The sequence below is a fragment of the Ornithinimicrobium cryptoxanthini genome (genome assembly GCF_023923205.1).
Lineage (GTDB): Bacteria > Actinomycetota > Actinomycetes > Actinomycetales > Dermatophilaceae > Ornithinicoccus > Ornithinicoccus cryptoxanthini.
In genome coordinates, this window is sequence record NZ_CP099490.1 from 913668 (window position 1) to 1027751 (window position 114084).

Genomic DNA, 114084 nt, shown 5'->3' on the forward strand with positions numbered 1-114084 from the left:
CAGACGCGTGGTGTAGCGGCCGCGGTCCACCGCCGTGACCAGCGCCTCCTGCGCGTCCTTGTGGGCCGGGCGCTCCTTGGTGCGCGGACGGCTGCCCCGTCGTGAGGGCCGCACGCGCACGGCCGACTCGTCGAGGTGGTCGTAGCCGCTCACCGGAGGGCATCCCCCGCGGGGGCCGTCGCGCCGGCGCCCAGGACCAGGGAGGTCCACACCCGCTCAAAGGACGGGAAGGTCTTGGCGACCGTCCCTGCTCCCAGCACCTCGGTGCCCGGGACAGCGAGGGCCAGGACGGCAGCGGCCATCACCATCCGGTGGTCCTCGTAGGTCTGCAGCTGCGCCGGAAAGAGGCGGGTCGGCGAGATGTCGAGGCCGTCCTCGGTCTGGGTGACGTCCCCGCCGAGCCGGCACAGCTCCGACTCCAGGGCCGCCAGCCGGTCGGTCTCGTGACCCCGCAGGTGGGCGATCCCGGACAGCCGGGACGGGGTGGCTGCGAGGGCCGCGAGGGCCGCGACCACGGGGGTCAGCTCCCCGACGTCGTGCAGGTCGAGGTCGGCGCCGCGCAGCTGCCCGGGGGGTGGACCGGTGACGGTCAGGACGGCGGTCTTCGTCGTCTCGGACCCGGGGGACCCGTTGTGGGTTCCGGTGCCGCCGTGGCCCCGGCCGGTCGCCCCGTCGTTGGGACCGGTGTTCAAGACCGGCGGCGCCAGCTCGACCTGGGCGCCCATGGTGCTCAGGATCTCGCGCATCCGGTCACCGGCCTGGGTGGTCGAGGTGGGCCAGCCGCCGATCGTGACCGTGCCCCCCGTCGCGGCGGCTGCGGCCAGGAACGGCGCGGCCGAGGACAGGTCGGGCTCGACCGTGACCTCGCGCCCGGAGACGAGGCCGGGGGACACGTGCCACACCCCGCGGGACGGCGTGTCCACCTGCACGCCCGCCCCGCGCAGCGTCTGCACGGTCATCTCGATGTGGGGGAGGCTGGGCAGCCGCTCGCCCGTGTGCCTCAGCGTCAGCCCCTGCTCGAAGCGTGGAGCAGCCAGCAGCAGGGCGCTGACGAACTGCGAGCTGGCTGAGGCGTCCACCCCGACCTCGCCACCGCGCACGCTGCCGGTCCCTAGGACCGTGAACGGCAGCGTGTGCCGGCCGCCGTGGTCCACCTCGACGCCGAGCTCAGCCAGGGCGGTCAGCAGTGGGGCGATCGGTCGGGTGCGCGCAGCTGCGTCGCCGTCGAACTCGACCGGGCCCCCTGCCAGTGCCGCCACCGGCGGGACGAAGCGCAGGACCGTGCCAGCGAGCCCGCAGTCGATGCGGCCACCGGCGCGCAGTGCCGTCGGCGGCGTCAGCACCCACGTGGCGTCGTCGGGGGTGCGCTCCACCGCGACTCCCAGCGCCTGGATCGCACCCAGCATCAGGTCTGCGTCACGGGAGACGAGCGCCCCGTGCAGCGTGGTGGGGCCATCTGCCAGGGAGGCCAGCAGCAGATGCCGGTTGGTCAGCGACTTGCTGCCGGGCACCACGACCGTTCCCGTGACGGGACCCCGCGCAGCGGGTGCAGACCAGACCACCGGGATCAGAAGGGCAGCTTGTCGGACAGGGCTGAGGCGGCGTTCTTGGCCGCGAGCTGGGACTCCAGGCTGGCCACGTGCGCGGCGTTCTTGGTGCGCCACGCCAGACCGGGGGCGCCGGCCGTGTCGAGCGAGGCGAGCAGGACTCCACCGAGCAGACCGAGGTTGCCGAAGAACTGCTTCTTCTCCGCCGCCTTGACCTCGGCGTCGGACTCCTCCCAGAAACGGTGCTCGAACAGCGTGGCCGGCACCAGGCTGAGCGTGAGCGCCACGCCCGCCAGTCGGGGCATCTTGCCCAGGGCCAGCAGCGCACCGGCGCCGGCCATCACGGCGCCGTTGACGCGCACCAGCAGCTCGGGGTCCTGGGGCAGGCCGAGGGGCTCAGCGACGCTCTCCGAGAACTTCTGGGCGGCCGGGATCCGGGTGCCGGGGTGCTGCAGCGCGTCGACGCCACGGGTGATGAAGGCGCTCGCGAGCAGGGGGCGGGCGAGCTTGCGGAAGACCATGATGCTCCTCAGTATCGGCCGGTCCAGGTGGCGGTTGGCCACCCTCTGCGTCCTAACCTAACCGGTCGAGCCAGGCCAGGGCAGCGCTGGTGACCAGGGGCTGGTCGCGCGAGGGTGAGTGGTTGCCGGGCACCTCGACCACCTGGAGGTGTGTGGCGGCGCCCGGCTCCGACGCGACCGCCTCCATCACCTCTGCCGGTGAGCCGAACGGGTCAGCGCTGCCCTGCACGACCAGCGTCGGGATGTGCTCACCCAGCGGCAGCGCCAGCTCTGAGGCGCGTGACTTGTCTGGCTTGCCGGGCGGGTGCAGGGGGAAGGCGAGGCAGAGGACACCGTCCGCGCGTGCCAACCCGGCCTCAGGGTCACCTGCGCTCGTGCGGCATGCGACGCGGGCCCCTGCGCTGCGTCCACCCACCACCAGCGGCAGTCCTGCCGCGGCGGGGAGGGGGCCGTCGTCGGCCAGCAGGGCGGCAAGGACGTCGCGCCACGCGGCGTCGAGGGTCGGCGGTCGGGTGGCGATCTTGCGGCCGGCCACCCGCCAGGGTTGCTCGACCAGGCCGACGTGCCAGCCGTGGGCGGTGGCGGTGAGCAGGCTCTGCAGGTCCTTGGCGTCCGTGCCCCCACCGGCCCCGTGGCCCAGCACGAGGGTGCCACGCGCCGCCCCCGCGACCGGGTGCACCTGCACCCGGGCGGGGCCCTGCCCGGTCCGGAGGGTGACCCACTCGCCGTTGGCGCTCACCCAAGCACCTCACCGGTCGCCGGGTTGACCACGCCCTCGAGGAGGTCGTCGGGCAGTCGCTCCAGCAGGTGCGGACCGTTGTTGCGCGTGGCGTTGACCGCGGTGCTCACCGGATAGGCCTCGAACCGCCCCGGTCCGGGCGAGTCCAGCATGGCCCGCACCTCGTCGGGATCGGTCAGGGTCGGGTCGAGCCAGTCCTGCCACAGGGACCGCTCGAGGACGAGCGGCTGCCGGTCGTGGACGCGGTCGAGCCCCTCCTCAGCAGCTGTCGTGATGATCGTGAAGCTGACCACCCAGGCCGCCGGGTCGTCGTCGGCGGCGCTCTTGTCACGCCAGAACTCATAAAGACCCGCCAGGCCCAGCTGGTCGCCGTCGCCCCGGTGCATGAAGAACGGTTGCTTGCGCGGCTTGCCCTTGGCGTCCCGTGCCACGGGGGAGGCCTGCCACTCGAACCACCCCTCCGCGGGCACCAGGCAGCGGCGAGCCGCGGCCGCTTTGGCGAAGGCGGGCTTCTCCAGCAGGGACTCGGCCCGGGCATTGATCATGCGCAGACCCACCTTGGGGTCCTTGGCCCATGCCGGCACCAGCCCCCACGTCAGCAACCGCAGCTGCCGGACCGGGTCGGTCTCGGCCGTCTGCTCACCCGCCGCTGCGCGCGGCACTCGCGTGAGCGCGACCGGCGCCATCTTGGACGGCGCCATGTTGTAGTCCGGCGTCCCGGCCGGCGGGCTCTGCGGGTTGACCAGGACGCTGCGCGAGGTCTCGGCCGTGGCATCGACCTCGACCTCGAACGCCTCGATCAGCTCATCAGGGTCGGCTGTGGCTGCGTACCTTCCGCACATAGACCCAACCTATGGCCCGGTCCTGACAGTGCGCTTCACTGGTGGTAACCCGCCAAGAAGTTGCCCATGCGCTCCAGGGCCTCGGTGAGGTCCCGCTGCTGGGGGAGTATGACGATGCGCAGGTGGTCCGGCGTCGGCCAGTTGAACCCGGTGCCGTGCACGACGAGGATCCGCTCCTGCTCCAGCAGGTCCAGGCACAGCCGGACGTCGTCGTGGATCTCATGCACCTCCGGGTCGAGCCGGGGGAAGACGTAGAGCGCCCCCAACGGCTTCACGCAGCTCACGCCGTCCATGGCGTTGAGCATGGACCACGCCGTGTCGCGCTGCTCGAGCAGACGGCCGCCCGGCAGGATCAGCTCCTCGATGCTCTGCCTGCCGGAGACGGCCACCTGGATGGCGTGCTGGGCCGGGACGTTGGGGCACAACCGGGTCGAGGCGAGGAGCTCGATGCCCTCCAGGAAGCCCGTGGCATGCGACTTCGGCCCGCTGATGACCAACCAGCCCGCGCGGTAGCCGGCGACGCGGTAGGTCTTGGAGAGCCCGTTGAAGGTGATCACCAACAGGTCCGGAGCCACACTGGCGATGCTGGTGTGCCGCGCCCCGTCATACAGGATCCGGTCATAGATCTCGTCGGCCAGGACGAGCAGGGAGTGCTCCCGGGCGACCTGAGCGATCTGCTCCAGGACCTCCCGGGAGTAGACCGCGCCCGTCGGGTTGTTGGGGTTGATCACCACGATCGCCTTGGTGCGCGGGGTGATCTTGGAGCGGATGTCCTCGATCGAGGGCTCCCACCCGGACTCCTCGTCAGTCAGGTAGTGAACCGGGACCCCGCCGGCCAGGCTCGTCGCGGCCGTCCAGAGCGGGTAGTCCGGGCTGGGGATCAGCACCTCGTCACCGTCGTCAAGCAGCGCCTGCTGGATCATCATGATCAGCTCGGAGACACCGTTGCCGAGGTAGACGTCGTCGACGTCGATGCTGGGGAACCCGGGCTCCTCCTCGTAGCGGCTGACCACGGCGCGGCGGGCCGACAGGATCCCGCGCGACTCGGAGTAGCCCTGCGACATCGGCAGAGCCGCGATCATGTCCTGCAGGATGGTGTCGGGAGCCTCATAGCCGAACGGCGCAGGGTTGCCGATGTTGAGCTTGAGGATGCGGTGACCCTCAGCCTCCAGGTGGGCGGCGCGGGCCGCGACCGGCCCCCTGATCTCATAGAGGACGTTCTGCAGCTTGCTCGCCTGACGGAGCGGGCGCAACGGACCCTCGAATGCTGACGCGTTCACTTCTCTATGGTGTCACCGAACACTTTTCCTTCTGGACACCGACGCACCGCCGGTTGTCCCGCCGGGCCCGCCCGGCCGGGGCCGCGCTGAGCGGGAATCCTCGGCGGCGGCACGCTGTTGACCACTGCTGAGGGTGCTCGTCCTGGGCGCTCGACGAGGAGGGTTGTATGACGGTCGCCTGCCTGGCTGCGCCCGACACCGGATCGAGGGTCACCGGCCCCGTCCGGTTCGCTGGCGCCACCACCAGTTCGAGAACGGGACTATCGTGGTCCACGATGACTAGCGACAATGAGACTGTGGAGCCCCTCCCCGAGGAGGCACCCAACCCGGACCACGTGGTGGACGTTGCCACCGAGTCCGATGCCGACCGCGCAGCCCGCTTCGAGCGCGAGGCGATGCCGCTGCTGGACCAGCTCTACAGCGCCGCACTCCGGACCACGCGCAACCCCACGGACGCCGAGGACCTGGTGCAGGAGACCTTCGCCAAGGCCTTCGCCGCGTTCCACCAGTACCGCCCCGGCACCAACCTCAAGGCCTGGATGTACCGCATCCTGACCAACACCTACATCAACACCTACCGCAAGAAGCAGCGGCAGCCGTTGGAGTCGGACGCCTCCGAGGTGGAGGACTACCAGCTGGCCCGCGCCGCCCAGCACACCTCCAGCGGACTGCGCTCGGCCGAGGTCGAGGCCCTGGACCACCTCCCGGACTCCGACGTGAAGAAGGCCCTGGCCTCCATCGGCGAGGACTTCCGGCTGGCGGTCTATCTGGCCGACGTCGAGGGCTACGCCTACAAGGAGATCGCCGAGATCATGGAGACGCCGATCGGCACCGTGATGTCGCGGTTGCACCGCGGCCGGCGGCAGCTGCGTGACCTGCTGACCGACTACGCGCTGGAGCGCGGATTCATCAACGAGGCGACGGTGAAGTCATGAGCGACCTGCAACCCGAGAGCGAGACCGACTGCGCCCAGGTGGTCCTGCGGCTGTTTGAGTATGTCGACCACGAGGCTGCCGCCGAGGACGGGCGACGGATCCGGGAGCACCTGGACGCCTGCGGCTCGTGCCTGCAGGAGTATGAGCGCGACGTGCTTCTCAAGGAGATGGTGAGGCGCGCCTGCCACCGTGAGGCAGCCCCCGAGGCCCTGCGGACCCAGATCATGGCCCGCATCAGCACGCTGACGGTCACCACCCACACCGTGGTGCGCGACAACGACTGAAGCCTGACCTATCACTGCAGACAGACGAGGACCCCGTGGCCGCTAGCCACGGGGTCCTCGTCTGGTCGGCCGATCGATCAGGCGTTCGGCTTGCGGCCGTGGTTGGCCGCCTTCTTCTTGCGGTCGCGGCGCTTCCGGGAACGCTTGCTCATGGCTTCTCCTCACGTGGGTGACTACGCGGCGGTGTCCGGCTCGGGACCGGGTCCGCCAGCTCGGCTCACATTCTCGCACAGCGGAGTGGGGTGGAGTGCCTGCGCGCGGGCTTCCTCGGACGACGAGGCGGTCCAACCGTGCCGATTCGGCGCCGCGGACCACAGGACCGCGCGGGGATAGTAAAGATTCGTTAAAGAATCGGGCTGACCCAGGCATCCGACTGTGATCCCAGGTCGCTCTGTGAGATCGTATGGCCAGGTCGCGTTGGATCATCTTGGCCCGTGAGATGACCCGCGCACAGATTTTCAGCCCGGGAAGGACTGACACCATGTTCACAGGGATTTTCGATCTGCTCTCTGTTGGCTCGTTCGCGGACGCGTTCCGCGCATTCATTGACGTCGTGACTTGGGAGGACTGACTGCTCCTCCTGAGTGACGCTGAGCTGTTGAGCGGCGTCGATGCCTGAGCTGGACCAGGCATCGACGCCGCTTCGTGTTGTCGGCCCGCTCCCGAGACGTCCTGCCGACCGGTCCACCTGGCAGATTTGGGCCTACGTCGCGGCCCTCTGCCTCGCCGCGGCCTCCCTGGCGGTCGCCGGCTGGTGGATCTTTGGCCCGCCCGCTATGGACGCCGTGATCGTCCTGACCATCCTGGGTGTCCTGGGGTCGTCGCTGCGCGACCGCGAGCTCGGCCCGCACCTCGGGGTGTCCCTCGGCACCGTGATCCTGGCCGCTGCCCTCCCGCTGGCCGGCCCGGCCGGGGCGGTCATCGTCGGCTTCTTGTCCTACCTGGCCGGGCTGCACGGCCAGCGCCCGCGCACGAGACTCTTCAACTCCGGCATGACCGGAGTCATGGGCGGTGTCGGCGGACACCTCTATGTGCTGACCGGCGTCGTGCGCCCGGGCGAGGGTGAGCTGCTGCCGCTCGCGCTGCTGGGGCGGGTGGCCATCCCGCTGATCCTGGCCTACGTCGCCATGACCATGCTCAACACCCTGCTGATCGGGGGCATGGCCCGGGTCTCCAGCGGCGCCAGAGCGCTGGACCTCGCGTTCCAGACGTTCCGCAAGCTGGGAGTTGCCTATCTGACCCACGCCCTGATCGCCTTCCTCTTCGTCGTGCTCTGGGCCCCGGTCGGCGTCGGGACCTTCAGCGCTGTGCTGATCCTCGGGCCGATGTTCATCGCCCAGTGGACGCTCACCCGGGACTCGGTCGAGCGCCGCTCGCACGTGCGCACGGTCAAGACGATCGTGGCCGCGCTGGAGGAGGCCAACCCCTACTCGGTGGGCCACAGCGCCCGGGTCGCCGAGCTGTGTGACCGCATCGCTCCTCGGCTCGGCATCGACACCGAGGACGCCGAGATGCTGCGCTACGCGGCCTTGCTGCACGACATCGGGCTGATTGCGTCCACCCCCCACATGCCGCGGGCGAGTGGACCGGTGGACGTCGACTACCTGGTGGCCATCACCACGCACCCCGAGGCGGGCGTGCGGATGCTCAAGGGGATCGACTTCCTCGGCGGCGCGTTGCCCGGCATCCTGCACCACCACGAGCGGGTGGACGGACGCGGCTACCCAGCCGGTCTCAAGGGTGACGCGATCCCGCTGTTTGCCCGGGTGATCGCGGTGGCCGACGCCTTCGACTCGCTGACCACGACCCGGTCCTACCGCGACGCGCTCGACCAGGACCAGGCCACAGAAGTGCTTAGGTCTCGGGCCGGGAGCCACCTGGACGGGCAGGTCGTGGCTGCCCTCGAGTCCGCGCTGGGCACCCGTCGCTGGGAGCCGACCGTGATCCAGGAGGACATCCGCACCTCGATCGGCGATGCCCACGACCACGACGACCCCCTGGTCAGCGACCTGTATGCCGAGTGGTCACCGGACGGGACGTCGTGATGCGGAAGCGCACCCGGCCGACCCGCGGGCAGGTCGTCTTCTATGCCGGAGCCCTTCTCCTGACGCTCGCGGTCGTCCATGCCGCCTTCCACCTCACCGAGGTGTCGCCGGAGGGCTGGGGTCTGACCGTGGTCTATGCGGTGACGATCGTCGTGGGGGAGCTCTGGCGGGTCAGCGTGCTCGGGACGCGTGACTTCCCCCCGATCGCGCTGGCCGCCAGCCTGGCCCTGCCCATGACCACGATCCTGCCCGGTGGCCTCGCGGTGGGCTACTCCGCCGGGTTCGTGGTCGTCGTGGTCGCGCTCTCCACCTACCTCGGCCAGTGGGCGCGCCGTGCCCTGGGCGAGGGTGAGCCCGCCCTCTCCCAGGGGGGCTCGCGCGTCATCGTGGTGTCCGTGGCCGCGGTGATCTATCGCGAGGTGCCTCTCCAGGGCAGACCCCTCACGGACTGGGTCGAGGACTGGCACGACGTGAAGTGGCTGACCGCCCTGACGATGATCTCGGTCGCGCTGCTGGCGATGGGCCTGAAGATCCTGCTGCTGGCGATGCGTCACTCGTCGAGCACGCACGCCCTGCTGTGGCAGTCCCTGGTCGATGAGGTGCGGGCGGTGGGTCCGCTCGCCCTGGCTACGGCCTCGACAGCGGCCGTCATCGCTCTGGCGGTCAGCGCGCTCGGGCCGGTCGCCATCCCGCTGTTTCTGGCCCCCCTGCTCCTGCTGCAGCTGGCCGTCAGCCGGCAGTCGGACGTGCGTGAGGCCCAGCGGCAGACCATCCGGTCGTTGTCGCGCCTGACCGACCAGGGTGGTTTCACCCCTCCTGGTCACGGGGCGCGCGTGGCTGACCTCTCGCTGGCCATGGGGCGGGACCTGGGGCTGGCCGAGCGCGACCTGGTCGACCTCGAATACTCCGCCCTCCTGCACGACCTCGGCCAGGTAGCCCTGCGCCGTCCCATCCCGGGCGGGTCGACGACCGCCACCGCGCCGCTGGACCAACGGCGGATCGCCCAGACCGGGGCCTCGATCCTGGCCCGCACCGCCGAGCTCAGCCGACTCTCCCAGGTGGTCGCCGGTCAGGCCACCCCGTTCAGGCACGGCCGGGAGGGCGCCGAGCTGGTGCTGCCGTCCCGCATCCTGCGGGTCAGCAACGCCTTCGACGACCTGGGCGGGCCCACCGGACGCGGGCCCGTCGCGCGCCGGGCACTGGAGCGGATCAGGCTCAACCTCGGCTATGACTACGACCCGCTCGTCGTCCGGTCGCTGTGCCGGGTGCTGGTGCGCGAGGGGCGGATCACCGCCCACGACGTCGCCGACCTCGACCTCTGACCTCGACGTCTGACCTCGACGTCTGACGTCGACCTTTAACCTCGACCGGAGGCGTCGGGACGCCAGCGGGGACCGGCAGCACGTAGCCTGGGACGGTGCTGCTCGCCCTAGACACTGCCACGGGATCCATCGGTGCGGCCGTCCTCGCGGACGGGGCCGTCCTGGCCGAGGTGACCCACCAGGACTCCCGCCGGCACGGGGAGCTCCTGGCGCCTGCCATCGAGGAGGCCCTCGCCGGCGCAGGCGCGAGCGTGCGCGACCTCACCGGCATCGTGGTGGGCGTGGGACCTGGGCCATTCACCGGGCTGCGCGTCGGCATCGTCACGGGGCTGGTCATGGCTCGGGTGCGCGGCATCCCGGTGCACGGGGTCTGCTCCCTGGACGCGTTGGCCGAGCAGGCCGTCGAGGAGCAGGTCGTCGACGCGACGTTCCTGGTCGCGACCGACGCGCGTCGCAAGGAGGTCTACTGGGCGGTGTATGCCGTCCAGCACGGACGGCCGGTGCGCACGGACGGACCTGGGGTGGCGCACGCCGCAGACCTGCCGGACTCTGTCCGGTGCCTGCCTGCGGTAGGGCGCGGGCCCCTGCTCTATGACAGCCTGCGCCACGCAGGGGGACCGGTCGATGCCAGCCCGGGCTATCTCGGTCGCGTGGCCCACCGGGCACTCAGCGGTGGCACCGATCAGACCGGGGCGGACGGCATACTCCTGCCTCCCGAGCCGCTCTATCTGCGCCACCCCGACGCAGCCGTGCCCGGCCCGGCCAAGCTCGTGCCGTGACCGGGACACAGACGCGGCCGATGCGCTGGCAGGACCTGCCCGCGGTGCACCGCATCGAGGTGGACTCCTTCGAGCAGGACGCCTGGTCGTTGGGCAGCTTCTGGGGGGAGCTCGCGGCCCGGCCCCGGCGGGACTACGTGGTGCTCGACGACGAGTCGGTGCTGGGCTATGCCGGGCTGGACCTGGCCGGTGAGACCGCGGACGTGATGACCATCGCGGTCGACCCCCAGCTGCGCGGGCAGGGCCATGGCGTGATCCTGCTGGAGTGGCTGCTGCACCGCGCTGTGCTGGCGGGGGCGCGCCAGGTCATGCTTGAGGTCCGCGCCGACAACGAGGCGGCCATCGGGCTCTATGCGCGCTATGGGTTTGCCGAGGTGCACCGCCGGCGGGGCTACTACCAGCCCGGCGGCGTCGATGCGTTGATCATGCGGAAAGAGGTGGGTGGCGATGACTGATCCCCTGGTGCTGGGGGTGGAGAGCAGCTGTGACGAGACCGGGATCGGACTGGTGCGCGGTCACACCCTGCTGGCCAACGCGGTCGCCAGCAGCGTGGACCAGCACGCCAGGTTCGGCGGGGTCGTCCCCGAGGTGGCCAGCCGGGCCCACCTGGAGGCCATGGTGCCCACCATCGAGCGGGCCTGTGCGGAGGGCGGCGTGCGGCTCGAGGACGTGGACGCCGTCGCGGTGACGGCCGGCCCCGGGCTGGCCGGCGCGCTGTTGGTCGGTGTCGCCTCGGCCAAGGCCCTCGCGCTGGGCCTTGGAGTGCCGCTGTATGGCGTGAACCACCTGGGTGCGCACGTCGCCGTGGACGTCCTCGACCACGGCCCGCTGCCCGAGCCGATGATGGCGCTGCTGGTGTCGGGTGGGCACACCAACCTGTTGCACGTGCCTGACATCACCAGTGACATCCGCTCGCTGGGCCAGACGCTCGACGACGCGGCCGGCGAGGCCTTCGACAAGGTGGCCCGGGTGCTGGGCCTGCCCTATCCCGGCGGGCCGCACATCGACCGGGCCGCCCGTGCGGGTGACCCGCAGGCGATCCGCTTCCCGCGCGGGCTGACGTCGCGCAAGGACATGGAGCGGCACCGCTATGACTTCTCCTTCAGCGGGCTGAAGTCCTCGGTCGTGCGCTGGGTGCAGGCCCGCGAGCGGGCGGGGGAGCCGGTGCCGGTCGCGGACGTGGCCGCCTCCTTCCAGGAGGCCGTCGTCGACGTGCTGACCAGCAAGGCGGTGCTGGCGTGCACCGAGAACGGTGTGCTCGACCTGCAGCTAGGCGGTGGTGTGGCTGCCAACGGGCGGCTGCGCGAGCTGCTGGAGGAACGCTGCGCCGAGGCCGGCATCCGGTTGCGCGTCCCACGACGCGACCTGTGCACTGACAACGGCGCCATGGTTGCCGCTCTCGGGGCGGTGCTCATCGCTAAGGGCCACGAGCCCTCGCCGCTCACGATTCCGGCGGACAGCTCGCAGCCCGTCGCCCAGATCCGACCCCTGGCGCAGGTCGCGTCGTGACCCAGCCTGCGTGGGCACGGGCATGACGTGCCGGCCGCCCACCAGATCGCGGGGCTCACGGCGCCGCCACGGGCGGGTGCTGGCTGCAGTCGCCGGGGCGGCCCTGCTGCTGAGCGCGTGCAGCGGTTCGGGCCCCGAGGTCGCCGAGCAGGACACCACCGGGTCGGCCACGTCCGCACCCACCACCTCGAGCCCTACCGCGCCCTCCACCGCTGGCCCGGCAGGGCCGAGCACAGCCACTGAGGAGCCGACGGAGCCGCCCACGACGACAAGCCCGAGCGGTCTGACCGCCCCCACCGGCGACGAGGGCATCGGGCTGCCGTCCGCGGAGGAGCTGGAGGCCGCACGCGTCGACGTGGCCGCGCTGGACGACCGGCAGCTTGCGGGCCAGCTCATCGTGGCCGCCTACCAGGGGACCGACCCGACCGCAGCCGCCGCGCTGGTGCGCGACCAGCACCTCGGCGGTGTGATCACCCTCGGAGCCAACGTGCCCGAAAGCGTCGCAGACCGTGTCCCGCAGTTGTCCGCGCTCACCGCGGCGGTCCAGGGGGCGGTCATGCAGGACGGACGCGACTGGCCGGCCTTCCTGGGCATCGACCAGGAGGGTGGTCCGATCACCCGCGTCGGTGCTCCACTGGACCGGTGGCCCGCAGCCATGTCTCTGGGGGCCTCCCGCGACACGGATCTGGCTCGTGAGGTGGCAACCGCCTCGGGGGATCAGCTGCGTGCCCTGGGTTATACCGTCGTCTTCGCCCCGGACGCCGATGTCACGATCGGGCCGCAGGACCCCACCATCGGTGCGCGGTCGCCGGGGACCGACCCCCAGGTGGTGGCCGAGATCGCCGTCGCCCAGGCCAGCGGCTTCTCCGACGCGGGCATCCTGCCGGTCGTCAAGCACTTCCCGGGTCACGGGAGCATCACCGCCGACAGCCACCTCGGCGCCGCCATGCAGACTGCTGACCTGGCCACGCTGGAAGGGCGCGACCTGGTGCCGTTCCGGTCCGCGATCGATGCGGGTGTGCCCGCGATCATGCCGGGCCACATCGTGGTCGAGGCGATCGACCCGGACCGTCCCGCCACGCTCTCGCACCCGGTGCTCAGCGGGTTGCTGCGCGAGGAGCTCGGCTTCACCGGGCTGGTGGTCACCGATGCACTCAACATGGGGGCCATCACCGAGGCCTCCGGCGTGCAGCACCCGGCGGTCGCGGCCCTGCTCGCCGGGGTGGACGTCCTGCTCATGCCGCCCGACCCGGTGGGCAGCGTCGACGCCATCGTGTTCGCTCTGGAGGGCGGCACCCTCGAGCGGGCCGACCTGGAGGAATCGGCAGCCCGGGCGGTCGCCATGCTGCGCCACAACCAGACGGTGCCGACACCGGATGACTCGGTGATCGGCTCGGCCCACGACCTGTCGGTGCGGGCGGCTGCGGCTGGCATCACCCAGCTGTCCGGGCCCTGCGGCCAGCCCCTGGTGGGCGACTCGATCCAGATCAGCGGCGGCACGGAGGGCGACCGGGCCAACCTTGCGTCAGCCGCCCGGGCCGCAGGTCTGGGCACCGGGTCCGGTGACTCGGTCGTGCTCGTCGGCGGGTCGACCTATCAGGCCGGCGGCGGGCCCGGTGGACCCGGCACCGGGTCCGGCGATGTCGTCGTGACGACCGACCGCCCCTATCCGCTGGCCGACAGCAGCGCCGACACCGCGCTCATCGCGGCCTATGGGCGCGATCCGGCCACGATGGAGGCGCTGGTGCAGGTGCTGCTCGGTGAGGTGACCGCACCCGGGAGCCTGTCGACACCGGTGGGGGACTATCCGATCGGGGCCGGCTGCGGCTGAGGCTCCACCTCGAGCAGCATCGGGCGACCGCCCAGCTGGGTGAGCACCACGACGGCCTCCCGCGCCCCACCGAGCCGCAGGTCGCGGCGCAGCCGGTCGGCGTCGACCGGCACCCCGCGCTTCTTGATGGTCAGCCTGCCCAGGTCGCGCTCGCGCGCCCAGCGACGCAACGGCTTGGTCGCGAGCTGATGGACCGTGACCAGCCGGAACCGGCGGGCCCACGGGAGGTCGGCCTCCTGCTGCGTCGTGACATAGCCGGCGCCGCGTGCCGTCTCCATCCCGCCCACGGCGCGGGCGAGCACCCCGGTCAGGCCGGCCTGGAGCACCGCCCGGTCGGGCTCATAGAGCCACTCGCCCAGGTCGTCCGGGCCGGCGGCGCTGTCTGCGGGCCCGCCGCCGTCGTCGTGGACCTCCAGCCAGCGACCGTCCCCGGCGGCCCCGAGGTGCACCTGTGCGGTGCGCCCCTCGTGGTGCACGAGGTCGCCCCACCACAGGGCGCACTCCAGGGCCTCCCCGCCGAACGAGGCCCACTGTGCCTCTGCACCGACGGGCACGGCATCGTGGGGGAAGGACGGTGCCAGCTTGGCGCCGACGTGCCCGAGCCGTGCCGCGACCTGCTGGACCTGCTCCCAGCTGGGGGAGAGCTGGTCGAGCGAGAATGTCCGCGTGGTGCGGCCGCGGGCGTCGGTGCGGCCGGGCAGACGGCGCGCGGGGTCGAGCCAGGCGCCGGTCCCGGGCCGCGGGGTGATGTCGAGGTCCTCGACCGCGGCGGTCCGCACCCGTGCGGTGGCGGAGTCGCGCACGTTTACGGCGGCGATCGCCGCCGTGCCCGGGTCGGCGTCGACCAGCTCGACCCGCAGCCCCGCCTCAGACAGGGCGAGGGCGTCTCCGCCGAGTCCGCACCCCAGGTCCCAGACCGTGTCCAGGCCGGCGGCGGCGAAGCGGTCGGCGTGCCGTGCCGCCAGCTGCCACCGGCTGGCCTGCTCGACGCCGTCGCGGGTGAGCAGCATCTGGTCGACCCGGTCGCCGAACTTGACCCGCCCCCGCAGCCGGAGCCGGGACTGCGTGAGCAGCGCCGCCACGAGCTCCGGGTCGTGACCCTCGTCGCGCAGTCGGGTGCTGAGCGAGAGTGCCGAGCCCTCGGCATACTCCGGCAGTGCCTGCAACACGGCCCACGCCGCGGGCGCCCTGAGCGCGGCGACGGTCTGCGGGTCCACCGGGCCATCCTCCCAGAGGAGGAGACAGCAGAGTGACGCGACGACAGACGCACGGGAGCGCAACGGACAGGCGGCAACAGGGACGGATACCCGAGTGACGGAACCAGGGTGACGGGATAGGTTCTGGTCCATGAGCCGACGCCGCAGCGCGATCCGCCGGCGGGCCCGCCGCGCCCGCCGGGTCATCATTGCGACCGGTGTCGCGAGCGTGGCCACGCCCATCAGCCTGGCGATAGCCCTCACCGGCGTCGATGCGCTGCGCAAGCGACGCACGCCCGACGAGCACTCGGTGCCGCCTGACGAGCCCCTGGGTGCCGACGTCGACGGCAACGACCTGACGACCTACACCTACGGCGAGCACCTCTTCGAGGACATGCTGGCCGCCATCGACGCCGCCACCGACTTCGTCTATCTGGTGACCTACATCTGGAAGGGCGATCAGATCGGGCAGCGGTTCAAGGACGCCGTCATCCGCGCGGCCGAGCGGGGCGTCACCGTCTGCGTCGTCTTCGACGGTTTCGCCAACCTGGTCGTCCCGCGCGAGTTCAAGACCTTCCCGGAGTCGGTGCACCTGCTGAAGTTCCCGACGATCCGCTCCGGGCTGGTCATCAACGTGCGGCGCACCGGCCGGGACCACCGCAAGGTGCTCGTGGTGGACGGCAAGGTCGGCTTCGTCGGCGGCTACAACATCGGCGACATGTATGCCCGCACCTGGCGCGACACCCACATCCGGGTGCGCGGCGTGGCGGTGTGGGAGCTGCAGAACACCTTCGTCGACTTCTGGAACAGGCACGGCAAGCGCCACCACCCCACGCTCGAGGACAGCGGCTCGCCGGTCTGGAACTCCCGGATCCTGGCGGCCCGCAACGAGCCGAGCCGGCTGGTCTTCCCGGTCCGCGGGATCTATCTCGAGGCGATCGACCGGGCGACCCAGCGGATCTGGATCACCCAGGGCTACTTCATCCCCGACCGCGAGATCATGGGCGGACTGCTGGCGGCCGCCCGGCGTGGGGTGGACATCCGGGTGCTGATGCCCGAGGCGTCCAACCACGTCGTCGCAGACTGGGTGGCCCGCTCGCAATACACCAAGCTGCTTGAGGGTGGCGTGCGGATCTTCCTCTATCAGGACGTCATGGTCCACGCCAAGACCGCCACCGTCGACGGCACCTGGACCACCGTGGGGACGGCCAACATCGACCGGCTCTCACTCATCGGCAACTACGAGGTCAACCTCGAGATCCATGACGTCGGGCAGGCCGACCAGATGGAACGGATCTTCCGGCGCGACCTGGAGAACGCCCGGGAGCTCACCCTGCGGGAGTGGGAGTCCCGGGGCAGGGCGTCCAAGCTGGCCGAGTGGATCCTGGAGCCGCTGCACCCGCTGCTGTGAGCCCTGGCCGGCGCCCCTGGCGACCCCCGTGGTGCGGCTGCGAGCGACGTTTTCTAGCACTCGGCTTGACCGAGTGCTAATCGGTGCATAGATTCAGAGTTAGCACTCTGCACCTGCAAGTGCCAACGCCCGGCACGAGCCGACCCCCGCGACGGCGGCCCGCTCCGGACACTGACCTAGACAGTTCAGACTCGTGAAGGGAAGGTCCCAACGTGTCGGTTTCCATCAAGCCGCTCGAAGACCGGATCGTTATCAAGGCCGTCGAGGCCGAGCAGACCACCGCCTCCGGCCTGGTCATCCCGGACACCGCCAAGGAGAAGCCCCAGGAGGGCGAGGTCCTGGCCGTGGGCCCGGGCCGTTTCAACGACAACGGCGGCGAGCGCATCCCGCTCGACATCGCTGTCGGTGACCGCGTGATCTACAGCAAGTACGGCGGCACCGAGATCAAGCACGGCGGCGAGGAGCTCCTCATCCTGTCGGCGCGTGACGTGCTGGCAGTCGTCGGCTGACAGCCTCGCGAGGACACGAGCTTTGCGAGTCCCGGAACGGGGCGCGGAAGCCGAGTGTGTCCTTGCGGGCCGACAGCCTCGTCGGCAACTGACCTGCGCCGACGCCCCGGGACTCCTGCAGCACGCAGGCGTCGCCGGGGTGTCGTGCGCTGACCCACCGCTATGGAAGGACCGTCTCACTGATGGCCAAGCAGCTGGAATTCAACGACAGCGCCCGCAAGGCGCTGGAGCGGGGCGTCGACGCCCTCGCCAACGCAGTCAAGGTGACCCTGGGCCCCAAGGGTCGCAATGTCGTGCTCGACAAGAAGTGGGGCGCACCGACCATCACCAACGACGGTGTCACCATCGCCCGTGAGGTCGAGCTGGAGGACCCCTACGAGAACCTGGGTGCTCAGCTGGCCAAGGAGGTCGCCACCAAGACCAACGACGTCGCCGGTGACGGCACCACCACGGCCACCGTGCTCGCCCAGGCGATGGTCCACCAGGGCCTGCGCAACGTCGCAGCCGGCGCCGGTCCGGCCGGCCTCAAGCGCGGCATCGACCAGGCCGTCACGGCCATCTCGGACCGTCTCCTGGAGAACGCCCGTGAGCTCGAGGGTCGCGACGAGATCGCCCAGGTGGCGAGCCTGTCCGCCCAGGACGAGACGATCGGTGAGCTGATCGCCGAGGCGTTCGACAAGGTCGGCAAGGACGGCGTCATCACCGTGGAGGAGTCCTCCACCACCGCGATGGAGCTGGACTTCACCGAGGGCATGCAGTTCGACAAGGGCTACCTCTCGCCCTACTTCGTCTCTGACGCAGAGCGCATGGAAGCCGTCCTCGAGGACGCCTACATCCTCTTCCACCAGGGCAAGATCTCGGCCGTGGCCGACCTGCTGCCGCTGCTGGAGAAGGTCGTCGGCGAGAGCAAGCCGCTGCTGATCATCGCCGAGGACATCGAGGGCGAGGCCCTGTCCACCCTGGTGGTCAACAAGATCCGCGGCACGTTCAACGCGGTGGCCGTCAAGGCGCCCGGCTTCGGTGACCGCCGCAAGGCGATGATGCAGGACATGGCCGTGCTCACCGGTGGCCAGGTCGTCGCCGAGGAGGTCGGGCTCAAGCTCGACCAGGTCGGCCTCGAGGTCCTGGGCAAGGCCCGTCGCGTCGTCTCCACCAAGGACACCACGGTCATCGTCGACGGTGAGGGTGCCTCGGACGAGGTGGCGGCCCGCGTGGACCAGATCACCGCCGAGATCGCCAACACCGACTCCGACTGGGACCGCGAGAAGCTGCAGGAGCGGCTGGCCAAGCTCTCGGGCGGCGTCTGCGTGATCAAGGTGGGTGCACACACCGAGGTCGAGCTCAAGGAGAAGAAGCACCGCATCGAGGACGCCGTGTCCGCGACGCGTGCGGCGATCGAGGAGGGCATCGTCGCCGGTGGCGGCTCGGCGCTCATCCACGCGTCGACCGTCCTGGACGGGCTCAACCTCGAGGGCGACGAGGCGACCGGTGTCAACATCGTGCGCCTCGCGGTGCAGGAGCCACTGCGCTGGATCGCTGAGAACGCTGGCCTGCAGGGCTACGTCGCGACCACCCGCGTGGCCGAGATGGAGCCGGGTCAGGGCCTCAACGCCGCCACGGGTGAGTATGGCGACCTGCTGGCTGCCGGGGTCATCGACCCGGTCAAGGTGACCCGTTCGGCGCTGCGCAACGCGGCGTCCATCGCCTCGATGGTGCTGACGACCGACACGCTGGTCGTCGAGAAGCCCGAGGGCGACGACGCGGACGGTCACGGCCACAGCCACTGACCTGACGTCGTAGGCGACGGAACCCGGTCCTCCACACGTGGGGGACCGGGTTCTGTCGTGTCACCGGGAGTGGCGGGACCCTCAGGCCGTGTTGCGGCCCGGCTCGCTGGTGTCTGCGACCCGGGTCGCGGGGGGCTTGATGTCAGCATCGGCGAGGATCGCCGCGCGCTCCTCCTCGGTCATGGCGCCCCAGACGCCGTAGGGTTCGCGGGCGCTGAGGGCGTGCGAACGGCACTGCTGCAGCACGGGGCACTCCAGGCACAACCGCTTGGCGCGCTCGTCACGCCGCCGTCGTGCCGAGCCCCGCTCGCCCTCTGGATGGAAGAACAGCTCTGGACTGACTGTGCGGCACAGCCCCTCGAACTGCCATTCCCATTGCTCGGCAACCGGACTAGGTCCGGTAGTCGTGTCAGCCACCAGCGCCACCTCACATCTGGATCAGAGTCGCCGCCCGTTGTGTGCCCGGTCGGAGTGGTTCGTTCGGTCACACGCACTGTAACCCTGATCACCCCCACTCCGGCCAAATATTGGGAGAAGATTTACTCTCCGCACCCGCAGTGCTGCAAGGGAATCCGAGACGCGAGTCTCGGCATACGACCAACCATGCCGTTCCTGGCCGCTCCTGGTGGTGGCGCGGAGACCGGACTGACGGTGCCTAGACTGGAGGAATGACCCAGGCCGACTCACGCTCTGCCGTGCCCGACCCCTTCCAGACTCTCGGACTGACCTACGACGACGTCCTGCTGCTGCCGGGCGAGACCGACCTGGTCCCCGAGCAGATCGACACCACCAGTCGCCTGACGCGGGAGATCAGCCTGCGGCTCCCGCTCGTGTCGGCGGCGATGGACACGGTCACCGAGGGCCGGATGGCGATCGCCATGGCCCGGCACGGCGGCATCGGCATCCTGCACCGCAACCTGTCGATCGAGGACCAGGCCTATCAGGTGGATCTGGTCAAGCGGACCCAGACGGGGCGGATCACCAACCCGGTCACCATCGGCCCGGACGCCACCCTGGAGGACCTGGACCGGGTCTGTGGCGAGTACCGCGTCTCCGGTCTCCCTGTCGTCGACCCGGAGGGACACCTCCTGGGGATCTGCACCAACCGTGACCTCAGGTTCACCCCGGTGGCGGAGTGGGAGCAGACCCTGGTCCGCGACGTGATGACCCCGCCCCCGCTGGTCACCGCCTCTCCCGACGTCACGCGCGAGGAGGCCACGGCCATCCTGCGGGCGCACAAGCGTGAGCGGCTGCCGCTGGTCGACGACGAGGGCCGGCTGGCCGGGCTGATCACCGTCAAGGACTTCGTGAAGTCGGAGCAGTTCCCGCATGCCAGCAAGGACGGCCAGGGTCGGCTCCTCGTCGGCGCCGCCATCGGCTACTTCGGTGATGCGTGGGAGCGGGCCACCACCCTGATCGACGCCGGCGTGGACGTGCTCGTCGCGGACACCGCCCACGGCCACGTGCGGATGCTGATCGAGATGGTGCAGCGCCTGAAGACGGACCCGGCCACCCGGCACGTCCAGGTGGTCGGCGGCAACGTCGCCACCAGGGCCGGCGCGCAGGCCTTCGTCGACGCCGGCGCCGACGCGGTCAAGGTCGGCGTCGGGCCCGGCGCGATCTGCACGACCCGCGTCGTGACCGGCATCGGGGCACCGCAGTTGACGGCCGTCTATGAGGCGTCGCTGGCAGCGCGCGAGGCCGGGGTGCCGGTGATCGCCGACGGCGGCATGAAGTACTCCGGCGACATCGCCAAGGCGCTCGTCGCCGGTGCCGAGTCGGTGATGATGGGCTCGATGCTGGCCGGCTGCGAGGAGTGCCCGGGCGAGCTGATCTTTGTCAACGGCAAGCAGTTCAAGTCCTATCGCGGCATGGGCTCGCTCGGGGCGATGAGCTCGCGCGGCAAGAAGTCCTACTCCAAGGACCGCTACTTCCAGGCCGAGGTCAGCAGCGACGACCAGATCGTCCCCGAGGGCGTGGAGGGCCGGGTGGCCTACAAGGGAGCACTCTCCAACGTGGTGCACCAGATGTCGGGCGGTCTGCGGCAGGCGATGTTCTATGTGGGAGCTGCCACCGTGCCGGATCTGCAGGAGCGCGGCAGGTTCGTGCGGATCACCCAGGCGAGCCTGCAGGAGTCACACCCGCACGACATCCAGATGACCGTCGAGGCGCCCAACTACGCCGTGGGCAGCTAAGGCCTCAGCCGAACTGCCACGACCGCTTCGACAGGCCGTACCAGAACCCGTCGACGGCGACCTCGTTGTCGAGCCCGCCGCTGGCATCGGCGACGCCGAGGGTGACATACAACGGGGCCCAGTGCTCGGTGCGCGGGTGCGCCTCGTGGGCCCCCGGCGCCCTCGTCTCGAAGTCCAGGACGGCGTCGACGTCCTGTCGCGCCAGGGCCTCGGCGGCCCACTGGTCGAACTCCTGGGAGACCTGGGGCGGCGGGGCGTCGGCCGGGTTGCGCGGGTTGAACCACTTCAGGTTGTGTGTGGTGAAGCCGGACCCGACGACCAGCGTCCCCTGGTCGCGCAGCGGGGCCAGCTTGCGGCCGATCTCGAACAGCTCCCGCGGATCCAGGGTCGGCAGCGACATCTGCAGCACCGGCACATCCGCGTCGGGGAACATCTCGACCAGCGGCACATAGGCGCCGTGATCCAGCCCGCGGCCCTCGTCCCGGTGGACCGAGTCGCCGATGATCGTGCTCACCTGGTCGGCCAGGTCGGGGGCGACCGGCGCGGCATACTCCACCTCGAAGTATTTCTGCGGGAAGCCCCAGAAGTCGTAGACCAGCGGCACCTGCTGCTGGCTCGCGCTCACGGTCAGCGGGGCGCTCTCCCAGTGCGCGGAGACCATCAGGATGTTCTTGGGTCGGGGGAGGCGGTCCGACCAGGCGTGCAGCTGGCCGGTCCACGTCGTGTCATCGGCCAGCGGCGGGGCCCCGTGGCTCAGATACAGCACGGGCTGACGCTCACTGCTGGGCTGGTGCGAGCTGTTCTGGTCCATGTGGTGCCTCCGGCCAACCGTTGACATGACGCCTGCGACAAGCCGCCGACCCAGGTGGTCCCGGCTGGGGTCACTGTATGGCGGAGGGAACCTGGTCCGCCACCTCCTGGTCGCGGGCTTGTAGCCTGAGCGGGTGAATGAGATCGAGATCGGTCGTGGCAAGCGCGGACGGCGCGCCTACTCCTTCGAGGACATCGCGGTGGTGCCGTCGCGACGGACCAGGGACCCGGAAGACGTCTCGATCAGCTGGCAGATCGACGCCTACCACTTCGAGCTGCCGGTGATCGCGGCACCGATGGACTCGGTCGTGTCCCCGCAGACCGCGATCGCGATGGGCCAGCTGGGTGGTCTGGGGGTGCTGGATCTCGAGGGACTGTGGACCCGCTATGACGACCCCACGCCGCACCTGGCCGAGATCGCCGCGTCCGCCGGTCCGGAGAGCACCGCCCTGCTGCGCAAGCTCTATGCCGCCCCGATCCGACCTGACCTGATCACCCAGCGGCTCAGGGAGATCCGGGACGCGGGGGTGACCGTGGCCGGGTCGCTGTCACCGCAGCGGACCCAGCAGTTCTGGCGCACCGTGGTCGAGGCCGGGGTCGACCTGTTCGTGATCCGCGGCACGACCGTCTCTGCCGAGCACGTCTCGAGCAACACCGAGCCGCTGAACCTCAAGCGCTTCATCTATGAGCTCGATGTCCCGGTGATCGTCGGCGGCGCTGGCACCTACACCGCGTCGCTGCACCTGATGCGGACCGGGGCCGCCGGTGTGCTCGTCGGTTTCGGCGGCGGCGCCACGCACACCACGCGCACCACCCTGGGCATCCACGCGCCCATGGCCACGGCCATCGCCGACGTCGCGGCCGCCCGGCGGGACTACCTCGACGAGTCCGGAGGCCGCTATGTGCACGTCATCGCCGACGGCGGCATGGGCCAGTCGGGCGACATCGTCAAGGCCGTGGCGTGCGGCGCGGACGCCGTCATGATCGGCGCGGCACTGGCACGGTCCCAGGAGGCTCCGGGCCAGGGCTTCCACTGGGGCTCCGAGGCGCACCACCCGTTCCTGCCACGGGGGGAGCGCGTCGAGGTGGGCACCGTCGGCACGCTCGCGGAGATCCTCAACGGCCCCGGTCGTGATGCGACCGGGACGACCAACATGATGGGCGCCCTGCGGCGGGCCATGGCCACGACCGGCTACACCGACGTCAAGGAGTTCCAGCGCGTCGAGGTCGTCGTCGCGCCCTACCAGCCGCGCTGAATGACCGGTTTCTGCGGTGGTTCGCCGTAGGCTTGGGACACACGATCCCAAGGAGTTCTCGATGCAGGTGCGCCGCGAGGCCCAGTTCGTCCGACGCCGTCGCGCCGTCGCTGCCGGTGCGACCCTGGCGATCGCCGCTGGCTCGCTCACCGCCTGCATGGCACTGGGCGGTGACGACGAGCCGGCCGCGCCGACGGCCTCGGGGGCGACGACCGCCCCGGGTGACGACGACGCGGCCGCCGAGTCTGGCAGTGTGCAGGACGGGTTCACCCAGGGCACCGGGGGCAGCGAGGGGGATGCGGCGGCGACGACCACGCAGGCTCCGGACGGCCCCGTGGCGGCACCTCCGGCCATCCCCTCCGACGAATCCTTCATGGAGCGGGTCGACTACATCACCGGCGGCATCACCCCGAAGTCGGTGGTGGCCTCCAACACGGGGCTGGTCATCGCCAACAACATGATGTACAGCCACACGTCGACGGTCTATGACGCCGAGTCCCGCGAGCTCGTCGCGACCCTGTCCGACACGATCGTGCCCGAGGAGTTCGGGGTCGAGGGGCACCCCGGCACGGCCCAGGGCTCTCCGGTCGAGGCGGCCTGGACCGACGACGGCAAGTTCGCCTACGTCTCGCAGTACACGATGTATGGCCAGAACTTCGGTGTCGAGGGCTTCGACAACTGCACCCCGGCCAGCGGCGTGGGCCCCTCCTTCCTCTATCGCTTCAACGCCGAGCTGATGGAGTGGGACCAGGTCATCAAGGTCGGGGCCGTGCCGAAGTATGTCGACATCACCCCCGACCAGCAGACGATCCTGGTCAGCAACTGGTGCGACTCCACCATCTCAGTCGTCGACCGGGAGAGTGCCCAGGAAGTCAAGACGATCCCCATTGCGGCCGCCCCGCGGGGGATCGAGGTGCTCCCGGACAACCGCACGGCCTACGTCGCGGCGATGTATGCCGACAAGCTGTTCAAGGTCGACCTCGAGACTGGTGAGTCCGAGGTGATGATGGAGACCGGGCGCAAGCCGCGGCACCTGAACCTGTCGGCGGACGGCAAGTTCCTCTTCATGGCAGTCTCCGGCAACGACACGATCTACAAGATCGACACCGAGACCGAGGAGATCGTCGACCAGGTGGTCTCCGGCCGCGAACCCCGCTCGATGATCCTGTCCTCGGACGGCACCGCGCTCTATGTCGTGAACTACTACGAGCCCTCGGTCGCCAAGATCAGCACCGACGACATGGAGGTGCTCCAGAAGGAGCCGACCGACGCCAACCCGATCGGCATCACCTACGAGCCGATCACGCACTCGGTCTGGGTGGCCTGCTACGGCGGCAGCATCTATGTCTTCGACGACACCCTGGCGACCGACCCGGACGTCTAGGTCACCTACCCTGGAGGGGTGTTGCGCACCTTCTTCACCCCCCGCTGGCTCGGCCTGCTGGCTGTCGTGGCCGCAGTCTGTGTCGGGTTCGGCTGGCTGGGGGCCTGGCAGCTGTCGGTGGCGCAGCACGATGTGGTCGCCAGGATCCAGGCCGAGCGGGAGGCGCTCGTCGAGGCACCGCTGCAGGAGGTCCTCGCGCCGCACTCCGCGTTCACCGAGTCGGCCGCAGCCCACCCGGTCGTCGTGGAGGGGGAGTATGACGGCGCGCACCAGTTCCTCGTCCCAGGCCGGGTGCTGGAGGGCGAACCCGGGTTCTGGGTCGTGACACCCCTGCTCGTGGACGGGGGAGAGGCGGTGATCGAGGTGATGCGCGGCTTCGTCACCACGCCGGACCAGGCCGACGTGCCGCCCACCCAGCCCGTCACCGTCCGGGGGGAGCTGGCCCCGGGCGAGTCGCCATACTTCGGGCAGGATCCGCTGCCCGAGGGGCAGCGAGGCACCATCGACCTGTCCTCGATCGCCAACGAGCGGCCCGAACAGTTCTACAACGGCTTCATCTTCGCCACCTCCGAGGAGCCGCAGCTGACCTCCGCCACCGTCGAGCCGGTGCCGCCACCGGTGCTGACCGTCGGCGAGATCGACTGGCGCAACCTGGGCTACGCCCTGCAGTGGTGGGTCTTCGCGGCGTTCGCGGTGTTCATGTATGTCAAGATGCTGCGCGATGCCGCCCAGAACGATGCCGCCCAGGACGATGCCGCCCAGGACGATGCCGCCCAGGACGATGCCGCCCAGGACGATGCCGCCCAGGACGATGCCGCCCAGGACGAGGTGACGCCGACCCCCTCAGGTCCGGCGCCTACAGTGAGCAGCGCACCCGCCGACGAGAGGATCGAACCGCACCATGTCTGACCGCGCCAAGCTGAGGTTCTTCCAGGTGATGGCCACCGTCGTCGGCCTCGGGCTGCTGCTGCTCGTCCTGGAGATGGTGCTGTGGTACGGCTTCGACAACGACGTGCTGCGCTGGTGGGCGATGCCGCACGGCTTCCTCTACATGATCTATCTGGGGGCCGTGGCGATGCTGGGGTTCGCGCTGGGCTGGAGCCTGGGCCGGATGGTGCTGATCATGCTCGCGGGCGTCGTGCCGTTCCTCTCCTTCTGGGTCGAGTCCAGGGTGACGCGCTCGGCCCGGGCACAGATCGAGGCCAAGGAGTCGGCGACGGCGCCAGACCCGGCTAACCTGTCCCGGTGACCGACGCCCTGCAGCAACGCCCCGTCCTCGTCGTCGACTTCGGCGCGCAGTATGCCCAGCTGATCGCCCGACGGGTCCGCGAGGCCTGCGTCTACAGCGAGATCGTGCCGCACGACATGCCCGCCGAGGAGGTGCTGGCCAAGAACCCGGCCGCGCTGATCCTCTCCGGTGGCCCGTCTTCGGTGTATGCCGAGGGGGCACCCTCCCTCGACCCGGCACTGCTCACGGCCGGGGTGCCGGTGCTCGGCATCTGCTATGGCTTCCAGGCGATGACCGCCGCGCTCGGCGGGACGGTCGACAAGACCGGGCTGCGCGAGTTCGGCGAGACCCGCGCGCGGATCTCCGACACCTCCAGCACGCTCTTCGACGGTCAGCCGGACGAGCAGCCGGTCTGGATGTCGCACGGGGACTCGGTCGCGCAGGCTCCGGAGGGCACCCGCGTCACGGCATCGACGCCGGGCGCTGCCGTGGCGGCATTCGAGGACGACGAGGCACGGCGTTACGGCGTCCAGTGGCATCCGGAGGTGCTGCACTCCATCTTCGGCCAGCGGGTGCTCGAGAACTTCCTGTTGCGGGGTGCAGACATCGAGCCGACCTGGACGAGCGAGAACGTCGTGGAGGACCTCGTGGCCTCCATCCGCGAGCAGGTCGGTGACGCGCACGTCATCTGTGGGCTCTCCGGCGGTGTCGACTCCTCCGTCGCGGCAGCCCTGGTGAACCGCGCGGTGGGCGACCAGCTCACCTGCGTCTTCGTCGACCACGGGTTGCTGCGCGAGGGCGAGGCCCAGCAGGTCGAGGAGGACTTCGTTGCCGCGACCGGGGTCGACCTCGTCGTCGTCGACGCGCGCGAGCGGTTCCTGGACGCGCTGGCCGGTGTCACCGACCCGGAGACGAAACGCAAGGTCATCGGGCGGGAGTTCATCCGCGTCTTCGAGCAGGCGGCCCGGGACGTGGCGGGCTCGGCCGACGCGGAGGGGCACCCGGTCGAGTTCCTGGTGCAGGGCACGCTCTATCCCGACGTCGTGGAGTCCGGTGGCGGCAGCGGCACGGCCAACATCAAGAGCCACCACAACGTCGGCGGACTCCCCGACGACCTGCAGTTCACGCTCATCGAGCCGCTGCGCACCCTGTTCAAGGACGAGGTCCGCCAGGTGGGGCTGGAGCTGGAGGTGCCGGAGGCGATCGTCTGGCGCCAGCCGTTCCCCGGCCCGGGCCTGGGCATCCGCATCATCGGCGCCGTCGATGCCGAGCGGCTGGCCATCCTGCGCCGGGCCGATGCGATCGCCCGCGAGGAGCTGACGAAGGCCGGCCTGGACCGGGACGTCTGGCAGTGCCCGGTGGTCCTGCTGGCCGACGTGCGCTCGGTCGGGGTCCAGGGCGACGGGCGCACCTACGGGCACCCGATCGTGCTGCGCCCCGTCTCCAGCGAGGACGCGATGACGGCCGACTGGAGCCGGCTGCCCTATGAGGTGCTGGCCAAGGTCTCCAGCCGGATCACCAACGAGGTCGAAGAGGTCAACCGCGTGGTGCTGGACGTGACGAGCAAGCCGCCGGGCACCATCGAGTGGGAGTAGCCCCTCCACGCGTGTCCGGGGGAGTGTGACCCACCAGACACGGTTCGGGACCGCCAGAACTCGTAAATGACGACAAGTAGTACTACACTCTGTAGTGGAGATCGAGAACGAGCTCCACACCGCAGAACCTGAAAGGCATCGTCATGAACGCGCAGACCCAGACCCCCGCTAGGGACGACCTTGCTGTTGACCGCGCGGAGCGCGGCACTGGCACCGTCTTCCAGACCGACATCGTCCACTCCAGCTTCGCTCGCAAGCTCCTGGCCGCGATGCGCATCCTCATCGGCTGGACCTTCATGTGGCCCTTCCTCGACAAGCTCTTCGGCCTGGGCTACGGCACCGAGTCCGCCCGCGCCTGGATCGAGGGTGGCGCACCCGCGCAGGGCTACATGATCAACGCCACCTCCGGCCCGTTCAAGGAGGTCTTCGTCTGGATGGCCGAGACCTTCGGTGGCCTGACCGACTTCCTGTTCATGTTTGGCCTGTTCGGCATCGGCCTGGCCATGCTGACCGGCGCCGGTCTGAAGATCGCCGCCTGGGGTGGCACTCTCCTGATGGCCTTCATGTATTTCGCCGCGCTGCCGATCGGCCAGGCGAACATGGGCTTCACCAACCCGATCACGGACTCGCACTGGATCGAGGCCTTCGTCCTCCTCGTCGCCGCCTACACCCTCTCGGGTGACACCTGGGGCCTCGGCCGCTGGTGGGGCGAGAAGGTGGGCAACAGCTGGCTCCGGTGACCCACTCACCTTAACTGCCCGTCATACTCCTGCGAGTGTGGCGGGCAGTTCTTGTGCGGTCGGGCGGGGCTCTCCGCGCTGTGCCGACTAGATCTGCGCTGTGACGACTAGATCCGCGCGGCGACGATTAGAGTGGCGCACGTGATGCGCTCCACCCTCGCAATTGCCGCCGGCAAGCTGGCCCGCGGGGCCTCCCGGCTGCGCGGCGGCGGGTCCGCGCTGCCCGGCCTGGTCACCGAGCGGATCGACCCTGAGATCCTGGCGCACACCCTCAGCGACCTGCCCGGCGGGATCATCGTGGTCTCGGGCACCAACGGCAAGACCACGACCACCAAGATGCTCGTCGCCCTGCTGCGGGCCCATGGACAACGGGTCTTCACCAACCCCACCGGCAGCAACTTCACCCGCGGTGTCATCTCCGCGATGCTGGCCGAGATCCCCCTGCGCGCTCGGCTCGACGCCGACTGGGCCGTCCTGGAGCTGGACGAGGCGCACGCGCTGCACTTCGCCCGCGTCGTGGCACCCACCCACGCCCTGCTGCTCAACGTGGCCAGGGACCAGCTCGACCGGTTCGCCGAGATCGACCAGACCGCACAGCTGCTCTCCCGGCTGGCCGAGCAGACGACGCACACTGTCGTCCTCAACGTCGATGACTCCTTCATCTCCCGGATCCGCACCCAGGTGGCTGACGGGGTGAGCGTGCGCTGGTTCGGCGTCGACCCCTCGAGCGCCCAGCTCCTCCCGGCGCTGCAGGAGGCTGACGTGCGGGTCAGCGACGGTGCGGGTGCCGAAGGCCTGCCGGACTCCGCGGACACCTCACTGCTGGCGGTGCACGATGAGCGGTCCTTCACGATCACCGGCTCCACGGCCGACGTGGGCCCGCTGACCCTGCAGCAGCGCGGACTGGCCGCGATGATCAACGCGACGGCGGCCACCGCCATGGGCCGCGCCGTCCTCGGGCCGGAGTTCGACCCGCAGGTCGCCGCCACCGCGCTGTCGACCGTGACGCCGCCGTTCGGCCGTGGCGAGGTGATCGACGTCGACGGCCACCCTCTCGAGCTGGTGCTGGTCAAGAACCCGGCCGGCTTCACGGTGGCCCTGGGCACCTATGGCTCGGAGCCGGTCGACACGATGATCGCCATCAACGACAACTACGCCGACGGCCGGGATGTCTCCTGGCTCTATGACGTCTCGTTCGAGAGCCTGCGCGAGCAGGGGGTGGCGCTGACGAGCGGGGTGCGGGCCTGGGACATGGCCCTGCGGCTGGAGTATGACGATGTGCCGGTCGAGCACGTGGAGCCGGACCTCGACCTGGCCCTTGAGCGGTTCCTCAGAGCGCATCGGGGCAGGCCCGTGCGGATCTTCAGCACCTACACCGCGATGATGCATCTGCGCCGCCAGCTGGCATCGCGTTTTGACCTCGCCCGCTTCGGAGAGGACCGGACGTGACCGAGCAGACCGGCGGCTCGCAGTCAGCCAGCAAGGGCACGGTGCACCTGGTGCACCTCTATCCGCGCGAGATGAGCATCTATGGCGACCTGGGCAACACCCGGGCGCTGGCCAGCCGGCTGCGGTGGCACGGCTACACACCGGTGGTGCATGACCACCACCCGGGGGCGGACTGGCCGGACGAGGCGCACCTGCTGCTCGGCGGGGGCGGCCAGGACTCTGGTCAGCTGCGGGTCCAGGAGGATCTGGACCGCCATGCCGACCGGTTGCGCGAGCTCGCGGCCGACGGCCTGCCGATGCTGATGATCTGCGGGATGTATCAGCTCTTCGGCCAGGCCTTCATCACGGTCGAGGGCCGGCGACTGCCAGGTCTTCGGATCCTCGATGTGACGACCACCGGCAACGCCACGCGGATGATCGGCCCCGTCGTGCTCGACACCGACGCCGGTCAGGTCGTCGGCTATGAGAACCACTCGGGGGCCACGGTCCTGGGGCAGGGTCAGGCGCCGTTCGGCAGCGTTGTGGCGGGCCAGGGCAACAACGGCACGGACGGCACGGAGGGCGCCCGCACCGGCAATGTCATCGGCTCCTATCTGCACGGGCCGATCCTGCCGGCCAACCCGGTCCTGGCCGATCACCTGCTGGAGATCGCGGTGACCCGGGCCACGGGGCAGTGGCAGCCGGAGCAGCTCGACGACTCGACGGCCCAGCAGGCGCACCAGCGTCAGGTCATGCGGCTGTTGGCTGCCGACCGCCGGTCGACGTCACGGGTGGGCCGGCTGCTGCCGCGCCGCTGATCAGGTGCGGTGACCCGGGTCTGTCGATGACGTCCCGTGGGAGCCCTCGGCCACCGTCTGGGAGTCCTCGTCCCCGTTGGCGATGTTGGCCTCGAGCTGCCCCCTGGCCGGTGTCTTCTGCCGGGGACTGAAGGACCAGGCCAGCCACGCGGTCAGGCCGATCGGCACCTCCAGCAGGTGCGTGAAGAAGGCATAGAGCAGGGCGGCAGCGGAGGCGGCTCCGGGGTCGCCGCCGAAGGCCACGAGCACACCGGCGGTGCCGACCTCCGTGATGCCCAGCCCACCGGGCGTGATGGCGACCACGGTGAGGAACTGGCGGAACGCGTAGGCCGCAAACAGCATGTAGACGGGCAGGTCCAGCCCCACCGAGCGAGCCGCCACCCAATAGAGGACGAAGAAGAAGCCGAACATGCCCGCCAGCCCGAGGGTCATCTTGAGGCTGTGCTTCTTGACCACGGTCGACATCCGGGTGCGCTGGTCCTGGATGACGTGATCGACGTCGACACCGCCGCGGACCTTCTTGGAGAACGGCCGGGCCAACCGGGTGAGGGCGTGCCCGATCCAGTGCGAGACGCGGTCGGAGAAGATCGCCAGGCCGAACAGGACCATGATCGCGGTGCCGACCGCGCCGGCGATCAGGCTCGCGATGATCACCAGGCGGGGGGCCTCGACGGGTCCCCAGACCACGATGCCTGCGCCGAGCACGGGCAGCGCGACGCGGGCCAGGATGTTCCAGATGCCAGTGACCACCAGCGAGGTGGAGATGTTGCTGCGGGTGAAGCCCCACGAGCGATACATCACATAGGACAGGGCCACCCCGACCGCGCCTCCGGCGGGCAGGATGTTGCTGACCATGGACCCCGCGGCGTTGACCATCAGCGCGCGCAGGTGGGTCAGGCCGGGCAGCGACCCGATGAGCGTGAACGTGTAGGAGTAGAGCCCCGCCAGCATCAGCGCCAGCATGATCAGGGCCTTGTCAAAGCCCACCATGGTGAGTTGGTCACCGATCTGGCTCCAGGTGGTGCCCACGATGCGGGGCATGCCGAAGGCCAGCAGCGAGATGGCCAGGGCGAACCCCACCACCGACTGCAGGACCTCCTTCAGACCGATCCGTCGGAGCTTCGGCTCTGGTCCGGAGCCGTCGCCGAAGGGGGTCACCGGGCGACCTCGAACACTGCCGTCCGCAGCGGGGTCGCGTCGACGCCGACCTCCTGGAAGAACTCGCGCCCGAGAACGAGTCGAGAAAGGACCGGAGGCAGGCGCAGCACGCTAGCAAGGGTACGTCCCCCGGAGGACTCCCCGCCGGTGGTCTGGGAGAAGTGGGCCCGCATGGCGCTCTGCTTGTCCCGGAGGTGGCGACCGATGCTGATGCGGTGGGTGATCTCCCGGCGTGGGGTGAAGGCGTGTTCCCACTCGCTGGGGTCGAAGCCGTTGCGGAAGCGGCGGACCCTGCCGACCAGGCGCAGGGCGCGCAGCAGCGGCTCGCGCGGAGCCGTCGCCTCCAGGAGCCGGACCCCGGTGAGTTCGCGGACGCGGCGGCCCACCTGGTGCACGTGGATGTGGTCGCGGTGGCCGTAGCCACCGCGGGCGTCGCAGGAGATGAGCACCTCGGCCCCTTCATGGCGCACGATGTCCGCGACCTGCGCGGCGACCTCGTCGACAGGGACGGTGACGAACCGGCGCCGTCCCGGCGGGTCACCCCAGAGCTCGGCGCCGTGCCCGCTGTCGGAGTGTCCCAGCGAGATGACCTCGGCAGCGCCCAGGGCACGGGCGCTCGCCTCGAGCTCGGCCAGCCGTGTCGCGGCAAGGTCGCCGGAGCGCAGCTCCTCAGACGCCAGCCCCAGGGCACCGTCGGTCGCGACGACGAAGACGATGCGGTGTCCCTGCGCCGCAAGCATGGCCAACGTGCCCCCGGTCAGCAACGCCTCGTCGTCCGGGTGCGCAAACAGCGCCACCACGGTCCCAGCCATCGCTCGTCTCCCCTGTCCTGTCACCGCCACGACCCCCCTGCCGCAGCCTGGGCCGGGCGGCCCTCGCTGCACGATACCGGCCGTGGCACGCTGGGCCGGTGAGGATCGCCCTGGTTTCCGACGTCTTTGCGCCCCGGCTTGGTGGCATGGAGGTCCAGGTGGCTGATCTGGCAGCCCGGCTCCGGCGCGCCGGTCATCAGGTCCGCGTCATGACGGCGACGCCAGGGGAGCCCGTGCCGGACCTGGTCCGGTTGCCGGCACCGGTGTCCCTGCCCGCGCCCGTCAATCCGTGGGCGGGTCGCGGACTGCGAGCAGAGGTCGCGGCGGCCGATGTCGTGCACATCCATCTGGGGGTGCTGGCTCCCTTCGCCTCCCGAGCCGCCCAGATCGCGCTGGCCGCGGGACGTCCGACGGTGGTGACCTGGCACAGCATGGTGGGTCGTGCCGCCGTGCCGTATGCCGCCCGCTGGCGTGGGTGGATCGACTCCGGTGCCGTGCCCACCGCCGTGTCCGGGGTCGCCGCCGAGCGGGTGCGGGCCGTGACGAGGTCGGGGGTGCCCATCGAGGTGCTGCCCAACGGCATCGACCCCGCGGACTGGGCAGCAGACGCGACTGCCGCGCCCGCACTGGGGCCGGGAGAGCCGGTGCGCCTGGCGACCGCCATGCGCTTCGCTCCACGCAAGCGCCCACTGCAGCTGATCGCCCTGGCAGCCTCGATCAGGCGACTGGTCCCGCCGGAGCGGCGCCTCGAGCTCGTGGCTGCCGGGGCCGGGCCGCTGCTCGGCCCGGCGCGCGCCAGGGTCCAGACCGCTCGGGCTGACTGGATCACTCTGCCCGGCAGGCTGTCCCGGCCCGAGCTGGCCCGGCTCTATCACCGCTGCCACCTCTATCTGTCACCGGCGCGACTGGAGTCGTTCGGGATCGCCGCGCTGGAGGCCCGTGCAGCAGGCCTCGCGGTCGCGGGGATCGCCGGCAGCGGCATCACCGAGTTCGTCCAGGACGGGGTTGACGGAGTGCTGGCCGACGACGGCCGCCAGCTGGCTCGAGAGGTGGCGGCCCTCATCAACGAGCCCGAGGCCCTGACCAAGATCCTCGACCACAACCGTTCGGTCGCCCCGCACCAGACCTGGGAGCGGGTCCTGGACGCGACGCTGGAGACCTATGACAGGGCGCTCGCCGCCCGGCCAGGAGGACGCTGACATGGTTCGGGTGCGTGGCGTCGACCACAGGGGCCGGGTCCTGGCGGAGGACGTGGTGCCGCACGGGATCGATCCCGCAGCGGTGTTGCAGGCCGACGGTCACGACCCGGTCTGGACCGGCAGCGAGGTCGTGGACGGCGAGCTGGTGCTGGTCTATCGCGTGCGCCCAGGGGGCCGACCGGAGCCCCACCAACGGCTCTCTGCGTATGCCGTGGTGCAGGCGACCTTCCGCGGCGTCCCGTCCCTGCTGCTCACCTCCTTTGCGAGGAGGGTCCGGGTCCGCAACGGGGCGTGGGGGCTGCCCGGTGGCGGGCTGGAGCCGGGAGAGGACCCGGTGAGCGGTGCAGAGCGTGAGGTGTGGGAGGAGACCGGGCAACACGTGCGGGCCGTGGAGCCGCTGGACCTGGTCAGCCGGCACTGGACCGGTCGTGCGCCGAGCGGGCGGCTCGAGGACTACCACGCCGTGTCGATGGTCTATCGCGCCCACTGCTCGGACCCGGCCGAGACGGTCGTGCACGACGTGGGCGGCAGCACGGCCGACGCGCGGTGGGTGCCTCTGGCTGACCTGCCCACCCTGCCGGTCCTGGACTGGCAACGACGGTTCCTGCCGCCCACGTAGGCTGGGCACATGGACTTCCTCTACAACCTCACCGTCGTCGCCCACATGCTCGGACTCGCTGCCCTCGTCGGGGGCTACCTCGTGGCCGTGACGCGGTCGGCTGAGGGGCTTGTGCCCAACGTGGTGATGGTGTGGGGAGCCAGGGTGCAGCTGCTGAGCGGACTGATCCTGGTGGGCATCGCGGAAGGGGCGCTCGATGACATAGAGGTCAACCAGATGAAGATCGGCGTCAAGCTCCTGGTCGCGATCGCCGTGGCTGCCCTCACCGAGATCGCGGCCGCCAGGGCCCGCAAGGGTCAGCCGGTGGCCGGCGGCATGGTGCACGCAGCCGGCGCGCTGGCCGTCGTCAACGTCCTCGTCGCCTCGCTCTGGAAGTAGCCGTCGGCCGGGTGCTCCACAACCACCACAGCCCCGCGACGGGGAGCACGAGCGGGATGTAGAGGTAGCCGCGGCCGAAGCCGGACCAGACGGTCGCATCCGGGAAGGCGGCCGGGTCGAGCACGCTCCACAGACCCACCGCCAGGACTCCGACCAGCTCGGTGCTGATCGCGACCAGCGACACCCACCAGGCTCGCCGGCCCCGGATCGCCAGGGACACCGCGGCGACCACGTAGACGACACCGGCGAACGCCGAGAGAGAGTAGGCCAGCGGTGCCTGCTCCCACTCGGTCGCGATCTGGAACCCGGCACGCGACAGCGACCCCACGACGAACACGACATAGAGCGCGATGATCAGCCGACCAGGGCCAGACGTTCGGGGATTGGTCGACTGGGTGTCGGCATACTCCTCCCTGCTCACCTGAGTCCCGCCCCAGGTTCCGGCGTCCTCACACGACCCCCACGCCATACCAGATCTGCGCGCTCCGGGCGCCCATCACAGCGACCACGAAGCCGGCGAGCGCGAGCACGAAGGTGCCCCACCGGGAGGAGTCGGTGCGGGTCCAGACCCAGGCGACGGCCGGCACCATCAGGACCGTCACCAGATAGGCCCACAGCTCCCAGGCGGGCCCGACGGGGGAGTCGCCACCGAGCGACCGAGCCAGATAGACGCCGAAGACGACCGCCACCACGGCCTGCAGGACCGCCGTGATGCCGAGCGTGATCCGGCCAGGGCCGTGCCCGCGCAACCCCGCCACTGCGCAGACACCCGCGGCGACCAGACCGGTGACCAGCAGGGCGATCGTCCAACCGTCCAGATAGGTGCTGCTGCCGCCCGACAGCCCGATGGTGCCACCCGACAGCGCGATGCTGGTGATCACTCAGCTGCCCCGAGGGACCCGAGGGCGGCCCCGGTGAGGCGCTGCACGGTCCAGTCGTCCATCGGCTCGGCTCCGAGGTGGCGATAGAGCTCGATCGCGGGCGTGTTCCAGTTGAGGACGGTCCACTCCATCCGCGGGTAGCCGCGCTCGGTGCAGATCCTGGCGAGGGTGGCCATGAGCTGCCGGCCGAGGCCGCTGCCACGGTGCTCGGGTGAGACATAGAGGTCCTCGAGCCACAGCCCGTTGCGGCCGGTCCAGGTGGAGAAGGTCAGGAACCAGACGGCGATGCCGACCACCGTGCCGTCCACCTCGGCCACGTGCGCCCACGCGGTGGGGGAGCCCTGCTCGGGGAAGAGGACGGCACGGTAGGAGTCCACCGTGCCGACGGCCGCCTCGGGCTCCTCCTCGTAGTCGGCCAGTTCACGCACCAGGTCCAGAATGGCCGGGATGTCCTGCTCGGTCGCTTCGCGGATCACGCAGGCAAGCGTACGTCGGTGGACAACCAGGATGGGGTGTCGGTCCGGCGACCTAGACTGAGTCGCATCATGAGCACGCTCTTCGACAACGTCCCGCTGCCCCCGATGTCACCTGCCCAGGCCAGCGGGAGCGTGCCCGTGGACCACGCCGGCGTGCCCCTGTGGGCGCGGGAGGAGCAGCCGGCGCCGGACTTCGCGTCGCAGGAGCGGGTGTCTTCCCCGGTCGACACGGACGCCCTGCTCGCGGGGCTCAACGGGCCGCAGCGCGAGGCCGTGATCCACGAGGCGTCCCCGCTGTTGATCGTGGCCGGGGCCGGGTCGGGCAAGACACGGGTGCTGACCCACCGGATCGCCTATCTGCTGGCGGCCCGCGGTGTGGCCCCGGGCCAGGTGCTGGCGATCACCTTCACCAACAAGGCCGCTGCTGAGATGCGCGAGCGGGTCGAGGCGCTGATCGGTCCGCGGGCGAAGGCCATGTGGGTCTCCACCTTCCACTCGGCGTGCGTGCGGATCCTGCGGCGCGAGGCGGCCACGGTCGGTCTGAAGTCCACCTTCTCGATCTATGACGCCGCCGACAGCCAGCGACTGATGGCGCTGGTCGTGCGTGACCTGGACCTCGACCCCAAGCGCTATCCCGCGCGGGCGCTGTGCCACAAGGTGTCTGCCGCCAAGAACGAGCTGATCGACGACGAGACCTTTGCGTCGCAGGTGGGCAACAACCCCTACGAGGCGCAGGTGGCGGCGGCCTACCGTGAGTACCAACGCCGCTTGCGGCAGGCCAACGCCCTCGACTTCGACGACATCATCTCGATGACGGTCAACATCCTGCAGGCGTTCCCGGCTGTCCGGGAGCACTACCGCCGCCGGTTCCGCCACCTGCTGGTGGACGAGTACCAGGACACCAACCACGCGCAATACACCCTGATCCGTGAGCTGGTCGGCACCGACGACGAGGAGGTGCCCCCTGCGGAGCTGTGCGTCGTCGGTGACGCCGACCAGTCGATCTATGCCTTCCGGGGCGCCACCATCCGCAACATCGTCGAGTTCGAGAAGGACTACCCGCAGGCGCGCACCATCTTGTTGGAGCAGAACTACCGCTCGACCCAGCGGATCCTGCAGGCGGCCAACTCGGTGATCTCGCGCAACCCGGGGCGCCGGGACAAGAGCCTGTGGTCGGACCTGGGCGAGGGCCCGATGATCGTGGGTTATGTCGCCGATGACGAGCACGATGAGGCCTCGTTCGTGGCGCAGACGATCGACAAGCTTGGTGATGAGCACGGCGTGCAGCCCAAGGACGTCGCGGTCTTCTATCGCACCAATGCCCAGTCCCGGGCGCTGGAGGAGGTGTTCGTGCGGACCGGGCACCCCTACAAGGTCGTGGGTGGGACCCGGTTCTATGAGCGTCGCGAGGTCAAGGACGCGCTCGCCTATCTGCGGGTGATCGCCAACCCCGCCGACGACATCAACCTGCGGCGCATCATCAATGTCCCCAAGCGGGGGATCGGTGACCGGGCGCAGGCAGCTGTGGCCACGCTGGCCCAGCGCGAGCGTGTCCCGCTCGTGGCCGCACTCGGCAGGGTCGAGGACGCGCCGGGGATCGCGACCCGGTCAGTGGCGGCGATCAAGGCGTTCACCGCACTGCTGGAGGGACTGGGTCAGGTCGCGTCCGACCTCGAGTCGGGGGTGGGGGACCTGCTGGAGGCGATCCTGGACCGCTCGGGTTACACCAAGGAGCTGCGGGCCAGCCACGACCCGCAGGATGAGACCCGCATCGAGAACCTCGCCGAACTGGTCGCCGTCGCCCGCGAGTTCGACGAGAACTACCCCGAGGGGAGTCTGGTCGACTTCCTGGAGCAGGTGTCGTTGGTCGCCGATGCCGACGAGATCCCGCAGGGTGGGCCGGGCACCGACGGCGGTGTCATCACGCTGATGACGCTGCACACAGCCAAGGGGCTGGAGTTCCCGGTGGTCTTTCTCACCGGGCTGGAGGACGGCACCTTCCCGCACCAGCGGTCGATGGATGACCCGGTGGAGCTCGAGGAGGAGCGCCGGCTCGCCTATGTGGGCATCACCCGTGCGCGACAACGACTCCACCTCAGCCGGGCCGGCACGCGGGCCGCCTTCGGAGCGCCGCAGTATCACCCACCCTCGCGGTTCCTCGACGAGATCCCGATGGACGTCGTCGACTGGCAGCGCTCGGACCGGGACCGGATGAGTGCGGCCGGCCGCCCGAGTGCCTCGGTGCAACAGGGTTGGGGCGGCGGGCAGCGCTCTGCCTCGCGCGGCGTCGTGCAGCTGAACCCGCGCGGCTCGGGCGTGCGCAAGGCCATCGAACCCGTCTCGGTCTCCGCCGGCGACCGGGTGAGTCACGACTCGTTCGGGCTGGGGACCGTGGTGCGGGTCGAGGGCAGCGGCGACCACACCATGGCCCACGTCGACTTCGGCGGCTCGGGGGTCAAGCGGCTGCTCCTGCGCTACGCGCCGCTGGAGAAGCTCTAGCGGGCGACGGTTCGGTCCAGACGGGCGCCTGGCCGTCGAGGCTGCGCTTGTGGGCTGCTCTCAGCTCAGGCGAGCCACCCAGCAGGGCGTCGAGCCAGTCAGTTGCGCCGGGCGTCGAGCCACTCAGCCGGGTCGATGGGTCCATCGTCGGTGCGGATCTCGAGGTGCAGGTGGGCACCGGTCGAGCGCCCCGTGTTGCCGACTGCACCGATCATCGTGCCCGCCTCCACCGTGTCGTCCAGCGCCACGTCGATCTGTGACATGTGCCCATAGACGACCACCTCGCCGGAGCCCAGGGTGATCTTGACGTGGTTTCCCAGTCCCGAGTTCCACCCGCTGGTGGTCACGGTGCCTTGCGCCACGGCATACAGCGGAGCTCCAATGTCAGCACCGAAGTCGAGCCCGTTGTGCATCCGGCCCCAGCGCCAGCCGAAGCCGGACGTCGTCGCCGCATCGAGGACCGGCTCATGGAACGCGTGGGCGGCGGCGATCTCGCGGATCTGCACCGCTCCGCCTGCGGTGACGGCGAGCCCTGCGCTCAATGAGGTGTCCAGGGCGGCGGCACGCGTGGCCATCATCCGACCCCCCTCCACCGCGGCCGCGCCCCATGACATCGGAAGTCGGTTGACGGCCCGGGATGAGGCTGAGATCTGGCGGGAGGCAGACACCTCCGTGGTGTTTTCCACCTGCCAGGGCGCGCGGGACTCCACGAGTCCGGGGGGCGGGGCCGCCAGCGCCGCTCCCGCTGCTGAACCGGTGCCCTCGGCCACCAGGGAAGGCAGTCCGATCAGCGATGCGGCGACGCCGGTGGTCAGCAGTGCAGTCGCGAAGACTGGCGTCGTGATCCGTGCGCTGAGTGAGCTGGTCGCGGCCCGCCTCGCGACCTCCTTGGCTTCCCGGCGGCTCTGCGGGGAGCTCCCGACAGAATGTCGAATGGCAAGGTGCGTGGAGTGCTGCGGCCGGTGACGTCGACTGCTGCCGCGGGACCGTGGTCCTGCGCGGTGCTCGCGGGCTTCGCGTCGGGACTGGGGTGCTGGGCTGAGTTCGCGGGCTTCGCGTCGGGACTGGGGTGCTGGGCTGAGTTCGCGGGCTTCGAGTCGGGACTGTGGTGTTGTGGCGTGCCGGTTGCGGGCTTCGCGTCGGAACCGTGGGGCTGTGGCCTGCTGCTCGCGGGATTCGCGTCGGGACCGTGGTGTTGTGGCCTGCTGCTCGCGAGCTTCGCGTCGAGTCTGTGGCGTCGCCGAGTCTATGACGAGTTCGGGGGACCGGCGACCAGCACCTGGTGCTGTTGCGCTCCGAGCACGTGCCTCTGGGCTCCGAGCACGTGCCTCGCGCCGCGACTGCGGTGTTGTGTTGGCCTGCTCACGAGCCTCTCGGCGACTGCGAGGTGCAGAAATGTCCGATAGTGCACGAGGCTGCGACGCCTCGCCAGGCATCGTGGGCCGCCATGGGGCCACAACGGGATTGCGCACACCAACTCCGTGATGTTGTCTTGATCGTCCGACGGGGATGCGACCACCGGTCGGGGGATTCCCGGGGGATGCTCGGACTACCAGGCACCCTAGCGCGGTCGGGGCACCGAGCCAATGTGTCCATGATCACCCTGTGGACGGTGCGCTAATCTGCACTGCATGACCTCCCCATCAAGCGGTTCCCCGCTGCGCGTCATTGTTGCCAAACCAGGTCTTGACGGTCACGACCGAGGCGCCAAGGTGGTTGCTAGGGCACTTCGTGATGCCGGTGTTGAGGTCATCTACACGGGATTGCACCAGACACCGGAGCAGATCGTGGAGGCCGCGATCCAAGAGGATGCCGACGCAGTGGGGCTGTCGGTCCTCTCGGGCGCGCACATGACTCTCTTCAAGCGTGTGATCGAGCTGCTGGGCGAACGGGATGCTTCCGACATCGTCGTCTTTGGCGGCGGCATCATCCCCGAGGCCGACATACCCCTGCTGCAGGAACTCGGGGTCTCACGCATCTTCACTCCGGGGGCGACGACGGCCGAGATCACCGGGTGGGTGCACGACAACCTCGGTCGTGATTGATCTAACCTGACAGCGCACCGGCAACCTCGACGCAACCTCAACAACACAGGATGGGATACCTGACTCGTGGATCTTTTTGAGTATCAAGCACGCGACATGTTCGAGGCACATGGTGTGCCAGTGCTGGCAGCGGAGGTGATCACGGACCCCGCCGACGCAGCCGCTGCAGCGGAGCGGATCGGCGCCGCCAGCGGCGGGGTTGTTGTCGTGAAGGCCCAGGTCAAGACCGGCGGGCGCGGCAAGGCCGGCGGCGTCAAGCTCGCCAAGAGCCCCGAGGAGGCCACGGCCGCGGCCGAGCAGATCCTTGGCATGGACATCAAGGGCCACACCGTCAACGCCGTGATGATCGCCCAGGGCGCCAGCATCGATGAGGAGTACTACTTCTCGGTGCTCCTCGACCGCGCCAACCGTTCCGTGCTTGCCATGTGCAGCAAAGAGGGCGGCATGGAGATCGAGCAGCTGGCCGTCGAGCGTCCCGAGGCACTCGCCCGCATCCCCGTCAACGCGCTCGCAGGCATTGATGCAGCCAAGGCCCGCGAGATCGTGGAGGCTGCCGGGTTCACCAGCGACCAGGACGCGATCGCCGACGTGATCGTCAAGCTCTGGGGCGTCTATCAGAACGAGGACGCGACGCTGGTCGAGGTGAACCCGTTGGTCAAGACCACTGACGGTCAGATTATTGCCCTGGACGGCAAGGTCACCCTCGATGAGAACGCTGAGTTCCGTCACGAGGACCATGCTGCACTGGAGGACAAGGCCTCCACCGACCCGCTTGAGGCCAAGGCCAAGGAGATGGGCCTCAACTACGTCAAGCTCGATGGTCAGGTCGGCATCATCGGCAACGGTGCTGGTCTCGTGATGAGCACCCTGGACGTCGTTGCCTATGCAGGTGAGCAGCACGGCGGCGTCAAGCCCGCCAACTTCCTCGACATCGGGGGAGGCGCTAACGCGAAGGTCATGGCCAACGGCCTCGACGTCATCCTCGGCGACGAGCAGGTCAAGGCGGTGTTCGTAAACGTCTTTGGAGGCATCACGGCCTGCGACGAGGTCGCCAACGGCATCAAGGGCGCCCTGGAGATCCTCGGAGACAGCGCCACCAAGCCCCTAGTGGTCCGCCTCGACGGCAACAATGTCGACAAGGGCCGCGCAATCCTGGACGAGCTCAACCACCCGCTCGTGACCCAGGTCGACACCATGGACGGTGCGGCCGACAAGGCCGCTGAGCTGGCGAACGCCTGAGACCGGGAGACACACGAACATGACGATCTATCTCAACAAGGACTCCAAGATCATCGTCCAGGGCATCACCGGTGGCATGGGCTCCAAGCACACCGAACTCATGCTCCTGGCCGGCTCCAACATCGTCGGCGGCGTCAACGCACGCAAGGCGGGCACCACCGTCACGCTCAACGATCAGAATCTGCACGTCTATGGCACCGTCAAGGAGGCCATGGACGCCACTGGGGCGGACGTGTCGGTGCTCTTCGTGCCCCCGGCGTTCACCAAGGACGCGTGCATCGAGGCCATCGACGCCGAGATGCCGTTGATCGTGGTCATCACCGAGGGCGTGCCGGTGAAGGACACCGCTGAGGTCTTCGCCTATCTCGAAGGCAAGACGACCCGCATGATCGGCCCGAACTGCCCCGGCGTCATCTCCCCAGGGGAGTCGCTGGCCGGCATCACGCCGCACACCATCGCGGGCAAGGGGCCCGTCGGTCTGGTTTCCAAGTCGGGCACGCTGACTTATCAGATGATGTATGAGCTGCGCGACTTCGGCTTCACCACCGCGATCGGCATCGGTGGTGACCCGATCATCGGCACCACGCACATCGACGCGCTCGAGGCATTCGAGAACGACCCGGAGACCAAGGCGATCGTGATGATCGGCGAGATCGGTGGCGACGCGGAGGAGCGCGCAGCCGAATACATCAAGGCTCACGTGACCAAGCCGGTCGTCGGCTATGTCGCGGGGTTCACTGCTCCAGAGGGCAAGACCATGGGCCACGCCGGTGCCATCGTCTCTGGTTCGTCCGGCACGGCCGCAGCCAAGCAGGAAGCGCTCGAGGCGGCTGGGGTCAAGGTTGGCAAGACTCCCTCGGAGACGGCAGAGCTGATGCGCCAGATCCTGCAGGACCTCGACGCCTGAGCCGCTAGGACTCGCTTGGCCCCCGACCGCTCCCCTGGTGTCGGTCGGGGGCCAAGTGTTTTTCGGCTGAAGTTGAATCCGCCGAGGGACCGATCACCTATCAGAACGGTGGTGGGTCGTCGTGGGGGTCGGTCCACGGCCCGTGCTCGCGGTCGTCCGGGTCACCGGCGCCATCGCTGACGTCGTTGTCGTGGTCGTGGTCGCTGCGGGTGGCCTGGTGGCGCTCGTGTTCGGCTCGGGTGGTGTCGGGGGCGGGGCGGTAGGCCCGTTGTCCGTCGGGGCCGGTGTGGGTCAGGGTGATCTGGTCCCAGCCGGTGAAGTCGTCCTCGAACCCGGGGTTGTCTTCACGGGCTTCGAAGGGTGATCCGGGGGGCCGGTAAGACAGGGCCTGGTAGATCGCGGCGTCAATCGCGTCGCCCATCGTCGCCCCGGCGGCGATCTCCTGGTCGATCTGGGTCTTCGCCGCGGTCAGGAGCTTGGTGTACTGGCGGTAGTCGTGAGCCTTGGTCGTGTAGATCCGGCCCAGCAACGTGGTCCAGGTGACGTCACGGTCGGCGTTGATGATCGCGTCGACGTCTTTCTTGGTCTTCTTGTCGTGGTGGGTAGTGCTCAGGGCCATCGCGTTGGCCTCACAGGTGTGGCCACCGGTGGTGCCGTACTCCTGGACGTGATCCAGCTGGGAGATCTTGGCGGGTTTGACGCAGCCGGGGGCGCGGCAGAACCGGTCAGCGGCGATGATCTGGGCCCGCATCGTCGCATCGAAGCGGTAGGCGGTGATCGAGCGTTCCAGGCACCGGCCGGTGGCCGGGTCGGTCAGCAGGCGGTGCAGCGTGGAGCCGGGCACCAGGGCCAGGTCACGCACCTGTGTCGGGGACAGGAACAGTGAGTCGCGCCCGACGACCTCACCGACACCGACATCGGGTAGGCGGATCTGCTCATCGACCAGGCCGTAGGGATCATCAGCATCAGCATCAGGGCCGGCATCAGGGTGGTTCGGGGCTTGCTGGTCGGGTGGGGCCCCGTCAGCGCTGGGGCCCGGACGGTCGCGGTGGTGGTGAGCGGCGGGGTCGGGACAGGGTTGTCCCCCCAGGCCGGGACCTGGTGGGTCCGCGGGCGTCTTCGCGGTGGCCTCGCAGGTGCAGGTGCAGGTGCAGCCCGGCCCGCCGGGACCTTCGTGACCTTCGGTGCTGTCGGTGGTGCCGTGCTGGGCGGCGAACGCTGCTGGGATCGGGGTCCCTGCGGGGTCGGTGCCGAGGAGGGTGGTGAGGGGGACGATGACATCGAGGGTGGCGGCGGGGAGGCCGGACAGGACCCGGGCCAGCTGTTCGGACTGTTCGATGGTGACCTGGTCGGGGTCGTCGGGGATGGCTGAGAGGTCGACTGTCCCTTTCAGCAGGAGGGCGGTGGCGATCGCGCACCGGAGCTGACGCTGGCTGCGTGGGTCGCCCAGGGCGCGGGCCCTACGGGCGGCGGCGTCGATCCGTTCGTTGATCGCGGTCCCCTCTAAAGGGGTGGTCCCGATCATGAAGGTGCCGGTGCCGTTCTCATCGAGCATCAGGTGGGTGTCGGCGTTGGCTTTCGCGGCAGCGTCAGCCTCTTTCTGCTTCTCGGGGTCTTGGGCGTTGACCCGGGCGATCTCGCGTTTCAGGGCACGGTAGAACTCCTTGTGCCGCCACGGGCCACCCAGAAAGCTCCCGGCGGAGTCGAGGCGTTCGGTGACCGCAGCGCCCGGGTCGGCGCCGAAGAAGCCGTTGGCGATCGCGGCCCCGTCCTCGTGAGCCATGCCGGTGCAGGCCCGGTAGTAGCGGCGCACCAACCGCCAGGACGACTCACCACACCTCAGGGAGTGGTGGACCGGGCCGGCGACCTCGGGTGCGGCGTTGGCGACCGAGACCAGGTCGCGGACTTCGCTGACACCCCACCCGATGCCTGCCTCGATCTCTGCGCAGGTCTTCGACTTCGCCCGCGCACGCCACAGCTCCTGCTGGGAAGCAGAAAGGTCGTCCGAGCTGGTCGCGCCTTTCTCGAGCAGCAGCAGCTTGCCGTGCACCCAGGTCAACTGATTCGTCGCCGAGAGGACGACCGACTCCAGGTGCCCGGCCACGCCGGTCAGGGACTCGATCGCCCTCAGCAGGTCACTGCCGCGCTCCACCAACTGCGGGGCCTCAGACGTGCTCGGCCGCTCGGCGACGGTCGCACAGGCCAGCGACGCACGCGTCAACGCCTCCGCCGCCCCAGGCTCGACACCGAGGTCAGTCAACGCCGCCCGCAGCCGCTGCTCAGGGTCCTCTGGTGGTGTCGCGTCGGCGGGCCGCGGGGCCGCGTCGTCGGGCTGCGGTGCGTCGTCAGACAGCGGTGTCGCGGCCGCTGCCTCCGGCACGATCGGCGGCAACGGCCAGGTCCCACGCCAGAGCCCGTCCCGGCCTAGCTCCAGCCCAGGGGTAGCGCTCAACAACCGCTCCAGCCGGTCGGCCAACACTTCGGTCGACATCGCTACCCCCTCCCAGACGAACCATGCTCTCCAACTACCAACCACTTTAGAACAGATGTCTGACAGTCGCTGCCGGGACGCGCCACTAGGCTGTGGATGCACGTTCAAAGCACGGTTTGTCGAGAGTCATTTTGTGGATGCCGGTGAGTCCTGCCGCCCCGTCCGGCTCACCCGGGTGACGATGGGCCTGCCATGACAATCCTGGACCGCGCCGCCACCCGTCGCACTGACACCCGTCCAGCCGATGCCGCCACCCTGGTCGATCGGCTGCGTGCCCTGCTGCTCGCGGCGATCGCGGGACTGCTCGCGGTCGTGATCTCCTGGGTGACGATCACCATCCCGGCCGCTGTCGCCTGGATCTCCGACGAACGCAGCTCGACGTCCTTGTGGCAGACCGGCGGGATCGGCATCGACCTGTGGGCGATGGCGCACCGGGCCACCGTCGAGGTGGGTCAGACCCAGGTCGTCCTGGCACCGTTGCTGCTCACCCTGGTGCCCGTGCTGGCCTGCTGGTATGCCGTGGGCCAGGTGGTCGTGGACCGGCCGGACGTCCGGGGCGAGGTCTCAGACGTGTCCGGCTGGCGCTCAGCCTGGGCTGCCCTCGGTGCCGGCGAGCTCCTGGCGTTTGTCGGGGGTTATCTCGGTTCCGGCCTGCTGCTCTGCTCCCTGGCCGGGCTGGGGCAGGCGCCCGTGGTGGTCGCCAGCGCGGTGCCCGGGCTGCTCCTCGTGCCTCTCGTCGCGATCGGGCTGAGCCTGTGGCGCGAGCACCGCCGACAGGAGCACCCCACGCTCGACCTGGGGCTTCGCTGGGTGGAGCTGCACACCCCGGTCCTGCTGCGTCGCGGGCTGCGTCCGGCGATCCAGGCCCTCGGCATACTCCTGGTCGGCTCACTGCTCGTGGTCACAGCCCTGCTCGTGGTGCGGATGGGCCGTGTCCTTACCCTCTATGACGCCCTCGACGCCGGGGTGGTCGGCAGCACCGTCCTGACCATCGGCCAGCTCTTCGCTCTGCCCAATGTGCTGGTGTGGGCGCTGGGTTGGACCACCGGAGCCGACGTCGCGGTCGGGACCGTCCAGGTCGGCTGGGTCGAGTCGACCGCCGGAGATTTGCCGCTGATCCCGATGCTGGCTGCCCTGCCGGAGCCGGGCACCCTGCCTCCGGGACTGTGGCTGGCGGTCCTGCTGCCGATCTTGTCCGGTGCCTGGTTGGGCTATCGCAGCGCCCGCGCGGCCCCGCGGCTAGCCTCCTGGTGGACCAAGGCGCAGATCGCGCTCTCCGCCTGCGTAGGCGTCACCCTGGTGATGCTCCTGCTCAGCTGGCTCGCCCTGGGCGGCATGACCCCGGGGTTGCTCGGCCGCGTGGGCACCGCCCCGTTGGTCGTGGCGGGCGCCCTCGGGCTGGAACTGCTCGCGGGCGCACTGACCACGCTCACCCTGTTGCACCTCCTGCGCTCCCGCCGACTCTGACCGGCAGCCCACCGCAGCCTGACCGGCAGTCCGCAGCAGCCTGGACGCTCACCTGCACATCGAGTCACACGCCGCGGCTGCCCCAGATCGACGGGTTATCGTCGTCCCCGTGAGCACACCGGGCAACGACAGGACGGCCGGCCCCTCGGCATACCCCGATCCTGTCCGGGTGCTCGTCCTGGTCTCGGGCACCGGGAGCAACCTGCAGGCGCTGATCGACGCAGCCAAGGACCCGGCGTATGGCGTGGCGATCGTTGCCGTCGGAGCCGACCGCCACGACATCGAGGGTCTCGAGCGCGCCCGCCGACACGACATCACCACGTTCGTCTGCCGGGTCTCGGACCACCCTGACCGCGCCGCGTGGGACCGCGAGCTCGCCCGCCAGATCGGCGCGCACCACCCCGACCTGGTCGTCTCGGCAGGATTCATGAAGATCCTGGGTGAGCAGGTGCTGGCCGGGCACACCGTGGTCAACACCCACCCGGCCCTGCTGCCGGCCTTCCCCGGTGCCCACGCGGTCGCCGACGCCCTGGCCTACGGTGTGCGGGTGAGCGGATGCACCGCCCACCTCGTCGACAGCGGCGTCGACACCGGCCCGATCCTCGCGCAGCGTGCCGTCCCGGTCGAGGACGGCGACACCGAGGCAACCCTGCACGAACGCATCAAGACCGTCGAACGCACCATGCTGGTGGACGTCGTGGGCCGCCTGGCCCGGCACGGCCACACCGTCACCGACAGGAAGGTCACCTTCTCGTGAACGCAACGCAGGACACCGAGGGCCGGCGCCCGCTCCGCCGCGCGCTGATCTCCGTCTATGACAAGACCGGGCTCGAGGAGCTCGCCCGCGGGCTGCACGAGGCGGGCACGCAGCTGGTGTCCACGGGCTCGACCGCGGCGCGCATCGAGGCCACCGGCGTCCCGGTGACCAGGGTGGAGGAGCTCACCGGCTTCCCGGAGTGCCTGGACGGCCGGGTCAAGACGCTGCACCCGCGCGTGCACGCCGGTCTGCTTGCCGACACCCGCAACCCCGACCACCTGGCCCAGCTCGAGGAGCTGGACATCGAGCCGTTCGACCTGGTGGTCGGCAACCTCTATCCCTTCACCGAGACCGTCCGCTCGGGCGCTTCCCCTGACGAGTGCGTCGAGCAGATCGACATCGGCGGCCCCTCGATGGTGCGGGCCGCGGCCAAGAACCACGCCTCGGTGGCCGTGGTGGTTGACCCCTCGGCATACCCCGACGTCGTGGCGCGCGCGTCCGGTGGCGGGTTCACCCTGGCGCAGCGACAGGCGCTGGCGGCCCAGGCCTTCATCCACACCGCGACGTATGACGTGCACGTCGCGTCCTGGATGGGCAACGTGCTGACCGACACCTCCGACGGCACCGGCTTCCCGGCCTGGATAGGCGCGACGTGGGAGCGAGCTGATGTGCTGCGCTACGGAGAGAACCCGCACCAGCGGGGCGCCCTCTATCGCAACGGCTTCGAGCCCGTGCCCTCGCTGGCGCAGGCAGAGGTGCTGCACGGCAAGGCGATGTCCTTCAACAACTATGTGGATGCCGAGGCCGCACGCCGCGCCGCGCACGAGCACGGTGACGTGCCGACGGTGGCGGTCGTCAAGCACGCGAACCCGTGCGGGGTCGCGACGGGCAGCGACATCGCCGAGGCGCACCGCAAGGCGCACGCCTGCGACCCCGTGTCTGCCTATGGCGGCATCGTGGCGACGAACCGCGCCGTGACCGCTGAGCTCGCTGCCCAGGTCGCCGAGATCTTCACCGAGGTGGTCATCGCACCGGACTTCGCCCCCGAGGCCCTGGAGATCCTGCAGGTCAAGAAGAACCTGCGCGTGGTGCGCGCGGCCTCGCCGCAGGCTGGCGGCCTCGACACCCGCAACATCGGTGGCGGGCTGCTGCTGCAGTCCCGCGACGGGATCGACGCCGAGGGGGACAACCCGGCGAGCTGGACGCTGGCGGCGGGGCCGGCTGTGGATGAGGCGACCCTGGGCGACCTCGCGTTCGCGTGGCGTTCGGTGCGCTCCGTGAAGTCCAACGCCATCCTGCTGGCCCGCGACGGCGCCAGCGTGGGCATCGGCATGGGTCAGGTCAACCGGGTCGACTCGTGCCGCCTTGCGGTGGAGCGGGCCGGCGCGGAACGAGCCGCTGGTTCGGTCGGCGCCTCGGACGCGTTCTTCCCCTTCGCCGACGGCCTGCAGATCCTGCTCGACGCCGGGGTGCGCGCGGTCGTCTCCCCGGGTGGGTCGATCCGGGACGAGGAGGTTGTCGCCGCCGCGGAGGCGGCCGGCGTCACGCTGTATTTCACCGGCACGCGCCACTTTGCCCACTGACGAGGCGAGACCGGTCAGGATAAGGGACCTGTCCGGGAGCGACCTCGCGACGGCTGGACGTGCCACGAGGACGAGGCGCGGACCTGGAGACCTGGGTCTGGCGCTGATCGCAGCCTTCGTGTGCGGCGTGATCCTCGCGGTGCAGTCCCGGATCAACGGCGACCTGGGCACCTTCCTGCCGGCCCTGACGGCCGCCTGGCTGAGCTTCTTCGTGGGGCTGCTGGCCATCGCGCTGCTGTGGGTGACCCGGCGGTTCCGGCGCAACATCGCGACGGTGCGTGAGGCGGTGCGCGAAGGCTCGTTGCCCGTCTGGCAGCTGTTCGGCGGCTTCGCCGGTGGTCTGGTCGTGGCCACCCAGACGTATGCCGTGCCGCTCGTGGGCGTCGCGACGTTCCTGATCGCCCTGATCGGCGGTCAGACCGTCAATGCCCTTCTGGTCGACCGGCTGCGGCTGGGCCCGGCCGCCCCGCAGCTGATCACCCCGGCCCGCCTCGCCGCTGCAGGGCTGGCGGTGGTGGGGGTGACGGTCGCCGTGACTCCCGGGATCCGGGAGGGGAACTTCCTGTGGCTGCCGGTCACGCTGGCTTTCCTGGTGGGCATGTCGACGGCGGTGCAACAGGCGACGAACGCGCGGATCACGGCGATCAGCGGCGACCCGACCGTGACGGCCTTCGTCAACTTCACGATGGGGTCGGTGCTGCTGGTCGTCATCGGTGCCTGGACGGTCCTGCCGGCCGGCTGGCCGGACCTGCTGAGCATCCCGTGGTGGGCCTGGACCGGTGGGGTGCTCGGCGTCTTCTTCATCATCCTCGCGGCCTGGGCCGTGATGCACAGCGGCGTCCTGCTGTTCGGCCTGGTCACGATCACCAGCCAGATGGGCACCGGGGTGGTGCTCGATCTGCTCGAGCCGGCCACCCGGGACAGGGTCGGCGCACAGATGCTGCTCGGCATCGCGCTCACCGTGGTCGCCGCCGGGTGGGCCGCGCTGGCGCGCGCCCGGTCCCGCCGCTCCAGTCGCTGACCTCGTGGGGCAGGTATGACCTCGTGGGGGGCAGATATAACCTGTGGGCGAGCGTCCATAGACTGCGGGGCATGACTGCTCGCATCCTCGACGGCAGGGCCGCGCTCAGCGCCATCAAGTCGGACCTGACGACCCGGGTCCGCGCGCTCCGCGACCAGGGCGTGGTGCCTGGGTTGGGGACCATCCTGGTGGGGGAGGACCCCGCGAGCACCTGGTATGTCAACGCCAAGCACAAGGACTGCGCCGAGATCGGCGTCACCTCCATCCGCCGCAGTCTGCCGGCCAGTTCCACCCAGGAGGACGTCGAGGCGGTCGTGGACGAGCTCAACGCCGACCCGGCGTGCACCGCGTTCCTGGTGCAGCAGCCGACCGGGCTCGACGAGTTCGCGGTCCTGTCCAGGATCGATCCGGCCAAGGACGTCGACGGCCTGCACCCCATCAATCTCGGCTCCCTGGTGCTGGGCGAGCCAGCGCCCCTGCCGTGCACGCCCTGCGGTGTGGTGGAGCTGCTGCGCCGCCACGAGGTCGAGATCGCCGGGGCGGAGGTGGTCGTCGTCGGGCGCGGCCTGACCGTCGGGCGACCGCTCGGACTGATCCTCACCCGGCGGTCTGAGAATGCCACGGTCACGCTGTGCCACACCGGGACCCGCGACCTGGCCGCGCACACACGGCGGGCCGACGTCATCGTCTCCGCTGCGGGGGTGCCCGACCTCATCACCGCGGACATGGTCCGTCCTGGTGCCGCCGTGCTCGACGTGGGCGTGGCGCGCCGAGACGGCAAGATCGCCGGAGACGTCGCCGCAGAGGTGGCGCAGGTGGCCGGCTGGATCTCACCCAACCCGGGCGGGGTCGGCCCGATGACCCGCGCCATGCTGTTGGTCAACGTCGTCGAGGCGGCCGAGCGGGCAGCCCGGGCCGCGGCGTGAGTGATGACGTGAGCAAGGACGCTCGCGACCACCGCGGGTCCGACGAGGCCAGCCCGAGGCCCCGGCGTCCGGCCAACTGGGGGAACCAGCCGTTGGGGCTGTGGTGGGTCCTGCCGATCGGGCTCACGATCGCGATCGTGGTGCTCTTCCAGGCCGGCGTGCGGCCCGCCGGCTACACCATGGCCGGGACGCTGGTCGTGGCGGCCATCGCGCGCCTGGTGCTCCCGCGGGAGGCAGTTGGCGGCCTGCTGGTGCGCTCGCGGTCCTGGGACGCGCTCACCCTGGTGGTCCTCGCGGTCGCGGTCACCGTCATCAGCGCGACGCTCGTCATCCCCTGAGCCGCCACCGCCCCGAGTCCAACTACCCTGAGCCGCAACCACCCCGCGCCCCACCACCCCCGAGCGCACGAGACCCGCCGAGCTGCCTGGCGGCATACCGGCGGGCGTGCGTGGGAGGGAGCGCAGCGGAGCAGGTCCCGCCCACGGGATCAGATCAGGCCGAGCTCCGTGACCGCCGCACGCTCCTCGTCCAGCTCGGCGGCGGAGGCGTCGATCTTGCCGCGGGAGAACTCGTCGATCTCCAGGCCCTGGACGATCTCCCAGCGACCGCCGGAGGTGGTGACCGGGAAGGAGGAGATCAGACCCTCGGGCACGCCATAGGAACCGTCCGATCGGACCGCCATCGACAGCCAGTTGCCCTCGGAGCTGCCCTGCAGCCAGTCGCGGGTGTGATCGATCGTCGCGGACGCGGCGGAGGCGGCCGAGCTGGAGCCGCGTGCCTCGATGATGGCGGCGCCGCGCTTGGCGACGGTCGGGATGAAGGTCTCCTCCAGCCAGGCCTGGTCGTTGATGACCTCCGTCGCGGGCCGGCCACCGATCTGTGCGTGGAACAGGTCGGGGTACTGCGTGGCCGAGTGGTTGCCCCAGATCGTCATGTTGCGGATCTCGGAGACCGGGACCCCGGCCTTGGCGCAGACCTGAGCAAGGGCCCGGTTGTGGTCCAGGCGGGTCAGCGCGGAGAACCGCTCGGTGGGGATGTCCTTGGCGTTGCTCATCGCGATCAGGGCGTTGGTGTTGGCCGGGTTGCCGGTCACCGTGACGTGGATGTCGTCGGCGGCGTGGTCGTTGAGCGCCTTGCCCTGGACCGTGAAGATCGCACCGTTGGCCTCGAGCAGGTCGCCGCGCTCCATGCCCTTGCTGCGGGGGCGGGCGCCGACCAGAAGCGCCACGTTGGCACCGTCGAAGATCGTGTTGGGGTCGTCGCCGATCTCGACGCCGGCCAGCGTCGGGAAGGCGCAGTCGTCGAGCTCCATCACGACACCCTCAAGGGCCTTGAGCGCCGGGGCGATCTCGAGCAGCCGCAGCTGCACCGGGGTGTCCGGACCGAAGAGGTCACCGCTGGCGATGCGGAACAGGAGGCTGTAGCCGATCTGGCCGGCCGCGCCGGTCACTGCAACCTTGACGGGAGTGGTGTTCACGGTGCTCTTCCTTTTCGTCCGGGGCGGTGTTCACGGGTGACGTTAGCACCGCCGAGCTCGTATGCCGGAGGCCCGGGGAAGGTGGTCTCGCTCACGTCCTCGTGCGGCCGGGACAGCGGCCCTGGTGCCCGGTGTCCCCGGTCCGCGATAGCCTGAGGGCTGCCGGTGGCCCTGGGGCGACCGAGCGTGATGCGGCCGTGTCGACGGCCAACCCCTATCGATCACAGGAGCCAGCAGGCATGGAGAAGATCAAGGTCGCCAACCCGATCGTCGAGCTCGACGGCGATGAGATGACACGCATCATCTGGCAGTTCATCAAGGACCGGCTGATCCACCCCTACCTGGACGTCGACCTGAAATACTTCGACCTCAGCGTCGGCAAGCGCGACGAGACCAACGACCAGATCACCGTCGACGCCGCCCACGCCATCAAGGAGCACGGCGTCGGCGTGAAGTGCGCGACGATCACCCCGGACGAGGCACGGGTCGAGGAGTTCGGCCTCAAGGAGATGTGGAAGAGCCCGAACGGGACGATCCGCAACATTCTCGGCGGTGTGATCTTCCGCGAGCCGATCATCATCTCCAACGTCCCGCGCCTGGTGCCGGGCTGGACCAAGCCGATCATCATCGGTCGTCACGCCCACGGTGACCAGTACAAGGCGCAGAACTTCAAGGTGCCCGGTCCCGGCACCGTCACCATCACCTACACCCCCGCCGACGGCGGCGAGCCCGAGGTCCACGAGGTCGCCGAGTACGGCGACGACGGTGGCGTGGCGATGGGCATGTTCAACTACAACGACTCGATCCGGGACTTCGCCCGCGCCAGCATGAACTACGCGCTGGACCGTGGCGTCCCCTGCTACCTGTCGACCAAGAACACCATCCTGAAGGCCTACGACGGTGCGTTCAAGGACATCTTCCAGGAGGTCTTCGACGCGGAGTTCAAGGAGAAGTTCCACGCCGCGGACCTGACCTACGAGCACCGCCTGATCGACGACATGGTCGCCGCGGCGATGAAGTGGGAGGGTGGCTACGTCTGGGCCTGCAAGAACTACGACGGTGACGTGCAGTCCGACACCGTGGCCCAGGGCTTCGGCAGCCTCGGCCTGATGACCTCCGTGCTGATGACCCCGGACGGCAAGACCGTCGAGGCCGAGGCGGCACACGGCACCGTGACCCGCCACTACCGCCAGCACCAGCAGGGCAAGCAGACCTCCACGAACCCGATCGCCTCGATCTTTGCGTGGACCCGCGGCATCTCCTACCGCGGCAAGATGGACAACACCCCCGAGGTGACGGAGTTCGCCGAGACCCTCGAGCGGGTCTGCATCGAGACCGTCGAGTCGGGCAAGATGACCAAGGACCTCGCGCTGCTCATCGGACCGAACCAGAAGTGGCTGACGACCGAGGAGTTCCTCGCCGCGATCGACGAGAACCTCCAGAAGGCCATGGCCGCCTGACCACGGCGCCTGGTCAGCCCCAGGAGGGGAGCTGGGGCAGCGGGTGGTGGCTGGTCAGTCCGTGCTCGACGCCGCGGGCCAGCCAGAACAGCAGGTCGGCGGGGTGCCCGTGCACCTCGTTGCCCCCGCCGTGGATGTGCCAGCGACGGTTGTCGGTGCCGATCAGGGTCAGTGGGGGAGCGCCGGCGCGGACCCGCTCGACCGCCTCGGTGATCCCGGCGCGCACCACCTCCGGAGGCACGTGGGCGAAGGTGAAGCCGAGGTCCAGGTCGACGTGGTGATAGGTCACCTCGCGCAGCCGCATCCACGGCACCCGGTCGCCGGGGGTCGGGCGACCAGAGGCGATCCGCACCTCAGACAGGTCGGTGCGCCCGCGCAGTGTCTCCACCCGGCTGCGGAAGGCGTTGGACGCGGCGACGACGTCGGCGCGCAGGCGCGGCAGCGGCTGGCGGGCGCCCTCCTCGATGTCCTGGTCGCGCTGCTCGGGGGAGGAGTATGCCGGGTGCTCGCGACCGCTGGTGGCCCACTGCACCAGGTGCTGCAGCCCGTCAGCGTTGCGGGCCACGTGGGCCAGGACGTGGGCGCGGGTCCAGCCGTCACACCGGCTCGACTCGTGCAGCTGGGCCTCGGTCATCCTGGCCATCGTCACGGCCAGGGCGCGATCGGCGTCGGCGAGCAGGTCGATCGCGCGTCCAGCGGAGAGCTTTCCCTCGGTCATCATTCCTCCATCGCAGCCGGCTCCTTCCTTGATGCTCCCGCTCCGACGCGTCTCCCGCAAGGGCGCCGAGCCGAGGGAGCACCCTGCCGCGCGTCAGCCGGCGTCGGTGGCCCCGACGGCCCGGGTGACGAAGTCCGCGAGGTCGGCGGACTGCTGGAGCCGGGACGGCTCGTGGACATACATCATGTGGCCGGCGTCGTAGTAGCAGTGCTCGATGTTGTCCTGCAGGGCAGCCGGGATGTCCAGCTGGGCCAGCACCTCCCGGGCGGCATAGAAGGGGGTCGCCCCGTCATACCAGCCATAGGCGACGTGGACTCTGAGGTGCGGGTTGGCTCGCATCGCCCTGGCCAGACGAGGCGTCACATCCACCGACCGCCCCTCGAAGTCGGAGTAGGACCAGGGATGGACGCGGGTCGAGATCTGCTCGTAGTGCAGGTCCGACTCATAGCCGAGGTCGGCGCGGACGTGGTGGTTCCAGGCCGCGGCATAGGGGCCGGCGATCGCGTCGTGGCTCGGGTCCGCATCCATCGTCTCGGCGTTGCCCGCGGCGGCCGGTCCGGTGAACCTCGAGTCCAGACGTCCCACCACGAGTCGCTGCCCGCGCAGCAGCTCGGTGAAGAAGCGGATGTGCTCGATCCGCAGGTCGGCGCGGTCGACCCACTCCGGGTCAAGGCCGGTGAGCCCAGCCAGCCGCTCGACGTGCTCGGCGCGTTCTCCGCCGGTCAGCCGGACGCCTCGGGTGAGGGCGTAGGGGTAGTCCCTGTCGGCATACTCCTGCGCCTCCCGCACGACGGTCGACAGCGCCTTGCGACCGTGCCTGCCGTGGTAGTGCGCGACCGCCGCATAGGTCGGCAGGAAGCCGACGAACGCACGATCCGTGTCCGGTTCGTGCAGGCCGATCGACCCGAGGTCGAGCACCGATGAGATCAGCATGATGCCGTTGAGATACATGCCGTAGCGGGACTGCAGGTGGTCGGCCAGCGCCGCCGCCCGCAGCGTGCCGTAGGACTCGCCCGCCAGGAACTTCGGCGACAGCCAGCGCTCGTGGCGGGCCGTCCAGAGCCGGATGATCTCGCCGACGGACTCGATGTCGGCGGTGAAGCCGTGGTAGCTCTTGGCCCGACCACCCTCGACCGCCCGGGAGAAGCCGGTCGAGACCGGGTCGATGAAGACCAGGTCGGAGACGGTCAGCAGCGACTCGGGGTTGTCCACGAGGGCATAGGGCGGGGGGAGCAGCTCGCCGACGTCGCCCATCTGCACGCGACGTGGACCCAGCAGGCCCAGGTGCAGCCAGACGGAGGACGAGCCGGGGCCGCCGTTGAAGGCGAAGGTCACCGGTCGCGCGGCCGCGCCCTCGGGACGGTCCAGCACGTAGGACGTCAGGAAGACCTCGGCCCTGGCCTTGGTGCCCGTGAAGACGTCGTCCTCGAAGACCTCTTCGCGAAGCACGACGCGCCCGGTCGTGGCCGTGTAGTGCAGATCCTCACCACCGACCCGGAGCGTATGCCGTGTGGTCACCAGGTCGTCCTTGGGCTCGACCGGCTTCGTGGTCGGGGCAGGCTCCGTGGTCGCGGCGTGGGTGTCGCGGCCCTCGTCGCTCGACTCGGAGGGCACGGGTGCGGTGGGGGTCGTGTCGTCGGTCTGCGCCATGGCCCTGACTCTATGCGGGGCACTCGGAGTATGGTCCTGCACGTGAATCAGCAACCTGAGGAGGAGGTGACGGTCGGCGTAGCGCTGCCGGTGCCGGAGCCGTGGGGGCGCCAGGTGTGGCAGGCGCGGTTGGGCTATGGGGAGACGTCGGCAGAGCACATCCCGACGCACGTGACCCTGCTGCCACCGACGGTCACCACCGTGGCAGCGGTCGAGGCGCTCCTGGCCCACCTGGAGCAGGTCGCCGCCGAGCACGCGCCCTTCCAGATGGTGCTGCGCGGCACCGGCACCTTCCGCCCTGTGTCCGACGTCGTCTATCTCCAGATCGCCCGTGGGGTGTCCTCCTGCGAGCTGCTCGAGCGCGCCGTGCGCAGCGGCCCGGTCCACCGAGACCTGGACTTCACCTATCACCCGCACGTGACGGTGGCCCACAACCTGCCGCACGACGTCCTCGACCGCGCATTCGAGGAGCTGGCGGACTTCTCTGCCGAGTTCTCCGCCGACCGGCTGGTGGCCTATGTGCACCACGGGGACGAGGTCTGGCGTCCCCTGGTCAGTTTTCAGCTGCAGGGGTGGCGCTGAGCTGCCGGGTCTGAGATGAGACCGCTCAGGCGACGGCGGCCCGGTCCCGGCCCATGGCGCGGGCGTAGTAGCCCAGCAGCTGCTCGGTCAGCGCCGGCCAGGAGCGCGTCTCGACCCTGGCTCGGCCCGCCAGCCCCATAAGGGTCCGCTCGCTCTCGCGCTCCGGGCCAGCCAGACGTGCCACGGCCTCGCGCAGCGCACCCTCCCGGTCCGGGTCGAAGAGCAGGCCGGTGCTCCCGTGGTCGATCAGGTCGAGCGGGCCACCGCTGGCCGGCGCGATGACGGCAAGGCCCGCTGCGGCAGCCTCCTGCAGGGTCTGTCCGAAGGTCTCGCGTGTGCCGGTGTGCACGAAAAGGTCGAAGGCGGCATAGCTGCGGGCCAGGTCGAGGCCCTCCTGCCGGCCGAGCAGCACGACTCCGGGGAGCTGGTCGCGCAGCAACTCTGCGCTGGGACCGTCACCGACCAGGACGATCTGGGTGTGGGGCAGGGAGTTGAGCTCGGCGAGGCGGTGCAGCTCCTTCTCCGGCGCCAGACGGCCGACATAGCCCACGATCAGCTCACCGTTCGGCGCCAGCCGCCGTCGCAGCGCGTCGGTCTCGGCATCGGCCCTGCGGTCCGGGTGGAAGAGCGTGGAGTCGACACCTCGACCCCACAGGGCGACCCGGGGCACGTCGTGGCTGGCGAGGTCCTGGAGCGCGGCGGAGGACGGTGCGAGGGTCAGGTCGGCCTGCGAGTGGATGCGCCGGATCCAGCGCCAGGCCGCGCGGGCGGTCAGGTCGCCGATCGGCCCCGAGTGCTGGCGGATGTAGCTGGGCATGTCGGTCTGATAGATCGCGACCGACGGGATGCCGAGACTCCGGGCGGCGGTCAGTCCGCGCCCACCCAGGACGAACGGCGAGGCCACGTGCACCACGTCGGGTCGGAACCGGTGGAGCACCGTCTCCAACTCGTAGGACGGCAGCCCGACCCGGAACTGACGGATCGGGAGGCTGCTGACGGTGTGGACCGGGAACCCGGCGTAACGCTCGGGCGCCGCGGTGTCGGCCCACGGCGTCGTCCCGGGCGCGATGACGAGAGCCTCATGGCCACCGTCCCGCAGGCTCTCGAGCACCTTGCAGACACTGGTGGTGACACCGTTGAGGGCGGGCAGGAACGACTCGGTGACGATGGCGACGCGCACGTGCTCCAGCGTGGGGCCCTCTGGTGCCGAGAGGGCGACGTCAGGGGTGGTGTCGGGTGAGCGGGAGGTGACCAGTGGGTGCCCCAGCGCGTCCCGCAGCTTCCGGCGGGGGGCCCGGTGGGCGGCACCGCTCACGTCAGGTCCTCGCGACCGGAGCTCTGCAGGGTTGCCACGATGCCCTTGACGTCCTGGACCCGCTCGCGGGTGGTCACCAGGAGCGCGTCCGGGGTGTCCACCACCACGATCCCCTCGACACCCAGGGTGACCACGGTCCGACCGCCGTGCGCGGCGACGAGACCGGTGCTGTCCTGGGAGACGACCTCACTGCGGGGGCCCAGGACCCGAAGTCCGTCGGGGGACTCCTCCAGCAGTGAGGCCAGCGAGGCGAAGTCGCCCACGTCGTCCCAGGAGAAGTCGGCCGGGACGACCGCCACCCGACCGGCATCTGCCGCGGGCTCGGCCACGGCGTGGTCGATGGAGATCTTGGTCAGCGAGGGCCACACCTCATCCAGACGGGTGGGCTCGAGAGCGATCTCCCGCAGACCCCTGACCAGCTCAGGGTGCCAGGTGCCGAGCAGCTCCAGCAGCACGCTGGCGCGGACCACGAACATGCCGGCGTTCCAGAGATAGTCCCCTGACTCGACGTAGCCCTCGGCCCGTGCCCGGTCGGGCTTCTCCACGAACTGCTCAGCCAGGCGAGCGCGCTGCGCGCCGCCCGGGGGCCAGGGGTCACCCACCTTGATGTAGCCGAAGCCGGTGGCGGGATAGGTGGGCCTGATCCCGAGCGTCACCAGCGCCCCCGAGGCGGCCGAGGCTACGGCGTCCCTGATGCAGGACTGAAAGGCCTCCGGGTCGGTGATGACATGGTCAGCGGCGAAGGAGCCGATCACCGCGTCCGGGTCGCGCCGCTCGAGCACCGCCGCGGCGAGGCCGATCGCCGGCATGGAGTCGCGTGGGCTGGGCTCGACCAGCACCTGGTCGGCCGGCAGGTCGGGCAGCTGCTCCCGGACCGCGTCGGCGTGTCGCACCCCCGTGACGACGAGCAGTCGCTGCCCGGTGAGGGGGGCCAGCCGGGTCACCGTGTCCTGCAGGAGCGAGTGCCCGCTGCCGGTGAGGTCGTGCAGGAACTTCGGCGAGGACCGCCGGGACAGGGGCCACAACCGGGTGCCGGAGCCGCCCGCCGGGATGACGCCCCAGAAGTGCTCCATGTCCGCTTCACCACTCACCTTGCCAGCATAAGGTGGCCGGCGTGACCCCGTCCGACACCGACCTGCGCACGCGCGCCCTGTCCCTCGGCTACCGCCAGGTGGCGCGTCGCGCGTTCTTCCGTGTCGGCGGAGGCGACGCCGAGGCCGCCCACCACAGGGCGTTGGAGGCGGTGGAGGCGCTCGGTGCCCGCAGCTGGGCGGTGGAGGCGCTGTCCCGGACGCTGCGTCAGGAGCGCAGGCCGGTGCACCTGTGGGGGCTGACCTTCCCCAACCGCGTGGGACTGGCTGCCGGCATGGACAAGGATGGTCGTGGCGTGCGCGCCTGGGGGGCGCTCGGCTTCGGGCACGTCGAGCTGGGCACCGTGACGGCCCACCCGCAGGCGGGCAACGACCACCCGCGGCTGTTTCGGCTCCCGTCCAGCCGTGCCGTCATCAACCGGATGGGATTCAACAACGCCGGGGTCGCCGCCCTGGCGCAGCGGCTGCGTGAGGCACGCGAGGAGGGCGCGATCGGCATACCCATCGGTGTGTCGATCGGCAAGACCAAGGTGACGCCTCTGGAGGAGGCGGTCGAGGACTACCTGACCTCGGTCCGGGCGCTGCACGGGCTGGCCGACTACCTGGCGGTCAACGTCTCCTCGCCCAACACCCCCGGTCTGCGGGGCCTGCAGGACGCCCGGCCACTGGCGGAGCTGCTGACGGCCGTGGTGGGGCAGACGCGCGCCCTGGCAGGCGGCGACCGACCCACGCCGGTCCTGGTCAAACTGGCACCCGACCTGTCCGACGGGGCGCTGGACCAGGCCCTGGAGGTGGCCGTCGGTGCCGGCGCGGCAGGGCTCATCGCGACCAACACCACCATTGGCCGCCAGCACCTCGCCCCCGTCGACCGGGCCGTGGCCGACCAGGAGGCGGGGGGGCTCAGCGGGGCACCGCTGACCCGCAGGGCCCACGCGGTGGTGACCCGGATCCGGGCGGCCACCGAGCTGCCGGTGATCGGGGTCGGCGGGGTGATGACAGCCGACGACGCGGCGCGCCTGCGTGACGCGGGCGCTGACCTCGTGCAGCTCTACACGGGGCTGATCTATGCCGGGCCGGCGCTCGTGCGCCAGGTGGCGGCGCTGCCCTGACGGGAGTTCTTAGAAGTCGTCCTCGGGCGGCGCGCCCAGCGCCGAGTGGCGGGTCTTGTTGGGGGACACGACCCGCTTGGCGGAGTGCCGCGTCTTGAGCGGGGACGGGCCTGCAGCCTGCTGGCCCATGGGGACGAGGTTCACGGCCTCGTCGACGGCCGGTTCGACCGGCACCACACCAAACACCCCGTCGAACGGGGAGCCGGTTGTCGCATCAGGAGTCATCGTCTTACGGTAGCGAGCCGGTGCCGGGCTGTCACGGTCTTTTTTTGGGGGCTTGTGGTCCGGGACCAACCAGAGTCACTCCTCCTCACCCGAAAACCCTCGCGTGGACCGGGCAAAGGTGCCACGATGGGGTCGTGCGCATCGCGGGTCGCGGGACCTCAGTGTCATGGATCCCTTCGGAGTCCGTCTCAGGATGGCTCAAGGGCGGTTTTGACCTGCACCTGTCCCACTACGACGCGCCACCGACCGACCACGTGGCCGACACCGCTGAGGTCGAGGCGATGCGGGCCGACGACAGGTTCCGTTTCGCCAACGTGATCAGCGGCTGGGCCGACTTCTCGAACGGGCGACCGGTGGGCGGCTGGGCCGAGGAGTCGGGCCTGCTGATGGGGTCGACGACGGTGCGCCTGGCGGTGGGGCGGGCCACCTTCCTGGGCTACTCCCTGCCCGCCCTGCGGGAGATCGCCGTGCCGGACGACGACACGGTGGTGCTCACGCAGACGGTGGGTGGTCGCACGGGGGTGCCGCTGCCGCGCCCGGTCAAGCACCCGCCCTATGTCCGGTGGCAGGCACCGATCGTCTGGACCACCCTGGCGCTGACCCTGCGGCGGGACGGGAGCTCCGAGGTGGCCCTCGTCGGCGCCAGCGCCTTCCCCCGGCACTGGGTCTATGACGGGCGGGGTGCGATCAGCGCAAAGAGCGCCGTCACCGACCTGAAGAACTGGATGGACCACTCCTTCGGGCCGCGCACCCCGTGGGGCAACCAGGACTCCGAGGCGCTGGTCGTGGCCGCGGAGTCGGCTATCGAGCGGCAGCTCTCCGGCGAGATCATGAGTGGCAAGGCCGGAGAGCGACCCGAGATCCGCGTGCTGCAGGAGGGCCACCTGCTCACCCGTCAGGGCGATGTCGATGACCATGTCTTCCTCGTGCTCGATGGCGTCCTGGACGTGCTGGTGGACGACGAGCAGGTGGGCGAGGTCGGTCCGGGTGCCGTGCTGGGCGAGCGTGCGGTCCTCGAGGGTGGGCTGCGCACCGCCACGGTGCGGGCGCGCACCCGGGCCCGGGTGGCCCGCATCCCGGGCGCTGCGCTGGACAGCAGCAGCCTGCAGGAACTGGCGGACGGGCACCGCCGTGAGGACGGGTCGGACCGGATGGACGGGTCGGGCGGGATGGACGTGGCGGACGGATCTGGCGGGGCGGGAGCGCCGGGGGAATGATCCGGTGTCGACAGCAGCCGAGCTGACCCTGCCCGAGGGCACCATCACGATGCTCTTCACCGACATCGAGGGTTCGACGGTGCTGCTGCAGCGGCTGGGGGCGAGCTATCGCGACGTGCTGAGCCAGCAGCAGCGCATCATGCGGGCGGCCATCCAGGAACACGGCGGGCACGAGATGGGCACCGAGGGCGACAGCTTCTATGTCGTGTTCTCCTCGGCCACAGCCGCGGTGCGGGCTGCCGTCGAGGCCCAGCGTGCTCTCCTGGGCGTGTCGGTCGGGGGAGGTCACCTGCGGGTGCGGATGGGGCTGCACACCGGTGAGCCGGACCGCCATGAGGGCGGCTATGTCGGCCTCGACGTCCACCAGGCCGCTCGCGTCGCCGCGGCTGCCAACGGTGGGCAGATCGTGCTGACCGAGGCGACCTGGTCGCTGGCCGACGGCCACGTGACCGAGACCGTGCGCGACCTGGGGTGGCACCGGCTCAAGGACATCCAGGAGCCGGTCCACCTGCTGCGGCTCGTGGTCCCCGACCTGGTGGACGAGGACCAGCCGGTGCGCACGATCGGGGTCCCGGCCAGCCTGCCCCACCCCGCCACCTCGTTCGTCGCGAGGGAGGAGCTGATCGCGCACGTCGACGGCCGGTTGCGCGAGCCCTCCATCCGCTTCATCACCCTGGTCGGGCCGGGCGGGGTCGGCAAGACCCGGCTGGCCATCGCCATCGCCGAGCGGAGCGCCGCCTGGGTGCGCGACGGCGTCTTCTTCGTCGGGCTGTCCGAGGTCCGCACCAACGAGGATGTCTGGGCCGCGATCGCCGACACGATCGGGGTGTCGGCAACAGACCGGGAGCCGACCGCGCTCCTGGCCTGGTTGCGCGACCGCAGCGTGCTGCTGGTCCTGGACAACCTGGAGCAGCTGCCACAGGTGCACCAGGTTGTGGCCCGGCTCGTCGCGGAGACCGTCACTCCCGAGCTCCTCGTCACCTCGCGCCGGCCCGTGCACGTCAGTGCCGAGCAGCTGGTGCCGGTGCCCCCACTCGATCTGTCCGATGCGGTGGAGCTGTTCCTGCAGCGGTTGGCGGCGGTGCGCCCAGGTGACCCCGGGGACCTCGCGGTGGTGCGCGAGCTGTGCGAGCGGGTGGACGGGATCCCGCTGGCGATCGAGCTGCTTGCGGCCCGGGGCCAGGTGCTGAGTCCGGCCGCCATGCTGGAGCAGTTCACCGACGGGCTCGACCTGCGCAGCCGCACCGTCGACCTGCCGGCGCGCCAGCGCTCGCTCACGGCGGTGCTCGACTGGAGCCATGAGCTGTTGGCACCGGCTGCGGCGACCGGCTTCAGGCGCCTCGGTGCCATCTCCGGCGTGTTCGGTCTGGCAGCCGCCACGGCCGCGCTGGACATGAGTGAGAACGAGGCTCTCGATGTGCTTCTGGACCTCGTGGAGGCGAGCCTGCTGATGAGCGTGGAGGCACCTGGCGGTGCACCGGAGTTCCTGATGCTGCGTGTCGTCGACACCTATGCCAGCCTCCTGCTCGAGCAGGACGAGGACGAGCTGGCGGCCACCCGGTCGCGACTGACGGCACACGTCCAAGAGTGGGCCGCAGAGACCTCCGGTGAGCTGCGCAGCAGGACCCATCTGGCCGCGCGAGACCGCATCGATCGCCGTCAGCAGCTGATCCGTCGGGTGCTGGCAGATGCGCTGGCACCGGGGAGCCCGGACGCGGTCCTCGGTGTGCAACTAGCCGCCGACCTGATCACCTACTGGTACACCTGCGGCTATGAGACGGAGGGTGGTCGCTGGCTGTCCCTGGCGGCGCAGGCTGCCGAGCGACTGGATGACGCGCTGGAGGGGACGGACCGGGTGGCGGTCACCAGAGCCCTGCACGGCCTGGCGATCATCCTGCTGCAGCAGGGCAGGCTGGCCGAGGGGGAGGCGCTGTTGCGCCGCTGCCTGGCGGCCTGGCGCGCTGCCGGTGACCTGGGTCGGGCCAGCGTCGAGCTCAACAGCCTTGCACTGGCCCGGCGGTCACAGGGCGACTCTGCGGAAGCAGGCGAGCTGTTCCGCGAGGCGATCGAGCTCGCCAGGGCGTCGGGCGAGGCCGGTCTGCAGATCAACGCCATGTCAAACCTGGCGCTGCTGGAGCTGGATCGTTGGTCTCCGGCAGAGGCACTGCCGCTGCTGCGGGAGGTGCTGGTACTGGACACCCAGGCGGGCGACCCGTGGGGGATCAGCGCTGACCACGTGAACATCGCGACCGCCCTGGTGCTCGCCGGCGAGACCGCAGAGGCCCGCGCGGTGCTCATGGAGCACGGGCCGACCGGACTGGAGCTCGGCGACACCGACCTGGCGGTCGAGATCGTGGAGAACCTGGCCTTTGTCTGTGCAGCGGAGGGTCGGGACGAGGTGGCTGCGGCGATGTTCGGCGCGGCCCGCGACGCCCGGGAAGCAGCACGGCTGCCACGGGTGGGACCCGACCTGGACCGGCTCGATGCCCTGCTCGCGCCCGCTCGGACCCGGTTGGGGGCCCGGTGGGAGAGTGCCGTGGCGGCTGGCTCGGGGCTCTCGCTCACGGAGGCGTTCTCCCTCGGCGTGGACGCCGACGGCTCCGACGATCGGGGTCGCGCAGGGTGAGGCGGTGTCGGGAGCAGCCACCGCAGGAGATGGGCGTGCGAGGCGGTGTCGTGGCGGGGGTAACCTGACGGGCGGACCATCCACCAAGACCCAGGACCCTGACTCGCGTGACGTTGCACACCACCCCACCAGCTTCCGCTCCTCTGCCGACGCCAGAGGCTCTCGTTGAGGACGTCGTCGAGTGGGTGGAGACCCACCGCGGCGAGATCATCGCGCTGCGCCGTGACCTGCACGAGCACCCCGAGGTCTCCTGGCAGGAGCACCGCACCACCTCAGTGGTCATCGAGCGCCTCGAGGCGGTCGGCGTGATGGTGACCTCCATGGCGGGCACGGGGGCGATCGCCGACCTGGGAGCGAGCGAGCCCCGGGTGCGCATCGCGCTGCGGGCCGACCTGGACGCGCTGCCGCTGGACGAGGAGACCGGCTTGCCGTTCGCCTCGCGGCAGCAGGGGGTCTGCCACGCGTGCGGCCACGACGTGCACACCGCGGGCGTGCTGGCGGCGGGCCTGGCGCTCGCCTCCCTGCAGGACCGGCTGGAGAGCATGGGGGTCGGGGTGCGGCTGATCTTCCAGCCCGCAGAGGAGTCGATCCCAGGTGGTGCGCACAAGGTCGTCGAGGACGGCTGGCTGGAGGGGGTCGACCGTGTCCTGGCGGTCCACTGCGACCCGTCGATCGACGTGGGGACCATCGGGCTGAAGGTCGGGCCGATCACGGCTGCCTCGGACTCGGTGCACGTGACCCTGACCGGTCGTGGCGGGCACACCTCGCGGCCGCACCTGACGCAGGACCTGACCTATGCCCTCGGCAAGGTGATCACGGAAGTGCCGGCGGCGCTGTCCCGCCGGATGGACCCGCGCTCGGGCACCGCCCTGGTGTGGGGTGCGGTGCGTGCCGGGACGGTGGCCAACGTCATCCCCTCGCGCGGAGAGGTTGTCGGGACACTGCGGATGCTGGACTCCGAGACGTGGGTCACGACCGGACCGCTGATCGAGGAGATCGTGCACGCCGTCGTCAGTCCCTATGGCGTCACGGCCGAGGTCCGCCACGTGCGAGGCGTTCCGCCGGTGGACAACGACGCGGCCTCGGTCGCGGCGATGACTGCCGCAGTCGGTTCGGTGCTCGGCCCCACCGCCGTGGTGCCGACCCGGCAGTCCCTCGGCGGTGAGGATCTCGGGTGGCTGCTCACCGACATCCCTGGCGCGATGGCCAGGCTCGGGACCCGCACGCCCGGCGGCCCAACCCATGAGCTGCACCAGGGCGACCTGATCGTCGACGAGGAGTCGGTCCTCATCGCCGGCAAGTTCCTCGCTGCCGCGGTGCTGAGCTCGGTCGGCCCCGATGGCCTGCTCTGACGGGCACCTGTGTGGCCAGAGTGGCGCAGGTGGCTGATGGTGTTACCAGTGGGACGTTTGACATGCGGAAGGTCACGAATTCGTCAACAAATGACACGCGGGCGACTCTTCGGGACTGTGATCCGAGATGGCCGGGATAGCATCACCGTGCTACGTCCCCAAACCTAAGGAGTCCCCAGTGCGGGTGTTCAAGATCGCCGCAGCCAGTGCGGCCGCAGTCATGGTTCTCGCTGCGTGCGGCGAGGCCCCGTCGGAGGACAACGAGACCGAGGCGGCATCGCCGGCAGCCCCGGCAGACAACAACGACGACACCACCGCAACCGAGGATGCCGCGCCCGCCGAGGACAACTCGGACTTCAAGGCCTGCATGGTCTCTGACGCTGGTGGCTTCGATGACCAGTCCTTCAACCAGGGCGCCTACTCGGGCCTGCTCGCGGCCGAGGACTCCCTGGGCATCTCCAAGGCCGAGGCGGAGTCCAACTCTGACGCAGAGTTCGGGCCCAACATCGACGCGATGGTCCAGCAGGACTGTGACTTCGTGATCGGTGTTGGCTTCCTGCTCGAGGATGCGATCCAGGCGGCTGCCGAGGCCAACCCGGACACCAACTTCGGTCTGCTCGACTCTGCCTTCTCCGACGCGGACTTCGCGCCCGTCGAACTGGACAACGGCAAGCCGATCCTCTTCAACACCGCTGAGGCCTCCTTCCTGGCGGGCTACCTCGCAGCCGGCATGACCGAGACCGGCACCGTGGCGACCTACGGCGGGCTGCCGCTCCCGTCCGTGCAGATCTTCATGGACGGATTCTCCGACGGCATCAACAAGTACAACGAGGACAACAGCACCGAGGTCGAGCTGCTCGGCTGGGACAAGGAAGCCCAGGAGGGTTCCTTTGCCGGCAGCTTCGACGACCAGACGCAGGGCGCCTCGCTGGGTGAGCAGTTCATCTCCCAGGGTGCGGACATCATCATGCCGGTCGCCGGCCCGGTCGGTCTGGGCACCGCCTCGGTCGCCGAGGGCACCGACACCAAGCTGATCTGGGTCGACTCGGACGGCTTCGACACCACCGAGTACGGCGACCTCATCCTGACCTCGGTCCTGAAGGACATGGGCCCGGCCGTGGAGGGCACGATCAAGGAGACCATCGAAGGGGCCTTCAGCAACGAGCCCTACGTCGGCACCCTGGAGAACGGTGGCGTCAGCCTGGCTCCCTTCCACGACTTCGAGTCTGAGGTCCCGCAGGAGCTGAAGGACAAGCTGGCCGAGTACGAGCAGCAGATCATCTCCGGCGAGCTTGTGGTCGAGTCCCCGAACTCACCGTGACGACCGACCGCGTCTGATTAGCGTACGCGGAGGACACTCCGAGATAGCGGCCCAGTCGAATCCGACTGGGCCGCTACGCTGTCCGCACCAACAACAGATGGAGCCAAGGAGCGATGAAGCTCGAACTTCGTGGGATCACCAAGGTGTTCGGGTCGTTGGTGGCCAACGACCACATCGACCTGGTCGTTGAACCCGGTGAGATCCATGCTCTGCTGGGTGAGAACGGCGCCGGCAAGAGCACCCTGATGAACGTGCTCTATGGCCTCTATCACCCTGACGGTGGACAGATCCTGCTGGACGACAAGGTGGTCGACTTCGAGGGTCCGGGTGATGCCGTACGCGCCGGGATCGGGATGGTGCACCAGCACTTCATGCTGGTGCCCGTCTTCACCGTGGCTGAGTCGGTGGCGCTGGGATATGAGCCCGCCGGACCTGGCGGCATACTCGACCTGGGCGCAGCCCGCGAGAAGGTCAAGGAGATCTCGGACCGGTTCGGCTTCCACGTCGACCCCGATGCCGTCATCGAGGAGCTCCCGGTCGGGGTGCAGCAGCGGGTGGAGATCATCAAGGCGCTCTCCCGGGACGCGAAGGTCCTCATCCTGGACGAGCCGACTGCCGTGCTCACCCCGCAGGAGACCGACGAGCTCATCAGCATCATGGGTGAGCTGAAGGAGGCCGGCACCACGATCGTCTTCATCACCCACAAGCTGCGAGAGGTCCGCGCGATCGCGGACCGGATCACCGTGATCCGGCGTGGGAAGGTGGTCGGGGAAGCCAGTCCTGAGTCCACCGAGACGGAACTGGCCTCCCTGATGGTCGGCCGCTCGGTCAACCTGTCCGTGACCAAGGTGGAGTGTGAGCTGACCGACCATGCCCTGGTGGTCAAGGACCTCACCGTGCACAACGGCGCCACGACAGTGGTCGACCGGCTCAACTTCGAGGTCCGCGGCGGCGAGATCATGGCCATCGCCGGTGTGCAGGGCAACGGGCAGACTGAGCTCGCGGAGGTGATCCTCGGGCTCGAGGAGGCGACGGCCGGTTCGATCACCCTGGGGGGCAAGGAGATGCGCGGCCGCACGACGCGCGAGCGACTCCGCGCGGGGATCGGGTTCGTGCCCGAGGACCGCTCCACCGACGGGGTGATAGCGAGCTTCTCCATCGCCGAGAACCTCGTGCTCGACCTCTATGACACGGAGCCTTTTGCGCGGGGACTGTCCATGTCACCGGCCAAGATCGCTGAGAACGCCGTGCAACGCACCCAGGAGTTCGACGTGCGACTGACCGACGTCCAGGACCCCATCTCGACGCTGTCCGGTGGCAACGCCCAGAAGGTCGTCCTCGCCAGAGAGATGTCGAGGCCACTCGAGCTGCTGGTCGCCTCACAGCCGACCCGTGGCCTCGATGTCGGCTCCATCGAGTTCGTGCACAAGCGGATCGTGGCCGAACGGGACCGTGGCACGCCGGTGATGATCGTCTCCACCGAGCTCGACGAGGTTCTGTCGCTCGCCGACCGGGTCGCCGTGATGTATCGCGGTCGCATCGTGGGCATCATCGTGGCAGCCGAGGCCGGTCCAGAGGGGATCAACCGTGACGTGCTGGGCCTGATGATGGCCGGCGTGCCGCTGGAGGACGCCGTCGAGCAGGCAGCCAGCCACAAGTCTGTGCTCGCGGAGGCTGACGCCGCAGCCGAGGGAAGGGACCGGACATGACTGAGTCCACACCAACGACGCCCGACCCGGGCAAGACGCCCGACCACGAGGAGAAGACGTCGGTGAGCACGGAGGGGTCCGGTCCGGCGAAGCACCAGCAGGACCCCCGTGACGGGTCTGCGATCCTGCGCCAGATCGTCGGCGGCGACGTGGCGATCTCGTTCCTGGCCATCGTCATCGCGCTGGCAGTCGGAGGGGTGCTGATCGCCTTTGCCGATGAGGCCGTCATGGCGTCCCTCGGCTATGTCTTCAACGCTCCCGGTGACTTCTTCGGTGCTGCCTGGACTGCGGTCAGCGACGCCTACGTCGCGCTGTTCCGGGGAGCGGTCTTCGACTTCCAGGCCGACACGTTCAACCGTCAGATCCGTCCGATGACCGAGTCGTTGACTTTTGCCACACCGCTGATCCTGGCGGCCCTCGGCATCGCGGTCGGCTTCCGCGCCGGTCTGTTCAACATCGGGGCCCAGGGGCAGATCATCGTCGGCGGCATCTTCGCGGCCTACGTCGGCTTTGCTTTTGACCTGCCGCCGGTGCTGCACCTGTTCCTCGCCGTGCTGGGTGGTGCCCTCGGCGGTGCTTTCTGGGGCTTTATTCCCGGCATCCTGAAGGCGCGCACCGGGGCCAATGAGGTGATCGTGACGATCATGCTCAACTGGATCGCGGTCTATCTGATCAGCTATGTGCTGGCCAGCGGCCCGTTCAACCCCAGCGGCACGGGACAGCGCAGCCCACAGGTGGGGGCCAACGCCCAGTTCCCCAAGCTGATCCCCGACTTCCTGGTGCCGGACAACACCTTCCGACTGCACTGGGGCTTCGTCGTCGCCATTCTGGCCACCATCGTCGTGTGGTGGCTGCTGGAGCGGTCCACGATCGGCTTCGAGATCCGGGCCGCCGGCGCCAACCCGCACGCAGCCCGGACAGCCGGTATGTCGGTGGGTCGGGTCACCGTGCTGACGTTGGTCATCGCCGGCATCCTGGCCGGACTCGCCGCCACCTCACAGGTCCTGATCGACCGGGGATCACTCACCGCGGGAGTCGCGGCGTCCTATGGCTTCGACGCGATCACCGTGGCGCTCCTGGGCCGGTCCAGGCCACTGGGGACCTTCTTGGCCGGCATCCTCTTTGGCGCTCTGCAGGCCGGTGGCACCCTGATGCAGTCCATCACCTCGACCCCGATCGACATCGTCCTGGTGGTCCAGTCGGTCATCGTGCTGCTGATCGCAGCGCCGCCGCTGGTCCGTTCGATCTTCCGACTGCCTGACCCCGATGCGCCGCCCCGGCGGGCCGCGACCACGAAGGAGGCCGCAGCGTGAGCACGCCCCTCATCCCGGTGACTGCCGGCATCCCGTCGGAGAACGTCCCCACCGACCCGGAGGTGCTGGGCCGGATCAGCTATCGCTGGCCGACCACCTACGGGGTCCTGGCCCTGGTCGCCCTGCTCGGTTTTGTGGGCACCCTGTTGCGCCGCGAGGACGGCTGGCAGCAAAGCACCACCTACCAGTCCCGCTACGGCGACCAGTGGTTCACCATCCCCAACTTCAGCGTCCCGGCGCTGCTGACGATCATCATCCTGACCGCGGTGCTGATCGCGTCAGCGGTCTATGCGTTCGTGGTCGCCCGGTCCCGTCGGGAGCTGCCAGCCTGGGTGCACATCGTGGTCGGTCTGGCTTTCGTCCTGGCGTTCCTGACCTGGGCCGGAGCGGGCAAGACCTCGGTCATCCCGATCACCTCGCTGCTCGCCGGTGCGCTAGCGCTGTCGGTGCCGCTGATCTTTGGCGCGATGTCTGGTGTGATCTGCGAGCGCTCCGGCATCATCAACATCGCCATCGAGGGGCAGCTGCTCTTCGGAGCCTTCGCCGCGGCCGTCATCGCGTCGTTCTTCGCCGCTCCGTATCTCGGGCTGGTCGCGGCCCCGATCGCCGGTGCGGCGGTTGGAGCGCTCCTGGCGTGGTTCTCGGTGCAGTATCAGGTCAACCAGATCATCGTCGGAGTTGTCCTCAACACGCTGGTGCTCGGCCTGACCAGCTTCTTCTTCTCCACCGTGCTGGCCGACAACCGGGAGACCTGGAACGCGCGGCAGCCACTGGGCATCATCGAGATCCCGATCCTCAGCCAGATCCCGATCGTCGGCCCGGTGCTCTTCCGGCAGACGATCCTGGTCTATCTGATGTATGCCGCCGTGATCCTGCTCCAGTTCATGCTCTTCCGCAGTCGCTGGGGCCTGCGCACCCGGGCCGTCGGTGAGCACCCGAAGGCAGCGGACACGGTCGGCATCAAGGTCAACAAGCGTCGGGTCTGGAACACCATCCTGGGCGGGGCTGTCGCTGGCCTGGGAGGGGCCTTCTTCACTGTGGGCAGCGGGTTGGCCTTCGGGCGTGAGATGTCAGCGGGCAACGGCTTCATCGCCCTGGCTGCGATGATCATGGGCAAGTGGAATCCCACCGGGGCGCTGATTGCGGCGCTGCTGTTTGGCTTCTCCAAGAACCTCGGCAACGTGCTCAGCAGCATCGGCTCCCCGATCCCGTCACAGCTGCTGTTGATGTTGCCCTATGTCATCACGATCTTCGCGGTGGCCGGACTCGTGGGTCGGGTGCGCGCTCCCGCCGCTGAGGGCATCCCCTACACCAAGTGAGGTCTGACCCGATGGAGATCGACTGGGGACGCCTGCAGACGCGGGCCACCGAGCTGATGGGGCGTGCCTATGCGCCGTACTCGAACTATCCCGTCGGTGTGGCAGGGCTGGTCGACGACGGGCGAGTGGTCGGTGGCTGCAACGTCGAGAACGCCGGGTATGGCGTGACGCTGTGTGCGGAGTGCGGCATGGTCTCTGAGCTGATCGCCTCCGGGGGAGGCCGCCTGGTCGCGGTGGCGTGCGTCAACCACGCGGGCGAGCTGATCATGCCGTGCGGCCGGTGCCGCCAGCTGATCTGGGAGCACGGCGGCGCGCAGTGCCAGCTGGCGACGCCCGAGGGCGTGCTGCCGATGGACCAGGTGCTGCCCCAGGCCTTCGGCCGCGAGGACCTGGGCCACTAGCTGAGCAGGCACTCCTGCGGCAGGCCGGCCGCCAGCATCCGGGTGGCCTCGGCGCCGTCGGCGGCGACATAGAGCGCCGTGCCTCCGATGCCCTGCACCTTGCCGTAGGCCGCCTTGACCGTGCCGGCGTCGATCGCGATGCGACCCTGAGCCACCGGGATGAAGTTCGGGGCGGCGTCCTGCCCGGCCGAGGCCGCCGCTGCAGCCTCGTCCTTGCGGGCCACCTTGGCCGGGTCCAGCGGCTCCTGGGACATAGCCTTGGCCAGCTCGTCCATCAGCGTGCGGTCGTCCGGGCGACCCCGCTCGGGCGGGCTGAAGACGACCTGACCGTCGCGCACGGCATACCGCTGCACGGCCAGGCTGGCCTCCTTGTCGGCGGTGAAGAGGGTGTAGGCGATGCCCTCCCCCTCCTCCTGGGCGGCAAGCTCGTCGCGGACCTCGCGGGCGGGCAGGTTGACCTGCGCGGCGATCACCAGCATCTGCGGCGCCAGGCCGATCGCGAACGTCTGGGCGCATGAGACCACGGCCTGCAACCGGGGTGCGGTCACCGTGGCGATGACGCGGTCGTCGCGCAGCGCGATCAGCGACGGAGACATGGTGGTCTCGCCGCCGGGCTGGTGCAGCGAGCGCTGCTTGAGTGTCTGGATGGGGGGAACGATCTGCTGCATGGCCTGGGCGAGATTCACCGGCCAAGGATGTCACACCGCGTCGGGGTGGGGCTCAGCGCTCTCAGCAGGCTGGTAGGGCACGCTCATCAACCCGTCGGGGTCGAGGACGGCGACCAGCGCGTCCGTGATCTGTCCGAGCTGGTCGACCTGCTCGGGGCTCAGCGCGTCGAAGACGAGGCGTCGCACGTGCTCGACGTGCAGCGGGGCGGTCTCCTTGACCTTCTCCCAGCCGGTCTCGGTGAGCCGGGCGTTGGTGGCGCGCCTGTCGTCGCTGGCCCGCGTGCGCTCGACCAGCCCGCGCGCCTCGAGGCGTCGGACGACATGGGAGAGGCGGGGCAGGGTGGCGTTGGTGTGGTTCGCGAGGGAGCTCATCCGCAGGGTGCGGGCGGAGGCCTCGGACAGCATGGCCAGGACGTAGTAGTCGAAGTAGGTCAGGTCGGCCACGCGACGCAGGTGGGAGTCGAGCTGCGCAGGCAGCAGCTCAAGCACTGCGACCATGCGGACCCAGATCGGCAGCTCGTCGCTGTCCAACCATCGGGTAGGCGTAGGTCGTGTGGGCATAGTCACATGGTAGCAGAATAGTTGTGGGAACAACTAGTCGGACGATGTAGTTACTTAAAGTATCAACCATTACGAGAGGACAATTTTCATGGCACACGTCTCCATCATCGGCACCGGCAACATGGCTCAGGCCATCTCCAGCATCGTCACCAGGGGTGGCAACACCGTCGAGCTGTTCGGACAGAGCGATCACGCGCAGGCGATCACCGGCGACATCGTCATCCTTGCCGTGAACTACCCGGCCGTGGACGACGTCCTCACCCAGCGCGCCGGCCAGTTCGACGGCAAGGTGGTCGTGGACATCACGAACCCGCTGAACATCGAGACGTTCGACTCCCTGGTCGTGCCCGCCGATGGCTCAGCGGCCCAGGTCATCGCCGGCAAGCTGCCCAACTCGCGCGTGCTCAAGGCCTTCAACACCACGTTCGCCGCCACCCTCGCCTCGGGCGAGGTCGGACCGCTGGCCACCACGGTGCTGATCGCCGGGGATGACAGCGACGCCAAGGCCGCGCTGGCTGGGATCATTAGCGCTGGTGGCCTCAAGGCCATCGACGCCGGGGCGCTCAAGCGGGCCCGCGAGATGGAGGCCGTCGGCTTCCTGCAGCTCACGCTGGCCGCGAGCGAGCGCATCTCCTGGACCGGTGGCTTCGGCGTCGTAGCCTGACCGAGTCCTGAGCAACGCACGAGGGTGCCGTGGTCCGAAGGGACCGTGGCACCCTCGGCTGCTGTCTGGGCGCGACCCGCGATCGGGGGAGGTGCGTGCTGGGGCACCGGTGCGGTTGGATGGAGGCGTGAGTGAATCCTTTGACGCCGTCGACATCATCCGGACCAAGCGCGACCGGCAGGAGCTGTCGAGCGAGCAGATCGCCTGGACGCTCGACGCCTACACCCGTGGTGTGATCGCGGAGGAGCAGATGTCTGCTCTCGCCATGGCGATCCTGCTCAATGGGATGGGCCGGCGCGAGATCAGCGACTGGACCAACGCGATGATCGAGTCGGGCGAGCGGATGGACTTCAGCTCCCTGAGCCGCCCGACCGCCGACAAGCACTCCACCGGCGGCGTCGGCGACAAGATCACCCTGCCGCTCGCGCCCCTGGTGGCCGCCTGCGGCGTCGCGGTGCCCCAGCTCTCCGGTCGCGGCCTCGGCCACACGGGCGGCACCCTCGACAAGCTCGAGGCGATCCCGGGGTGGCGCGCCGACCTGTCCAACGAGGAGATCCTGCGCCAGCTCGAGGACGTCGGTGCCGTCATCTGTGCTGCCGGGACCGGACTGGCGCCGGCCGACAAGCGTCTCTATGCCCTGCGTGACGTCACCGGCACCGTCGAGGCCATCCCGCTGATCGCCTCCTCCATCATGAGCAAGAAGATCGCCGAGGGCACCGGAGCGCTCGTGCTTGACGTCAAGGCCGGCTCCGGCGCGTTCATGAAGGACGTGGAGCAGGCAGGCGAGCTGGCCCGCACGATGGTGGCGCTCGGGACCGATGCGGGCGTGCGCACGGTGGCGCTGCTGACCGACATGTCGACGCCGCTCGGGCTGACGGCCGGCAACGGGCTCGAGGTCCGCGAGAGCGTCGAGGTGCTGGCCGGTGGCGGTCCGGCGGACGTCGTCGAGCTGACCGTGGCCCTGGCCCGCGAGATGCTCTCGGCTGCTGGGCACGACGACGTCGACCCGGCCGAGGCGCTCGCCGACGGGCGCGCGATGGACGTCTGGCGGGCCATGATCTCGGCCCAGGACGGTGACCCGGACGCCGCGCTGCCGGTCGCCAAGGAGGCCGAGCAGGTCACGGCCGAGGTCGACGGGGTGCTGACCCGACTGGATGCGATGCAGGTCGGAGTGGCCGCGTGGCGTCTCGGCGCCGGACGCGCCCGCCGCGAGGACCCTGTGCAGGCGGCCGCAGGCATCGAGCTGCACGCCAAGCCGGGTGACACCGTGCGCGCCGGGCAGCCGCTGATGACGCTGCACACCGACACCCCGGAGCGGTTCGCTCGGGCGACTGAGGCATTGGCCGGCGGCTGGGAGATCACCGACGGGTCGGCATACGCACCCACGCCGTTGATCATCGACCGCATCAGCTGATCGACGGGTACTAAGGGAGGGGCACCCCATGACGTATGACGTGGCGCGCGGGCGTGGGGTATCGCGCCGGGCGTTCGGCCTGGGGATCCTGGGGGTCACCGTCGTCGGGTGCCAGGCTGAGGCTGATGACCCGCAGGTGACGCCGACGGGCGCGTCCGAGGGTGCTGCGATCTCGGGTCCGACGACGTCTGCACCGCCCGTCGACAGGAGCGAGATCGCCTGGGGTCGTCTGGTGGAGGACCGGGCGCAGGCGACGGACGTGCTCCTCGAGGCGCTAGAGGGTGGGCACACCCTGTGGCAGTCGGTTCGGGTCGCCGCCCTCGACCTGGTGCCGGACGGCGACCTGCCGGTCCTGGTCGACGCCGTCGCAGCCCGCCTCCCCGCGGACGGTGCCCTGGAGCTGGGGTGGCTGCTCGCCCTCCAGTCACCCGACTTCATGCGCCGGCACGAGAGTGCGATGCGGGCGGCCGATCGCTGGTTCCGGCTGCCAGAAGATTCCCGGGACGGGGCGCGCTCTCTGGTCTTCCTGCCGGCGCACCACCTGGTCTTCGCGCACGAGCACGTCCACCCACCGATGTCATTGTTCGACTCCCCTCTGGAGCCCCCGACCCCCACCTGGCAGCCGGGCGGTCCCCCTGTGGGAACGGGCCTGGTCGGCGGTCTGGTGCCCGGCGACTGCGCGACGTGTGGTCGCCAGCTGCACCTGCTCCTCGACCTCGGGACGTTCAGCGCATCAGCTGCGCAGCCGCTGCCCCGGCAGCTCGTCACCTGCGGGGCGTTCTCGTGTCTGTGGTCCGACCAGTTCTTCCAGCACGGCGACGGCGCCACACCCGAGTCCGTGCACCCCCGCGAGTTCGTCCCCGGGGAACCAGACCCGGAGCCACTGCCCGCGCTGCCCGTTGCGGTGCACCCGACGGCGTCGCGGTGGCACTTCCAGGACTGGGGACAGGCCAACGGGATGCAGAACCTCAACCGGCTCGGCGGTGAGGGCAGCTGGATCCAGGACGCCATCCACCCGGACTGCCCCGGCTGCGGTGAGGTGATGCCGTTGCTGGCGCAGTTCGACAGCGAGACACGGTTCGTGGGTGGGTCTGATTGGGCGAGCTGGACCGAGGGCATCATCTATTGCTACTGGTGCCTGGAGTGCCGGATCAGCGCCACCTCCAAGCAGCAGACCTGAGCGTCAGAGCGCCTTGACCATGATCAGGGTCGGGCCGTCCCAGTCGAGAGCACTGACCTCCTCGAGCGGGAGGAAGCCGCGCGCCTGATAGAAGGCGCGCGTGGCGGCATACCCCTCGTCCTCGAAGGAGGACCCGACGGTCTTGACCTCGAGCAGCCGGGCGCCGTCCCGGCGCACGTCTGCCTCCAGCGCCTCGACGAGCGCGGAGCCGACCCCGCTGCCGTGGTGCCCGGGTGCGACGGCGATGAGGTGGATCTCGGCGGTCTCTGGGAAGTGCCGGTCCACGAGGGCCACCCCCACGGTCGCGTCGCCCACCCGCGCGAGGTAGGAGTCCTTCTCGGCGGCGGCCTGGACGTAGTGCTCATTAGCCTCGGGGATCCCGAACCAGTCCGGCAGGGCGGCGAGGATCCGGCGGGTCGCCTCGGGGTCGTGATCCCGGACAATCGTGATGGTCATGCTGTTCCTTCCAGAGCGAGGCGTTCGCCGGCCCAGCTGTCGCGCAGCCATCGGTCGTGGCTGGCGACGATGACGGCACCGGGATAGTCGGGCAGGGATCGCTCCAGCTCGGTCACCAGGAGCAGGGACAGGTGGTTGGTGGGCTCGTCGAGGACCAGGACGTCCGGCGGGTCGGCCAGCAGGATCGCCAGGTCAAGCCGGCGGCGCTGACCCACGCTGAGGGCGCCGACGGGGCGGTTGGCGTCCCGGCCGGCGATCAGCCCGAAGGTGGCCAGGGGTGTGCGCTCGGCACGCTCCTGGCCCACCGCTGCGGCATAGGCCGAGCGCACCGACTCCGTCGGGTCCCGGTGGAGTGGCTCCTGACTGAGCAACGCGATCCGCAGCCGACGCGGGGCCGTGAGCGATCCGTGGTCGGGTGCCACGTCGCCGGCGAGGACGGAGAGCAGGGTCGACTTGCCCGAGCCGTTCGGTCCGGTGACGAGCAGGCGGCTGCGGGCGTGCAGGCTCAGCGTCGTGGGGGCGAGCCGCCCTGCCACCGCCAGGCCGGTCGCGGTCAGGAGGGGGCCGGAGCTGCTGGCGGTGGAGTCGCCGAGCGTGGGCGTGCGCCCCTCGCCCGCGGTGTCCCCGCCGAGCCCCACGAAGCGCAGGCGGGCCGGTGGCTTGCGCACCTGCTCCCGCTCGAGGCGCTCCAGCGCGGTCGTGGCGTCGTTGACCCGGCGGGCCACCACCTTGGCGTTGCGGTCGGCATAGAACTTCTTCGCGGCCCTGCCCTCGGTCCGGGGTGGTCGGTCCGGACGACCGACAATGTGGTCGTCCCGGGCTCGGACCCGCAGCCGCGTGAGCTCAGCCTGCTCGTCCCGGAACCTGTGCACCCACCGTTCGCGCTCCTCCTGTCGCTGGCGCAGGTATGCCGTGTAGCTGCCCGTGAACTTGGTGATGCCGAACCCGGACCCGGGGGAGTCCGTGTCGTGCCGCACCGTGGCGAAGGGCCGCGGTGTCGGGTCCAGGTCCAGCAGGGTCGTGCCGACCTCGTCCAGGAAGGCACGGTCGTGGCTGGCCAGCAACACCGGTCCGGACCATCCCCGCAGCAGGTCGACGAGGACCGCGGTGGCCGCGTCGTCGAGATGGTTGGTCGGCTCGTCGAGCAGCAGCGTGTCAGGCGAGCGCAGCAGGAACCAGGCCAGGGACAGGCGCGAGACCTGCCCGCCAGACAGCTCCCTCACCCGGCGGTCGCGGAGCAGGTGGGCCAGCCCGAGACCGTCGCACACCCGGCCGACCCGGTGGTCCAGCTCCCAGGCGTGGTGCCGGTCGGCGGCGTCGATGGCTGCGTGGAGCCGGGTGTCGGCGCCGGGACGGCCGTCGGCCAGCCCCTGGCCGGCGTCCTCCACCTGCTGGACCAGCGCCCGGACCGGACCCGTCGCGTCGGCCAGCACCTCCTCGATCGTGAGGTCGAGCGCAAAGGGGGGCTCCTGGTGGAAGAGCCCGACGGACCCGGGCGCGCTGACCGAGCCGACGTCGGGTTCGTCGACTCCGGCGGCAATTCGCAGCAGGGTCGACTTGCCCGAGCCGTTCTCCCCGATCAGGGCGGCGATCTCTCCCGAGGAGACCGTGAACGACACGTCGGTCAGCACCCGGCGGTCCGGGAACGAGCGTGAGACCCCGTCGACGCGCAGATGGTCGGCGGCGGACAGCGCGGCGGAATGCAGAGGCGGGGTCATGGGGACTCCTCAAGACGGCGGGGCGCAGCCAGGTCGGCGCGCAGGGCAGCGTCAGGAGATCCACATGGCAGACAGGTTATGTGCTGGCGTCGCTCCAGGCAACGGCTTTTGTGTCTGTCCTAGATGCCCTTGGGGTGCCAGACGGTCTTGGTCTCCAGGAAGGCCTCGATCCGCTCGAGGCCGGGCTCGGTGGTGAAGTCCGGCTCCACCGCCGTGACGCCGGAGCCAGCCGGTCGCAGCACCCGCTTGAGGTTCTCTGCGGACGCCGCCTCCAGGTCACCCCACACCACGTCAGGCGCATCGGCGGCACCCGTCAGGTCGATCGCGTTGACGTCGCGGTGTGAGGCCAGCCACGGGGCGACCTCGGAGGTGATGCCGGTGATCAGGTTGACCACGCCACCGGGCACGTCGGAGGTGGCCAGCGCCTCAGCCAGCGTGATCGCCGGGACCGGCCGGTCCTGGGAGGCGAGGACCACGGCCGTGTTGCCCGACACGATGATCGGCGCCACGACCGAGACGAGCCCGAGCAGCGAGGACCCCTGCGGTGCCAGCGCCGCCACGACCCCGGTCGGCTCGGGTGCCGAGATGTTGAAGAACGGCCCGGCAACCGGGTTGGCACCGCCCAGGACCTGGGCGAACTTGTCGGACCACCCGGCATACCAGACCCATCGGTCGATGGCCGCCGAGACGTTGGCCTCGGCGCGGGCAGCCGTGAGCCCCTCGGCGGACTGCACCTCGGCGACGAACTGCGCGCGGCGCGACTCCATCACCTCGGCCACGCGATAGAGCACCTGGCCGCGGTTGTAGGCGGTGGCACCAGCCCAGCCGGACACTGCCTTGCGGGCGGCGACCACCGCGTCGCGCGCATCCTTGCGAGAGCCCTGCGCGGCGTTGGCCAGGAACTTCGGCGACCGACCTGAGGAGAAGACCTCATAGGAGCGGCCCGACTCGCTGCGCGGGAACTTGCCGCCGATATAGAGCTTGTAGGTCTTGCGGACGTCGACCCGCGAGGGGCCAGCCTGCTTGCGCGTCGTGGTGCTCACCTGGTTGCTCCCGTCGTGACATAGGCGGACAGCCCGTGGCGGCCGCCCTCGCGGCCGTAGCCCGACTCCTTGTAACCACCGAACGGACTGGCTGGGTCGAACTTGTTGAACGTGTTGGCCCAGACCACGCCGGCCTTGAGCTGGTCGGCCATCCACAGGATCCGGGAACCCTTCTCGGTCCAGATGCCCGCCGACAGACCGTATGGCGTGTTGTTGGCCTTGGCGACCGCCTCGCCGGGGGTGCGGAAGGTCAGCACCGACAGGACCGGGCCGAAGATCTCCTCCTGGGCGATGCGGTGCGTCTGGCTCACGCCGGTGAAGATCGTGGGGCGGAACCAGAAGCCGTTGGCGGGCAGCTCGCACTCCGGAGCCCAGCGCACCGCGCCCTCGTCCTCCCCGACCTGCGCGAGCTCGGTGATCCGGTCCAGCTGCGCGCGCGAGTTGATGGCGCCGATGTCGGTGTTCTTGTCCAGCGGGTCACCGACGCGCAGGGTGGCCAGGCGGGCCTTGAGCTTGGCCTCGACCTCCTCGGCGATCGACTCCTGGACGAGCAGGCGTGACCCCGCGCAGCAGACGTGCCCCTGGTTGAAGAAGATGCCGGTGACGATGCCCTCGACGGCCTGGTCGACGGGGGAGTCGTCGAAGACGATGTTGGCGGCCTTGCCACCCAGCTCCAGGGTGGCCTTCTTGCGCGTGCCGGCGATGGTGCGGGCGATCGCCTTGCCGACGGCGGTCGAGCCGGTGAAGGCGACCTTGTCGACACCCTCGTGGCCCACCAGTGCCTGCCCGGTGGGGCCGGCTCCGGTGATGATGTTGACCACGCCCGGCGGCAGGTCGGCCTGCTGGCACACCTCGGCAAACAGCAGCGCGGTCAGCGGCGTGGTCTCCGCCGGCTTGAGCACGACCGTGTTGCCGGTGGCCAGCGCCGGAGCGATCTTCCAGGACAGCATGAGCAGCGGGAAGTTCCACGGGATGACCTGGCCGACCACGCCGTGCGGGCGCGGGTTGTCACCGAGCGAGGCGTAGGCCAGCTTGTCGGCCCAGCCCGCGTGATAGAAGAAGTGCGCGGCCGCGATCGGGACGTCGACGTCGCGGGACTCCTTGATCGGCTTGCCGTTGTCCAGGCTCTCCAGCACGGCGAACTCGCGGGCCCGCTCCTGCATGATGCGGGCGATCCGGAAGAGATACTTCCCCCGGTCGGCACCGGAGAGTCGGGACCAGGAGCGGAAGGCCGTGCGCGCGGCGGCGACGGCGCGGTCGACGTCCTCCTGCGACGCCTCGGAGACCTCGGCCAGCACCTCCTCGGTCGCCGGGCTGATCGTCTTGAAGGGGGTGCCACCGCGGGAGTCGACGAACTCGCCGTCGATGAACAGCCCGTAGGAGCTCTTGAGGTCGACGACGGAACGGGACTCCGGCGCCGGTGCGTAGTCGAAGGTCGGCATCTGTCTCTCATCCTCGGGGTGTTCGCTTGTAGGGGGTTCCAGGGGGCGGAGCCCCTTGGCGTGGGGTTGCACGGGGGGCGGCCCCCGGGTGTCTTAGTAGAGGCTGGGGGAGTCGTCGGCGATGTAGTCGGAGCCGGAGTAGGCGCCGGTGGCCAACTTCTGCCGCTGCAGGATGAGGTCGTTGAGCAGGCTCGAGGCGCCGAAGCGGAACCAGTGGTTGTCGAGCCAGTCCTCGCCAGCCACCTCGTGGACGGTGACCAGGAACTTGATCGCGTCCTTGCTGGTGCGGATGCCACCGGCCGGCTTGACGCCGACCATCTGACCGGTCTGCTCGCGCCAGTCGCGCACGGCCTGCAGCATGATCAGTGTCACCGGCAGGGTCGCGGCGGGGGCCACCTTGCCGGTGGAAGTCTTGATGAAGTCACCGCCGGCCAGCATCGACAGGTATGACGCGCGCCGCACGTTGTCGTAGGTCACCAGCTCGCCGGTCTCCATGATCACCTTCAGCCGGGCGTCCCCGCAGGCCTCCTTGACGGCGACGATCTGGTCGAACACGCTCAGGTAGTCACCGAACAGGAAGGCTCCGCGGTCGATCACCATGTCGATCTCGTCCGCCCCGGCATTCACGGCGTCGGCGACGTCGGCCAGCTTGACCCGCATGCTCGCCCGTCCGCTCGGGAAGGCCGTGGCGACGGCGGCGATCTTGACGCCGCTGTCGCCGAGGACGTCCCTGGCATGACCGACCATGTCGCCATAGACACAGACCGCCGCGGGGCGCGGTGTGCTCAGGTCGCTCGGGTCCGGGACCAGTGCCCTGGTGGCCAGCCCGCGGACCCGGCCGGGGGTGTCGGCTCCCTCGAGCGTGGTCAGGTCGATCATCGAGATCGCGGTGTCGATGGCCCACGCCTTCGACGTCGTCTTGATCGAGCGCGTGCCCAGGGAGGCGGCTCGTGCCTCCGCGCCAACCTGGTCCACGCCTGGCAACCCGTGCAACCACGAGGTCAGCGCCGTGTTGGTCAGCCGCGAGACCCCCAGGATCTCGCGAGCGCGGGCGGGCGCGTCGGCGGCGGTTGCCGCAGGGACGTCGGTGTCTGTGCTCACCCGTCGAGTCTAGCCGGGTGAGCGTCAACCTGGTCTGCCCGTCGGCGGTGCTCGCGCGGTCGGCGCGCGACCTGGGTCAGTCGCACGACCTAGGATCGAGCTATGGCACTGCACCTGGAACCAGTCCGCATCCCCGTCCCCGGCGACAAGGTCATCGAGGAGCTGGCCGGCCGCGTCGCAACGGGCCACAACAACTACTCGGTGGCGCACATGACCGCGCCGGCCGGCTGGGACGAGCCTGCGCAGACCCCGGAGTTCGACGAGGTGACCTATGTGATCTCGGGCGAGATCCTGGTGCACACGGCCGACGGCACCGAGCGGGTCCGGCCCGGTGCAGGGATCCTCACCCGGGCCGGTGAGAAGGTCCGCTACGAGGCGGGGCCCGAGGGTGCGGACTACGTCGCCGTCTGTGTGCCGGCCTTCTCCGAGGAGGGGGCACGCCGTGCTTGAGCCGACCGAGGCGACGTCCGATCACAGCACGCGGCTCGACGCCGAGACGATCCGCCTGGCCCCCAAGGCGTTGTTGCACGACCACCTCGACGGTGGCCTGCGACCGGCGACGATCCTGGAGCTGTCCCAGCAGGTCGGGCACGAGCTGCCCGCCGACACCGTGGACGGGCTGGCCACCTGGTTCGCCGAGAGCGCCGACTCGGGGTCGCTGGTGCGCTATCTGGAGACCTTCGACCACACCATCGCGGTGATGCAGACCGTCGAGGGGCTGCAGCGGGTGGCCCGGGAGTGCGTGGAGGACCTGTCCGCGGACGGGGTGGTGTATGCCGAGGTCCGCTATGCCCCCGAGCAGCACCTTGAGCAGGGGCTCAGCCTGGACGAGGTGGTCGAGGCGGTCGAGGAGGGTCTGCGCGAGGGCGAGGTGCTGGCTCGTGAGGCGGGCCGACCGATCGTCGTGGACACCCTGGTCACCGCGATGCGGCACGCTGCCAAGTCGCGCGAGATCGCCGAGCTGGCCGTGCGCCACCGGGAGCGCGGCGTGACCGGCTTCGACATCGCAGGGGCCGAGGCCGGCTTCCCGCCCACCCGCCACCTCGACGCGTTCGAATACCTCCGCCGCGAGAACTTCCACTTCACGATCCATGCCGGGGAGGCGTTCGGCCTGAAGTCGATCTGGGAGGCGATCCAGTGGTGCGGCGCGGAGCGCCTCGGCCACGGCGTCCGACTCGTTGACGACCTCACGCTGGACGGCGTGCCGGTGACCGACGTCGGGATCCCCTATGCGGACTGGACCCCTGAGCAGCTGGCGGCCGTCCAGCTCGGGCCGCTGGCGGCATACGTCCGCGATCGCCGGATCCCCCTGGAAATGTGCCCCTCGTCCAACCTGCAGACCGGCGCCGCACCCACCATCGCCTCGCACCCGATCACGCTGCTCGACCGGCTGCGGTTCCGGGTGACGCTCAACACCGACAACCGGCTGATGAGCGGCACCTCGATGTCTCGGGAGATGCAGCTGCTCGTCGCCGAGGCGGGCTGGGACCTGCACCACCTGCGGCGCGTCACTGTCAACGCCATGAAGTCCGCCTTTCTGCCGTTCGACCAGCGCCTGGAGATCATCGAGAACCAGATCAAGCCGTTCTACGACGACTGAGCGGCCACGTCCGGCGTGCTCCGAAGCGACGGGTGTGCCGTGTCTGCCACACTCTGCGCATGAGCCGATCTGCGAGGCGTGTGGCGCTGGGCACAGGGATCCTGGCCGCCGTGCTGTCAGGGTGCATCGCGCCCGATGTCGAGGTCAGCGGTGCGCTCGGGGTCACGGTGGACGAGGAGGCGCGGCCGGTGCTGGTAGTCGAGGCGTGCGACGGCGGCGCAACGGTCGTGTCCCTGTCCTTTGACCGGGAGGGACTGACCGACGATGAGGTCAACGAGGACATCGGGCAGTGGACTGCAGCCGAACCGGTGCCGGGAGCCAGCGAGCTGGCGCTCCACGCACCGGCTGCGCCGTGGCAGGGCGAGGCCGTCGAGCTGCCCGTGGATCGTGGCTACATCGCCGGCGGGCAGGGCGCAGCGGAGGGGGAGGTGCTGACGCAGGTGTCGTTCCGGGGACCGGACCTGGCCGGGCTCGACCCGGCCCTGGTCTATCGCAACGACCCCGACAGCCTGACCAACCTTGATGCCGATCCTGGGGACAGCGCCCTGGTGGCCAGCACGCCGGAGGAGTTCTCCGCCCAGGTCTGCAGCCGCGGCTGACGCGGGTCTCGAGCATGAGCGGGCAGCCAGGCCCCGAGGGGGCGCGTTATCGACGGTCCAGGAGGTCCGGCCCGAGGACGCGCGCGCGCAACCGGTCGTCGCGCTCGAGGCGCAGCATGTCGCGGCGACGGCGCTCGGCCATTACGGCTGACATGACCCACTCCGGGTGCGCGCCCGACGGTGGCGGAGGTGAGACGTAGCGCATCAGGTCGGAGAAGAGCGAGGCGCCGGTAGCGGCCCGGCTCGGTGGAGTCAGCTCGTGGCGGCGGGCCAGGAACTGCCGGACCGCCACGGCCAGACCGTCCGGGATGACACCGATGTCGGTGCCGACGGCCCAGGGGGCGAGGAACTCCGGCATCTCCGGCGGCTCCGGCAGCTTGAGCCGGACGCGCTCGCGGACCACATAGGTGCCGGCCAGGAAGTCACCCAGACGCTTGGCCTTCTCGTTGGTCGCGGCGATCAACAGGGCCAGCGCCCCGACGGTCAGCCAGACCTCGAACCACGCGGTCAGGCCGCGGATCAGCGCGTGCCGGAAGCCGATCGGTCCGGTGTCGTCGCGCACCGTGCGCAGACCAAAGATGAGCTTGCCCAGGGTGCGACCCTTGCTGAAGGTCTCGCTGGCAACGGGGACCGCCACCAACGACCCCACGAGCAGCAGGATCACCAGCGCCTGGATCAGGGCCATGTCCTGGCCGACCAGCTGCCACGGTGAGAGCAGGAACGCCGCCACGAGCACGAGCACGACGAGCGCCAGGTCGATCGCTCCGGACGCCATCCGCAGCGGCAGGCTGGCGGCAGGCAGGTCGATCTCGACGGCCTCGGACGTGACGAAACCGTCGGACTCGAAGATGCCCCGCGTGGTCATGGTGGCGACAGCCTATTCTGGCGTGGTGGATCTGGACGCACTGGTGGCTCGTCGGCGCGCGGGGTGGGAGCGCCTCGCGACGCTGTCCAGGCAACGACGGCTGGGTGGCGCCGAGTCGGACGAGCTGCTGGACGGCTACCAGCGGGTGGCGACCGACCTGTCGACGGTGCGCTCGACGGCTCCGGACCCCTCGCTGGTCACGCACCTGTCCGGGCTCCTGGCCGGAGCACGCCTGAGGTCCTCTGGGACCCGCACCTTCTCCTGGGACCTGGTCGGCCGGTTCTTCGTCGAGGACTTCCCTGCGGCGCTCTATCGGTTGCGGCACTGGTGGATCATCACCGCCCTGGCCAACGTGGTCGTGGGCTTCGCCCTCGGCACCTGGCTCTACTACAACCCGGTGATCGAGAACACCCTGCTGTCGTCGGTCGAGGTCCAGCAGCTGGTGCAGAGCGACTTCGAGTCCTACTACTCCGAGAACGCCGCCAGCAGCTTCGCCACCCAGGTCTGGGTCAACAACGCCTGGGTTGCGGCGCAGTGCATCGTCTTTGGCGTGCTCGGGTTGCCGGTGATCTATGTGCTCTGGCAGAACATCTCCAACGTCGCGATCATCGGGTCGCTGATGCACCAGCACGGTCGGGCCGACGTGTTCTGGGGTCTGCTTACGCCGCACGGTCTGCTGGAGCTGACGGCCGTCTTTGTCGCGGCCGGGGTCGGGCTGCGCCTGTTCTGGGCGTGGGTGGCACCTGGCCCGCGCACCCGGATCTCGTCGCTGGCGCACGAGGGCCGCACCGCGGCGGGTGTCGCGCTCGGCCTGATCGTGGTGCTGCTGGTCTCGGGCCTCATCGAGGCGTTCGTGACCCCGTCACCGCTGCCGACCTGGGCGCGGGTGGGGATCGGTGTGCTCGCCCTCGGCCTGTTCGTGCTCTATGTCTTCACTCTCGGCCGCTCTGCCGTGCGCCGCGGCATCACCGGTGACGTCGAGGCGTCGCTCGAGGCGCACGAGGCCCCGACCGTCGGGTGAGGGTACCCTCCTGGTCTGGCTGCCGCGGTCACGACCCTGCCCTCACCCGTTGGGTCGGTCTTCTCGACCCTTGACCCTTGACAGCGCAGATTGGTAGCGTCGCGACGTGGTCTCTTTTCGGAGCGACGCGTTGCGGCTCATCCCCAGGCTCGGGGCGGTTTTCAATCAACGAATGTTGATCGCGGCTCTGAGCTGTGGCGCCTTGGCTCTCCCTGCTGCCGCTCCGTCATCAGCCGCGGCTGTCGTTGCCTCGAGTGCCTGGTCCGTGTCCGCCCAAGACGTCCCAGACACCTTCGTTGCACTCGGGTTCTGGTACACGCCGCGTGAGAACCATTTCTACTCCGAAGAATTGTGCGAAGCCTACGGCGACGGATTCTTGGCGAGAACACCTGATGCGGTGTGGTATCAGTGTTACCGGAACACGGGTGAGGTCAAGTGGACGATCTCGATCTACATTCAGACGTAGTGACCGGATTGGCAGGTCGCGGTTCCGCTGCGCTCTCAACAGTCGCAGATGGGGATCTGGTCCAAGCCCGTGGGTGGTTCGTGTCGGACAACGGTGCCTACTTTCTGTGTCCGCCCCAGCCTGGAGACCTTATCCGACCAGGGCAGGACCGGCGCGTGGCGGGTCGAGAGGCAGTGCGACTAATTCTGCAAGAGGGTCACAAGGCCCCGCTCGACGGAGCGTGGGTCTGTGCTTCCGGAGTATGGGTGGAGCGGCAGATCACGGTAAGTGGGATAGCAAGCGAGCCAATTGACCTGGCGCTGATCGCGCCCCCGAAGGAGGGCAACGCTGCTTCTTCTCAGGTCGATCACCAGATAGCCAAGAGCGCCAGGCGCACCTTTGCTGATCGTTATCGACGATGGGACCTGCTAGCCCTTGGCCGTGGCCGCATGGATGGCGGGGGACCAGCCCTCTATGTTGCGGGCACCCGACTGCTCGAGGAGATCCAGGACTACCTCGACACTCTGCCGACAGGAGTGGTTGAATTCAGGAGTTGGCTAGAGCCCTTGGAAGCCTTGCAGGGCAGGGGAACGCGGCCCTCTGGAGGAAGCCACAGCTGACTGCTCGGCTCACGGGGTCACTCGTCGAAGTCGGCCCGCAGCAGTGTCGCCATTCGCGCAAACTCGGGGTCGTCGGTCATCTCAGCCAGGATCTCGAGCTGGGCGACGACTCCCCGGTGGTAGTTCGGCGGGTTCCACCGGGTGTGGGCACAGTAGTCCGTGGCGCAGTAGAGCGAGGACTGGCCCGGGACGCGGAAGGAGTCAAAGGACTCGCGGATCGTGCTCGCGCCGGCGTCGAACAGCTCGACCGCCGCGGAGTCGGCGAAGGCGACGGCGTAGTCATAGAGCCCGAAGACCGCATAGAGGTGGCCGTTGACCACGTGCGTGGGCGGGATGTCGTCGTCGACATACTCCTCGAACCAGAGACATCCGTTGGCGGCCGCGAGCCGGAAGTGCGGTTCGCCGAGCGCGTGGTCACCCGCGAAGGAGGCGAAGGTCGCCTGCGCCGCCTGTGCCCAGCGCGCCTGGCCGGTCTCCTCGTGCAGCCGCACCAGCAGCGACAGCACCTGCCCCTGGGCCATGCCCGAGAACCACGGCGGTGACATGGTCAGTGCGTCGTCGCGGTGCAGGCGGTGCTCGAAGCGGTAGCCGAACCACATCGCGCCCGACTCATCCGCGGACGCACCGGCGAGGAGAGCCTCCGCGTTGACGACCGCGCGGTCCAGGTGGGCCCTGTCGCCGGTCACCCGGTAGGACTCCAGCTGGTCCAGCGCATACATCGCCAATCCCACTGGGTGAAAGACCCCGTCGGGCTGCCCCTCCCACGGTTGGACCCGCACCCCGGAGTCGTCGATCGTATGCCGTGGGTCGTCGAGGGCGAGCACGGTCCGGGCCGTGCGGGCATAGGGGAGGGCGTCGACCGGGTGTGGGACGTAGCCGCTGGTCTCGTATGCGGCGCCGGGTGCGGGGCTGCAGGTGGTCTCCACGAAGTGCAGCGGGGGAGCCTGATAGCCGATCGCGGCTGTCGCCAGAGCCACCACGGCCACGGCCGATGCGACGCCCGCGCGCACCGACCGTGGGCGGCCGACTCTCACAGCAGACCCTGGGCCTTCAGCGCCAGGTAGTGGTCGGCCAGCCGCGGCGGGAGCTCTTCGGGGTCGGCGTCGATGACGTGCACCCCCATCCGCTCCAGCGCGTCCGCGGTGCGCTGCCGCAGGGAGCCGGTCCGCTCGGCCGCGGCCGCGTCATACACCGCCTTCAGGTCGGACAGGTTGCTCCGCATCCGGCCCAGCTCCGGGTCGGCGACCGAGGCCACGACCACGCGGTGGTGAGCGGTCAGGGCCGGCAGCACCGGGATCAGCCCCTCCTCGATCGCGGCCGGCTCCAGCGCGGTCAGCAGCACGACGAGGGCCCGGCGACGGGTCAGCCCGGTCACCTTCCCCGCGAGCATCGTCCAGTCCGCCTCCACCAGCACCGGCTCGATCGGAGCCATCGCGGTGACCAGCTGGTGCAGCAGCGCCCGGCGGTCGGTGTTGGGGGTGACCCGTCCGCGGACCCTCCTGTCACCGGCGATCAGGTCGATCCGGTCGCCGGCGCGCGAGGCCAGCGCGGCGAGCAGCAGCGAGGCATCCATCGCCGCGTCGAGCCTGGGCTGGTCGTCGATCCGGGCGGCGCTGGTGCGTGAGGTGTCCAGCACCAGGATGACCCGCCGGTCGCGCTCGGGCTGCCAGGTCCGCACCACGACGTGCTGGCGCCGCGCGGTCGCCCGCCAGTCGATCGAGCGGACATCGTCGCCCTCGACATAGTCGCGCAGCGAGTCGAACTCCGTGCCCTGCCCGCGGGTGCGCACCGCGGAGCGCCCGTCGAGCTGGCGCAGCTGGGCCAGCCGGCTCGGCAGGTGCCGTCGGGAGTGGAAGGGCGGCAGGGCGCGCACCGACCCTGGCACCCGACGCGACTCCTGGCGCGCCGCGACCCCCAACGGCCCCCAGACCCGCAGCGTCACCCGGTCAGCGGGGCGGTCACCGCGCCGGGTCGGCAGCAGGTCGGTCACATAGCGCCGTCGCTCACCGCCGGGGACGTCGAGGGTATGCCGTTCGCCGGAGGTGCCGGCCGACGGCACCCAGGCGTCGCGCAGACTGCCCCGCATCGCTCGCCCGGTCGGGTTGGTCACCGTCAGGGTCGTGCGGGAGGGCTCACCCAGGCGCACCTGCTCCTGACCCGAGCGGTCAACGGTCAGCTTCTTGGGGGAGGGGGCCAGCAGCAGGTCGACCGCGATGACCACCAGGCACAGCAACAGCCACCAGCGGACCGTCGACATCGACGGCCACTGCAGCACCGGCGCCAGGCCCACCAGGACCAGGGCGACGGCTCGCCAGCCCAGCGTCATACGACCTCCTGCCCGCAGTGGGTGCCCCAGATGGAGCGGCTTCGCGGATGCACGGTCAGCCTCAGCGGGGGACCGGGACGGAGTTCAGCGCGCTGTCCAGCACCGAGGACACGGACACGCCCTCGAGCTCGGCCTCGGGCCGCAGCGCGAGCCGGTGCCCGAGGGTGGAGTGCGCCAGTGCCTTGACGTCGTCGGGCGTGACGAACGAGCGCCCGTTGAGCCAGGCCCAGGCGCGGCTGGTGCTCATCAGCGCGGTCGCGCCGCGAGGGCTCACGCCCAGCTGCAGCGACGGCGACTGGCGGGTGGCCCGGGCGATGTCCACGATGTAGGCCACCACCTCCGGCGCCACCTGGACCTGACGCATCGCGGCGGAGCCGGCGCGCAGGTCGGGCGGCCCGGCCACCGCCCGCACCCCGGCGCCGGCCAGGTCCTGCGGGTTGAAGCCGGCGGCGTGGCGCTGGAGGACCTGCATCTCGTCCTGGCGCGGCGGGATGGGCAGCACGACCTTGAGCAGGAAGCGGTCGAGCTGGGCCTCGGGGAGGGGATAGGTGCCTTCATACTCGACGGGGTTCTGGGTCGCGGCCACCAGGAACGGGTCGGGCAGGGGGCGGGGCGTGCCGTCGACGGTGACCTGGCGCTCCTCCATCGCCTCCAGCAGCGAGGACTGGGTCTTCGGGGGCGTGCGGTTGATCTCGTCGGCCAACAGCAGGTTGGTAAAGACCGGGCCGGGGCGGAACTCGAAGTCGCTGGTGCTCGAGTCATAGACCAGCGAGCCGGTCACGTCACCGGGCATCAGGTCGGGCGTGAACTGCACGCGCTTGGTGTCCACGTCCAGGGCCGCCGCCACGGTGCGGACCATGAGCGTCTTGGCGACCCCGGGCACGCCCTCGAGCAGGATGTGCCCGCGCGCCAGCAGCGCCACGATCATCCCGGTGACCGCCTGGTCCTGGCCGACCAGGGCCTTGCCGACCTCGGTGCGGACCCGGTGCAGCGCCTCGCGGGCCTGCTCCGGGCTGCGGGACTCGTGCTCCTGCTCAGGGTGTGTCGTCATCCGATCATGCCTTCCTCGAGGGACCGCACCTCACGGGCGATCCGGACCAGTGTCTCGTCGTCGGGTGCGCTGGCATCGACCAGCATCCGGTGCAGCTCGTCGGTATGCCGTCCGGTCGCCTCGGCGAGCGCGCGCACGAGCTGCTCGGGCGGGGCGTGCTGGCTGAGCCCGACCCGGGAGGCCAGCCGCCGGCGGGCGGCGAGCTGCAGCGAGGCCAGGGAGCGGTCGCGGTCGGCGGCGCGGTGATACATCCGGCTGCGGCTCTGCGTCGTCTCCACCGAGCGGATCACCGCTGGGAGCGGCTCGGTCACCACCGGGCCGAGCCTGCGGCCGCGCCAGATCATCGTGGCGCCCAGGGCCAGGACCAGCACCATCACGGAGGGCAGGAACGCGTCGGGCAGCACGTCGATGAGCGACTGCGGGGGAGTGTCCCCGGCGTCGGCGATGGACGGGACATACCAGACCAGCTGCTCGTGAGCGCCCAGCAGCCGCAGTCCGGCGGCGGCGTTCGCGTCGTCGGTGATGTGCTGGTTGGTCAGTGAGCTCGCGATGCCCGCGACGACCGTGTCCGGGTGAGCGCTGCTGCTGCTCGCCGGCAGCTCGATGAGGAAGCCGGCCCGCGCACCCCCGGCGTTGAAACCGGGTGTCGGCGGGAAGCATGGCTGCGCCGAGCCGGCGTCGCCGGTCACCTCGACCAGCCGGTTGCCCGCGCTGATCTCGTCACCCTCGCGCCAGTGCAGCAGCGTCGCCTCGCAGGCTGGTGTGGCGGCGCCGGTCTGCGCGCGGGTGCCCCCTTCCACCGGGAGCCCGAGCGCCTCCTCGGTGTTGGACTCCGGGGTGAGGACGACGAGCCGACCGGCGCTCGCGGCATACTCCATGACCTGCGCGCCGGCGTCCGGGCCGAGCAGGGCGGTGCCCGCGACCAGGACCGTCGTGTCAGGGGTGAGCGGTGCGCGCAGCAGGGCCGGCAGGCCACGGGCCACGGTGACCTCCACGCCCTCCTGCTCGAGCACGCGGGCCAGGGCCTGCATGCCGTTGTCCTCGGGGTTGTCCGGGTCGAAGGGGAGCTGGTTGGCCGTGCGCATCCCGTTGAGGGCGGCTGCGCCGATGGCGATGACCAGCACGAGCAGCGCCCAGAGCGCCAGCTTGCGGGCCGTGGCGGCGGTCATCGCAGCGCCAACCGGGCTGGGCGGGCGGCGGCCAGGACGCGGTCGAGCTCGCGCACTCGCTCGGCCTCCTGCCGGGAGGCGCGCTGATCGCCATAACAGACACCGTCGAAGTCATTGGCCGCGCCCAGCAGCGCCTCGGCGTGGTCGGGGAAGGGCACCCGCAGCCCGAGTGCGATCTCGTGGGCCGTGGTGCCGGGCAGCTCGTCGAGCAGGGCACGCTCGTCGGTGGCCGCGGCGATGGCGCGATAGGAGTCGAGCAGCACGTCGTCCCAGCGGCCCTCCCGGGCGGCGGCGGCGGCGCGGGCGCGGTAGTCACGGGCGCTGAGCCCGACCTCGGCCAGGACCGGGCCGCTGCGGTCGGTGAGCTGCCGAGAACGGCGTGAGCCGCGCACCGCGAAGACGACGGCAACCGCCACCAGAGCGAGGATGACGCCCAGCAGCAGCATGGACAGGCCGTTGGAACCGGGCATGATCTGGATCAGGTCGCCGAGGCGCTCCAGCAGCCAGTTCAGACCCTTCTGGAGCAGGGACTCCGGCCGGTTGTAGTCCGGCTTGACGAGCTCGCGCTGCAGCAGCTCCCGGGCCTCGTCCCGGTCAGGATCCAGCACGTCATCCCCGTCGGGCCGCGGCGCGCTCCTGCGCGGCACGGAGCAGGGACACGTCCAGGCCCTCACGGCGCATCCGCTGGTCGAGATAGAGCAGGGCCGTCACCCCTGCCGTGAAGGGTGTGGTGACGGCGCCGACGATGAAGGAGAGCAGGTGGTCGGTGACGACCTGCGCCGTGAACTGACCGTCCAGGTTGCCGGTGACCAGGTCGATCAGGGCACCGGCGAGCAGGCCCAGCAGGCCGCCGATCAGCGCGGCGAACAGTGCGGTGACGAGACCGGCCAGCAGGGTGATGCCGAGCACCCGCCAGGCCTGCCCGCCCCGGGTCAGACCCCAGGAGCGCTTCAGGCCCTGGAGCGGGCCGGCCTTCTCCAGCACCACCGCGGCCGGCGCGAGCGAGAGGCGGGCAAAGAGCCACAGCATCAGCGGGATGAACCCCAGCATCAGCGGGATCAGCACGAGCAGACCGACCGGGCCCAGCGCGAGGGCAGCCAGGGCACCGACCAGGATCACGACCAGCGCCGTCCCGAAGACCGCGAGGAAGGACAGGATCGACACGCCGATCAGGGCCGGGATGCGCCTCTTGACGGCGTCCCAGGTCCCGGTGATCCCGACGCGGTCGCCCAGCGCAGCCTCGCTGACGACATAGATGACGAAGCCGCTCAGGACCACGGTGGCCAGGGCGTTGATCATGGTCGGCAGCAGGCTCGCGACGGCGATCGCGTCGATGGTGTTGAGCTCGGGGAAGATCCGCGGCACCGCCAGGGACAGTCCGATCGAGGGCAGCAGGAGCACGCCCAGGACCAGCACGGCCATGCCGATCGTGGCCTCCGGGTTGCGCCGCATGGTCTTCAGCGAGCCCTCGAACGTGTCGCCGAGGGTCAGCGGACGCAGCGGGATGACGCCGGGCTGGTGCATCCGCACCAGGTCCTCCGGCGGCAGGTTCTGCCACTGGGTCGGCGGCTGGCCATAGCCCTGTTGTCCGTAGGGCGGGGGTTGCTGGCCGTAGCCCTGCTGGCCGTAGGGCGGGGGTAGCTGGCCGTAGCCCTGCTGGCCGTAGGGCGGGGGTTGCTGGCCGTAGCCCTGCTGGCCGTAGGGCGGGGGTTGCTGGCCGTAGCCCTGCTGGCCGTAGGGCGGGGGTTGCTGGCCGTAACCTTGTTGTCCGTAGGGCGGGGGTTGCTGGCCGTAACCTTGTTGTCCGTAGGGCGGGGGTTGCTGGCCGTAGCCCTGTTGTCCGTAGGGAGGCTGCTGACCATAACCCTGCTGGCCGTAGGGAGGCTGCTGACCATCACCTGGCTGCCCATAGCCCTGCTGCTGCCCGGGGGCCTGGCCCTGGTCGCCGGGGCCTGCGGCATACGGCGGCTGTCCGTAGCCGCCCTGCGGATCGCCCCACGCGATGGCTTGAGTCGACCCGGCGGGCGGAATCGCCTGGGTGGAGTCGACGTCCGGGCTGCCCGCGTCGTCACTGGGCGCCGACCACTGCTCCTCGTCAGGATGCTGCCCCACGTCGATGCCCCTCCTGCTCAAAGTGTGTGACCAGATCGGGGATCCGGGCCTCTGCCTCACGGGCGGTCATCGGCTCGGCCCCGAGAGCCTGTTGAGCCCTGACGATACCTGGCTCGAGCCGGCGCAGCGCCAGGCCACGCCTGACCAGCGTGAGGGGTGGTTTGCGGCGCTCGGCCAGGTCGCGCACGAGGCGGCGGGCGAACGTCTTCCAGGGGCGGTTGCGGATGCACCAGGCCGCTGCCAGCAGGCCCCGGTCGGTCAGGTCCGAGATCGTGTGCGCCGCAAAGATCCCCTCCGCGACCACGATCGGGCAGCCGCCGCGCTCGAGGCGGTGCGTGCCGGTCGCCCGAGAGGCGGAGATGTCATAGACCGGCACCTCGACAGCCCCGTCCCTGCAGAGCGTCTCCAGCGCCTCCACGGCGTCGGCGAGGCGCCAGGACCGCACGTCGTCCCAGTCGGGGAGGCCGACCTGCGGACTCATCGGCAGGTCGGGGTCGTCCACCTCGCGATAGAAGTCGTCGAGCTGCACCACGGGCCAGCCGTGGGCCGCGTGCAGGCGGCGGGCCAGCCGTGACTTCCCGGCGCCGCTCGGTCCGGCGAGCACCAGCACCCGGGCAGGGCTGGGGTCGGTGGCGCTCATGGGCGGTCAGTCTACGTCCCGCTCAACCGGTCCGGACTCGCACCTCGTGGTCCCGTCGGTGACCGACCCTAGACTTGGCCCACCATGGCGACCGAGCAGACACAGACCTATCGCACGATGCCCGCCCGAGTCGTCGGGTGGGTGATCCTGATCGCGCTGGCGGCGCTCGCGGTGCTGATCGGACGCACCGAGGCCAGCCTCGGCAACAGCCCGCTGACCCCGGCCGGGCTGATGAGCGTGGTCGCCGCCATCGTGTGGGTGGCCCTGCTCCGGCCGTGCGTGCGCATCAGCGACGACCGGATCGAGATGCGCAACCTGGTGACCGACGTCGTCATCCCGTTCTCCCGGATCAAGGCGGTGCGACACGTGTGGGCTCTCGAGGTGATCGACAACCTGGACGCCAAGCACAGCTCCTGGGCGATCCCGGTCCGTCGCGATATGCGTCGGCGGTGGAATGTCGACAGCTATGCGGAGGCGACGACCCGAGGCAAGGCCGCCGAGGGCAACAACGCCGAGGTGCTCGTCGGGCGGGTGGAGCAGGCTGTGCAGCGCTGGCGCCTCGAGGGCGGTCGCTCCGAGCGGGGCCAGGGAGTGCGGCCCACGCCGGCCTGGGCGGCGATCGTGCCGCTGCTGGTGAGTGCCGGGCTGGCGGCCGCCTCGTTGATGTTTGCCTGAGCCGTCCTGGGCCCTGGGTCAGGGGCGGGTGAGCTCCTCCATCGTCGTGCGCACCGCCGCCAGTCGCCGGGTCGCCTCACCGCGTGCCCGGGCGAGGTCCTCCGCGCCGGAGCCCACCGCCACGATCGCCTCCAGATAGACCTTGAGCTTGGGCTCGGTCCCGCTCGGGCGCACGATCACGCGCGTGTCGTCGGCCAGCAGATAACGCAGCCCCTCGGTCGGTGGGAGACCTCCTACACCCGCTGCGAGATCGTCCACGGAGGTCACCGGCACCCCGCCGACCCGGCTGGGCGGCTGAGCCCGCAGGCGCTCCATCAGGGTCCCGATCAGCGACAGGTCCTCGACCCGCACCGCGAAGGCATCGGTCTGGTGCACCCCGTGCGCGCGGGCCAGGTCATCGAGCACGTCCCGCAGCGTGCGACCCTCCTGCTTGAGCGTCGCCACCAGCTCGGCCACCAGCAGGGCTGCGGTGACGCCATCCTTGTCCGGGACCGTGGCGGGGTCGACGCAGTATCCCAGCGCCTCCTCATAGCCGAACCGCAGTCCAGGCACCCGGCCGATCCACTTGAACCCGGTCAGCGTCTCCTCGCCCGGCAGGCCCGCCGCCTGTGCCATGGCTCCCAGCAGCCGGGAGGAGACGATCGAGCGGGCAAAGACGGTGCGTTCGCCGGCCGGGTCGACGCCGCGGTTGATCAGGTGCTGCCCGAGGAGCGCGCCAACCTCGTCGCCGCGCAACATCCCCCACCCGGCCGGGCCGTCGACCGCGACGGCGCACCGATCGGCGTCCGGGTCGTTGGCGATGACCACATCGGGGTGGACCTTCGCGGCCTGCGCCAGCGCCGCGTCGATGGCGCCCGGCTCCTCCGGGTTCGGGAAGGCGACGGTCGGGAACTCCGGGTCCGGGGCGGACTGGGTCAGCACCGGGTGCGGGGCGGGGAAGCCGGCTGCATCGAACGCGCGCAGGATGGTGTCCGAGCCCACGCCGTGCAGCGCGGTGTGCACGACCGTCACGTCCCGTGGGCTGTCTGGGTCGACGACGCGGGCGGCCGAGGCGACATAGGCGTCGAGCAGCTGGTCGTCGAGGGTCTCCCACCCCGAGGCCACCAGGGGCACGCCGGCTGCCGTCGGCACGGCGCTGATGTGGTCGGCGATCTCCCTGTCGGCGGGCGGCACGATCTGGGAACCGTCCCCGAGATAGACCTTGTAACCGTTGTCCTCCGGCGGGTTGTGGCTGGCGGTGACCATCACGCCGGCGTCGGCGCCGAGGTGCCCGACGGCGAAGGCCAGGACCGGCGTCGGCAGCGGCCGGGGCAGCACCACTGCCCGGCCACCAGCGGCCGTCACCACGGCGGCGGTGTCGCGCGCGAAGACGTCGGAGTTGTGGCGGGCGTCAAACCCGATGACGACCGTCGGCTCGGGGTCGACCGCCTCCTTGAGGTATGCCGTCAGGCCGGCGGCGGTGCGGATCACCACGACGCGGTTCATCCGGTTGGGGCCGGCACCAAGAGCGCCACGCAGGCCGGCGGTGCCGAACTCCAGGAAGCCGGAGAAGCGGTCGGCCAGCTCGGCCTCGTCCCCCGCCTCGATCAGGGCCTCGAGCTCCTCGCGGGTCTCCAGGTCGGGGTCGTCGGCGACCCACGCCCTGGCGAGGTCGAGGAGGTCGGTGGCGGTCGGCATACTCACAGTCGCCCCACGATCTGGGCGAGGAGGTCGCCGCAGCGCGCCGCCGCGCCACGACCTGCCTCGATGACCTCCTCGTGCGACAGCGGCGTGTCGCTGATGCCCGCGGCAGCGTTGGTCACCAGGGAGATCCCGAGCACGTCGAGACCGGCCTCGCGGGCGGCGATCGCCTCGAGGGTGGTGGACATGCCGACCAGGTCACCGCCGATGATCTTGGCCATCTGCACCTCGGCGGGCGTCTCATAGTGCGGACCCCGGAACTGGACATAGACGCCCTCGTCGAGGGTCGGGTCGACCTCGCGGGCCAGCTCCCGCAGCCGGGGGGTGTAGAGGTCGGTCAGGTCGACGAAGTTGGCGCCCTCGATCGGCGACTCGCCGGTGAGGTTGATGTGGTCGCGGATCAGCACGGGGGTGCCGGGGGCCCACGCCGGGTTGAGCCCGCCGCAGCCGTTGGTGAGCACGATGGTCTGGCAACCGGCGGCCGCCGCCGTGCGGATGGTGTGGACGACGGCGCGCACGCCGCGACCCTCGTAGTAGTGGGTGCGCGTGCCGAAGACCAGGGCGCGCTTGCCGCTGCCGGCCACCTCGACCGAGCGCATCGTGCCGGTGTGCCCGGCGACCGCGGCGCCGGTGAAGCCCGGGACCACCGTGTTCTCCACGGTCGCGACGGTCTCGCCGATCAGGTCGGCGGCCGTCCCCCAGCCAGACCCGAGCACGAGAGCGATGTCATGGGTGGGTGTGCCGGTGCGCTCGGCGACGACGGTCGCGGCGGCACGGGCTACCTCTGCAGGGGATTCGGTGATCACGGGAGAACCCTACCGATGGTTGGATGGGTCCGTGAGTGGACAGCAGAGCGCAGTGGTGGTCATCGGTGGCGGACCGGGTGGATACGAGGCGGCGCTGCCGGCGGCGCAGCTGGGGGCACGGGTCACCGTGGTCGAGCGGGAGGGACTGGGCGGGGCGGCCGTGCTGACGGACTGCGTCCCCAGCAAGGCGCTGATCGCGACGGCCGACTTCATGGACCGGTTCAGCGCCGCAGCCCGCATCGGCGTCGGCTTCGACGGCCATGACGGCGACCAGGGGGTGCAGGCCCACCTGGCCCAGGTCAATGACCGGATCATGCGGTTGGCCCAGGCCCAGAGCGCCGACATCCGGGACCGGCTGCTCGCCGCGGGGGTCGAGGTCATCAAGGGTGCAGGGCGCATCGCCTCGCCCGGAGTGGTCGAGGTCGCCACGGACATCACGCACGTCGAGTCGGGGGAGGAGCCGGCGCCGTCGGACGAGGAACGCTCCCGGCACACCAGATCCCTGACGGCTGACGTCATCCTCGTCGCCACCGGTGCGCGCCCGCGGGTCCTGGACTCCGCCGTCCCCGACGGGGAGCGGATCCTGACCTGGCAGCAGATCTATGACCTCAAGGAGCTCCCCGAGAAGCTGATCGTCATCGGCTCCGGTGTGACTGGTGCCGAGCTGGCCCATGCCTATCTCGGGCTGGGCTGCGCCGTCACCCTGGTCTCCTCCCGCGAGCGGGTGCTGCCGGGTGAGGACGCCGACGCGGCCACGGTGCTGGAGGAGGTCTTCCGCAGCCGCGGCATGGAGGTGCTCAACCGCTCCCGTGCGGGCGGCGTCGTCCGCGACGGCGACGAGGTGGTGGTGACACTGGAGGACGGTCGGGAGGTCCGCGGGTCGCACGCGCTGCTGGCCGTGGGGTCGATCCCGAACACCGCCGACATGGGGCTGGAGGAGGCCGGCGTGACGCTGAGCGACTCCGGCCACATCGAGGTCGACCGCGTCTCACGCACGTCTGTGCAGGGGATCTATGCCGCCGGCGACTGCACCGGGGTCCTGCCGCTGGCCTCGGTCGCGGCCATGCAGGGCCGCATCGCGATCGCGCATGCCCTGGGCGACGCCGTCGCGCCGCTGAACCTGGGACGGGTCAGCTCGAACATCTTCACCGACCCCGAGATCGCCACGGTCGGCGTCTCGCAGGCCGACGTCGACTCCGGCAGGGTGGACGCGCGCTCGGTGATGCTGCCGCTCACCGGCAACCCGCGAGCCAAGATGCAGAACACCAAGCACGGGTTCGTCAAGCTGTTCGCGCGCAACGGCAGCGACACGATCCTGGGCGGTGTCGTGGTGGCCCCCCGGGCCAGCGAGCTGATCTTCCCGATCACCCTGGCGGTCGCGAACCGGCTCAACGTCGACCAGTTCTCCTCGACGTTTACCGTCTATCCGTCGATGTCGGGTTCCATCGCGGAGGCTGCGCGCCAGCTGCACTCGGTCGACTGACCCAGTCCTGGGGTCGTTCGGACCGCGGCCTGCGTCTTTTCGGCGCGGTTCAGACGGCCGCTCGCACTCTTGGGATGGTTCGGACTCGATGCCCCGTGTCACCAACTTCGTTGTCAGCAACCTCCCTGTCAGGGCAGCTAGGCGGGGGTGCGTTCGGCCTGTTCGTCGGCTGGGATCTCCTCCTCCAGCGGGGTGAGCACCACCTTGGCTGCCACCGCTGCGAGTGCCAGGAGGCCAAGTGCCGCGACGAGTCCCAGGACGCCGTTGCCGGTCAGGGCGAAGACGATGTAGCCGGCTAGCGCGATCGCCGCACTGGCCAGCGCGTAGGGCAGCTGGGTGGTGACGTGAGTGATGACATTGGCCCCGGACCCGGTGCTCGACAGGATGGTCGTGTCGCTGATGGGGGAGCAGTGGTCCCCGAAGACGGCCCCGGCCAGGACCGCACCAAAGGCAGGCAGCAACAGCTCTGCGCCGCCCTCGACGTTGTTCATGATCTGTCCGGCGATCGGCAGCAGGAGACCAAAGGAGCCCCAGGAGGTGCCGGTCGAGAACGCCATGGCTCCGGCCAGCACGAACATCAGCGGGATCAACCAGGCAGCGGGGAGGGCGGCCGCCTCGACCAGGCTGCCGAGATACTTGCCGGTGCCGAGCTGGCCGATCAGGTCGCCCAGCATCCACGCCAGCAGCAGGATCGACACAGCCGGCATCATGGACTTGATGCCCTCCCAGAAACCCAGGCCGAGGGTGGTGAGGCTGAACTTCGGGTTGTCGGAGGTGTAGCGCAGGTAGTAGTAGAGCGCCGCAGCCAGGCCCAGCAACCCGCCCCACAGCAGTGCCGAGCTGACGTCGGTGTTCGCGAAGATCGCCAGAAGGTCAAGGCTGCCACCGGCGCGGTAGCCGGTCCAGGCGATGCCGGCCAGCACCCCCACCACCAGCAGCAGGAAGGGGATGATCAGGGCCCGCTTGGCCCCGGGGTGGTGGACCGGCAGGTCCTCGGCCAGCTCTCCGGGGATGACCTCGTCGGGGTTGAACGTCCTGCCCTCGCTGATCGCGCGACGTTCTTCGGCGCGCATCGGCCCGATCTCGATGTGCAGCCCGACGGTGACCCAGACCACCAGGACCGTCACGATGGCGTAGTAGTTCATCGCCGCGGAGCCCAGGAAGGCGCCGACGTCACTGACGACGAGCGCGGATCCCGCCAGGATCGGCGCCATGATGCCGATAATGCTGGCGCCCCAGCTGGAGAAGGGGGCGAGGACTGCCACCGGTGCCGAGGTGGAGTCGACGATGTAGGCGAGTTTGGCGCGGGAGACATGGTGTTCGTCGGTCACCGGGCGCGCCACCTGACCGACCGCCAGGGCATTGAAGTAGTCATCGATAAAGATCACTATGCCGAGGGTGGCCGGAAGCACTTTTGCACCGCGGCGCGTGCTGATGCGTTGCACCGCCCAGTCGGAGAAGGCTCGGGTGCCGCCGGACATCATGATGATCGCAGCGATGATGCCCAGGAGCAGGGTGAACACCAGGATGTAGACGTAGTAGGTGTTGACTGTGCCCTCGTCCCAGAAGATGGCGGCGAACGCGTCCCAGACCAGAGTCAACGTGTCGAGGGGATTGAGCCCGGCCACCAGCAGCGCGCTGGCGAGCACGCCGGAGCCCAGGCTGAGGAGCACCCGCTTGGTGGTCAGCACCAGGACGATCGCCAGGACCGGCGGGAGGATCGTCAGGATGGGGAAGTCATCGACCATGGCGCACGCTCCGATGCTGTGGGGTGCCGTCAGACAACCATGTTGTGAACGGCGCCGCCAGTGGTGCTCCGGTCAGTCCTTGAGCTCGCAGATGGCGGCGCCGTTGCCGACCGTCTGGCCGACCTCGGCCGACAGTCCCGTGACGGTGCCGGCCTTGTGGGCGTTGATCGGCTGCTCCATCTTCATCGCCTCGAGCACCACGACGAGCTCCCCCTCGGCGACCTGCTGGCCCTCCTCGACGGCGATCTTGACGATCGTGCCCTGCATCGGGGCGGTCACCGCATCGCCGGAGGCCGCTGCTGCGCCACCACCGGAGCGGGCGCGCTTGGGGGCCTTCTTGCGGGCGCCGTTGGCGCTGCCGCCGCCACCGAGGGACAGGCCGCCGGGCAGGGAGACCTCCAGGCGCTTGCCACCCACCTCGATCACGAGGTTCTGCCGCTCCTCGGGCTCGCCGTCGCTGGCGGCGGTCGGCCCGGAGTAGGGCTCGATCTGGTTGTCGAACTCGGTCTCCATCCAGCGGGTGTGCACGGTGAACGGGGCCTGCGGGTCCTCGGGCGCAAAGGCCGGGTCCTCGACGACGACGCGGTGGAAGGTCAGCGCCGTGGGCATGCCCTCGACCACGAACTCGGACAGGGCGCGCCGTGACCGGGCCAGTGCCTCCTGACGGTCCTTGCCCGTGACGATGAGCTTGGCCAGCATCGAGTCGAACGCACCCGAGATGACATCACCCTGCTCGACGCCGGAGTCCACGCGGACGCCGGGGCCGCTGGGCACCCGATAGGTCAGCACGCTGCCCGGTGCCGGCAGGAAGCCGCGGCCGGGGTCCTCCCCGTTGATCCGGAACTCGAAGGAGTGGCCGCGGGCGACGGGGTCGTCATAACCCAGCTCCTCGCCGTCGGCGACACGGAACTGCTCGCGCACCAGGTCGACGCCGGTGACCTCTTCGGTGACCGGGTGCTCGACCTGCAGCCGGGTGTTGACCTCGAGGAAGGAGATCGTGCCGTCCTGCCCCACGAGGAACTCACACGTCCCGGCGTTGACATAGCCAGCCTCCCTGAGGATGGCCTTGGAGGCCCGGACCAGCTCCGCGTGCTGTGCCTCGCTCAGGAACGGTGCGGGCGCCTCCTCGACCAGCTTCTGGTGCCGGCGCTGCAGGGAGCAGTCGCGCGTCGAGACGACCACGACGTTGCCGTGCTGGTCGGCCAGGCACTGGGTCTCCACGTGGCGCGGCTTGTCGAGGTAACGCTCGACGAAGCACTCACCGCGACCGAACGCCGAGACCGCCTCGCGGACAGCGGAGTCGAACAGCTCGGGGATCTCCTCGATGGTGCGGGCGACCTTCAGGCCACGCCCACCCCCGCCATACGCCGCCTTGATCGCGACCGGCAACCCGTGCTCCTGCGCGAACGCGACCACCTCGTCGGCCCCGTCGACGGGGTCGTTGGTGCCTGGCACCAGGGGAGCGCCGGCCCGCGTGGCGATGTGTCGGGCCTTGACCTTGTCGCCGAGGGAGTCGATCGCCTCGGGACCGGGGCCGATCCAGGTCAGGCCGGCGTCGATCACGGCCCGGGCGAAGGAGGCGTTCTCGGCGAGGAAGCCATAGCCAGGGTGCACCGCGTCGGCGCCGGACTGCCTGGCGATGTCGAGCAGCTTCTCCTGCACCAGGTAGGAGTCGCCTGGCGTGCTGCCGCCCAGTGCGTAGGCTTCGTCGGCCACCTTGACGTGCAGTGCGTCGCGGTCGGGATCGGCATACACGGCGACAGATCCGAGGCCGGCGTCCGTGCAGGCGCGGGCGATGCGGACGGCGATCTCGCCGCGGTTAGCGATAAGGACCTTGCTGATCGGCATGGGGTCACACTAATGCCACGCCTCAAACCGAGTGCTGGCAGTCCGGCGAGGTCGCCTCGGCGGCGCACCCGGGCGCCCGGCTGCACACTCGCGTCGGGTGGGTGATGATCGTCGACATGGTGCAGCGACAGGTTCCCAAGCCCTCCGAGATCTTCGAGTTGTTGAAGTTCAAGAAGGTCGTGCTGAGCGGCAAGGAGCGTCGGCTGGGTTCGGCGCAGACCATTGAGGAACTGCGTGCGATCGCCAAGCGCCGCACCCCGGCCGCGGCCTTCGACTACACCGACGGGGCCGCGGAGAACGAGATCTCCCTGCAGCGCGCGGTGCAGGCCTTCGAGGACGTGGAGTTCCATCCGGCGGTCCTCAACGACGTCTCGGAGGTCAACACCGCGACGACGGTGCTGGGTGACACCTCGGCCCTGCCGTTCGGGATCGCTCCCACCGGCTTCACCCGCCTCATGCAGACCGAGGGCGAGGTCGCCGGTGCCGGAGCGGCCGGGGCCGCCGGGATCCCGTTCACCCTGTCCACACTCGGCACAACTTCCATCGAGGACGTCAAGGCGGCAAACCCGCACGGTCGCAACTGGTTCCAGCTCTATGTCATGCGCCAGCGCGAGATCTCCTACGGACTGGTGGAGCGGGCCGCGGCCGCGGGTTTCGACACCCTGTTCTTCACTGTCGACACCCCGGTGGCCGGGGCCCGACTGCGGGATGCCCGCAACGGCTTCTCGATCCCGCCACAGATCGCCATACGCACGCTGGTCAACGCCTCGGTCCGTCCTTGGTGGTGGTGGGACTTCCTGACCACGCCCAAGCTGGAGTTCGCCTCGCTGTCACAGACCGGTGGCACCGTGGGGGACCTGCTCAACTCGGCGATGGACCCCTCGATCAACTACGAGGACCTGGCCGAGATTCGGGCGATGTGGCCGGGCAAGCTGGCGATCAAGGGTGTCCAGACGGTGCAGGACGCCAAGAAGCTCACCGACCTCGGGGTGGATGCGATCCTGCTGTCCAACCACGGCGGTCGGCAGCTCGACCGGGCTCCCGTCCCGTTCCACCTGCTGCCCGAGGTGGTGCGCGAGGTGGGTGCCGACACCGAGGTCATGGTGGACACCGGGATCCGCAACGGGGCCGACATCGTCGCCTCGCTGGCACTCGGTGCCAGGTTCACGCTGATCGGCCGGGCCTACCTCTATGGCCTGATGGCCGGTGGCCGCGAGGGTGTGGACCGGGCGATCGAGATCCTGGCTACCGAGGTCCGCCGGACCATGCAGCTGCTGCAGGTGCGCACGGTCGAGGAGCTCAACCCCTCACACGTCACCCAGTTGACCCGGTTCAACCGCGTGGATTTTGAGGCGCGGGCGGTCACCGACCGACCCTGATCCCCGGGGAGAGGGTGCCTACGAAACCGCTATCTTTTTGCGGGGGAGGCCTACGAAACCACTATCTTTTTGCGGGGGAGGCCTACGAAACCACTACCTTTTTGCGGGGTCAGGTGAGGCGCGCGAGGTCCTCGTGGCAGCGGCGCTGGATGACCTCGAGCTCGGCGAGGGAGTCCTCGATGTCGCGGCGGCGGCTCTCGAGGTCGGCTCGGCGGTCATCGATCTGGGCCAGCAGATAGCGCAGCTGGCCGGCCTCACCGGGCTGCTCGTCATACATGTCGATGATCGTGCGGATCTCCTCGAGGGGGAAGCCGATGCGCCGTCCCCGCAGGATCAGGGCTAGCCGGATCCGGTCGCGGCGGTGATAGATCCGCTGCGTGCCCCGCCGCTCGGGGGAGAGCAGCCCCAGCTCCTCGTAGTGGCGCACGGCGCGGTGGGTGACGCCGAACTCGTCGGCGACCTCCGCGATCGTCCGGGTCCCGGCCTGGGACGAGTCGTCTGCCTGCGCGCTTGCCATAGGGCTCATGATGCTTTACGTTTACGTCAACGTCAAGCACACCCGAGAGGCCGGCCGCCGATGTTCGAGCTCAGCAGTGACCACGAGGACTTCCGTCGTCTTGTCCGCGACTTCGCCGAGGCAGAGATCGCCCCGCACGTCGAGCAGTGGGACCGGGACAGCCACTTCCCGGTCGACCTGATCCCCAAGATGGGCGAGCTCGGCCTGTTCGGCCTCGAGGCGCCCGAGGAGTTCGGCGGCGCGGGGATGGGCCACGAGGGTTTTTCCTACCTGTGCGTGGCGATCGAGGAGCTCGGCCGCGTCGACCAGGCCATGGGCATCACCTTGGAGGCCGGTGTCGGACTGGGCATCAACCCGATCCAGACCTACGGCACCCGGGAGCAGAAGGAACGCTGGCTGCCGGACCTGCTGGCAGGCAAGGCCCTGGCCGGCTTCGGCCTGACCGAGCCGGAGGCGGGCTCGGACGCCGGTGCAACCAAGACCCGAGCGGTCCTCGAGAACGGCGAATGGGTCATCAACGGCGCCAAGGCGTTCATCACCAACTCCGGGACGGACATCACCTCGGTCGTCACGGTGACCGCCAAGACCGGCGAGCTGCCTGACGGGCGCCCCGAGATCAGCGCGATCATCGTCCCCAACGGCACCGACGGCTTCATCGTCGAGCCGGCCTACCGCAAGCTCGGCTGGCACATCTCCGACACGCACGGCCTGACCTTCGAGGGCGCCCGCGTCCCCGAGGCCAACCTGCTCGGTGAGCGCGGCCACGGGTTCAAGCAGTTCCTCAAGACCCTCGACGACGGCCGCATCGCGATCGCCGCCCTCGCCGTCGGCTGCCTTCAGCGCATGCTGGAGGAGACGACGCGCTACAGCCAGGAGCGTCTCGCCTTCGGCAAGCCGATCGCGACCTATCAGGGCGTCTCCTTCCAGGTCGCCGACATCGCGGTGATGACCGAGGCGGCCCGCGCGCTCGTCTACAAGGCCGCGTGGCTGCGCGAGCAGCAGGCCGCCGGCAAGCGCTCGGTCGCCGAGGTCAAGCAGGCCGCGGCCATCGCCAAGCTCTATGCCACCGAGTCCGCCGTCACGGCGACGCGGATCGCCACGCAGGTCTTCGGCGGCAACGGCTTCATGGAGGAGTACCCCGTGGCCCGCTTCTATCGCGATGCCAAGATCCTGGAGATCGGCGAGGGCACCTCCGAGGTGCAGCGCATGCTGATCGCCCGCGGTCTCGGCCTGCCCGCCGCCTGAGACTGACACCTGACACGATGAGCGGCATGACACCGCAGTCCGGATCCGCACCGGCGCCCTTTGCTGACTCCTCCGAGGGGAGCGACGACCGGGTGGGGGATGTCCGCGGCAGGTTCGCCGCGGCATACGCCGCCTCGCAGTCCCCCTCGGACAAGGCACGCGCCAAGCTCGACAGCCAGAACAAGCTCTATGTCCGCGACCGGATCGCGCTCCTCTTTGACGAGGGCAGCTTCGTGGAGGACGGGCGCTATGCCAACGCGATGGCCACCGGGCTGCCCGCCGACGGCGTGGTGACCGGCCGCGGCGAGGTGGACGGACGCCCGGCGATCGTGGTCGCCAACGACCCCACCGTCAAGGCCGGCTCGTGGGGCGCCCGCACGGTCGAGAAAATCATCCGCGCCACCGAGATGGCGCTGCGCGAGGAGATCCCGATCTTCTGGTTCGTCGACTCCGCCGGCGCGCGGATTACCGACCAGGTCGAGCTCTTCCCGGGGCGCCGGGGCGCGGGCCGGATCTTCCACAACCAGGTCGCGCTGTCCGGCAAGGTCCCGCAGATCTGCTGCCTGTTTGGCCCGTCGGCCGCCGGCGGTGCCTACATCCCCAGCTTCACCGACCTCATCATCATGGTCGAGGGCAACGCGTCGATGTATCTCGGCAGCCCCCGCATGGCCGAGATGGTCGTCGGCGAGAAGGTCTCCCTGGAGGAGATGGGCGGGGCGCGGATGCACTGCACGGTCTCCGGCGTCGGCGACCTGCTCGCCTCCGACGACACCGAGGCGATCGAGCTGGCCAAGCTGTACTTCTCCTACGTGCCGGACAACTGGCACACGCCGGTCCCGCGCTATGAGACGGAGGAGCCGACCGCGCCGCTGACCCGGCACACCGTGCCCGAGGCAGAGTCGCTGCCGTTCGACGTGCGTGAGGTCATCGACGGGCTCGTCGACGACGACAGCTTCTTTGAGATCAAGCCGCTGTTCGCCGCTGAGCTGGTCATCGGCTTTGGTCGTATGGCGGGCGAGACCGTTGGCGTCGTGGCCAACAACTCGGCCGTCAAGGGCGGGGTGCTGTTCACCGACTCCGCCGACAAGGCGACCCGGTTCATCTGGCTGTGCGACGCCTTCGGGATCCCACTGATCTATCTGGCCGACGTGCCGGGCTTCATGATCGGCTCGGAGGTGGAGCGCGGCGGCATCATCCGGCACGGCGCCAAGATGGTCTCGGCGGTGTCGGAGGCCACGGTGCCCCAGTTCTGCATCGTCGTGCGCAAGGCCTACGGCGCCGGGCTCTATGCGATGGGCGGGCCGGGCTTCATGCCCGACGCGACCCTCGCCCTGCCGACCGCCAAGATCGCCGTGATGGGTCCGGAGGCGGCGGTCAACGCGGTCTATGCCAACAAGATCGCCGAGATCAGCGACCCGGACGAGCAGGCCGCCTTCGTGGCCGCGCGCCGGGCGGAGTATGAGGAGGATGTCGACCTCGAGCGGTTGGCCGCAGACCTGGTCATCGACGGAGTGATCGAGGCGGACGCGCTGCGCGGGGAGCTCCTACACCGGCTGAGGTATGCCGCGCGGCGGGATCGGCACTTCTCCTCACGCCACCGGGCGGTCCCGCCGGTGTGAGCCGGGTCCGCGCAGGCCGGCCGACAGCTTCTCGAGCCCTACAGCTTCTCGAGCTTGTGGAACGGGCTGACGATGCGCCGCGTGCAGTTGCCGAAGTCCACGGTCACGGCTGCGCTCTCGTGGCTGATGACGCGCCCGAGCCCGAGGACTGCATGCGTGACCCTGTCGTGCAGCTCAAAACGCTCGATGTCCGGCTCGACCCTCGGCGCGAAGGGGCTGGTGGCGAGGTGACGGCGCTGGGCGCCGGATCGAGTAGTCATCACCCTCAGTATGCCCGGTCTTCGACGTGAGCGTGGCGCTGGGTGTTCAGGCCGCGAAGGGTCGGGTCGCTCACCGTCGATGGCGCCACGGTATCTAGCCGGTGCGCAGGGCGCGCCCGGCGGCGGCACGCACCCGGGCGTTGTCGTCGTCCCGCAGGGCCGCGACCTCACCGGTGAGCTCGGAGAGCCCGTGGGCGCGCACCACCTTCAGACCCATCTCCCGGACGCGCCAGTGCCCGTCACCCAGGGCCATGGCCACCGCCTCAATCGCGCTGTCGTCCCAGACGTAGAGCAGACCGCGCGCTCCCCACACCCGCCGCCAGTAGGCCGCCCAGTCCTCCGTGCCTCCCAGCCACGCCAGGTCCGGGTCGTCCGGCCGCTCCTGCCCCAGCACGAGTCGCGCGCACCAGTCGACCACGGCGCCCTCGCCGAGCGACTCGGCCGCCGAGGCCAACAGCACCCGCGGATGCGCTCCCCGTGGTGGTCCGCCGGGCCGGCCCGTCGTCATACTGCCGATCGGAGGGTGTGCCAGGCGATCCCGAGGTCGCCCAGGAGCGTGCGCAGGACGGGCAGGGCCAGCCCGACGACGGTATGGAAGTCGCCCTCGATCCCGGTCACGTAGGGCCCGCCGAGCCCATCCACGGTGAACGCCCCGGCCACCCGCAGCGGCTCACCGGTCGCGACGTAGGCCTCGATCTCCTCATCGCTCAGGTCGGCGAAGTGCACGAGCGTGGAGGACGTGGCGCCGACCGTGCCGCCGGTGCCGCCCTCGTCGCCCTCGCGGAGGTCGACGAGCCAGTGGCCGGTGTGGAGGATGCCGGAGCGCCCCCTCATCTGCTGCCAGCGGCTGATCGCCTCGGCCGCGTCGGCGGGCTTGCCGTGGTTCGCCGCCCCGAGCTGCAGGACCGAGTCGCACCCCAGGACGACATCGGCGTCAGGGGCGCGTGCGGCAACGTCCTCGCACTTGGCCCGGGCGAGCAGCAGCGCGAGGTCGGGCGCCTCCAGCGGTTGGCCCGCCTCCTGCTCGGCAGCGGCCTGGACGGCCGGCTCGTCGACCGTGGAGACGATCACCTCAGGGTCGACACCGGCCGAGCGCAGGGTGCTCAGACGGGCGGGCGAGGCGGAGGCGAGGACGAGGCGGGTCGGCACGGTGCCACGGTAACGGCTCCTGCCGGCCCTCGCCGTCGAGGAAGCCGACCGCCTGCCAGGACCCGAGGTCACCCTCGAGATTGGCCTGCTCCTCACCGAGCTGCGCGCACGACGTGGCGACGGGGTCGTGCTATTCAAGCAGCAGGTCGGACGGGCGGAAGTCCAGCGGGAAAGGCATCGTGACGTGGACTGGCTCGTCACCGCGCCGCATCTGCACCGCGCGGTAGGCACCGTCGTGGAGCTCGAGCACCGTGACAGACGGCACGTCGGGATCGATGATCCAGTATGACGGGACGCCGGCCGCCGCGAACCGGTCGCGTTTGAGGAGCAGGTCGATGCGACGGGTGCTGGGTGAGAGCACCTCCACGGCGAGCAGGGGGGCCGTCGGGAGGTCTTTCGCGGTGAGGTCATCACGACCTGCGACGAGCAGATCGGGCTGGAGCACGGTGTCCTCGGCGAGCGCAACGTCGAAGGGTGCCGTCTTGATGACCAGACCGTCGGGTCTGTTGCTGCGTAGCAGGACTGTCAGCTCGACGACGACGGCCTGGTGCCACCTGCCCGGACCCGGTGTCACGATGATCGCCCCGTCCAACAACTCATAGCGCTCCGAACCCTCTGGCGGGCGCAGCGCGTCGAGATCGGCCCGTGTCAATGGGCCGGGGTGTGAAGGGATCGTCACGCTCACATGTTGCCCCCTGTCTGTCGGCTACGCCAGTGTGCGGCCCCATTGTGCCAGCGATGGCGGGCCCAGGACCGGCTTGTCCACAGCCTCGTGGCGGTTCCCGTGAGGCGAAGTCCGAGACGACGGCGATGGCGCCGTGGTGGTAGAAACGGAAATCACGCCACCGTCAGGTCCAGATCCTCCCCGACGGGGCGACTCTGCGGGAGCAGAGGGTCGAACCGCAGGACCGAAAGGCCGGGTCGCAGCCCCTCCCGCGTGGCATAGAGCGTGGCGAGCCGGTCCTCGGCTCCGTCCTGTCCCGCATCCGCCTGCGCGATGAGCTCGGCGACCTCGTCGGTCAGTTCCAACACCTCCGGCGACAGCGGGTCGCCCGGGCCGACCATGGCTCCCCAGACATCCCACAGCAGCAACTCGTCCCCGAATCGGTGGGCGAGGTCGCGCAGCACATAGTTCTGGATCAACCACGGGCCTCGGGCGGGCAGACCCGGCGCTACGCCATACAGGCCAGCATCGATCTCGCCGGCCCGCCAACTGCGCCAGACTTCCCCCGCCGTGGGGAACGGTGAGTCTGGGCCGACTGGCATGTCGGTCGGGGACGCCAGGTTGCCCAGCGAGCCAGTGAGCTCCGTGTCGAAACGCACCCAGCGACCGCCGGGGCCCTCGAACTGGGCCTCGACAACCACGTGGTCGTGGCAGAAGTCGGGTTGGAAGTAGCGGGAGAAACCGACCCGACCGCGTGCCGCGATGCCGTGCTCGCGCAGCACCGCACAGGCGAGCAGGGTGTGGTCCCGGCAGCAGCCCTGGACTCGCTCGGTGAGCTCGCGGCGCTGCGTCAGGGGTGTGCCATGACGCTGCTGGTCGCGCTCAAGGGTGCGCTCGATCCACCGCCCGTGGATGTCCCCGCGGGTGTCTTCCGGCAGGACGGTCTGCTCCTCGCGGTAGTGGACGATGACATTGCGCACTGCTGCAGACACCGCCTCGACGGTGGGTTCGACCGCGGCCAGCAGGTCGCTCCACGGGCCGGGGTCGCTGTATGCCGTGTGGTGGTCAGGTCGGAACGGTCCTGTGTGCGTGGTCATGATCCCAGCCTGGGGCCCGCCCCAGGGGCCAGGTCAAGGGCGGCGGTCAGGAAGGCGCGAAACCGCTGCGAAAAGCCGGGCGGCAGCACCGAAACCACTACGAAAATGGGGGGAGGTAGGGGCGCGCGATCTCGGCCACCGGACCCGCGTCGGGTCGGTCGTCCCAGGGGACCGGATAGATCTCGCGGGGCGGTCCGGCGAGACGGCCGTATTCGCGGATCCACCGCTCGACGGCGGCGTAGGCGTGCAGGATCGGGGGATAGGTGCACTCGGCCGCCGTCAGCGGGACCCACGCCTCCTCGTGGGCCGGCTCGACCTGCAGGGTGACCTCGCGGGCCGGTGCCGCAGCCCCTTCGTAGGGCACACACACCTCGATCGGACCGTCGCTGTCCGGGGTCACCGTGCCGTGATAGATCACCCAGTGCTCCTCGGTATGACGGGCGCCCCCTTGGGCGACGTGGTCACGCAGGTCATTCCGCAGGCGGACGATCGTCGGGACCAGGTCTGTCTGGGTGACGTGCACGGTGGCCGTGGCCACCGTGCGTTCGCTCGCAAGCCGGGAACGCACGTGGAAGTCCGGCGCGGGATGATCCAGCAACTCGTCCCGCAGGTAGGCGACGATCCCCTCTCGGCGGCCCACCTCGCGCTCCTGCTCGGACCACCACCGGTGAAGTAGGACCGCCGCCTCGGCATCAGCAGCGGTGATGAGCGACTCGATCCGGTCCAGTGGCATCCTGGCCTGGCGCAGCAGGGCGATCCGCCGGGCCACGCCGACCTGCTCCGGAGCGTAGTAACGGTAGCCAGAGTGCGGATCGACCTCGGCGGGAGCCAGCAGGCCGGACGCGTCATAGAGCCGCAAGGCCTTGGGAGACAGCCCGGTGGCTGCCCCGAACGCGCCGCTGGTCAGCCAGCCGTCCGGGCCGGGCCTGGTGCCCATGCTCAGACCTCGCCGACTCGCGGCTCAGAGCTCACCGAGGACGGCCTGGCGCAGAGTGTCGAGTCCGACGCCACCGACGTCGAGCGCGCGGCGGTGGAAGGCCTTGAGGTCGAAGGCGTCCCCCTCGGCCTCGCGCACCTGGTCGCGCAGCTGCAGCCACAGGCGCTCGCCGATCTTGTAGGCGGGGGCCTGGCCCGGCCAGCCGAGATAGCGGTCCAGCTCGAAGCGGGCGAAGGCCTCCTCCATGTTGGTGTGGTTGTTGAGGAACTCCCACGCCTTGTCATAGGTCCACGCCCCGCCGCCGACCTCGTCGGGAGCGTCTAGGCCGCAGTGGATGCCGATGTCGAGGACCACCCGGGTCGCCCGCAGCGCCTGGCCGTCGAGCAGGCCCATCCGGTTGCCCGGGTCGTCCATGTAGCCCAGGTCCGCCATCAACCACTCGGCATACAGCGCCCAGCCCTCGCCGTGGCCGGAGGTCCAGGACGCCATCCGGCGCCACCGGTTGAGCAGCTCGGCGCGATAAACCGTCTGCGCGATCTGCAGGTGGTGGCCCGGGACGCCCTCGTGATAGACCGTCGTCAGCTCACGCCAGGTGGTGAACTCAGTGACTCCCTTGGGCACCGACCACCACATCCGCCCGGGGCGGGCAAAGTCCTCGCTCGGGCCGGTGTAGTAGACCCCGCCGGTCTGGCTCGGCGCGATCATGCACCCGATCTCGCGCAGCGGCTCCGGGATGTCGAAGTGGTGGTCGGCCAGGTCCGCGATAACCTCGTCGGCCTTGCCCTGCATCCACGCGCGCAGCGCGTCCGTGCCGTGGAGCTGATAGGCCGGGTCGGCGTCGAGGACGGCGATGGCCTCCTTGACGCTGGCGCCGGGCCTGATCGCCTGCGCGGTCTCCTGCATCATCGCGTCGATCCGGGCGACCTCCTCCAGGCCCCAGGCATAGGTCTCCGCGAAGTCGACCTCGGCGCCGAGGAAGTGGCGCGACGCGAGACGATAGCGCTCGACCCCCGCGGCGTCGGACTCCGGCGCCTGCGGCAGGATCTCGTCCGTCAGATAGCTGCCCAGCGTGCCGAAGGCCGTCTTGGCCTCCTCGACCGCGGTCGCCAGCTCCTCGCGCAGCTGCGCCGACTGGCCCTGCGCCTCGGTCAACAGCGCGTCATAGGTGGATCCGTCCCCAGCCTGGTCGGCGCACTGTGCGGCCACCCGCTCCACCTGCCGACGGGGGGACAGACAACCGTGACCGGCAGAGTGAGCCAGCGCCGCGGCATACTGCTCGAACGCCGGCCCCACCGCCCGCAGGCGAGCGGTGATCACGCCCCAGTCCTGCGCCGTCTCCTTGGGCATGATGTCGAAGATGTCGCGGACGGTCTGGACCGGGCAGGCGATGACGTTGAGCTCGGTCGGGTCCTGGCCGGCGACGGTGCGCTCGATGCCTTCGATCTCCAGCGACAGGCGCTCGTGCATCGCCGCCACGGTCACCTTGTCGACGTCGTCGACCGGCTCGAGCCCGTCCAGGGCGGTCAGCGTGCGGGCGTTGAGATCGGCGTGCGCGCGCAGCCCGTCGATCGACAGGTCGTCGATCTCGTCGGTGCGCCCGGGGACCCCCATATACGTGGCGGTCATCGGGCTGAGCTCGAGGACGGCATCGAGGTGCGCCTCGGCCAGGCGGTCGATGTCGGTCTGCTGGCGGTTGGTCGTCTCGGTCACGGGGTGACGCTATCCCAGGGTGGCCCCCCGAGCCAGACGCGTGGACGGCTACCTTGGGGCCATGGCTCTGAGCGACGCACAGCGTGACTATCTGGCTGCCCACACCCTGGCGAGCCTGGCCACCCTCAAGCGCGACGGCCGGCCGCAGCTGTCGCAGGTGGGCTATCACTTCGACGCGGCGAGCGGGACCTTCCGCGTCTCGGTCACGGCCACCCGGGCCAAGACCAAGAACCTGCGCCGTGACCCGCGCGCCACGCTGCTGGTCGTCGGCGGGCGCTGGGAATATCTTGTCGTCGACGGGGACGCCAGCCTCGGCGAAGTCACCACCGACCCGCACGATGGCGCGGCCGACGCCCTCGTGGACCTCTATCGCGCCCTGTCCGGGGAGCACCCCGACTGGGCCGAGTTCCGCACCGCGATGGTCGCCGAGCAGCGCCTGGTGCTCACGGTGACCGCGACGCACGCCTACGGCATCCTCCCGACATGACGCTGACACACGGGCCGGAGTCGCCCCGAGCGGGCCGAGCCCTGTCCGTGAACCTCGGCAAGGCGGTGGCGACCGACCACACCAGTGCGCCGGGTGGGCGGACGGGGATCGACAAGTATGCCGTGAACTCGCTGACCGTCCGACCGCCCGGGCCGAAGGAGAGCGGACAGGGCAGCGGCGTGGTGGGCGACCACATCGGTGACCAGAGGTTCCACGGTGGGGACAACAAGGCGGTCTATCTTTTTGCCCGGGAGGAGCTCGACTGGTGGGAGGTCGAGTCCGGCCGTCCGCTGCGCTCGGGCATCTTTGGCGAGAACGTCACCACGGTCGACCTCGACGTGGACGACCTGGTCGTGGGATCCCGTGTGGCAGTGGGTGACCCAGCCTCGCCCAGAGCGGTGTTGACCGTTGCCGGACCGCGGATCCCGTGCCGCACCTTCGCCGGTCACCTGGGCGAGCGGCAGTGGATCAGGCGGTTCACTGCCCGGGGCCTGACCGGCGCCTACTGCTCCGTCGAGGTGTCGGGGGAGATCCACACCGGCGATGCCCTGACAGTGGTGGACGTCCCGGGTCACGGCATCACGGTGCCGCAGCTGTTCCGGGCGCTGACTGGAGACCTCGAGCTGGTCGAGCAGGTCATCCGGTCCGGGGCGCTCGTCGGCCCGGAGCTGGCTCAGCTCGCCGAGTCGTTCGAGCGGCGCACGGGGCGCACACCGGCCTGAGCGGCGCACGCCGGCCTGAGGGGCAGCAC

Annotated in this window: 108 protein-coding genes (1 of these 108 cut by a window edge); 58 read left to right on the forward strand and 50 right to left on the reverse strand. The window is 70.1% G+C overall.

The window, feature by feature from the left end; genetic code table 11:
• The 6 genes in view from rsgA to NF557_RS04365 are tightly spaced (at most 52 nt apart) and all read right to left on the reverse strand, a layout consistent with a single transcriptional unit that may run on beyond the window.
• A protein-coding gene (rsgA, locus tag NF557_RS04340) for a ribosome small subunit-dependent GTPase A (protein ID WP_252621979.1) crosses the window boundary here: on the reverse strand, positions 1–153 show its 5' end (the start). It extends 876 nt beyond the left edge of the window; only the first 153 of its 1029 coding nucleotides appear in the window; the start codon lies at positions 151–153; its stop codon lies off the left edge, out of view.
• Positions 150–1664 carry a 3-phosphoshikimate 1-carboxyvinyltransferase gene (gene aroA / locus NF557_RS04345; protein ID WP_370584420.1) on the reverse strand — a complete coding sequence of 505 codons (1515 nt, stop codon included), beginning with the start codon at positions 1662–1664 and terminating at the stop codon, positions 150–152. The genes rsgA and aroA overlap by 4 nt, the downstream gene beginning before the upstream one ends.
• On the reverse strand, positions 1568–2068 hold the full coding sequence (locus NF557_RS04350; RefSeq protein WP_252621982.1) for a DoxX family membrane protein: 501 nt from the start codon (positions 2066–2068) through the stop codon (positions 1568–1570). Before NF557_RS04350 ends, aroA begins: the two co-directional genes overlap by 97 nt.
• Positions 2069–2120: 52 nt before the next feature.
• Complete coding sequence (locus NF557_RS04355) at positions 2121–2807, reverse strand: alpha/beta hydrolase family protein (protein WP_252621984.1); 687 nt, start codon at positions 2805–2807, stop codon at positions 2121–2123.
• Positions 2804–3649 (reverse strand): SOS response-associated peptidase, encoded by an 846-nt coding sequence (locus NF557_RS04360; RefSeq protein ID WP_252621986.1) that lies wholly within the window; start codon positions 3647–3649, stop codon positions 2804–2806. The genes NF557_RS04355 and NF557_RS04360 overlap by 4 nt, the downstream gene beginning before the upstream one ends.
• A gap of 35 nt (positions 3650–3684) precedes the next feature.
• Positions 3685–4929 (reverse strand): pyridoxal phosphate-dependent aminotransferase, encoded by a 1245-nt coding sequence (locus NF557_RS04365; protein WP_280923981.1) that lies wholly within the window; start codon positions 4927–4929, stop codon positions 3685–3687.
• Positions 4930–5204: 275 nt separating this feature from the next.
• Here NF557_RS04365 and NF557_RS04370 point away from each other — a divergent pair, with 275 nt between their 5' ends.
• Both NF557_RS04370 and rsrA read left to right on the forward strand, forming a co-directional pair.
• The gene (locus tag NF557_RS04370; RefSeq protein WP_252621988.1) at positions 5205–5864 is read left to right on the forward strand and encodes a sigma-70 family RNA polymerase sigma factor; all 660 of its coding nucleotides are present in this window, start codon (positions 5205–5207) and stop codon (positions 5862–5864) included.
• Positions 5861–6148: a mycothiol system anti-sigma-R factor gene (gene rsrA / locus NF557_RS04375; protein WP_252621991.1), complete on the forward strand. Its 288-nt coding sequence runs from the start codon at positions 5861–5863 to the stop codon at positions 6146–6148. The genes NF557_RS04370 and rsrA overlap by 4 nt, the downstream gene beginning before the upstream one ends.
• Before the next feature lie 77 nt (positions 6149–6225).
• On the opposite strand, the gene NF557_RS17770 is transcribed toward rsrA, so the two are convergent.
• Positions 6226–6300 carry a 50S ribosomal protein bL37 gene (locus NF557_RS17770; RefSeq protein WP_370584119.1) on the reverse strand — a complete coding sequence of 25 codons (75 nt, stop codon included), beginning with the start codon at positions 6298–6300 and terminating at the stop codon, positions 6226–6228.
• Positions 6301–6759: 459 nt separating this feature from the next.
• Here NF557_RS17770 and NF557_RS04380 point away from each other — a divergent pair, with 459 nt between their 5' ends.
• The 6 genes from NF557_RS04380 to NF557_RS04405 all read left to right on the forward strand — a co-directional run bounded on the left by NF557_RS04380 (position 6760) and on the right by NF557_RS04405 (position 13634).
• Positions 6760–8193 carry an HD-GYP domain-containing protein gene (locus NF557_RS04380; protein WP_252621993.1) on the forward strand — a complete coding sequence of 478 codons (1434 nt, stop codon included), beginning with the start codon at positions 6760–6762 and terminating at the stop codon, positions 8191–8193.
• Positions 8193–9515, forward strand: a complete 1323-nt coding sequence (locus NF557_RS04385; protein WP_252621995.1) for an HD-GYP domain-containing protein — start codon at positions 8193–8195, stop codon at positions 9513–9515. The genes NF557_RS04380 and NF557_RS04385 overlap by 1 nt, the downstream gene beginning before the upstream one ends.
• Before the next feature lie 95 nt (positions 9516–9610).
• A complete protein-coding gene (tsaB, locus tag NF557_RS04390; RefSeq protein ID WP_252621998.1) occupies positions 9611–10294 on the forward strand; it encodes a tRNA (adenosine(37)-N6)-threonylcarbamoyltransferase complex dimerization subunit type 1 TsaB in 684 nt (227 codons plus the stop codon).
• A complete protein-coding gene (gene rimI / locus NF557_RS04395) occupies positions 10291–10749 on the forward strand; it encodes a ribosomal protein S18-alanine N-acetyltransferase (protein ID WP_252622001.1) in 459 nt (152 codons plus the stop codon). Before tsaB ends, rimI begins: the two co-directional genes overlap by 4 nt.
• Positions 10742–11803: a tRNA (adenosine(37)-N6)-threonylcarbamoyltransferase complex transferase subunit TsaD gene (tsaD, locus tag NF557_RS04400; RefSeq protein WP_252622003.1), complete on the forward strand. Its 1062-nt coding sequence runs from the start codon at positions 10742–10744 to the stop codon at positions 11801–11803. The genes rimI and tsaD overlap by 8 nt, the downstream gene beginning before the upstream one ends.
• Before the next feature lie 76 nt (positions 11804–11879).
• Positions 11880–13634, forward strand: a complete 1755-nt coding sequence (locus NF557_RS04405) for a glycoside hydrolase family 3 protein (RefSeq protein WP_252622006.1) — start codon at positions 11880–11882, stop codon at positions 13632–13634.
• Here NF557_RS04405 and NF557_RS04410 read toward each other — a convergent pair.
• Entirely contained in the window at positions 13607–14851 is a 1245-nt protein-coding gene (locus tag NF557_RS04410) for a class I SAM-dependent methyltransferase (RefSeq protein ID WP_252622008.1), read from the reverse strand. The two genes, NF557_RS04405 and NF557_RS04410, sit on opposite strands and share 28 nt — an antisense overlap.
• A gap of 130 nt (positions 14852–14981) precedes the next feature.
• Between NF557_RS04410 and NF557_RS04415 the strand changes: the two genes are divergently transcribed.
• The 3 genes from NF557_RS04415 to groL all read left to right on the forward strand — a co-directional run bounded on the left by NF557_RS04415 (position 14982) and on the right by groL (position 18537).
• On the forward strand, positions 14982–16241 hold the full coding sequence (locus NF557_RS04415) for a phospholipase D-like domain-containing protein (RefSeq protein ID WP_252622010.1): 1260 nt from the start codon (positions 14982–14984) through the stop codon (positions 16239–16241).
• Between the two features lie 212 nt (positions 16242–16453).
• Positions 16454–16750, forward strand: coding sequence for a co-chaperone GroES (groES, locus tag NF557_RS04420; protein WP_252622013.1), 297 nt, complete (start codon positions 16454–16456; stop codon positions 16748–16750).
• A gap of 182 nt (positions 16751–16932) precedes the next feature.
• The gene (gene groL / locus NF557_RS04425; protein ID WP_252622015.1) at positions 16933–18537 is read left to right on the forward strand and encodes a chaperonin GroEL; all 1605 of its coding nucleotides are present in this window, start codon (positions 16933–16935) and stop codon (positions 18535–18537) included.
• An 81-nt stretch (positions 18538–18618) separates the two neighbouring features.
• Here the strand turns inward: groL and NF557_RS04430 are convergent, their stop codons facing one another.
• Complete coding sequence (locus tag NF557_RS04430) at positions 18619–18954, reverse strand: WhiB family transcriptional regulator (protein ID WP_252622018.1); 336 nt, start codon at positions 18952–18954, stop codon at positions 18619–18621.
• 251 nt (positions 18955–19205) lie between these two features.
• On the opposite strand from NF557_RS04430, the gene guaB reads away from it, so the two are divergent.
• Positions 19206–20732: an IMP dehydrogenase gene (guaB, locus tag NF557_RS04435; protein ID WP_252622020.1), complete on the forward strand. Its 1527-nt coding sequence runs from the start codon at positions 19206–19208 to the stop codon at positions 20730–20732.
• A 4-nt stretch (positions 20733–20736) separates the two neighbouring features.
• Here guaB and NF557_RS04440 read toward each other — a convergent pair whose 3' ends face one another.
• Positions 20737–21543 carry a dioxygenase family protein gene (locus tag NF557_RS04440; RefSeq protein WP_252622022.1) on the reverse strand — a complete coding sequence of 269 codons (807 nt, stop codon included), beginning with the start codon at positions 21541–21543 and terminating at the stop codon, positions 20737–20739.
• A gap of 133 nt (positions 21544–21676) precedes the next feature.
• Here NF557_RS04440 and NF557_RS04445 point away from each other — a divergent pair, with 133 nt between their 5' ends.
• The 8 genes from NF557_RS04445 to NF557_RS04480 all read left to right on the forward strand — a co-directional run bounded on the left by NF557_RS04445 (position 21677) and on the right by NF557_RS04480 (position 29991).
• Entirely contained in the window at positions 21677–22798 is a 1122-nt protein-coding gene (locus NF557_RS04445) for a GuaB3 family IMP dehydrogenase-related protein (RefSeq protein WP_252622024.1), read from the forward strand.
• 61 nt (positions 22799–22859) lie between these two features.
• A complete protein-coding gene (locus tag NF557_RS04450) occupies positions 22860–24182 on the forward strand; it encodes a YncE family protein (RefSeq protein ID WP_252622026.1) in 1323 nt (440 codons plus the stop codon).
• Between the two features lie 18 nt (positions 24183–24200).
• Positions 24201–25091, forward strand: a complete 891-nt coding sequence (locus tag NF557_RS04455; RefSeq protein ID WP_252622029.1) for an SURF1 family protein — start codon at positions 24201–24203, stop codon at positions 25089–25091.
• Complete coding sequence (locus NF557_RS04460) at positions 25084–25431, forward strand: DUF3817 domain-containing protein (RefSeq protein ID WP_252622030.1); 348 nt, start codon at positions 25084–25086, stop codon at positions 25429–25431. The genes NF557_RS04455 and NF557_RS04460 overlap by 8 nt, the downstream gene beginning before the upstream one ends.
• Complete coding sequence (gene guaA, locus NF557_RS04465; protein WP_252622032.1) at positions 25428–27005, forward strand: glutamine-hydrolyzing GMP synthase; 1578 nt, start codon at positions 25428–25430, stop codon at positions 27003–27005. The genes NF557_RS04460 and guaA overlap by 4 nt, the downstream gene beginning before the upstream one ends.
• Positions 27006–27148: 143 nt before the next feature.
• Complete coding sequence (locus NF557_RS04470; RefSeq protein WP_252622035.1) at positions 27149–27745, forward strand: DoxX family protein; 597 nt, start codon at positions 27149–27151, stop codon at positions 27743–27745.
• Positions 27746–27889: 144 nt separating this feature from the next.
• Positions 27890–29194: a Mur ligase family protein gene (locus NF557_RS04475; protein ID WP_252623923.1), complete on the forward strand. Its 1305-nt coding sequence runs from the start codon at positions 27890–27892 to the stop codon at positions 29192–29194.
• Entirely contained in the window at positions 29191–29991 is an 801-nt protein-coding gene (locus NF557_RS04480) for a type 1 glutamine amidotransferase (protein WP_252622037.1), read from the forward strand. Before NF557_RS04475 ends, NF557_RS04480 begins: the two co-directional genes overlap by 4 nt.
• Here the strand turns inward: NF557_RS04480 and NF557_RS04485 are convergent, their stop codons facing one another.
• Complete coding sequence (locus NF557_RS04485) at positions 29992–31149, reverse strand: lysylphosphatidylglycerol synthase transmembrane domain-containing protein (protein ID WP_252622040.1); 1158 nt, start codon at positions 31147–31149, stop codon at positions 29992–29994.
• Complete coding sequence (locus NF557_RS04490; RefSeq protein WP_252622042.1) at positions 31146–31961, reverse strand: PIG-L deacetylase family protein; 816 nt, start codon at positions 31959–31961, stop codon at positions 31146–31148. Before NF557_RS04490 ends, NF557_RS04485 begins: the two co-directional genes overlap by 4 nt.
• A gap of 98 nt (positions 31962–32059) precedes the next feature.
• On the opposite strand from NF557_RS04490, the gene NF557_RS04495 reads away from it, so the two are divergent.
• The 3 genes from NF557_RS04495 to NF557_RS04505 are packed head-to-tail and all read left to right on the forward strand — an operon-like array spanning position 32060 to position 34157.
• Positions 32060–33160 carry a glycosyltransferase family 4 protein gene (locus NF557_RS04495; protein ID WP_252622044.1) on the forward strand — a complete coding sequence of 367 codons (1101 nt, stop codon included), beginning with the start codon at positions 32060–32062 and terminating at the stop codon, positions 33158–33160.
• Between the two features lies 1 nt (position 33161).
• On the forward strand, positions 33162–33779 hold the full coding sequence (locus NF557_RS04500; RefSeq protein ID WP_252622046.1) for an NUDIX hydrolase: 618 nt from the start codon (positions 33162–33164) through the stop codon (positions 33777–33779).
• A gap of 9 nt (positions 33780–33788) precedes the next feature.
• Positions 33789–34157: a hypothetical protein gene (locus tag NF557_RS04505; RefSeq protein WP_252622047.1), complete on the forward strand. Its 369-nt coding sequence runs from the start codon at positions 33789–33791 to the stop codon at positions 34155–34157.
• Here the strand turns inward: NF557_RS04505 and NF557_RS04510 are convergent.
• Genes NF557_RS04510 through NF557_RS04520 form a run of 3 tightly spaced genes read right to left on the reverse strand, consistent with a single transcriptional unit; the run spans position 34126 to position 35514 of the window.
• The gene (locus NF557_RS04510; protein ID WP_252622049.1) at positions 34126–34578 is read right to left on the reverse strand and encodes a hypothetical protein; all 453 of its coding nucleotides are present in this window, start codon (positions 34576–34578) and stop codon (positions 34126–34128) included. The two genes, NF557_RS04505 and NF557_RS04510, sit on opposite strands and share 32 nt — an antisense overlap.
• A 28-nt stretch (positions 34579–34606) precedes the next feature.
• Positions 34607–35038: a hypothetical protein gene (locus NF557_RS04515; protein WP_252622051.1), complete on the reverse strand. Its 432-nt coding sequence runs from the start codon at positions 35036–35038 to the stop codon at positions 34607–34609.
• The gene (locus tag NF557_RS04520; protein ID WP_252622053.1) at positions 35035–35514 is read right to left on the reverse strand and encodes a GNAT family N-acetyltransferase; all 480 of its coding nucleotides are present in this window, start codon (positions 35512–35514) and stop codon (positions 35035–35037) included. The genes NF557_RS04515 and NF557_RS04520 overlap by 4 nt, the downstream gene beginning before the upstream one ends.
• A 69-nt stretch (positions 35515–35583) precedes the next feature.
• Here NF557_RS04520 and pcrA point away from each other — a divergent pair, with 69 nt between their 5' ends.
• On the forward strand, positions 35584–38013 hold the full coding sequence (pcrA, locus tag NF557_RS04525; RefSeq protein ID WP_252622054.1) for a DNA helicase PcrA: 2430 nt from the start codon (positions 35584–35586) through the stop codon (positions 38011–38013).
• Positions 38014–38111: 98 nt separating this feature from the next.
• Here pcrA and NF557_RS04530 read toward each other — a convergent pair whose 3' ends face one another.
• Positions 38112–38591 (reverse strand): M23 family metallopeptidase, encoded by a 480-nt coding sequence (locus tag NF557_RS04530; RefSeq protein ID WP_252622057.1) that lies wholly within the window; start codon positions 38589–38591, stop codon positions 38112–38114.
• 1053 nt (positions 38592–39644) lie between these two features.
• On the opposite strand from NF557_RS04530, the gene icmB reads away from it, so the two are divergent.
• The 3 genes from icmB to sucD all read left to right on the forward strand — a co-directional run bounded on the left by icmB (position 39645) and on the right by sucD (position 42204).
• Positions 39645–40058 (forward strand): coenzyme B12-dependent isobutyryl CoA mutase small subunit, encoded by a 414-nt coding sequence (gene icmB, locus NF557_RS04535; RefSeq protein WP_252622059.1) that lies wholly within the window; start codon positions 39645–39647, stop codon positions 40056–40058.
• Positions 40059–40124: 66 nt separating this feature from the next.
• A complete protein-coding gene (gene sucC, locus NF557_RS04540; protein WP_252622061.1) occupies positions 40125–41297 on the forward strand; it encodes an ADP-forming succinate--CoA ligase subunit beta in 1173 nt (390 codons plus the stop codon).
• A 19-nt stretch (positions 41298–41316) separates the two neighbouring features.
• Positions 41317–42204: a succinate--CoA ligase subunit alpha gene (sucD, locus tag NF557_RS04545; protein WP_252622064.1), complete on the forward strand. Its 888-nt coding sequence runs from the start codon at positions 41317–41319 to the stop codon at positions 42202–42204.
• 100 nt (positions 42205–42304) lie between these two features.
• Here the strand turns inward: sucD and NF557_RS04550 are convergent, their stop codons facing one another.
• Positions 42305–44695 carry a hypothetical protein gene (locus tag NF557_RS04550; protein ID WP_252622067.1) on the reverse strand — a complete coding sequence of 797 codons (2391 nt, stop codon included), beginning with the start codon at positions 44693–44695 and terminating at the stop codon, positions 42305–42307.
• A 192-nt stretch (positions 44696–44887) separates the two neighbouring features.
• On the opposite strand from NF557_RS04550, the gene NF557_RS04555 reads away from it, so the two are divergent.
• From NF557_RS04555 to NF557_RS04580, 6 genes are all read left to right on the forward strand, one after another.
• Positions 44888–46162 carry a cell division protein PerM gene (locus NF557_RS04555; protein WP_252622069.1) on the forward strand — a complete coding sequence of 425 codons (1275 nt, stop codon included), beginning with the start codon at positions 44888–44890 and terminating at the stop codon, positions 46160–46162.
• A gap of 109 nt (positions 46163–46271) precedes the next feature.
• Complete coding sequence (gene purN / locus NF557_RS04560) at positions 46272–46919, forward strand: phosphoribosylglycinamide formyltransferase (RefSeq protein ID WP_252622071.1); 648 nt, start codon at positions 46272–46274, stop codon at positions 46917–46919.
• Positions 46916–48502, forward strand: a complete 1587-nt coding sequence (purH, locus tag NF557_RS04565; RefSeq protein WP_252622073.1) for a bifunctional phosphoribosylaminoimidazolecarboxamide formyltransferase/IMP cyclohydrolase — start codon at positions 46916–46918, stop codon at positions 48500–48502. The genes purN and purH overlap by 4 nt, the downstream gene beginning before the upstream one ends.
• A complete protein-coding gene (locus NF557_RS04570; protein ID WP_256840940.1) occupies positions 48411–49523 on the forward strand; it encodes a DMT family transporter in 1113 nt (370 codons plus the stop codon). The genes purH and NF557_RS04570 overlap by 92 nt, the downstream gene beginning before the upstream one ends.
• A 71-nt stretch (positions 49524–49594) precedes the next feature.
• Entirely contained in the window at positions 49595–50449 is an 855-nt protein-coding gene (locus NF557_RS04575) for a bifunctional methylenetetrahydrofolate dehydrogenase/methenyltetrahydrofolate cyclohydrolase (protein ID WP_252622076.1), read from the forward strand.
• A gap of 8 nt (positions 50450–50457) precedes the next feature.
• Positions 50458–50787: a DUF3017 domain-containing protein gene (locus NF557_RS04580; RefSeq protein ID WP_252622078.1), complete on the forward strand. Its 330-nt coding sequence runs from the start codon at positions 50458–50460 to the stop codon at positions 50785–50787.
• Positions 50788–50936: 149 nt separating this feature from the next.
• Here NF557_RS04580 and NF557_RS04585 read toward each other — a convergent pair whose 3' ends face one another.
• Complete coding sequence (locus NF557_RS04585) at positions 50937–51926, reverse strand: malate dehydrogenase (protein WP_252622080.1); 990 nt, start codon at positions 51924–51926, stop codon at positions 50937–50939.
• 239 nt (positions 51927–52165) lie between these two features.
• Here NF557_RS04585 and NF557_RS04590 point away from each other — a divergent pair, with 239 nt between their 5' ends.
• Entirely contained in the window at positions 52166–53386 is a 1221-nt protein-coding gene (locus tag NF557_RS04590; RefSeq protein ID WP_252622081.1) for an NADP-dependent isocitrate dehydrogenase, read from the forward strand.
• Between the two features lie 13 nt (positions 53387–53399).
• Here NF557_RS04590 and NF557_RS04595 read toward each other — a convergent pair whose 3' ends face one another.
• Both NF557_RS04595 and NF557_RS04600 read right to left on the reverse strand, forming a co-directional pair.
• Complete coding sequence (locus NF557_RS04595; protein WP_252622083.1) at positions 53400–54107, reverse strand: maleylpyruvate isomerase family mycothiol-dependent enzyme; 708 nt, start codon at positions 54105–54107, stop codon at positions 53400–53402.
• A gap of 90 nt (positions 54108–54197) precedes the next feature.
• Positions 54198–55754 carry a S10 family peptidase gene (locus tag NF557_RS04600; RefSeq protein WP_252622085.1) on the reverse strand — a complete coding sequence of 519 codons (1557 nt, stop codon included), beginning with the start codon at positions 55752–55754 and terminating at the stop codon, positions 54198–54200.
• Positions 55755–55796: 42 nt separating this feature from the next.
• Here NF557_RS04600 and NF557_RS04605 point away from each other — a divergent pair, with 42 nt between their 5' ends.
• Entirely contained in the window at positions 55797–56336 is a 540-nt protein-coding gene (locus NF557_RS04605) for a 2'-5' RNA ligase family protein (protein ID WP_252622087.1), read from the forward strand.
• Positions 56337–56361: 25 nt separating this feature from the next.
• Here the strand turns inward: NF557_RS04605 and NF557_RS04610 are convergent, their stop codons facing one another.
• On the reverse strand, positions 56362–57651 hold the full coding sequence (locus NF557_RS04610) for a glycosyltransferase family 4 protein (RefSeq protein WP_342454508.1): 1290 nt from the start codon (positions 57649–57651) through the stop codon (positions 56362–56364).
• On the reverse strand, positions 57648–58724 hold the full coding sequence (locus NF557_RS04615; protein ID WP_252623925.1) for a mannose-1-phosphate guanylyltransferase: 1077 nt from the start codon (positions 58722–58724) through the stop codon (positions 57648–57650). Before NF557_RS04615 ends, NF557_RS04610 begins: the two co-directional genes overlap by 4 nt.
• A 41-nt stretch (positions 58725–58765) precedes the next feature.
• On the opposite strand from NF557_RS04615, the gene NF557_RS04620 reads away from it, so the two are divergent.
• Entirely contained in the window at positions 58766–59851 is a 1086-nt protein-coding gene (locus tag NF557_RS04620) for a quinone-dependent dihydroorotate dehydrogenase (protein WP_252622088.1), read from the forward strand.
• Between the two features lie 9 nt (positions 59852–59860).
• Here the strand turns inward: NF557_RS04620 and NF557_RS04625 are convergent, their stop codons facing one another.
• The gene (locus NF557_RS04625; RefSeq protein ID WP_252622090.1) at positions 59861–60076 is read right to left on the reverse strand and encodes a hypothetical protein; all 216 of its coding nucleotides are present in this window, start codon (positions 60074–60076) and stop codon (positions 59861–59863) included.
• Between the two features lie 161 nt (positions 60077–60237).
• Here NF557_RS04625 and NF557_RS04630 point away from each other — a divergent pair, with 161 nt between their 5' ends.
• The 8 genes from NF557_RS04630 to NF557_RS04665 all read left to right on the forward strand — a co-directional run bounded on the left by NF557_RS04630 (position 60238) and on the right by NF557_RS04665 (position 71334).
• Entirely contained in the window at positions 60238–61293 is a 1056-nt protein-coding gene (locus NF557_RS04630) for a cyclic nucleotide-binding domain-containing protein (RefSeq protein WP_252622092.1), read from the forward strand.
• A 4-nt stretch (positions 61294–61297) separates the two neighbouring features.
• On the forward strand, positions 61298–63919 hold the full coding sequence (locus NF557_RS04635; RefSeq protein ID WP_252622094.1) for a tetratricopeptide repeat protein: 2622 nt from the start codon (positions 61298–61300) through the stop codon (positions 63917–63919).
• A 107-nt stretch (positions 63920–64026) separates the two neighbouring features.
• Positions 64027–65271 carry an amidohydrolase gene (locus NF557_RS04640; protein WP_252622096.1) on the forward strand — a complete coding sequence of 415 codons (1245 nt, stop codon included), beginning with the start codon at positions 64027–64029 and terminating at the stop codon, positions 65269–65271.
• A 220-nt stretch (positions 65272–65491) separates the two neighbouring features.
• Entirely contained in the window at positions 65492–66592 is a 1101-nt protein-coding gene (locus tag NF557_RS04645) for a BMP family lipoprotein (protein ID WP_306238923.1), read from the forward strand.
• Between the two features lie 113 nt (positions 66593–66705).
• Entirely contained in the window at positions 66706–68301 is a 1596-nt protein-coding gene (locus tag NF557_RS04650) for an ABC transporter ATP-binding protein (RefSeq protein WP_252622100.1), read from the forward strand.
• The gene (locus NF557_RS04655) at positions 68298–69614 is read left to right on the forward strand and encodes an ABC transporter permease (RefSeq protein ID WP_252622102.1); all 1317 of its coding nucleotides are present in this window, start codon (positions 68298–68300) and stop codon (positions 69612–69614) included. The genes NF557_RS04650 and NF557_RS04655 overlap by 4 nt, the downstream gene beginning before the upstream one ends.
• Positions 69611–70933 carry an ABC transporter permease gene (locus NF557_RS04660; RefSeq protein WP_370584434.1) on the forward strand — a complete coding sequence of 441 codons (1323 nt, stop codon included), beginning with the start codon at positions 69611–69613 and terminating at the stop codon, positions 70931–70933. The genes NF557_RS04655 and NF557_RS04660 overlap by 4 nt, the downstream gene beginning before the upstream one ends.
• Before the next feature lie 11 nt (positions 70934–70944).
• Complete coding sequence (locus NF557_RS04665; RefSeq protein ID WP_252622104.1) at positions 70945–71334, forward strand: cytidine deaminase; 390 nt, start codon at positions 70945–70947, stop codon at positions 71332–71334.
• Here the strand turns inward: NF557_RS04665 and NF557_RS04670 are convergent.
• Both NF557_RS04670 and NF557_RS04675 read right to left on the reverse strand, forming a co-directional pair.
• On the reverse strand, positions 71331–72020 hold the full coding sequence (locus tag NF557_RS04670) for a hypothetical protein (protein WP_252622106.1): 690 nt from the start codon (positions 72018–72020) through the stop codon (positions 71331–71333). The genes NF557_RS04665 and NF557_RS04670 overlap by 4 nt on opposite strands.
• Positions 72021–72032: 12 nt before the next feature.
• Entirely contained in the window at positions 72033–72563 is a 531-nt protein-coding gene (locus tag NF557_RS04675) for a MarR family winged helix-turn-helix transcriptional regulator (protein ID WP_252622108.1), read from the reverse strand.
• An 88-nt stretch (positions 72564–72651) separates the two neighbouring features.
• On the opposite strand from NF557_RS04675, the gene NF557_RS04680 reads away from it, so the two are divergent.
• The 3 genes from NF557_RS04680 (at position 72652) to NF557_RS04690 (ending at position 75821) form a co-directional block, all read left to right on the forward strand.
• Positions 72652–73227: an NADPH-dependent F420 reductase gene (locus NF557_RS04680; RefSeq protein ID WP_252622110.1), complete on the forward strand. Its 576-nt coding sequence runs from the start codon at positions 72652–72654 to the stop codon at positions 73225–73227.
• 127 nt (positions 73228–73354) lie between these two features.
• Complete coding sequence (locus tag NF557_RS04685) at positions 73355–74641, forward strand: thymidine phosphorylase (RefSeq protein ID WP_252622112.1); 1287 nt, start codon at positions 73355–73357, stop codon at positions 74639–74641.
• A gap of 28 nt (positions 74642–74669) precedes the next feature.
• Positions 74670–75821, forward strand: coding sequence for a hypothetical protein (locus NF557_RS04690; protein WP_252622113.1), 1152 nt, complete (start codon positions 74670–74672; stop codon positions 75819–75821).
• Between the two features lie 3 nt (positions 75822–75824).
• Here the strand turns inward: NF557_RS04690 and NF557_RS04695 are convergent, their stop codons facing one another.
• The 5 genes from NF557_RS04695 to deoC all read right to left on the reverse strand — a co-directional run bounded on the left by NF557_RS04695 (position 75825) and on the right by deoC (position 81581).
• Positions 75825–76277, reverse strand: coding sequence for a GNAT family N-acetyltransferase (locus tag NF557_RS04695; protein WP_252622115.1), 453 nt, complete (start codon positions 76275–76277; stop codon positions 75825–75827).
• A complete protein-coding gene (locus NF557_RS04700; RefSeq protein ID WP_252622117.1) occupies positions 76274–77995 on the reverse strand; it encodes an ABC-F family ATP-binding cassette domain-containing protein in 1722 nt (573 codons plus the stop codon). The genes NF557_RS04695 and NF557_RS04700 overlap by 4 nt, the downstream gene beginning before the upstream one ends.
• A 119-nt stretch (positions 77996–78114) precedes the next feature.
• Positions 78115–79038, reverse strand: a complete 924-nt coding sequence (locus NF557_RS04705) for an aldehyde dehydrogenase family protein (RefSeq protein ID WP_252622118.1) — start codon at positions 79036–79038, stop codon at positions 78115–78117.
• Positions 79035–80480, reverse strand: a complete 1446-nt coding sequence (locus tag NF557_RS04710) for an aldehyde dehydrogenase family protein (RefSeq protein WP_252622120.1) — start codon at positions 80478–80480, stop codon at positions 79035–79037. The genes NF557_RS04705 and NF557_RS04710 overlap by 4 nt, the downstream gene beginning before the upstream one ends.
• Positions 80481–80573: 93 nt before the next feature.
• Positions 80574–81581: a deoxyribose-phosphate aldolase gene (gene deoC, locus NF557_RS04715; RefSeq protein ID WP_252622122.1), complete on the reverse strand. Its 1008-nt coding sequence runs from the start codon at positions 81579–81581 to the stop codon at positions 80574–80576.
• Between the two features lie 102 nt (positions 81582–81683).
• Here deoC and NF557_RS04720 point away from each other — a divergent pair, with 102 nt between their 5' ends.
• The 3 genes from NF557_RS04720 to NF557_RS04730 are packed head-to-tail and all read left to right on the forward strand — an operon-like array spanning position 81684 to position 83780.
• Positions 81684–82031 carry a cupin domain-containing protein gene (locus NF557_RS04720; RefSeq protein ID WP_252622124.1) on the forward strand — a complete coding sequence of 116 codons (348 nt, stop codon included), beginning with the start codon at positions 81684–81686 and terminating at the stop codon, positions 82029–82031.
• Complete coding sequence (locus NF557_RS04725; RefSeq protein WP_252622126.1) at positions 82024–83181, forward strand: adenosine deaminase; 1158 nt, start codon at positions 82024–82026, stop codon at positions 83179–83181. Before NF557_RS04720 ends, NF557_RS04725 begins: the two co-directional genes overlap by 8 nt.
• 59 nt (positions 83182–83240) lie before the next feature.
• Positions 83241–83780, forward strand: coding sequence for a hypothetical protein (locus tag NF557_RS04730; protein ID WP_252622128.1), 540 nt, complete (start codon positions 83241–83243; stop codon positions 83778–83780).
• Between the two features lie 46 nt (positions 83781–83826).
• Here NF557_RS04730 and NF557_RS04735 read toward each other — a convergent pair whose 3' ends face one another.
• Positions 83827–84645, reverse strand: a complete 819-nt coding sequence (locus NF557_RS04735) for an RDD family protein (RefSeq protein ID WP_252622130.1) — start codon at positions 84643–84645, stop codon at positions 83827–83829.
• Between the two features lie 25 nt (positions 84646–84670).
• Here NF557_RS04735 and NF557_RS04740 point away from each other — a divergent pair, with 25 nt between their 5' ends.
• Complete coding sequence (locus tag NF557_RS04740) at positions 84671–85666, forward strand: stage II sporulation protein M (RefSeq protein WP_252622132.1); 996 nt, start codon at positions 84671–84673, stop codon at positions 85664–85666.
• Between the two features lie 1082 nt (positions 85667–86748).
• On the opposite strand, the gene NF557_RS04745 is transcribed toward NF557_RS04740, so the two are convergent.
• The 7 genes from NF557_RS04745 to NF557_RS04775 all read right to left on the reverse strand — a co-directional run bounded on the left by NF557_RS04745 (position 86749) and on the right by NF557_RS04775 (position 94029).
• The gene (locus NF557_RS04745; protein WP_252622134.1) at positions 86749–87765 is read right to left on the reverse strand and encodes a D-glucuronyl C5-epimerase family protein; all 1017 of its coding nucleotides are present in this window, start codon (positions 87763–87765) and stop codon (positions 86749–86751) included.
• Positions 87762–89057 (reverse strand): DUF58 domain-containing protein, encoded by a 1296-nt coding sequence (locus tag NF557_RS04750; protein ID WP_252622135.1) that lies wholly within the window; start codon positions 89055–89057, stop codon positions 87762–87764. Before NF557_RS04750 ends, NF557_RS04745 begins: the two co-directional genes overlap by 4 nt.
• A gap of 61 nt (positions 89058–89118) precedes the next feature.
• On the reverse strand, positions 89119–90108 hold the full coding sequence (locus tag NF557_RS04755; protein ID WP_252622137.1) for an AAA family ATPase: 990 nt from the start codon (positions 90106–90108) through the stop codon (positions 89119–89121).
• Positions 90105–91277: a DUF4350 domain-containing protein gene (locus NF557_RS04760; protein WP_252622139.1), complete on the reverse strand. Its 1173-nt coding sequence runs from the start codon at positions 91275–91277 to the stop codon at positions 90105–90107. The genes NF557_RS04755 and NF557_RS04760 overlap by 4 nt, the downstream gene beginning before the upstream one ends.
• Entirely contained in the window at positions 91274–91885 is a 612-nt protein-coding gene (locus tag NF557_RS04765; protein WP_252622147.1) for a DUF4129 domain-containing protein, read from the reverse strand. The genes NF557_RS04760 and NF557_RS04765 overlap by 4 nt, the downstream gene beginning before the upstream one ends.
• A 1-nt stretch (position 91886) precedes the next feature.
• Positions 91887–93389 carry a DUF7847 domain-containing protein gene (locus NF557_RS04770; protein ID WP_252622149.1) on the reverse strand — a complete coding sequence of 501 codons (1503 nt, stop codon included), beginning with the start codon at positions 93387–93389 and terminating at the stop codon, positions 91887–91889.
• A complete protein-coding gene (locus tag NF557_RS04775; RefSeq protein WP_252622151.1) occupies positions 93373–94029 on the reverse strand; it encodes a uridine kinase family protein in 657 nt (218 codons plus the stop codon). The genes NF557_RS04770 and NF557_RS04775 overlap by 17 nt, the downstream gene beginning before the upstream one ends.
• Positions 94030–94113: 84 nt before the next feature.
• Here NF557_RS04775 and NF557_RS04780 point away from each other — a divergent pair, with 84 nt between their 5' ends.
• Positions 94114–94704 (forward strand): hypothetical protein, encoded by a 591-nt coding sequence (locus NF557_RS04780; RefSeq protein WP_252622153.1) that lies wholly within the window; start codon positions 94114–94116, stop codon positions 94702–94704.
• 18 nt (positions 94705–94722) lie between these two features.
• Here NF557_RS04780 and NF557_RS04785 read toward each other — a convergent pair whose 3' ends face one another.
• Both NF557_RS04785 and NF557_RS04790 read right to left on the reverse strand, forming a co-directional pair.
• Positions 94723–96381: a phospho-sugar mutase gene (locus NF557_RS04785; protein WP_252622155.1), complete on the reverse strand. Its 1659-nt coding sequence runs from the start codon at positions 96379–96381 to the stop codon at positions 94723–94725.
• Between the two features lie 2 nt (positions 96382–96383).
• Positions 96384–97190, reverse strand: a complete 807-nt coding sequence (locus NF557_RS04790; protein WP_252622158.1) for a purine-nucleoside phosphorylase — start codon at positions 97188–97190, stop codon at positions 96384–96386.
• A gap of 31 nt (positions 97191–97221) precedes the next feature.
• On the opposite strand from NF557_RS04790, the gene NF557_RS04795 reads away from it, so the two are divergent.
• The gene (locus NF557_RS04795) at positions 97222–98673 is read left to right on the forward strand and encodes an NAD(P)H-quinone dehydrogenase (RefSeq protein WP_252622160.1); all 1452 of its coding nucleotides are present in this window, start codon (positions 97222–97224) and stop codon (positions 98671–98673) included.
• A gap of 137 nt (positions 98674–98810) precedes the next feature.
• Here the strand turns inward: NF557_RS04795 and NF557_RS04800 are convergent, their stop codons facing one another.
• On the reverse strand, positions 98811–100421 hold the full coding sequence (locus tag NF557_RS04800; protein ID WP_252622162.1) for a Na+/H+ antiporter NhaC family protein: 1611 nt from the start codon (positions 100419–100421) through the stop codon (positions 98811–98813).
• 72 nt (positions 100422–100493) lie between these two features.
• Positions 100494–102269, reverse strand: coding sequence for an acetyl/propionyl/methylcrotonyl-CoA carboxylase subunit alpha (locus NF557_RS04805; RefSeq protein ID WP_252622164.1), 1776 nt, complete (start codon positions 102267–102269; stop codon positions 100494–100496).
• A 116-nt stretch (positions 102270–102385) separates the two neighbouring features.
• Between NF557_RS04805 and NF557_RS04810 the strand changes: the two genes are divergently transcribed.
• A complete protein-coding gene (locus NF557_RS04810) occupies positions 102386–103648 on the forward strand; it encodes an alpha-hydroxy acid oxidase (protein ID WP_252622166.1) in 1263 nt (420 codons plus the stop codon).
• Between the two features lie 109 nt (positions 103649–103757).
• On the opposite strand, the gene NF557_RS04815 is transcribed toward NF557_RS04810, so the two are convergent.
• The gene (locus tag NF557_RS04815; RefSeq protein WP_252622169.1) at positions 103758–104165 is read right to left on the reverse strand and encodes a MerR family transcriptional regulator; all 408 of its coding nucleotides are present in this window, start codon (positions 104163–104165) and stop codon (positions 103758–103760) included.
• A 60-nt stretch (positions 104166–104225) separates the two neighbouring features.
• Between NF557_RS04815 and NF557_RS04820 the strand changes: the two genes are divergently transcribed.
• Positions 104226–105410, forward strand: coding sequence for an acyl-CoA dehydrogenase family protein (locus tag NF557_RS04820; RefSeq protein ID WP_252622171.1), 1185 nt, complete (start codon positions 104226–104228; stop codon positions 105408–105410).
• A gap of 26 nt (positions 105411–105436) precedes the next feature.
• Positions 105437–107029 (forward strand): acyl-CoA carboxylase subunit beta, encoded by a 1593-nt coding sequence (locus NF557_RS04825; protein WP_252622172.1) that lies wholly within the window; start codon positions 105437–105439, stop codon positions 107027–107029.
• Positions 107030–107067: 38 nt separating this feature from the next.
• On the opposite strand, the gene NF557_RS04830 is transcribed toward NF557_RS04825, so the two are convergent.
• The 7 genes from NF557_RS04830 to NF557_RS04860 form a co-directional block, all read right to left on the reverse strand.
• Entirely contained in the window at positions 107068–107289 is a 222-nt protein-coding gene (locus NF557_RS04830; RefSeq protein WP_252622174.1) for a hypothetical protein, read from the reverse strand.
• A gap of 94 nt (positions 107290–107383) precedes the next feature.
• The gene (locus tag NF557_RS04835) at positions 107384–107797 is read right to left on the reverse strand and encodes a hypothetical protein (protein WP_252622176.1); all 414 of its coding nucleotides are present in this window, start codon (positions 107795–107797) and stop codon (positions 107384–107386) included.
• A complete protein-coding gene (locus NF557_RS04840) occupies positions 107794–108438 on the reverse strand; it encodes a Maf family protein (RefSeq protein WP_252622178.1) in 645 nt (214 codons plus the stop codon). Before NF557_RS04840 ends, NF557_RS04835 begins: the two co-directional genes overlap by 4 nt.
• 130 nt (positions 108439–108568) lie before the next feature.
• Complete coding sequence (locus tag NF557_RS04845) at positions 108569–109117, reverse strand: Uma2 family endonuclease (protein WP_252622180.1); 549 nt, start codon at positions 109115–109117, stop codon at positions 108569–108571.
• Positions 109118–109275: 158 nt separating this feature from the next.
• The gene (locus tag NF557_RS04850; RefSeq protein WP_252622182.1) at positions 109276–110199 is read right to left on the reverse strand and encodes a transglutaminase-like domain-containing protein; all 924 of its coding nucleotides are present in this window, start codon (positions 110197–110199) and stop codon (positions 109276–109278) included.
• Positions 110200–110296: 97 nt separating this feature from the next.
• Positions 110297–111136: a MerR family transcriptional regulator gene (locus NF557_RS04855; protein ID WP_252622184.1), complete on the reverse strand. Its 840-nt coding sequence runs from the start codon at positions 111134–111136 to the stop codon at positions 110297–110299.
• 24 nt (positions 111137–111160) lie between these two features.
• Positions 111161–112846 (reverse strand): DUF885 domain-containing protein, encoded by a 1686-nt coding sequence (locus NF557_RS04860; RefSeq protein ID WP_252622186.1) that lies wholly within the window; start codon positions 112844–112846, stop codon positions 111161–111163.
• A 61-nt stretch (positions 112847–112907) separates the two neighbouring features.
• Here NF557_RS04860 and NF557_RS04865 point away from each other — a divergent pair, with 61 nt between their 5' ends.
• Together NF557_RS04865 and NF557_RS04870 are read left to right on the forward strand one after the other, a co-directional pair.
• Entirely contained in the window at positions 112908–113333 is a 426-nt protein-coding gene (locus tag NF557_RS04865; protein ID WP_252622188.1) for a PPOX class F420-dependent oxidoreductase, read from the forward strand.
• Positions 113330–114055: an MOSC domain-containing protein gene (locus NF557_RS04870; RefSeq protein ID WP_252622190.1), complete on the forward strand. Its 726-nt coding sequence runs from the start codon at positions 113330–113332 to the stop codon at positions 114053–114055. The genes NF557_RS04865 and NF557_RS04870 overlap by 4 nt, the downstream gene beginning before the upstream one ends.
• Positions 114056–114084 lie beyond the last annotated feature (29 nt).

Bases quoted from the DNA above. Each gene is read 5' to 3' on its own strand.
- NF557_RS04350 (WP_252621982.1), bottom strand. From the start codon at position 2,068: ATGGTCTTCCGCAAGCTCGCCCGCCCCCTGCTCGCGAGCGCCTTCATC.
- NF557_RS04360 (WP_252621986.1), bottom strand. From the start codon at position 3,649: ATGTGCGGAAGGTACGCAGCCACAGCCGACCCTGATGAGCTGATCGAG.
- NF557_RS04370 (WP_252621988.1), top strand. From the start codon at position 5,205: ATGACTAGCGACAATGAGACTGTGGAGCCCCTCCCCGAGGAGGCACCC.
- rsrA (WP_252621991.1), top strand. From the start codon at position 5,861: ATGAGCGACCTGCAACCCGAGAGCGAGACCGACTGCGCCCAGGTGGTC.
- NF557_RS04380 (WP_252621993.1), top strand. From the start codon at position 6,760: ATGCCTGAGCTGGACCAGGCATCGACGCCGCTTCGTGTTGTCGGCCCG.
- NF557_RS04385 (WP_252621995.1), top strand. From the start codon at position 8,193: ATGCGGAAGCGCACCCGGCCGACCCGCGGGCAGGTCGTCTTCTATGCC.
- tsaD (WP_252622003.1), top strand. From the start codon at position 10,742: ATGACTGATCCCCTGGTGCTGGGGGTGGAGAGCAGCTGTGACGAGACC.
- NF557_RS04415 (WP_252622010.1), top strand. From the start codon at position 14,982: ATGAGCCGACGCCGCAGCGCGATCCGCCGGCGGGCCCGCCGCGCCCGC.
- groL (WP_252622015.1), top strand. From the start codon at position 16,933: ATGGCCAAGCAGCTGGAATTCAACGACAGCGCCCGCAAGGCGCTGGAG.
- guaB (WP_252622020.1), top strand. From the start codon at position 19,206: ATGACCCAGGCCGACTCACGCTCTGCCGTGCCCGACCCCTTCCAGACT.
- NF557_RS04440 (WP_252622022.1), bottom strand. From the start codon at position 21,543: ATGGACCAGAACAGCTCGCACCAGCCCAGCAGTGAGCGTCAGCCCGTG.
- NF557_RS04450 (WP_252622026.1), top strand. From the start codon at position 22,860: ATGCAGGTGCGCCGCGAGGCCCAGTTCGTCCGACGCCGTCGCGCCGTC.
- NF557_RS04460 (WP_252622030.1), top strand. From the start codon at position 25,084: ATGTCTGACCGCGCCAAGCTGAGGTTCTTCCAGGTGATGGCCACCGTC.
- NF557_RS04470 (WP_252622035.1), top strand. From the start codon at position 27,149: ATGAACGCGCAGACCCAGACCCCCGCTAGGGACGACCTTGCTGTTGAC.
- NF557_RS04475 (WP_252623923.1), top strand. From the start codon at position 27,890: ATGCGCTCCACCCTCGCAATTGCCGCCGGCAAGCTGGCCCGCGGGGCC.
- NF557_RS04490 (WP_252622042.1), bottom strand. From the start codon at position 31,961: ATGGCTGGGACCGTGGTGGCGCTGTTTGCGCACCCGGACGACGAGGCG.
- NF557_RS04500 (WP_252622046.1), top strand. From the start codon at position 33,162: ATGGTTCGGGTGCGTGGCGTCGACCACAGGGGCCGGGTCCTGGCGGAG.
- NF557_RS04505 (WP_252622047.1), top strand. From the start codon at position 33,789: ATGGACTTCCTCTACAACCTCACCGTCGTCGCCCACATGCTCGGACTC.
- pcrA (WP_252622054.1), top strand. From the start codon at position 35,584: ATGAGCACGCTCTTCGACAACGTCCCGCTGCCCCCGATGTCACCTGCC.
- NF557_RS04530 (WP_252622057.1), bottom strand. From the start codon at position 38,591: ATGATGGCCACGCGTGCCGCCGCCCTGGACACCTCATTGAGCGCAGGG.
- icmB (WP_252622059.1), top strand. From the start codon at position 39,645: ATGACCTCCCCATCAAGCGGTTCCCCGCTGCGCGTCATTGTTGCCAAA.
- sucD (WP_252622064.1), top strand. From the start codon at position 41,317: ATGACGATCTATCTCAACAAGGACTCCAAGATCATCGTCCAGGGCATC.
- NF557_RS04550 (WP_252622067.1), bottom strand. From the start codon at position 44,695: ATGTCGACCGAAGTGTTGGCCGACCGGCTGGAGCGGTTGTTGAGCGCT.
- NF557_RS04555 (WP_252622069.1), top strand. From the start codon at position 44,888: ATGACAATCCTGGACCGCGCCGCCACCCGTCGCACTGACACCCGTCCA.
- NF557_RS04575 (WP_252622076.1), top strand. From the start codon at position 49,595: ATGACTGCTCGCATCCTCGACGGCAGGGCCGCGCTCAGCGCCATCAAG.
- NF557_RS04590 (WP_252622081.1), top strand. From the start codon at position 52,166: ATGGAGAAGATCAAGGTCGCCAACCCGATCGTCGAGCTCGACGGCGAT.
- NF557_RS04595 (WP_252622083.1), bottom strand. From the start codon at position 54,107: ATGATGACCGAGGGAAAGCTCTCCGCTGGACGCGCGATCGACCTGCTC.
- NF557_RS04600 (WP_252622085.1), bottom strand. From the start codon at position 55,754: ATGGCGCAGACCGACGACACGACCCCCACCGCACCCGTGCCCTCCGAG.
- NF557_RS04615 (WP_252623925.1), bottom strand. From the start codon at position 58,724: ATGGAGCACTTCTGGGGCGTCATCCCGGCGGGCGGCTCCGGCACCCGG.
- NF557_RS04625 (WP_252622090.1), bottom strand. From the start codon at position 60,076: ATGACTCCTGATGCGACAACCGGCTCCCCGTTCGACGGGGTGTTTGGT.
- NF557_RS04645 (WP_306238923.1), top strand. From the start codon at position 65,492: ATGGTTCTCGCTGCGTGCGGCGAGGCCCCGTCGGAGGACAACGAGACC.
- NF557_RS04650 (WP_252622100.1), top strand. From the start codon at position 66,706: ATGAAGCTCGAACTTCGTGGGATCACCAAGGTGTTCGGGTCGTTGGTG.
- NF557_RS04655 (WP_252622102.1), top strand. From the start codon at position 68,298: ATGACTGAGTCCACACCAACGACGCCCGACCCGGGCAAGACGCCCGAC.
- NF557_RS04665 (WP_252622104.1), top strand. From the start codon at position 70,945: ATGGAGATCGACTGGGGACGCCTGCAGACGCGGGCCACCGAGCTGATG.
- NF557_RS04675 (WP_252622108.1), bottom strand. From the start codon at position 72,563: ATGCCCACACGACCTACGCCTACCCGATGGTTGGACAGCGACGAGCTG.
- NF557_RS04680 (WP_252622110.1), top strand. From the start codon at position 72,652: ATGGCACACGTCTCCATCATCGGCACCGGCAACATGGCTCAGGCCATC.
- NF557_RS04690 (WP_252622113.1), top strand. From the start codon at position 74,670: ATGACGTATGACGTGGCGCGCGGGCGTGGGGTATCGCGCCGGGCGTTC.
- NF557_RS04695 (WP_252622115.1), bottom strand. From the start codon at position 76,277: ATGACCATCACGATTGTCCGGGATCACGACCCCGAGGCGACCCGCCGG.
- NF557_RS04700 (WP_252622117.1), bottom strand. From the start codon at position 77,995: ATGACCCCGCCTCTGCATTCCGCCGCGCTGTCCGCCGCCGACCATCTG.
- NF557_RS04710 (WP_252622120.1), bottom strand. From the start codon at position 80,480: ATGCCGACCTTCGACTACGCACCGGCGCCGGAGTCCCGTTCCGTCGTC.
- NF557_RS04720 (WP_252622124.1), top strand. From the start codon at position 81,684: ATGGCACTGCACCTGGAACCAGTCCGCATCCCCGTCCCCGGCGACAAG.
- NF557_RS04730 (WP_252622128.1), top strand. From the start codon at position 83,241: ATGAGCCGATCTGCGAGGCGTGTGGCGCTGGGCACAGGGATCCTGGCC.
- NF557_RS04735 (WP_252622130.1), bottom strand. From the start codon at position 84,645: ATGACCACGCGGGGCATCTTCGAGTCCGACGGTTTCGTCACGTCCGAG.
- NF557_RS04750 (WP_252622135.1), bottom strand. From the start codon at position 89,057: ATGACGCTGGGCTGGCGAGCCGTCGCCCTGGTCCTGGTGGGCCTGGCG.
- NF557_RS04755 (WP_252622137.1), bottom strand. From the start codon at position 90,108: ATGACGACACACCCTGAGCAGGAGCACGAGTCCCGCAGCCCGGAGCAG.
- NF557_RS04760 (WP_252622139.1), bottom strand. From the start codon at position 91,277: ATGACCGCCGCCACGGCCCGCAAGCTGGCGCTCTGGGCGCTGCTCGTG.
- NF557_RS04775 (WP_252622151.1), bottom strand. From the start codon at position 94,029: ATGAGCGCCACCGACCCCAGCCCTGCCCGGGTGCTGGTGCTCGCCGGA.
- NF557_RS04780 (WP_252622153.1), top strand. From the start codon at position 94,114: ATGGCGACCGAGCAGACACAGACCTATCGCACGATGCCCGCCCGAGTC.
- NF557_RS04785 (WP_252622155.1), bottom strand. From the start codon at position 96,381: ATGCCGACCGCCACCGACCTCCTCGACCTCGCCAGGGCGTGGGTCGCC.
- NF557_RS04800 (WP_252622162.1), bottom strand. From the start codon at position 100,421: ATGGTCGATGACTTCCCCATCCTGACGATCCTCCCGCCGGTCCTGGCG.
- NF557_RS04805 (WP_252622164.1), bottom strand. From the start codon at position 102,269: ATGCCGATCAGCAAGGTCCTTATCGCTAACCGCGGCGAGATCGCCGTC.
- NF557_RS04810 (WP_252622166.1), top strand. From the start codon at position 102,386: ATGGTGCAGCGACAGGTTCCCAAGCCCTCCGAGATCTTCGAGTTGTTG.
- NF557_RS04815 (WP_252622169.1), bottom strand. From the start codon at position 104,165: ATGGCAAGCGCGCAGGCAGACGACTCGTCCCAGGCCGGGACCCGGACG.
- NF557_RS04820 (WP_252622171.1), top strand. From the start codon at position 104,226: ATGTTCGAGCTCAGCAGTGACCACGAGGACTTCCGTCGTCTTGTCCGC.
- NF557_RS04825 (WP_252622172.1), top strand. From the start codon at position 105,437: ATGACACCGCAGTCCGGATCCGCACCGGCGCCCTTTGCTGACTCCTCC.
- NF557_RS04830 (WP_252622174.1), bottom strand. From the start codon at position 107,289: ATGACTACTCGATCCGGCGCCCAGCGCCGTCACCTCGCCACCAGCCCC.
- NF557_RS04835 (WP_252622176.1), bottom strand. From the start codon at position 107,797: ATGACGACGGGCCGGCCCGGCGGACCACCACGGGGAGCGCATCCGCGG.
- NF557_RS04850 (WP_252622182.1), bottom strand. From the start codon at position 110,199: ATGACCACGCACACAGGACCGTTCCGACCTGACCACCACACGGCATAC.
- NF557_RS04855 (WP_252622184.1), bottom strand. From the start codon at position 111,136: ATGGGCACCAGGCCCGGCCCGGACGGCTGGCTGACCAGCGGCGCGTTC.
- NF557_RS04865 (WP_252622188.1), top strand. From the start codon at position 112,908: ATGGCTCTGAGCGACGCACAGCGTGACTATCTGGCTGCCCACACCCTG.
- NF557_RS04870 (WP_252622190.1), top strand. From the start codon at position 113,330: ATGACGCTGACACACGGGCCGGAGTCGCCCCGAGCGGGCCGAGCCCTG.